The following is a 115,343-nucleotide window of genomic DNA, read 5'->3' on the forward strand; positions in this document are numbered from 1 at the left end:
CGGGGTCATGACGCGTGCTGTTCGCTTTCCGTCGCGCCGGTGTGACGCCCCGGCCGTTCGCCGAGCGTCACGCCAGCGCGGCATCCACTGCCGACCGTCGCGCCAGCGTGACGCTCGGCGGGAAAGCGGTCACGCGGACCCCTTGACTATGACGCAGCTCACCGTAATATGACCAGTGGTCATCGACGCTAGGAGGCCGCATTGCCAACGGTGACTTGGGCGCGGGTGGACCCCGCCCGTCGCGCCGCCATTATCGACGCCGCGGAACAGGAGTTCGGGGCGCACGGCTTCTCCCGGGGCAGCCTCAACGTCATCGCGCGGCGGGCCGGCGTCGCCAAGGGCAGCCTCTTCCAGTACTTCGCGGACAAGCGCGACCTGTTCGCCTTCATCGCCGACATCGCCAGCCAGCGGGTGCGGGCCTACATGGAAGACCGCATCCGCGAGCTGGACCCGAGTCGGCCGTTCTTCGACTTCCTGACCGATTGGCTCGACGCGTGGGTGGCCTATTTCGCCGACCACCCGCACGAACGCGCGCTGCACGCCGCCGCGACTCTTGAGGTCGACACCGAAGCCCGCGTCAGCGTGCAGAACGTCATCCACCGGCACTACCTGGAAGTGATGCGGCCGCTCGTCCGCGACGCGAAGGTGCGCGGCGACTTGCGTTCCGATTCGGACACCGACGCGCTGCTGTCGTTGCTGCTCTTGATTTTTCCGCACCTGGCGCTGGCGCCCTACATGCGGGGATTGGATCCGATCCTCGGGCTCGACGAACCCACCCCGGAGCAGCCGGCACTGGCCGTGCGCCGGCTCGTCGGCGTACTGGCTGCCGCCTTCGCGGCGTCCCCGCGCCCGCCCGTCCACTCAGCCCCACAACAATCCGAGGAGGTCTCATGACACGCACGCATACGAACTCGATGGTTCGAGGGGGACTCAACTGGGACAGCCTGCCGCTGCGGCTGTTCGCCGGCGGCAACGCGAAGTTCTGGGATCCGGCCGACATCGATTTCTCCCGCGACCGCGCCGACTGGGAACGGCTCTCGGACGACGAACGCCACTACGCCATCCGGCTGTGCGCGGAGTTCATCGCCGGCGAGGAAGCGGTCACCGAGGACATTCAGCCGTTCATGTCCGCGATGCGGGTCGAGGGCCGGCTGGGCGACGAGATGTACCTGACGCAGTTCGCATTCGAGGAAGCCAAGCACGTCCAGGTGTTCCGCATGTGGCTCGACGCCGTCGGCGTCACCGATGACCTGCACGAGTACCTCGACGACATCCCCACCTACCGGACGATCTTCTACGAGGAATTGCCGGACTGCCTCAACGCCTTGTCGGTTGACCCGTCTCCGGCCGCCCAGGTGCGGGCGTCGGTCACCTACAACCACATGGTCGAAGGCATGCTGGCGCTGACCGGCTACTTCGGCTGGCACAAGATCTGCGTGGAACGCGGCATCCTGCCCGGCATGCAGGAGCTGGTCCGGCGCATCGGTGACGACGAGCGGCGCCACATGGCGTGGGGCACCTTCACCTGCCGCCGCCACGTGGCCGCCGACGACGCCAACTGGGGCGTCTTCGAGACGCGCATGAACGAGCTCATGCCGCTGGGACTGCGCCTCATCGAGGAGGGCTTCTCCCTTTACGACCCGATGCCCTTCGGCCTCTCGGTGGACGAGTTCATGCAGTACGCGTCCGACAAGGGCATGCGGCGCTTCGGCACGATCTCCAGCGCCCGCGGCCGGCCGCTCGAGGAGATCGACCTCGACTACTCGCCGCTACACCTAGAGGACACCTTCGCCGACGAGGACGAGAAGGCCCTCGCCGCCGTGTCCGCCTGAGGCGGTTATTCGACCTTGCTGCCTCCGGCGGCGTCGACGTCACCGACCGTGGCGACCCGCTGCGCCCGGCTACGCCGCGCTTGCGATCGCCGACGTCACCGACCGTGGCGACCCGCTGCGCCCGGGTACGCCGCGCTTGCGATCGCCGACGTCACCGACCGTGGCGACCCGCTGCGCCCGGCTACGCCGCGCTTGCGATCGCCACTACCCGACCCACACGGTCTTGGCGTTGACGAAGGCGCGGATGCCCAGGCCGGCGAGTTCGCGGCCGTAACCGGAACGCTTGACGCCGCCGAACCCCAGCTCCGGGTAGGACACCGTCATGCCGTTGATGAAGACCTGGCCGGCTTCGATGTCGTCGATGAAACGTTGTTGCTCGGCCTCGTCATTGGTCCAGGCGTTGGACCCCAGCCCGAAGGTGGTGGCGTTGGCGATCTCGATCGCCTCGTCGATGTCCGCTGCCCGGTACATCGACGCCACCGGACCGAACACCTCTTCGGTGTAGAGCGCCATGTCCTTGGTGATGTCGGTGACCACCGTCGGCGGGTAGAACCACCCCGGCCCGTCGAGCGGCTTGCCGCCGAGCCGGATCGTGGCGCCCTCCGCGGCCGCGTCCTCGACCTGCTTGGCGATGTCGTCGCGGCCGGACTCGGTGGCCAGCGGGCCCACGTCGGTGTCCGGGTCGGTCGGGTCCCCGACCTTGAGCGCCTGCATCCGCTCGGTGAACTTGTCGACGAACGCGTCGTAGATGTCGGTGTGAATGATGAACCGCTTCGCGGCGATGCAGGACTGGCCGTTGTTCTGGACGCGCGCGGTGACCGCGGTCTTGGCGGCCTCGTCCAGGTTCGCCGACGGCATCACGATGAAGGGGTCGCTGCCGCCGAGCTCGAGCACGGTGGGTTTGATCTCGTCGCCGGCGATGGCTGCCACCGACTGCCCGGCCGGCTCGCTGCCGGTCAGGGTGGCGGCCGCTACCCGCGGGTCGCGCAGGATGCGTTCGACGGCACTGGAAGAGACGAGCAGCGTCTGGAAGCAGCCGTCGGGGAAGCCGCCGCGGGCGATGACGTCGGCGAGGTAGAGCGCGGACTGCGGCACGTTGGAGGCGTGCTTGAGGAGCCCGACATTCCCGGCCATCAGCGCCGGCGCGGCGAAGCGGACGGCCTGCCACAACGGGAAGTTCCACGGCATGATGGCCAGCACCACCCCGAGCGGTTGATAGCGGGTGTAGGCCCGCTTGGCGCCGACGGCTTGGGCGTCGGCCGGCTCGTCGGCCAGCAGCTTCTCGGCGTTCTCCGCGTAGTAGCGAAAGCCCTTGGCGCACTTGAGCGTTTCCGCCTTGGCCGAGGCCAGCGTCTTGCCCATCTCCTGGGTCATCATCGCGGCTACCTCGTCGGCCTCCTTCTCCAAAAGGTCGGCGGTGGCGTTTGCCCACCCCGCGCGCTGGGCAAAGGTGGTGTTATGGCGGTAGTCCTGGAATCGGGCGTAGGCGCGGGCGATGGCCGCGTCGACTTCTTCGTCGGTTGCCGGGGTGAAGGTCTTCACCGTCTCGCCGGTGGCCGGGTTGATCGTGGCGATGGGCACGCTGCAATCCTTCGCTTCGAGGTTGGTAAGAGGTCCAACACCCAGCCTGCCACTATCGTTCCCTCGAGGGAGGTGCCGGATGAGTAAAGCCGCCGAGCTGATGGTCAAGTGCCTGGAAAACGAGGGCGTTTCCGTGGTCTTCGGCCTGCCGGGGGAGGAGAACATCCGCTTCGTGCAGGCGCTGGCTTCGTCGAGCATCCGCTACGTGCTCACCCGGCACGAGCAGGGCGCGGCCTTCATGGCCGAGATGTACGGCCGGGTGACCGGCCGCGCCGCGGTGGTGTCGAGCACCCTGGGCCCCGGCGCGATCAACATGCAACTCGGCGTGGCCGACGCCACCACCAACAGCACCCCGCTGGTCGCCATCTCCGCTCAGGTCGGTCACGACCGGGAGTTCAAGGAGTCGCACCAGTACGTCGACCTGGTTCGGATGTTCGCGCCCATCACCCGCTGGGCCGCCGACATCCCGACCGCGCGCGCCATCCCCGAGATGTTCCGCAAGGCGTTCAAGGTCGCCGAGACCGAGCGCCCGGCCGCCGTCTACCTCGCCGTGCCCGAGCACATCGACGTCGACGAGACCGACTATGACCTGACGCCGTTGCCGCGCAACGTCGTTCGCGCCGATGCGCCCGCACCCGGTCAGGTCGAGCGCGCGGTCGACATCCTGCGCCAGGCCAAGCGGCCGGTGGTGCTGGCCGGGCACGGCGCCGCCCGCGGCAACGCCACCGCGGCCCTGGTGCGGTTCTCCGAGGAATTCGGCATCCCCGTCGCCAACACGTTCCATGGCAAGGGTGTGATGCCCGACGACCATCCCAACAGCATCGGGACGCTGGGGTTCATGCGGCACGACTACGTGAACTTCGGCTTCGACAACGCCGACGTGGTGATCACCGTCGGGTACGAGCTGCAGGAGTTCGACCCCGTCCGGATCAACCCGCAGGCCGACAAGAAGATCATCCACATCCACCGGTTCCCGGCCGAGGTCGACGCGCACTATTCGGTGGACGTCGGGATCATCGGCGACATCAGCGCTTCGTTGGATGCGCTTACCGAGGGACTGGACGGCCACGCCTACGAGGCCGACCCGGAGGTTCCCGGCCACGGCCTGCTGGCCGAGGAATTCGCTCGGGGGCAAGAGGATTCGCGTTATCCGCTGGCCCCGGCGCGGGTGGTGGCCGACACCCGCACGGCGCTGGGCCGCAGTGACGTGGTCCTGGTCGACACCGGCGCCACCAAGATGTGGATGGCCCGGCTTTACCCGACGTACGAGTGCAACACCTGCCTGGTGTCAAACGGGCTGTCCACCATGGGTTTTGCGCTGCCCGGCGCGCTGGGCGTCAAGCTGGCGCGTCCCGAGTCCAAGGTGCTGGCGGTCGTCGGCGACGGCGCGTTCCTGATGAACTCGCAGGAAATCGAGACCGCCGTCCGCGAGCGGATACCGCTGGTCGTGCTGATCTGGGACGACGGCGGGTACGGCCTGATCGAGTGGAAAATGGACCTCGAGCTCGGCGCGCACTACTACGTGAAGTTCGGTAATCCCGACGTGGTGACCTATGCGGAAAGCTTTGGCGCCAAGGGGTATCGGATCAACAGCGCGGACGAACTGTTGCCGACGCTGCGGGCCGCACTCGACGACGACGGGGTATCGGTGATCTCTTGCCCAGTCGACTACTCGGAGAATCTGCGGCTGACCGACCGGCTCGGCGAACTGGACGAGACGCTGTAATTCACGGACACATCCAGGCCAAGGGCGGGCAGACGCCGGTGTTCGGCGGCAGCCGCAGGCCGGGCGGCTGCCCCTGGACCATCAGCGCGGGCAGGCCCGAGTCCGGCGCGAAGTAATAGGTATGGCAGACGTTTCTGTCCCAGTCCGGCATCCGCCGCAGTTCGCCCAGGTTCGGGCACCACATCTGGCTGCAGATGTGCGAGGTGTAGCAGCCCGGGGGCCCCTCGGGCGGGGCGCACTCCGGCGGCTGGTTGCCGCCGTTGTTGGTGGAGCAGGCGGCGTGGGCGGTGCCCGCCCCAAGCATCAGATCCGCCGTCCACAGGAAGCCGGAGAGGGCCAGCACCGTGGCCAACCCTACGAGTGCTGTTCTCATGCTCGGCTCCTTCGTTGCCGGTTCGGCGGCCTGGTCCCAATCGCGACAGGCGATTACGCGTCAGGGCGCCTGCCTGAGTTGCAGCTGATTCGCCTGTTGATACCCCGGCGGGTGGCCGCAGCCGGCACGTTGTACATCAAGGTGCTGGTGCCTTCCAGGGTGTTCGGATCCCATGTGTCGTGGTACGGCTCATTGGGACCGGGGCTACCGTCGGCACAGCGTATGGCCCAGGTGCCTTCCATCGTCCATTGCCCGTTGATCAGCCGCGCCAGGGCCACGGCCTGTCCGCCGGGTGCGGTTGCTACCGAAGCGCATCCGTCGCCGCAGGGTGTGAAGTAATAGTCGCCGGACATCGCCGACCCCCGGGGGGTTGTGGAGGTCCAGGTGTAGTGGCCGCTCAGCGTCGTGTCGGCCCACGCTGCACTAGCCGTACCGACAGCTAACCCGGCGAACATGGCGGCTGTGGCGATCGCCCGTGTGATGGCCATGATCTCATCCTCCTGCTGAGCTAATACGCACGCAGCTCACAGTCACCGCTATACACCGAAGACGTTCCGTTTGCTGAGCATTTGGCAAACTTCCACGCCACCGCTTGCGGCCGGGTCATGGCGACACGGCCGCGGTCAGCCGTGCTGTGACGTCGCCGCCGGCAGCGCCATCGGCCTGACGTAGCCGCCGATCAATGTCCGATGCCACCAGGCCCGCTCGCGGCGCAGCTCCGCGGGCGTCGTGAAGCGGTACTCGTAGAGCTGCGCCCGCACGTAACGCGGCGGCGAATCCGGAAATGGATTGTGCCGCAACAGCCGCAGCGTGGGCCGATCGTTGCGCAGCAGTCGCTGCAGAAACGGTGTCAGCCATGGTTGCGCGTAGCCGGGCGAGATGGCGGCGAACCACATCAGCCAGTCCAGTCGGAGGTGGTAGGGCGCCCACTGCCGCGGAAGCCGGGCCACGGCGCCGGGCTTGCCCTTGAATTCGTATTCTTTCCACGCCGTCTGATCGCTGAGGCGGGTTTCCTCGGTGCCTTCGACCACCACCTCGCGGCGCACGCGGCCAATGCTGCCGAATGCGCCGTAGGTGTTGACCAAATGAAAAGAATTGAAGGACATGTTCATTCGCTGCCTCGACGACAGCATGTTGCGCACCGGCCAGTAGCTCATGAACAACACCGCCGCCGCGAACGCGACCACCAGCGCGGCGAACCATACCGGCGTCGGCGAGAACGCCGGACGATCATGCAAACCAATCGAACCGACCCACGAGTCGTCGATGGCGCTGCACGCCAAGAGAATCGTCACCCAGTTCAGCCAGGCGAAGTTACCCGACGCCACCAGCCACAGCTGGGTGACGACGATGATCGCGGCGGCGATGCCGGCCACCGGTTGTGGCGCGAACAATCCGAACGGCACCACCAGCTGGGAGAAATGGTTGCCCGCCACCTCGATTCGATGCAGCGGTTTGGGCAGGTGGTGGAAGAACCAGCTCAACGGCCCGGGCATGGGCTGCGTTTCGTGGTGGTAGTACAGACACGTCAGGTCGCGCCAGCACGGATCACCCCGCAGCTTGATCAGCCCGGCGCCGAATTCCACTCGGAACAACAGCAACCGGGCCATCCATAAGGTCAGCACCGGCGGCGCCACCTGGTCGTTGCCGAGGAAGATGAGCAGAAAGCCGGTTTCCAGCAACAGCGATTCCCACCCGAACGCATACCAGGTCTGCCCGACGTTGACGATCGACAGGTAGAGCACCCACAGCGCCAGCCACATGAGCATGGCCGCCCAGACCGGCACCGCATCGGCCGCGCCGGCGACGATCGCCGCCGACAGCGCCGCGCCGAACCAGGAGACCACCGAGAACAGGCGATCGGAATAGCGCAGATGAAACAGGCTGGGCGTCCGCCAGAACGACTGCCCGGCCAAATACCGCGGAATGGGCTGCAGTCCGTGCTCCCCGATGAGGGCGCGGAATTGCGCCGCCGCCGCGACGAACGCGAGCAGGTAGACCACCGCGGCGCCCCGCTCGAGCACCATTCTGCCGAGCCAATATTCGGGGGCGGAAAACCAGCCCATGGCCGTAACTCCTTGGACGGTGGCGGTCACACAGACCCACATATCCAGTCAAGCAGCCGGTAAACCGCCAGCCAATACCCTCGACCGCTATTCGTCGGGGGACCGGCCCGCCCTAGCATCCATCGTCACGACCGAGGCGGCGACCACCGCGAGCGAAATCAGCGCCAGCAGCTGAACATTCGCGGAATGGCCCGCGTAGCCGTCGACCGACCGCCAGGGATGCCGTGACAACATTGCGCCGGCCAGAATGAGCCCACCCGCGCTCAGGACCATCGTGGCGTGGTCCGAGCGCCGGCGGCGCAGCGCGTACCGCAGGCCCAGGGCGCCGCCGACCACCACGACCCCGGCCGCACCGGCGATCACCGCCCCGCAGGCCAGCACCGCGGCCGCCGCCCAGAGTCCCGGCTGCCACGGCTGCGCGGGCGCGTCGTCGGCGCGCCCACGTCGGGTGCGCCACAGCGCGAGCATGGCCAGCAGCGGCAGCAAGGCCAGCCCCAGCCCCAGACCCATCCGGTACGGCGCGTTGGACGGGAAGGTCAGCGTGATGGTGCCGGGGTCTCCCGGCGGCACCACCCAGCCCTGCTGCCACCCGTTGACGGCGACCGGGGTCAGCCGGGCCCCGGTGCTGGTACGCGCCACCCAACCGGGGTTGATGCTTTCCGGGATGACCAACACCCGCGACGTGGTCGACGGCGGAGCCTGCACCTCGCGGCGGTCGGGACCCCACGCCCGCCACACCGGAACCCCGGCGGGGCCGGGCGTGGCGGCGGCCGCGGCAGGCGGGGACAGGTCGACACCGTCGACGACGAACTGGGCCCCCGGGCTGATCAGCAGCTCCTGCTGGCCCGCCGGCAGCGCGATCGGGTCGCGGTCGCACGCCCGCGCCGCTACCGGCTCGTCGTCGAGGAGAGCGCCGACGGTGGTGCGGATCGACGTGTGCACAAACCGGCCCGCGACCGCGATCACCGGGCCGTGGTCGCAGTCGACGGCGATCTCGCGCGTGCGATCACGGGCGGCGTCGGCGGGGGCGATCGGGTTTCCGTCGGCACCGAGCGCCGTCAGCTCGGCCAGCCCCGGGGGCTTGAGCTGGTCGAAACCCAGCGCGTTGCGGTCGATGACGTCTTCCCAGTCCAGCAGGCTGACGGTGACGCTGTCGGTCACCCGAGGATTTAGCGGGAGGGTCTGCGGTTCACCGGGTTTCAACGCGCGCACCTGCGGACCGTCGCCGAGGTTGACCGCCACCATCGTCGGATGGGCGGGCAATGCCGACCGGCTCGGCGCCAGCCGCAGCGCGGTGACCTCGGTGGGCCGCGGCAGGGTGAGCGTCAGCGTGGGCGGGGTCTTGTGTTGCACCACCCGCTGCGGTGCCGTCCATGCCGTGGACGGGTCGCCGTCGGTCGCCGCATACGCCGAGCCGAGGACGTCCACCAGATCGGAGTCGCCCCGCGCCCGGGCGGTGTTCGGCTCGGCGATCAGGTCGGCCAGCTTGGGCCCCTGCCGCGGCCGCACCCACACCAGCGGGGTCACCGACATCGGCGCCGGGACGGTCAGCGTCCGGCTGAGATTGACCGGCTCTTCGGGCGTCAGGGCCATGGACGGCGCGCAGCGCACCCCGTCCGGCGTCGACGCGCAGCCCGGCCTGCCGAGCAGCTCGGAACCCAGGTCCCAGCCCGCGACCGCCGCGCCGGGTGGTGGCCCCGGCACCCGCACGGTGTGCCGCAGGTCGAGCTGGTGGGCGAATCCGGACGCGTCGTACTGGGTGATCGACAAATCGGTGATGCCGAACTGCACGCCGGGGGACCCGTCGTCGGTGCCCGCGGCGGTGATCCGCACCCACGGCGTCTCGCCGTAGGGCAACGCGGCGGCGAGCGGCTTGCCGGGCTCGTCGAACCGCAGGGTGGTGCTGCCGGTGGCCGTCTCGATCAGGATGCGGCGCACCTGCGCGCCGACGGCCGTCGCGCTGGGCGTCAGGGTGATCGCCGCATTGGTCACCGGGTGGTCGAAATCGACCTGCAGCCACTGGCCGACGGCCGATTGCAGCGAGTTGGACACCCACGCCGTCGCCGGGTCGCCGTCGATGGCGGCGACGGGGGAGGTCGCCGGTGCGACATCGGGCATCGCGGTGGAGTCCGACGACGAGCTCGACACGGTGATCCGCCCGCCGCTCCAGGCGCCGACGGCCGGGTCGGCGCCGGGGACGGGGTAGTCGGGCACCCGGTTGTAGGTGTGCCGTGCGTCGCCCGCGGCCCGGATGGCCGACGAATGTTGGTCCACCCGGCCGTAGTCGGTCTCGCGGGCCACTGGGGTGTCGGTGACGGTCACCGTCGGCACCGGCAATCCGGCGCCGCGCGCGTCGGCGGTCAGCAGCGCGGGGCCCAGCGGCGGCTGGCCCTGCAGCCGGCGCCGCTCGTCGAGGCGCAGCAGCGCCTCCGGTCCGCCGTCCACCCGGGGCAACCGGTCGGCGTCGGCGAAGTACGGGGCCCCCGGATCGCCGGCGACCTCCACCCGGTAGATCTGTACGGCCGGGTAGCGCGGACGCAGTCCGCTGTCGGCGACGAAGCCCGCCAGGGTGCCGGGACCCACCGGCTCGCCGAATTGCGCCACCTTCCGCAGCCCCGGGGACCCGTCGACAGCGCGGTGCACCAGGATGGGCCGCGCCGAGCGCGACGTATCCGGGTCCAGGTCGTTGCGCACCACCAGGTACGAAATACCTTGGCGGGCAAGGGTATCGGCCAGGCCGGCCGAGGGGCGCCCGGCGGCGAACAGGCGTTGCACCGAGTCCAGCGCCCGGATGGTTTGCGGCGGAGTCAACGGGATCGAGTCGCGTACGCCCCACGGGCTGTTGCCCAGCACCTGCAACGGCTCGTCATGGCTGGTGCCCCACACCTGCGTGGCGAATGGCGCCCCCGGGGCCACCAGCACCCGGCCGGGAACCGGCGTGCCCGTGTTGTGCTCGCCAAGCCAGTCGGCGGTCTCCTGCCAGTAGCGGGGAATCGCGCTGAAGGTGCCGGGTGGGGTCAGCCGGCCGGTCCACGCCAGCGAGGTGCTCACCATCAGCGCGGTCAGCACGACGATCGCGACCGCCACCCGCCGGTCGCGCTCGGGGTGGGCGAACGCGCGCAGCCACGCCGAGACGGGCTCGCGACCGGGCAGCGGGATCCGGCCCAGCACCTGGGCGATGCCGAGCACGATCGGGATCCGGATCACCGACCCCAGCTTGTGCACGTTGCGCAGCGGCGCGCCGCCGGCGTCCAGGAACGTCTGCACGGCGTGCGCCACCGGCGAGCCCAGCCCGCCGCTGTAACCGGCGGCCATCAACACCACGCCGGCCAGCAGCATCGTCACCAACCGTCCGCGTGCCGGCATGCGGGGGCTGGCCAGTCCGGCCAGCCCCGCCGCCGCGACCAGGCAGGTGGCCAGGACGGCCGCCGAGCCGGTCACCAGCGGGGCGCCGGCGGTGGCGGTCGGCGCCACGTACGGGGTCCAGCTGTCGGTGCCGCGCAGCATCTCGGTCAGCGACGACCATTGCGTTGTCACGCCGGAGGATTCGATGAAGTCCAGGAAGGGCGGGCTGATGGCCCGCAGCATCACCAGCGCCACCACCCACCACAGCATCGCCAGGAACAGCGCCACCAGCCACCACCCGGTGTAGCGCCACCACACCCGGTTCGGCCGGTGGCACGCCCACCAGATCACCGCGGGCAGGCAGCTGGCCAGCGTGGCGATCGCGTTGACCGCCCCCATCAACGCGACGGCGAGACCGGCCTGCGCGGCGAGCGCTCGCACCGACCGGTTGGCGGAAGCGCGCAGGGCCAGGATTGTGGGCAGCAACACCCACGGCGCCAGCATCATCGGCAGGGTTTCCGACGAGATGGACCCCAGGGTGGTCAGCACCCGCGGCGACAGCGCGAACGCGGCGGCGCCGATCACCCGTGACGCGGGGCTGCCGATGCCCAGCGCCTCGGCGACCCGCAACAGCCCCCAGAAGCCGATCGTGAGCAGCAGCGCCCACCACAGCCGTTGCGTGATCCACCCCGGCACGGAGAGCAGATGGCCGATCGCAAAGAAGGTGCCGTGCGGGAACAGGTAGCCGTAGGCCTGGTTCTGCGACTGTCCGAACGGCAGATCGCTGCTCCACAGGTTGGTGGCCCGGGCCAGAAAACGCAGCGGGTTGGCCGTGAGGTCGAGTTTGGTGTCGGGGGAGACCCGGCCGGGGGATTGGCCGAACGTCAGCGCGCAGGCGAGCGCACCGACCAACCACAGCCATCGGCGCGACACGGGCGCGACCGGCAAGCACGGGACCGGCGCACCGGCCGCCGCTATCGCCGCTGAGTCCGCAGGCGGCGATGCACTGCGCCCGGCTTCGCCGCTAGCTACGGTTGCCGTACTCGACCCGGTTGAGCACTGACGACTGCGGATCGCCCCCGGGGAGTGGCGGTTTCGTGTCCTGCTGCACCATCAAAGTCACCCCGAAGATCGCTGCCGCGCCGAGCAACAGACCAACCACCACGCTCGCGGCGGCGGGCGCAATGATCCGGTTCATCGACGGCTCCTAACGGCATCGGGAAAACGTGGTCGGCCTAGCGCCAACCTAGCAGAACGGGGTCGACGGCCCGGAGCGCTCGTCAGGGCAGGCAGTGACCGTGAAAGCACCGATCGCCGTATTGGACCTGATGGGGCGCCAGCGGGTTCGGCGAAAGCGGACGACCGCGCGCCGGTGCCGCGCCATGATCGGCGACGGCCAGTGTGACGCCGACCGTCGTCGCGACACCCACCGACAGACCCACCGCGATGCTGGCCGCCGCGGCCAGGGCAAAACCGGTCAACGCTGGCATCTTGCCCCCTAGCCCCGCTGGCACCAGCCCAGGAGTGCCCCCGCAGCCGAAGAAGAAAACCCCCGACGAAAACCTCGTCGCTCCCCAGATCCGGAGGCCCGGATAGCGCCATGAAAACATGGCCCGATGTCATTTTCGCGCACCTTGGCCGTGCTCGTCTCCGTGTCGGCGTTGCTGGCGGGCTGTGCTCACCACGCCGCCCGGCCACCGGGCCCGTCGACCCCGGCCGGCAAGCCGGCGGCCGCCCCAGCGCCGCCGGCCTGCGGCGACGTCACCACGCTGCCGGTCCGCGACAAGCTGGCCCAGCTGCTAATGGTCGGCGTGAAAAACGCCGACGACGCCCGCTCGGTAGTGGACGGCTACCACGTGGGCGGCATCTTCATCGGCAGCTGGACGGACCTGTCGATCTTCAAAGGCCCGCTGGCCGAGATCGCGGCGAAGGCCGGACCGCTGCCCTTGGCGGTCAGCGTCGACGAGGAGGGCGGCCGGGTGTCGCGGTTGCGGTCGCTGATCGGGGAGGCACCGTCGCCCCGGCAACTGGCCCAGACCCAGACCGTCGCCCAGGTCCACGATCTGGCGGCCGAGCGCGGCAAGAAGATGCGCGAGCTGGGCATCACCATCGACTTCGCGCCCGTCGTCGACGTCACCGATGCCACGAGCGGCGTGATCGGTGACCGCTCGTTCGGGGGCGATCCCAACACGGTCATCGCCTACGCCGGGGCGTACGCACAAGGCCTGCGCGACGCCGGACTGCTGCCGGTGCTCAAGCACTTCCCCGGACACGGGCACGGCTCGGGCGACTCGCACACCGGCGGTGTGGTGACACCGCCGCTCAGTGACCTGCAGAACCTCGACCTGGTGCCGTACCGGACGCTGATCACGGTGGCCCCGGTCGCGGTGATGCTGGGCCACCTGCAGGTCCCCGGGCTGACCGGCGACGACCCGGCCAGCCTGAGCCACGCGGCGGTGCAGCTGCTGCGCGACGGCGTCGGCTACGGCGCTCCACCGTTCAACGGGCCCGTGTTCACCGACGACCTGTCCAGCATGGGCGCCATCTCCGACCGATACGGGGTCGCCGAGGCGGTGCTGCGCACCCTGCAGGCCGGCACCGACGTTGCGCTCTGGGTCACCACCGACGAGGTGCCCGCGGTCCTGGACCGGCTGCAGAAGGCGGTGGCCGCCGGCGAGTTGCCTTCGCAGCGGGTCGATGACGCGCTGACGCGGGTGGCGACGATGAAGGGTCGCAGTCCCGCCTGCGGCCACTAAAGCGTGTGCCGACCCGGCACGGTGCTTACTCTGGAGTCAGATAGACGGGCTAGAGAGGCAAGCGATGGCGGGTGGCACCAAGCGGTTACCGCGCGCTGTCCGCGAGCAACAAATGCTCGACGCCGCGGTGCAGATGTTCTCGGTCAACGGCTACCACGAGACCTCGATGGACGCCATCGCCGCCGAGGCGCAGATCTCCAAGCCGATGCTGTACCTGTACTACGGCTCCAAGGAGGACCTGTTCGGCGCCTGCCTGAACCGGGAGATGGGCCGGTTCATCGACGCGGTTCGCGCGGACATCGACTTCACGCAGAGCCCGAAAGACTTGCTGCGCAACACCATCGTGGCGTTCATGCGCTACATCGACGCCAACCGGGCGTCGTGGATCGTGATGTACACCCAGGCCACCAGCTCGCAGGCGTTCGCGCACATGGTGCGCGAAGGGCGTGAACAGATCATCGAGCTGGTCGCCGGGCTGGTGCGGGCCGGGAGCCGCAGCAGGCGCACCGACCGCGAGCACGAGATGATGGCCGTGGCGCTGGTGGGCGCGGGCGAGGCGATGGCCAACCAGCTCAGCACCGGCGACATCGACGCCGACGAGGCGGCCGAGCTGATGATCAACCTGTTCTGGCACGGGCTGCGGGGCGGTCCGGAGGAGCGGGAGGCCGCCGCCGCGGCGCTGCCCAAGAAGGGCGGCCGCAGCGCGGCCCGGCGCTAGCCCCTACATTCGTCATGTGGCTCGACCGCCCGCCCGCACTGTCGACTTCTTCTGCGCCGTAGTCATCGTCGGGTTGCTGGCCGGGGTCGCGGGGCTGGCGACGACGTTCGTGCTGCGCTTCGTTCAGCACGTCACGTACAACTACACCTTTGGCGCGCTGCTGGTCGGTGTTGCCGGCAGCAGCCCGGTGCGTCGTGTGGTGGGGCCGATGATCGGCGCGGCGTTGGCGGCGGTCGGGTGGTGGATCCTGCGGAGCAGGACGCACGTGCCGGCCCTGGCGGAGACCATCGCGCACCGCGAGCGGATACCGCGGCTCTCCTGGAGCGTCGACGCGATGCTGCAGGTGCTGCTCGTCGGGTCCGGGGCATCCCTCGGCCGGGAGGGTGCGCCGCGTCAATTCGCCGCGGCGCTGGGCGATTTCGGGACGGCTTGGCTCAAGCGGCTATCGCCCCGCGATCGCGAGGTGTTGCTGGCGTGCGCGGCCGGCGCCGGGCTGGGCGCCGTGTACGCGGTCCCGCTTGCCGGTGCGCTGTTCTCGGTGCGGATCCTGCTCAACACCTGGCATCCGCGGGCGGTCGGCGCGGCGTTCATTTCCTCGAGCCTGGCTGTCGCGGTCGGTTCGGCGATCACGCGCGACGAACCCAACCTGCAGTGGCCGATCGGGGAGTCGACGTACCTACTGACCGCGCACGGGCTCCTGCTGGCGCCGCTGACCCTCGCGGTGGGACTGGCGTTCAACCGGCTGATGGCGGCGGCGCGGCCGGCAAGGCAGATGCGGGCCTGGGTGCTGGTCCCCGCGCTCGCCGGGGCCGGGCTCGTGATGGGCATCTGTTCGCATTGGTGGCCCGAGTTGCCCGGCAACGGCCGCAGCATCCTGACCGTCAGCCTGGCCAGCGGCATGACGCTGTTGTCGGCGCTCGCGATTCTGGCCCTGAAACCCTTGCTGACCGCGTTGTTTTTGCGCGCCGGCGGGGCCGGCGGGATGCTGACACCCTCGCTGGCCACCGGCGCGGCCGCCGGTGCGGCGCTGGTGCTGACGATCAACTGGGCGGCCGGGACGCACCTGCACGTGCCGGCGGTGTCACTGGCGGGCGCCGCCGGCGTGCTCGCGGTGACGCAGGGCTCGCCGATCTGGGCGGCCATCTTCGTCTGGGAGCTCGCCCGGCCGCCGTTGTGGTTGTTTCTGCTCTTTTTGCTGACCGCGACCGGTGCCCACGGACTGAAAGTCCTTGCCAAGGGCCGCGGCCCGACGCACTCGGGCTAGCGGGTAGCCACCGAAAGCACTAAAGCGGCCGGACCGTGCCGGTCAGATACGGGTAGCCCTTGGCGATGTTGCGCAGTGAGATGTCCCAGCCGTCATGGCCCTCGTCGATGTAGAGCCCGGCGGTGCCGGGCAGCACCAGCGGTTTGCCGAACCGCACCGAATACTTCACCGCGTCCGGCAACCGGGCCTCGATGTTGGCCAATACCGCTGCCGCGCTGAACATTCCATGCGCGATGACGGTGGGAAAGCCGAACAACTTAGCCGCGATCGGGTTGGTGTGAATCGGGTTGTGATCACCACCGACGACGGCGTAGCGCCGGATCAGGCCGGGGCTGATGCGCACGACGGTGCTGGGCGGGGGCAGCTTGGGCTGCTTCTGCGGCGGCGGCTTGGGCTCGTCGGACAGGCTGGTGCGCTGCTGGTGCAGGAAGGTCGTCACCTGATGCCACGCGGTGTCGTTGCCGACGCTCACATCGGTCACCAGGTCGACCAGCAGACCTTTGCGGTGCTCACGCAGGTTCTCGGCATGCACGTGCACGCCGACGGTCTCGGTGACGGCGATCGGCCGGTACTGCGTGATGTGGTTCTCGACGTGCACCGAACCCATTGCGGCAAAGGGGAAGTCGAATCCGGTCACCAGCGACATCATTGCGGGGAAGGTCAACGCGAACGGGTAGGTGAGCGGCACATTGTTGCCGTAGCGCAGGCCGGTGACCGCCGCGTACTCGGACACATTCGCGCGGTCGATGGGCAGTTCCTCGATGTCGACCGTGCGGGTGGGCAGCTGGTTGCCGCGGGACACCACCGGCAGGGCCCCGGCCGCCGCGCGCAGCATGTTCCTCAGGCCGCTTGGCTGATTCATCGCGTTCTCCTCAGCTATGCGCCCAGCATGGCCTGGCCGCAGACGCGAATGACGTTGCCCGTCAACGCGTTTGACGCCGGGCTGGCGAAGTAGGCAATGGTCTCCGCGACATCGACGGGTTGGCCGCCCTGCAGCAGCGAGTTCATCCGGCGGCCCACCTCGCGGGTTGCCAGGGGGATGGCCGCCGTCATCTGGGTCTCGATGAAACCCGGCGCGACGGCGTTGATCGTGATGCCCTTGGCGTACAGCTCCGGGGCCAGCGCCTGGGTGAGGCCGATCATCCCGGCCTTGGTGGTGGCGTAGTTGGTCTGCCCACGGTTGCCCGCGATGCCGGCCATCGAGGACAATCCGACGATCCGGCCCCCCTCGCCGATGCTGCCGTTGCCTACCAGTCCTTCGGTAAGCCGCAGCGGGGCAAGGAGATTGACGGCCAGGACGGCGTCCCAGCGGGCGTCGTCCATGTTGGCCAACAACTTGTCGCGGGTGATGCCGGCGTTGTTGACCAGCACGTCGGCGCGGCCCCCGTGGTGCTCTCGCAGGTGCTCGGTGATCTTGTCGACGGCGTCCTCGGCAGTCACGTCGAGCCACAACGCGGTGCCCCCGACCCGGCTGGCCGTCTCGGCCAGTGCCTCGGCGGCCGACTCGACGTCGATCGCGACGACGCGGGCGCCGTCGCGGGCGAACACCTCCGCGATGGTCGCGCCGATCCCGCGGGCCGCACCGGTCACGATGGCGACCTTGCCGTCCAGCGGCCGCTCCCAGTCCGCCGGCGGCGTGGAGTCGGCCTCGCCGACGTAGAACACCTGGCCGTCCACATAGGCCGACTTGGCCGACAGGATAAACCGCATCGTCGACTCGCACCCCGTCGCAGCGGGTTTGGCGTCGGGTGAGACATACACCAGCGCCACCGTGGTGCCGTTGCGCAGCTCCTTGCCCAGCGAGCGGGTGAACCCCTCCAACGCGCGCTGCGCGATCCGCTCGTGCGGGCTGGTGGCGGCGTCGGGCGTGGTGCCGACCACCGCGACGCGCGCGGAATGGCCCAGGTTCCGTAGCAGCGGCGTGAAGAACTCATACAACCCCCGGAGACCCTCCGGCGTGGTGATGCCGGTGGCGTCGAACACCAGGCCGCCGAACTGGTCGGCCCAGCGTCCACCGAGGTTGTTGCCCACGAGGTCGTAGTCCTTGTCCAGCGCGGCGCGCAACGGCTCGACGATTCGCCCCTCGCCGCCGATCAGCAGGGAGCCCGCCAGGGGCGGGTCACCGGGCCGGTAGCGGCGCAGCGTCTCGGGCTGCGGGACACCGAGCTGCTTGGCGAGAAACGATCCAGGACCGGAATTGACAACCTGAGAAAACAGATCGGACGAGACCTTGGGAGCCACCGGAGCAACCTTCCATGCGCTTGCGAAGTGGGGGTGTGCCTACTGCCCCACCGTATCGGGGACGAACTTACTTCAGAGTAAGAACAGTGGGTAGTATGGCCCCAGACGGGCATCCCAAAACCGATAGCCGGCAGATACACGGAGAAGACAGTGGCCCCTGCAAGTTCCGAGGCAAGCAACCAGCGCAATTTGCAACGGCGACGCGTCGCCGTGCTGGGCGGCAACCGCATCCCGTTCGCCCGGTCGGACGGCGCCTATGCCGAGGCGTCCAACCAGGACATGCTCACCGCCGCATTGGGCGGGCTGGTGGACCGCTTCGGGCTGGCCGGCGAACGGCTGGGCGCGGTGGTCGGCGGGGCCGTGCTCAAGCACAGCCGTGACTTCAACCTGACCCGCGAATGCGTGCTGGGCTCGGCGCTGTCGTCGTACACGCCGGCGTTCGACCTGCAGCAGGCGTGCGGTACCGGCCTGCAGGCGGCCATCGCCGCGGCCGACGGCATCGCGGCCGGGCGCTACGACGTGGCCGCCGCCGGCGGCGTGGACACCACCTCCGACGCGCCGATCGCGCTGGGCGACAACCTGCGCCGCACCCTGCTCAAGTTGCGCCGTTCCAAGTCCAATGTCCAGCGGCTGAGGCTGGTGGGCACGCTGCCCGCGACCCTGGGCATCCAGATCCCGGTCAACAGCGAGCCGCGCACCGGGCTGTCCATGGGCGAACACCAGGCGATCACCGCCAAGGAGATGGGCATCAAGCGGGTCGACCAGGACGAGCTGGCCGCCGCGAGCCACCGCAACATGGCCGCCGCCTACGATCGGGGCTTCTTCGACGACCTGGTCACCCCGTTCCTCGGGCTCTACCGCGACGACAACCTGCGGCCGGACTCGTCGGCCGAGAAGCTGGCGAAGCTCAAGCCGGTGTTCGGCGTGAAGTCCGGCGACGCGACGATGACGGCCGGCAACTCGACCCCGCTGACCGACGGCGCCTCGGTCGCGCTGCTGGCCAGCGAGGAGTGGGCGGCCGCCCACTCGCTGGCGCCGCTGGCCTTCCTGGTGGACGCGGAGACCGCGGCCGTGGACTACGTCAACGGGCGCGACGGCCTGCTGATGGCGCCCACCTATGCGGTGCCGCGGCTGCTGGCCCGGAACGGCCTGAGCCTGCAGGACTTCGACTTCTACGAGATCCACGAGGCCTTCGCCTCGGTGGTGCTGGCGCACCTGCAGGCGTGGGAGTCGGAGGACTACTGCAAGGAGCGGCTGGGCCTGGACGCTGCGCTCGGGTCGATCGACCGCTCCAAGCTGAACGTCAACGGCTCCTCATTGGCCGCCGGCCACCCCTTCGCCGCCACCGGTGGGCGGATCCTCGCCCAGGCGGCCAAGCAGCTCGCCCAGAAGAGGGCGGAGCAGAAGGGTGGTGCGGGCAAGCCGCTGCGGGCCCTGGTCTCCATCTGCGCCGCGGGTGGCCAGGGCGTGGCCGCGATTTTGGAGGCCTGAGCCGTTCCCGGGGTAGGCCGGTTCATGAGATCGGTCACAGCGGGTTAGTAATTCCGGCGGAGGGGTATCCGAGTGCCCGGATGACCCCGTGTTGTGGTCTGACCCCCCGACCCCGACGGCAATACGGGGCATCCCTGAAACGACCGCCGGTCAGCGCGGACGGGCGTACGAAAAGGGCCGCCGCTGGAGTGAGGGGATCCAGCGGCGGCCTTTTTGTGCCGTTTGTGCGTGAAATACAAAAACCCCGCTCCCATCTGGAAGCGGGGTTTTTGCTCTTGCCTGTCAGAAGGCGGCTTCGTCGAGCTCCATGATCTCGTTGTCCAGCGTCTCGATCACCTCGCGGGTGCTGGCCAACAGCGGCAGGAAGTTCTTCGCGAAGAACGAGGCCACCGCGACCTTGCCCTCGTAGAAGGACCGCTCGTCGCCGCTGGCGCCGGCGTCCAGCGCCTGCACGGCCACCGCGGCCTGCTGTTGCAGCAACCAGCCGATGACCAGGTCGCCGACGCTCATCAGGAAGCGCACCGATCCCAGGCCCACCTTGTAGAGGCTGGTCACGTCCTCCTGCGCCGCCATCAGGTAGCCGGTCAGGGTGGCCGCCATCGCCTGGACGTCGGCCAGGGCCTTCGCCAGCAGCTCGCGCTCGGACTTCAGCCGCCCGTTGCCGGACTCGCTGTCCACGAACTTCTGGATCTCGCCCGACACATGAGCCAGCGCCACACCCTTGTCGCGGATGATCTTCCGGAAGAAGAAGTCCTGCGCCTGGATGGCCGTGGTGCCCTCGTAGAGGGAGTCGATCTTGGCGTCGCGGATGTACTGCTCGATCGGGTAGTCCTGCAGGAAGCCGGACCCACCGAAGGTCTGCAGGCTCTCGGTGAGCTTGGCGTAGGCCTGCTCGGATCCGACGCCCTTGACCACGGGCAACATCAGGTCGTTGACCTTGACGGCCAGCTCGGCGTCCACACCGTGCACCGCCTCGGCAACCGCCGCGTCCTGGTAGGTCGCGGTGTAGAGGTAGAGCGCGCGCAGACCCTCGGCGTAGGCCTTCTGGGTCATCAGCGACCGGCGCACGTCGGGGTGGTGTGTAATCGTCACCCGCGGAGCGGTCTTGTCGGTCATCTGCGTCATGTCGGCGCCCTGCACGCGGGACTTGGCGTACTCCAGCGCGTTCAGGTAGCCGGTCGACAGGGTCGCGATGGCCTTGGTGCCGACCATCATGCGGGCCTGCTCGATGACCTCGAACATCTGCGCGATGCCGTTGTGCACCTCGCCGACCAGCCAGCCCTTGGCGGGCACGTCGTGCTGGCCGAAGGACAGCTCACAAGTGGCCGAAACCTTCAGGCCCATCTTGTGCTCGACGTTGGTCACGAAGACGCCGTTACGCTCGCCCAGCTCGCCCGTCTCGAAGTCGAACAGGAACTTGGGCACAAAGAACAGCGACAGACCCTTGGTACCCGGACCCGCGCCCTCGGGGCGGGCCAGCACCAGGTGGAAGATGTTCTCGAACAGGTCGCCGGAGTCGGCCGAGGTGATGAATCGCTTCACACCCTCGATGTGCCAGGAACCGTCGTCCTGCTTGATCGCCTTGGTCCGCCCGGCGCCGACGTCCGAACCGGCGTCCGGCTCGGTGAGCACCATGGTGGAGCCCCAGCCGCGCTCGGCGCAGATCACGGCCCACTTCCTCTGCTCCTCGGTGCCGAGGTGGTAGAGGATGTTCGCGAAGCCGGCGCCGCCGCCGTACATCCACACGGCGGGGTTTGCTCCCAGCAGGTGCTCGTGCAGCGCCCACACCAGGGCACGAGGCATCGGCATGCCGCCGAGGACCTCGTCGATGCCGACCTTGTCCCAACCGGCCTCGGTGACCGCGCGGACCGACTTCTTGAACGACTCCGGCAGCGTCACCGAGTGGGTCTTCGGGTCGAAGACCGGCGGATTGCGGTCACCCTCGACGAACGACTCGGCGATGGGCCCCTCGGCCAGCCGGCTGATCTCTGACAACATTTCGCGCGCGGTGTCGACGTCCAGATCGCTGTAGTCGCCGGCGCCCAAAGCCTTCTCAACGCCCAAAACCTCGAACAGGTTGAACACCTGGTCACGGACGTTGCTCTTGTAGTGGCTCACTACGGTTTCCTCCTCGTTGAGAATGCCACTTGTGGTTGGGTACTACTTCTAAGTTACCCACCAGTAACACCGCTAAAATATCGCTCCGAGTGAGTTCAACGCAAGTCAATGTGAGCAAGATTCCATCGTCTAATTAACCAACCGGTTGGGGAGCCGATAGGGTGCCTCTGACCTGCGACGATAACGAAACGGATCTCAAACTATGGGATGCATCACCACCCTGCCCGTAGTGGATCTGCGCACGTCGACGGCCCAATTGCGGCGAGGTTTGCGCGAGGCCGCGCATGAGGTGGGCTTCTTCTACCTGACCGGCCATGGCGTGCCCGGCGAGCTCGCCGGCAGGTTGCTGCCGGCGGCGCGCCGGCTGTTCGCGCTGCCCCAGGCCGAGAAGGACGCGGTCGCGATGGTCCACAGCCCGCATTTCCGCGGCTACACCCGGATGGGCGGCGAGCTGACCCGCGGCCAGGTGGACTGGCGGGAGCAGATCGACATCGGACCGGAACGCGCGCCGATCGGGGCGCCCGGCAGGCCCGACTACCTGTGGCTGCAGGGGCCCAACCAGTGGCCGGCCGCGCTGCCCGAACTGCCCGGGATCGTCGACGAATGGGACGCCGCGCTGTCCGCGGTAGCCCGCACCCTGCTCCGGCACTGGGCGGCATCGCTGGGGAGCCCACCGGACGTCTTCGACCCGGCCTTCGCCGAGACGCCCGCCACGCTGATCAAGATCGTGCGCTACCCGCGCAGCGCGGCCACGGCGCAGGGCGTCGGCCCGCACAAAGACTCCGGCGTGCTCACGCTGCTGTTGGCCGAGCCGGGGAGCCGGGGTCTGCAGGTGCGCCGGCCCGGTACTGAGGAATGGATCGACGTGCCGCCCGCCGACGGCGCCTTCGTCGTCAACATCGGCGAGCTGCTGGAGGTGGCGACGGGCGGTTACCTGCGCGCCACCGAGCACCGGGTGAACCTGGAGGAGCAGCCGACGGACCGGATCTCGGTGCCCTACTTCTTCAACCCGCGGCTGGACGCGCGGATCCCGGTGTTGACGCTGCCGCCCGAACTGCGGGCGCGCGCCGGCCGGGTGACCGACCCGTCGGATCCGATCTTCTCCGTCTACGGCCGCAACGCCTGGAAGAGCAGGTTGCGCGCACACCCCGATGTGGCTTCAGCGCACGGACATTCAGCAGGTAGGGTCGGGAACGAGAATCCCGTTCTCGGCTCAAGGGGCGAATGAATTCCGGTGAACTCGAACAAGAACCTGACACCGTCCACACTTCGTGAGGCCTTCGGCCACTTCCCCTCGGGGGTGGTCGCCATCGCCGCCGAAGTCCAGGGAACCCGGGAGGGCCTGGCCGCCAGCACCTTCGTCCCCGTCTCCCTGGATCCGCCGCTTGTGTCGTTCTGCGTGCAGAACACCTCGACGACGTGGCCCAAGCTCAAAGACCTGCCGATGCTGGGCATCAGCGTCCTCGGTGAGGCCCACGACGAGGCCGCCCGCACCCTGGCCGCCAAGACCGGGGACCGGTTCGCCGGTCTGGAGACGGAGTCCAGGGAGAGCGGCGCGGTGTTCATCAAGGGCACCGGTCTCTGGCTGGAAAGCGCGATCGAACAGCTCATCCCGGCCGGGGATCACACGATCGTGGTGCTGCGGGTCAACGAAGTGACGGTGGACGCCGACATCGCACCGATCGTGTTTCACCGCAGCGCATTTCGGCGCCTCGGCGTCTGAACGCGGCTACGGTCGCTTGCTGAGTTCCGCCCGGAAGCCCGCTATCCGCTGCTCGATCTCCTCGGCGTCGTCGGGGCGGCCTTCCTTACGCGCAAGATCGGCGCGTGCGGACAGCTCCCGGATGGCGGTTCGGATTTCGTTGATGCTGGTGGTTTCTCGCATATCTCCCACGCTGCCCTTCGGAGTTTGGGTTCTATGCGGGTACCCGGCGCGCCGGGCGGGCTAACGCCCGGGTCAGCGCCGGAACAACTTGTTGCCCAGCCACACCACCGGGTCGTACTTGCGGTCGGCGACCCGCTCTTTCATCGGGATCAGCGCGTTGTCGGTGATCTTGATGTTTTCCGGGCAGACCTCGGTGCAGCACTTGGTGATGTTGCAGTAGCCCAGCCCGTGCTGCTCCTGGGCCTGGTTGCGCCGGTCCAGCGTGTCCAGCGGGTGCATCTCGAGCTCGGCGATCCGCATCAGGAAGCGGGGGCCGGCGAACGCCTTCTTGTTCTCCTCGTGGTCGCGGACCACGTGGCACACGTTCTGGCACAGGAAGCACTCGATGCACTTACGGAACTCCTGCGAGCGCTGCACGTCGGCCTGCGCCATCCGGTACTCGCCCGGCTGCAGATCCTTCGGCGGCGCGAAGGCGGGGATCTCGCGCGCCTTCTCGTAGTTGAAGGAAACGTCGGTGACCAGGTCCCGGATCACCGGGAACGTCCGCAGCGGCGTCACGGTCACCACCTCGTCCTCGGCGAAGGTCGACATCCGGGTCATGCACAGCAGCCGCGGGACTCCGTTGATCTCGGCCGAGCAGGAGCCACACTTGCCCGCCTTGCAGTTCCACCGCACGGCGAGGTCGGGCGTCTGGGTCTGCTGCAGGCGATGGATGATGTCGAGCACCACCTCGCCCTCGTTGACCTCCACCGTGAAGTCCTGCAGCGCGCCGCTGGCATCGTCACCGCGCCACACGCGCAAGGTCGCGTTGTAGGTCATTAGCCTCTCCGTCCTGGATGCTCGGCCAGCTCGTCGTCGGTGTAGTACTTCTCCAGCTCGGAGATCTCGAAGAGCTCCAGCAGATCGGACCGCATCGGCACCTGCTCCTTGCGGGTGACGCTGATGTCGGGGATCACCTCGTCGCCGCCGGCGGCCTCGCAGACCAGCAGTACCTTGCGCCACCCCGAGTCCATTGCCGGGTGGTCGTCGCGGGTGTGGCCGCCGCGGCTTTCGGTGCGCTCCAGCGCGGCCTTGGCGACGCACTCGCTGACCAGCAGCATGTTGCGCAGGTCGATGGCCAGGTTCCAGCCCGGGTTGTACTGGCGACCGCCCTCCACGTGCATGTTCTTGAATCGCTCGCGAAGCTTGTCGAGCCGCGCGAGGGCCTCGGAGACCTCGTCCGCCTTGCGGATGATGCCCACCAGGTCGTTCATCGACTGCTGCAGCTCCAGCTGCAGCGTGTAGGGGTTCTCCGCCGGGGCGCCGTTGGTCGGTCCCTCGAAGGGGGACAGCGCCCGCTTCGACGCGGTCTCGACGGCCTCCGCCGAGATCGTCGGGCGGCTGCTCAGCGCCCGCACGTAGTCGGCCGCGCCCAGGCCGGCCCGCCGGCCGAAGACCAGCAGGTCCGACAGCGAGTTACCGCCGAGCCGGTTGGAACCGTGCATGCCGCCGGAGCACTCGCCCGCGGCGAACAGGCCGGGGACCGTGGCCGCTCCGGTGTCGGCGTCCACCTCGACGCCGCCCATCACGTAGTGACAGGTGGGTCCGACTTCCATTGGCTCCTTGGTGATGTCGACGCCGGCCAGCTCCTTGAACTGGTGGTACATCGACGGTAGCCGCCGCTTGATCTCCTCGGGCGTCAACCGGGACGCGATGTCGAGGAACACGCCGCCGTGCGGGCTGCCCCGGCCGGCCTTGACCTCGGAGTTGATCGCGCGCGCGACCTCATCGCGGGGCAACAGGTCGGGGGTGCGGCGGGCCGAGTCGTTGTCCTTGAGCCACTGGTCGGCTTCTTGTTCGGTTTCGGCGTACTGGCCTTTGAACACCGGCGGGATGTAGTCGAACATGAACCGCTTGCCCTCGGAGTCCTTCAGCACACCGCCGTCCCCGCGGACACCCTCGGTGACGAGAATCCCCTTCACGCTGGGCGGCCACACCATGCCGGTCGGGTGGAACTGGACGAACTCCATGTTGATCAGCGACGCGCCCGCCCGCAGGGCCAGCGCGTGCCCGTCGCCGGTGTACTCCCAGGAGTTCGAGGTGACCTTGAACGACTTGCCGATGCCGCCGGTGGCGAGCACCACCGCGGGCGCCTCGAACAGGACGAACTGACCCGTCTCGCGCCAGTAGCCGAACGCCCCGGCGATCGCGTCGCCGTCCTTCAGTAGCTCGGTGATGGTGCACTCGGCGAACACCTTGATGCGCGCCTCGTAGTCGCCGAGTTCGGCGTAATCCTCCTGCTGCAGCGAAACGATCTTCTGCTGCATCGTGCGGATCAGTTCCAGGCCGGTGCGGTCGCCGACGTGCGCCAGTCGCGGGTAGGTGTGCCCGCCGAAGTTGCGCTGGCTGATCTTGCCGTCTTTGAGGCGATCGAACAGCGCGCCATAGGTTTCCAGCTCCCAGACGCGGTCCGGCGCCTCCTTGGCATGCAGCTCGGCCATCCGCCAGTTGTTGAGGAACTTCCCACCCCGCATCGTGTCGCCGAAGTGGGTCTTCCAGTTGTCTTTCGGGTTGGTGTTGCCCATCGACGCCGCGCAGCCACCCTCGGCCATGACCGTGTGGGCCTTGCCGAACAGGGACTTACACACCACCGCGACCTTGAGGCCGCGTTCCCGCGCCTCGATGACCGCTCGCAGTCCCGCGCCGCCGGCGCCGATGACGACTACGTCGTAGGCATGCCGTTCGACCTCAACCATGAAAACCCTCGCTATTTCAGATTCTTCTTGAAAAGGCTTCTCAGCCAACAAATCTCAGGTCAGGGATGGCGCCGCCGGCCACCAGCGCGATGTAGAAGTCGGTGAGCATCAGGGTGCCCAGGGTGATCCAGGCGTACATCTTGTGGCGGGTGTTGATGTTGCTGACCTGGGTCCAGATCCAGTACCGCACAGGGTGCTTGGAGAAGTGCTTGAGCCGCCCGCCGGTCACGTGCCGGCAGGAGTGGCAGGACAGCGTGTAGATCCACAACATGACGACGTTGCCGACCATGATCAGGTTGCCCAGCCCGAAACCGAAGCCGCCCGGGCCGGAGTCGGAGTGGAACGCGATGATCGCGTCGTAGGTGTTGATCACCGAGATGATGCCGGCAATGTAGAAGAAGTACCGGTGGCTGTTCTGGATGATGAGCGGGAACCTGGTCTCGCCGGTGTAGTGGACGCGGGGCTCGGCCACCGCGCAGGCGCTGGGCGACTGCCACACCGTGCGGTAGTAAGCGCCGCGGTAGTAATAACAGGTCAACCGGAACAGCAGCAGGAACGGCAGCGTCAGCGCCGCGTACGGCAGCCACCAGACGTCCGGCAGGATCTGCGGCCAGAAGTCGCCGGCCGCCCCGCAGGCCTTGCTCACGCACGGGGAGTAGAACGGCGTCAGGTAGTGATACTTCGGGACGAAGAAGTAATCGCGTTGGAAGGCCCGCAGGGTCGCGTAGATGACGAACGCGGCGAAGCCCAAGTCGATCCGCAGCGGCGACATCCACCACCGGTCGGTACGTAGGGTCCGTTGCGGGATGCGGGCGCGCGTGGGTGAAAAGACACCTGACGCAGGACGGTTCGCCGTGGGTGCGCTCATCTAGTGTTCCTCTTCGAACGGGCTGTTGGTCGAAGGGTACACAGAGAGCACCCCCTCATTTCCGGGGGGCTTGGGTTGTCAGGACCTGCTGTGACCCCCGACACCCTCGTCGTCGACATCGCGCCAGAATTCGCTGTCGTACTGGGTGTCGGGAATGACGATCTTCTCGCTTGACTGCTGCACGGTGGCGCGCGCCAGGTCCAACTCGGACACGTCGGTGTCAAGCAGTTCGACGTCGGACAGGATCCGGTCGGCGTCGATGACGATGCGCCGCATCGCGGGGCTGTCACCGTAGCGACTCTTCAGGGAGCCCACGCACCGCCGCAGGCCGCCGATGAGGTCGTGCAGTTCGGCGAGTTCAGTAGTGGTGCTCAACGGATCTCCTTGCGCGGGCGGTGTCACGGATCACAGTACGCCCCCGATACTATCGACGGCACAGCCTGACGTCAGGCGACTCACTTCCTTCCCCAACCCGGAGCAAAGACGCCCATGCCAGGTCAGACCGCCGCCGACCGTGCCGCCGCGCTGCTCGACCTGCACCGACCGGGTGACCCGGTGGTGCTGCCCACCGTGTGGGACGCCTGGTCGGCCAGCCACGCCACCGACGCCGGGTTCGCCGCGCTCACCGTGGGCAGTCATCCGCTGGCGGATTCGGTCGGCAAACCCGACGGGGAGGGCATGTCGTTCGACGATGTGCTGGCCCGGATCGCCCAGATCACGGCCGCGGTCGACGTCCCGGTCTCGGTGGACGTCGAATCCGGTTACGGGTTGGGGGCCGAGCGCCTGATCGAGGGCCTGCTGAGCGTCGGGGCCGTCGGGCTGAACATCGAAGACACCGTGCACTCCGAGGGCAAGCGGCTGAGGTCCGCCGGTGAGCACGCCGAGTTGGTGGGCGCGCTGCGGGCGGCCGCCGATGCGGCCGGGGTGCACGTCGTGATCAACGCCCGCACCGATCTCTTCCTGCGCAAGGACGGGGACGATGCGGACCGCGTCGAGCGGGCGGTGGCGCGACTGACCGAAGCCGCGGACGCGGGCGCCGATGTGCTCTACCCGGTGGGTCGGCACGACCCGGAGACGTTGCGCCGCTTGGCCGCAGAGCTGCCGTTGCCGGTCAACGCGATCGCGCTGCCCGATCAGGACGACCCGGCGTCCTTCGGGCCGCTGGGTGTCGCACGCATCAGCTTCGGCCCCTTCTTTCAGGCCGCGCTGGCGACCCGGGCCAGGGAACTGCTGGCGCGCTGGCGCTGATCCGGGACGAAAACAGTTGCACGACAGAGGGATCCGGCGGGATCGAATGACCCCGCCGGATCGTGGTTCACCTCTTACTTGGTGATCTCGATGCGCCGCGCCTGGCTGCCTGCATAGGCGCCGGTGACCCGCACGGTCAGCACGCCGGCGTCGTACGAGGCCGTGATGGCGTCGCCGGTGACGTGGGCCGGCAGCTGGAACGACCGGCGGAAGGATCCATAGCGGACCTCGCGCAGGGTGCGCCCCTCTTTCTCTTCGGCGTGCTCGTCGCGGCGTTCGCCGTGGATCACGAGTCGGCCGCGGTCGACCTCTACGTTGACGTCCTTCTCGACGTCAACGCCGGGGAGCTCGATGCGTACGATCGCGTCCTCGCCGTCCTTGGCGATCTCGGCGGCGGGGTTGAAACCGCTGGTCACCGGCTTGTACCAGTCTGACGCGGCGGCGGGGCCGAAGAAGTCACGCAACCACCGGTCGGTGTCCCAGGCCGGTCGCGACCACAGTGCGAGGTTACTCATGGGGATCTCCTTGTACTTCCTTGAGCTTTGTTGTGGGTTTGCTGTGTCCGGCGCCTCTCCGGCCGGCTACAAGGAGAAACATGAGTCGACCACGCTTAAGTTCCACCTAGGCGTTCGCCCTGGGCGAACGAATATTCACAGGGCTCCCTGTGAGTTGTGAGATCCTCGTCATAGGACCGTCACATTGGGCGAAATCGCGGTAATTTCCGGCCGCTAACCTCAAAGCCATGGCTGCAGACGGGATTTCGCGCGCTCAGTGTGCGGGCGGTCACATCGTCGTAGTCGGGCACGGCATGGTGGGGCACCGGCTCGTCGAGGCGCTCCGGGCGCGTGATGCCGAGGGGCTGTGGCGCATCACGGTTTTGGCCGAGGAGGCGGACGCGGCTTACGACCGCGTCGGCCTCACCTCGTACACCGAGAGCTGGGATCGCAAGCTGCTGGCGCTGCCGGGCAACGACTACGCGGGTGACGAACGGGTTCGATTGGTGCTGAACGCTCGCGTCACCGAGATCGACCGGGAAGCGAAGTCGGTGCTCACGGCCGACGGGCAACGGCACGGCTACGACACGCTGGTGCTGGCCACCGGGTCCTACGCATTCGTTCCGCCGGTGCCCGGCCACGACCTGGCGGCGTGCCACGTGTATCGCACGCTCGATGACCTCGACGCCATCCGGGCAGACGCCCAGTGCACGGTGGAAGCCGGTCGCACCCCGGCGGGCGTGGTGATCGGCGGCGGCCTGTTGGGTCTGGAAGCCGCTAACGCGCTGCGCCAGTTTGGGTTACAGACGCACGTCGTCGAGATGATGCCGCGCCTGATGGCCCAGCAGATCGACGAGGGTGGCGGCGCCCTGCTGGCCAAGATGGTCGGCGACCTGGGCATCGCGGTGCACGTGGGCACGGGTACCGAGTCGATCGAAGCGATCGATCATGGCGACGGTGTGTCGTCGGTGCGGGTGCGCCTGACCGATGGCGAGGTCATCGACGCCGGGCTGGTCATTTTCGCGGCCGGCATCCGGCCGCGCGACGAGCTGGCCAGGGCCGCGGGTCTGGAGCTCGCCGAACGCGGCGGCGTGCTCACCGACTTGGCATGCCGCACGAGCGATCCGGACATCTACGCGGTCGGCGAGGTCGCCGCGATCGGTGGCCGGTGCTACGGCCTGGTGGGACCGGGCTACACCTCCGCAGAGGTGGTGGCCGACCGCCTGCTGAACGGGGCCGCGGAGTTCGGCGAAGCGGACCTGTCGACCAAGCTCAAGCTGCTCGGTGTCGACGTGGCCAGCTTCGGTGATGCGATGGGCGTGACCGAGAACTGCCTCGAAGTCGCCATCAACGACGCGGTCAAGAAGACCTACGCCAAGCTGGTGCTGTCCGACGACGCGAAGACCCTGCTCGGCGGAGTCCTGGTGGGCGATGCCTCGTCGTACGGGGTGCTGCGGCCCATGGTCGGCAGCGAGCTGCCCGGTGATCCGCTCGCGCTGATCGCCCCGGCTTCCGGCGAGGCTCCGGCGTTGGGAGTCGGCGCGCTGCCGGATTCCGCGCAGATCTGCTCGTGCAACAACGTCACCAAGGGCGATTTGAAGTGCGCCATCGCCGACGGCTGCGCCGACGTGCCCTCGCTCAAGTCGTGCACCGCGGCCGGCACGTCGTGCGGCTCGTGCGTGCCCCTGCTCAAGCAGCTGCTGGAAGCCGAGGGCGTCGAACAGTCCAAGGCGCTGTGCGAGCACTTTAGCCAGTCGCGGGCGGAGCTCTTCGAGATCATCTCGGCCACCGAGATCCGGACCTTCTCGGGCCTGCTGGAGCGCTTCGGCCGCGGAAAGGGTTGCGACATCTGCAAACCCGTGGTTGCGTCCATCCTGGCCTCCACCGGCTCGGACCACATCCTCGAAGGCGAACAAGCCTCGCTGCAGGATTCCAACGACCACTTCCTGGCCAACATCCAGAAGAACGGCAGCTACTCGGTGGTGCCGCGGGTGCCGGGCGGCGACATCAAGCCCGAGCACCTGATCCTGATCGGGCAGATCGCGCAGGACTTCGGCCTCTACACCAAGATCACCGGCGGCCAGCGGATCGACATGTTCGGCGCCCGGGTGGACCAGCTGCCGGAGATCTGGCGACGGCTGGTCGACGGCGGCATGGAATCCGGCCACGCCTACGGCAAGGCACTGCGCACCGTGAAGAGCTGCGTCGGCACCGACTGGTGCCGTTACGGCCAGCAGGATTCGGTGCAGCTGGCGATCGACCTGGAGCTGCGCTACCGGGGCCTGCGGGCGCCACACAAGATCAAGATGGGTGTTTCGGGTTGCGCGCGGGAGTGCGCCGAAGCGCGCTCCAAGGACGTCGGGGTCATCGCCACCGAAAAGGGCTGGAACCTCTACGTCGGCGGCAACGGCGGCATGACGCCCAAGCACGCCCAGCTGTTGGCCAGCGACCTGGACACCGAGACGCTGGTCCGTTACGTCGACCGGTTCGTCATGTACTACATCCGGACCGCCGACCGGCTGCAGCGCACCGCCCCCTGGGTGGATTCGCTCGAGGGCGGCCTCGATCACGTGCGCGAGGTCGTCTGCGAGGACTCGCTGGGCCTGGCCGACGAATTCGAGGCCGCAATGGAGCGGCACGTGCAGAACTACAAGTGTGAATGGAAGGGCGTGCTCGACGACCCGGACAAGATGTCGCGGTTCGTCTCGTTCGTCAACGCCCCGGACGCCGTCGACTCGACGGTGGAGTTCACCGAGCACGCCGGGCGCAAAATCCCGGTGTCCATTGGCATGCCGAAGATCCGTACGGGAGCTGGAGAGGAATCATGACACTTCTCAACGACATTCAGGTGTGGACGACGGCCTGCGAGTACGACCGGCTCATCCCGGGTCGGGGAGTCGGCGTGCTGCTCGACGACGGTTCCCAGGCGGCGTTGTTCCGGTTGGACGACGGCTCGGTGTACGCGGTGGGTAACGTCGACCCGTTCTCCGGCGCGGCCGTGCTCTCGCGCGGGATCGTGGGCGACCGCGGGGGCCGGGTCACGGTTCAGTCGCCAATCCTCAAGCAGGCCTTCTCGCTGGAAGACGGTGAGTGCCTGGACGATCCGAACTTCTCGGTGCCGGTGTACCCGGCGCGCGTCACCGCCGACGGCTTCGTCCAGGTCGGTCGGATCGCCGCCTAGCGGGTGATATCACCGACGAGGTAACGCTGCATCGTCGGGCCGATGGCGTCGACGATCGCGTCGACCGACATCGAATGCAGCGGCTCGGAGCGAATGCCGTAGCGCATGATGCCCAGGCCGACCAGTTGTGAGGCGCACAGCGAGGCCCGGGTGGCTGCCTTGTCGGCCCCCAGGACCTTCAGCAGCGGGCCGAAAACCGGTCCGATGAACATGCTTTGCACGGTTTCGGCGGTCTTGGCCATCCCGGTGGAAGCTATCGCGCTGGCGGCGAAGGGGCCACCGCCGGCGGCGTCCCACGTGGTGATCAACATGCGTAGCGTCTGACGGCCGACCTGGTTCACCCCGCCGGTGACGATCCGGTCGATGAATTCCGGTGTGCCGAACGGCAACCGCAGCATCTTGGCGACCGGATCCAGAAGCCCGCGCGACGGTTCTTCGTGACGGGGCATGCTGTCAGGATCGCCCGTATCGGAGCAAAGAGCAAGCGTCGAGCGGTCGGCGCGCCTAACCGGCCAGGGCTGTCAAGCCACCGAACTCGGCCGCATGATCCGGTCGTGGACCAGCCGCTGCGCGGTCGGTCGCCGCGAAGCGTGCCGGGTGGTGGGGGCGAGGACCGGCGGCATGGCCCGGCGGAATCGATTGGCGATCAAGCGGGCCAGGCCGGGATGGGTGCCCAGCGGCCGACTGACCAGGTCGGCGCCGCAGGCGTGCAGCCGTTCCTGGAACAGGCCGTCGGCCAGCAGGTAGGAGGCGACGACGACCCGCGCGTTGGGTGCAAGGCGCCTGGCCTCGTCGACCGCTTCCGGCAATTGCGGATCCCCGGTGGCCGCGAAGCCCAGGCTGACGCGCGACCCGGTCAGCGCCGACACCAGCGTCGCGGTGGTGTGCAGGTCGGCGCGGGCCCTGGCATCCGATGTTCCCGCCGTCGCGAGAATCACGGAATCGCCAGGGCGCCAACCGCATTTCACCAACTGATCGCCGACGATCCGGGCGACCTGGCCACTCGGGCCCAGCGCCGGCGTGACGATCGCGTTCGGGTGGCCGCTCAGCTCGACGTGGGCCGGCAGGTCGGCGCGGACGTGATAGCCGCGCGACAAGAACGCCGGCAGCACGATGGCCGGCCTGCCGGTGGCCCTCACCCGCGACAGCACCTCGCTGGGGGTGGGGCCCAGCACGTCGACGAACGCGACCTCCACCGGCCGGCCCGTCAACGAACTGGCTTGCGCGGCAAGCTCTTCGACCATCGCCACACCCTCCGGCCGGCGAGTGCCGTGCGCGACCATGATCAGCGCCATGGGGAACTCGCCCGCTGCTCGGTCGCGAGCCGGTACCCACGCTTGACCACCGTCGCGATGATGTTCTTGTCGCCCAAAGCTGTTCGCAGCCGCAGCACGGCCGTGTCGACGGCGTGCGGGTCATTGCTGTTGCCGGGCAGTGCGCGTAGCAGGTCCCCGCGGGCGACGACGTCGCCGGGGCGTTTCGCCAGCGCGCGCAGTATCCCCATGCCGGACGGCGACAGCACCTTGATCGAGCCGTCCACCAGCACGCAAGTGCCGCGGATATCGACCGTGTGGCCGGCGGCGGTCACCGCGCACGAACCCAGCAGCGGTAGCTCCTCGGCGACGTGACGGGCCAAGGCGCCCAACCGCATTCGTTCCGGGGAAGACGTCGGCACGCCTTTGCGGATCAACGGCTTGGAGGTCACCGGGCCGACGCACATCGCGTGCACGTCGCTGCGCAGGGCGCCCAGCACCTGGTCTTCGACGTCCAGCTCGCGGCTGCGCTCCAGCACCGCCGCGGCCGCGGGCGCCGACGTAAAGGTGACCGCATCGAACTGCCGTCCCGCGATCCCGGTCACCAGCTGATCGAACGTGCCGCCCAACGGCGTTGGCTTCCACCGGTACACCCGGACGGGCACCACCTCGGCGCCCCCCATGCGCAACCCGCCGAGGAATTCCGGGAAGGGATCCCACGCGTCGGCGGCGCCATGCAGCTGGACCGCCACCCGCAGTCCGGCCACACCCGAGTTGAGCAGGTATTCCAGCACCTCCTGCGAGGACTCGGAGTCCGGCGACCACTCCTCGTGCAGACCGGCGGCGCGCAGCGCGCCGGTCGCCTTGGGTCCGCGCGAGACGATCCGCGCCGACGATAGGGCGGTGATGAGCGGGCTGACCAGCCCCCATCCCTCGGCCGCGGCCAGCCAGCCGCGGAACCCGATGCCGGTGTGCGCGACCAGGATGTCGGGTGGCTCGGCGATCAACGCCTCGGTGTTACGGTGCAGTTCGTCATCGTCGGGCAGCGCGATCATGTTGATCGCGGGTGCGCTGCACACCTCGGCGCCTTGTCGGCTGAGCAGCGCGCACAGCTCCTCGGAGCGCCGGGCGGAGGTCACCGCGATGCGGTAACCCGTCAGCGGCGGGGAGTCGGGCCGGGCCATATCACCTGTGTATGCCTGTCAGATTTCGGTTGCGTTACCTGGCAATTGCTTACGCATTGCCCACAGTGAGGCCACCCTCACACGCGGGCCAGCGCGCCTGCCGTCTCACCGTTCGCCGCCTCGGCGGGCAGCACCGGCCGCCGCACGTACACCATCCACGTGATGATCGCTGCCACGACGTAGGAGGCGAGGAACGCCAGGTATGCCGACGTCTCCGTGCCGGTAGCCAGGTAGGACTGGCGCAGCGCGAGGTTGATGCCCACGCCGCCGAGGGCGCCCACCGCGGAGCAGACGCCGATCAGCGATCCGGACTTGGCGCGCGCCCAGTGGCGCCGCTCGTCCTCGCCCGTCTCCAGGGCGCGGCTACGCGCCTCATATACCGAGGGGATGAGCTTGAACACCGAACCGTTGCCCATCCCGGACAGAATGAACAACACCATGAAGCCGACGACGTAGCCGATCATGCTGGTCGAGTGCGCCCCGGAATTGCGATCATCGAAAGTGCTTATGAAAACCAGCAATCCGGCGCCCAGGGTCATCCCGACGAGCACGCCGAGCGTCACCCGGCTGCCACCCCTGCGGTCGGCCAGCCGGCCACCGTAGATGCGCGCCAGCGAGCCCAGCAGCGGTCCGATGAAGGCCACCTGCGCGGCGTGCAGCGCCGCGTGCTTGGCGCTTTCGCCGTTGGCCAGGAAGTTGACCTGCATCACCTGACCGAAGGCGAAGGAGAAGCCGATCCAGGAGCCGAACGTGCAGATGTAGAGGAGGGAGATCACGTAGGTGTCGCGCTCGACCAGGATCGACCGCATCGTGTTCAGCTGCGTGCCGTGGCCGACGTTGTCCATGAACAGCACGGCCCCAATGCCCACGATCGCCAGCATCACCAGGTACACCGCGCACACCCAATACGGTGCCTCGTGCCCGGCCGTGGCGAGCACCAACAGCCCGACCAGCTGGATCACCGCCACCCCGAGGTTGCCGACACCGGCATTGACGGCCAGCGCCGAGCCTTTGAGCCGCTGCGGGTAAAAGGCGTTCACGTTGGCCAGCGAAGCCGCGTAGTTGCCGCCACCCAGCCCGGTCAGCGCGGCGCATACCACGAACGGCCACAGCGGCAGTCCGGGGTTGGCGAGCAACACGATGGTGCCGGCCGTCGGGATCAGCAGCACGAAGGCCGAGAAGGCGGTCCAGTTGCGACCACCGAACGTCGCGATGCCCAGGGTGTAGGGAATGCGGGCCAGCCCGCCGACCAGGGTGGCGACGGCGCCCAGCAGCAGCTTGTCGCCGGCGGAGAAGCCGTAGATGTGCGAAGGCATGAACAGTGCCATGACGGGCCACAGCGTCCAGATCGAGAAGGCGACGTGGTCGCCTGCGATGGTGCATAACAGATTGCGGCGCGCGATCTTCTTGTTGCCGGCCTCCCAGGCCGCCGTGTCTTCTGGATTCCAGTCCGCGATGTGGTGATTGCGGGCCATCCGATTGTCACCTTTCGTCGACTGCGATGTTTTCGGGGAACGGCACGGGGCGGTGCTCATTTCCGGTCGGCTGTCGGTGAATCCGATTGTGCGCCTTGGGATGGCGGGAGTACGCCACTCCGCACGGAGGCGTGCATAAGACTCCCTCTCGTCAGGACCCATTCAGCCGCACAACGGGAAGAGAAGTGGGCACCCCGAATGAAGAGGGATGCCCCGCCGTGCATTTCGATGCTCACATTCGAGACGGAGTCGGGTCAACTCAATACGGCCCGAATCGCCTGTAAGTTGATTACCAGTTATCTGGTAAAACCCTGTAGGTGGCGAATACCGAAATGGCCACCCATTTCAAGTGATTCGGCTCGGCCGGGCGACTTTATGTGAGCTGGAATACATTCCGGCTAGGAAAACGGCAAGACCGCGACGCCGGACTGCGATTGGACGCCCGCCAGCACCCTCGGGCGCGACCAGTGCAGGCGCACCGACTGTCCGGGGCGCACCTGGGCGATTTTGTCGATGTCCTCGTCGACCACCACGCCCACCACCGGGTAGCCGCCGGTGACCGGGTGGTCGGGCCCGAGGATCACCGGTAAACCGTTGGGCGGCACCTGAATCGCGCCGCGGGTGGTCCCCTCGCTGGGCAGCTGGCGGTCCGGGTAGCAGTGCTGCAGGGGGCGGCCGACCAATCGCATTCCCACCCGATCGCTGCGATCGGATGCCACCCAATCGTTGTGCACCAGGGCATCGGGGTCGACGAACCAATCGTCGCGCGGCCCGGGCACCACCGCCAGCTCGACCATGTTGCCGGTGATCGCCGCCACCGGCGCCTGATCGAGTTCGGGGTAGTCCAGGGTGTGCTCACCGACCGGGAGCTGATCTCCCGCTCGCAGCGGCGACGGGCCGATGGCCGACATCACGTCGTAGCTGCGCGAGCCGAGCACGGGCTCCACGGCGATGCCGCCCCGCACCGCCAGGTACGTGCGCAGCCCGGCGCTCGGCGTGCCCAGGGCGATCGTTTGGCCGTCGCGGACGTGCTGGATGCTGTTGGTGCCGAACTTAATCCCGTTGACGGTCGGGTTGGCGTCTGCCCCTGTCACGGCGATGTCGATGTCGCCGCCCCGGACCCTGGCGGCGAAACCGCCGAGCGTCACTTCGACCGTGGCGCGGTCATCGGGGTTGGCCACCAGGCGGTTGGCCAACTGGTGTGCGCGGCGGTCGGCGGCCCCCGACCGGCTCACGCCGAGGTGGGCGAGTCCCGGCCGGCCCAGGTCCTGGACGACGGCGAGCGGTCCGGTGCGAAGGATCTCCAGGGTGCTCACGGCGATCTCCTTACCTCAGACGGCCCGGAACTGAACCCACATGCCCTGTGTCAGCAGCGCCGGCTCGGGCCGTTCGAGGTCCCACAGGACCGCGTCGGTGCGGCCGATCAGCTGCCAGCCACCGGGCGACTGGCGCGGGTATATCGCGCTGAACTCACCGGCCAGGCCGACCGAGCCGGCGGGCACCGAGGTGCGTGGCTCGGTGCGGCGCGGCACCCGAAGGCGCGCGTCGCCGTCGACCAGGTACGCGAAACCCGGGGCGAACCCGCTGAATCCGACCCGCCACAGCGAACCGGTGTGCGCGTCGATCACCTGCGCGATGCTCAGCCCGGTATGGCCGGCGACCTCCGCCAGGTCCGGGCCGTCGTATACGACGTCGATGACCACGTCGGCACGGCGTTCGGGCGCGGCGAGCTCCTCGGCGGCGACCCGCATCTTGCGCAGTCGCTGACGGATCACCCCTTGGCTGCGGGGGCCGTCCAGCTTCACCAGAACCGTGCGGGCGGCCGGCACGATGTCGACCACACCGGGCAGCGCCGCGGCGCGCAGATGCGCCGCCCACGCCAATACCTCGGCGGTGCTGCCGCATTGCAGCAGAAGCGCGTTGTCGCCGAAGTCCAGAACCGTGTTGCCGACCAGTTCCGTCGGCAGGTCCTTGGACACGTTGTCAATAAGGTCCGTCACGCTCATTACTCGACGGTAACCTCCCCATCGCCGAGCGGGCGAGGGGCGAGCCACGGATTTTCGAACACTGCCAGAGCTGCCTTAGCAAACGCTCAAACGCCGCTGGCGCGGCCGGGATCTAACCGAGGATTTTGCCGATTTGCGGGGGGAGCTGATCGGCGACCAAGGGGTAGCTCAGTGGCGAGGAAAAGGCGATCGCGCCGGCCTGCTCCTTGGTGGTGAAGATGTGCCGGTTCTGCGCGGTGGCCTGGGAGGCCGCTACGTCGGGGTCGGCGAGCAATGCCTTTTGGTCGTCGGGGTTCTCGGTTGTCCAGATGATTACATCGGCGGAATCGAGCACCGCCCTGATGTGATCGCGGGGGATGACGGCGCGGTGATCGGTGCCGAAAGGCTTGATGCTGTCGGCGATCACCAACCCCATCTGGTTCAGGAAGTCGGTGCGCCAGCCGGCCATGGTCGCGACGATGGTCCCCTGCCAGAGCGTGCCCTGCATCAGCAACGCCTTCTTGCCCGTCCAGGCCGGGTGTTCCTTGCCGACGGCGGTGAATTTCTGGTCGACGGCGTCGACCAGCGATTTCATCTGGTCGGCCTGGAACACCGCCTGTCCGATGGCGGTGGCCTGCTCCTTCCACGGTTCGAAGAAGGCGTCGCCGTCCGACTGCGGCACGGTCGGGGCGATCGCGGAAAGCTTCTGATAGGTGTCGGCGTCCACGCCCGCGTTGGTGGCCACGATCAAATCCGGTTTGAGGCCCGCGATCTGGTCGACCGGGATCCCGTTGTCGAGGTTCAGCACCACCGGCTGTGCCCCGCCGAGCCTGGGCTGGGCCCACGGCCACACCGCGAACGGCTGATCACCGAACCAGTAGGTCACCGCGATCGGCACCACGCCGACCGCGAGCAGGTCGTCCTGCTCGGTGTAGCCGGCACTGACCACGCGCTTGGGCGGCTCCTTGATGACGGTCTGACCGAACAGGTGGTTGATGGTCACCGATTTGCCGCCGGGGGCACCCGACGACGGTTTGCCCGACGAGCATGCCGCCGGAGCACCGGCGACCGCGGCGACCGTCGCAGCCCCCGCGAGCTGCAAGAATCCCCGTCGATTCCAACCCTGGCGCATCGCGTGAGATTATCGCGTTCCCTGCCCGCCAGGGCATCGCCGCGCGGTTGCGCGCTCAGTCCAGCGGCATGCCGGCGTCCAGGAAGTCCAGCGCCCGATAGACGGTGTCGGCCGTTTGCGGCGCGCTGTCGAACGCCGCCATCATGGCCCCGACCATCGCGCCGACGTACACGCGGACTTCGAAATCGGTTGCGCCACGGCCGATCCGGCGACCGATGGCCTCCGCCATGACGTTCACGGTGCGGTAGTACTCGTCGTAGAGGGCGGCCTTGAGCTCGGGTATCGAGAAGATCAGCCGCTGCCGGGTGTTCTCGAACTCCAACTGCTCGGGTGACAGGCCGGCCATCGTCGTGGCGTAGGCGCGGCGGATGGCTTGGCTCGGCGACAGCTCGGGCGGCTGGGCGTCGAACGCGGCCATTATCAGCGGATCGAGGTCGTCGGCCAGCAGCAGCGACTCCTTGGACGGGAAATAGCGGAAGAAGGTGCTGGGTGACACATCGGCGGCGTCGGCGATCTGTTCGACGGTGGTGGCGCCGTAGCCGTTGGCGTCGAACAGCCGGAACGCCTCGCGGCGCAGGGCATGGCGGGTCTTGATCTTCTTACGTTCCCGCAGCCCCAGGGGCTGGTCAGTCGCCGGCATGTGGCGATTCTCCCGCATTCTGGGTGCGAAAAGTTCTGACAGAGGCTCGAAGGCCACTGCGAGATCCACGTATCTCCGGCGTAACTGTGGCCACGCGGCCCGGTAACAGTCCTTTCCTAACGTCGGGGCGTGACTACGACGACTTCTGAAGAGCCGATCGCTCCGGTCCTTGCGCCCGCGCCTGAGCGCCCGCCGCACCGGGGCGGGCACTGGATCGACGACTGGCGGCCCGAAGACCCCGCATTCTGGGAGACCACCGGCAAACCGATCGCCCGCCGCAACCTGATCTTCTCGATCTTCGCCGAGCACGTCGGCTTCAGCGTCTGGATGTTGTGGAGCATCGTGGTGGTCCAGATGACCGCCGGCCCCCACGGGCATCCGTCCGCGTCCGGCTGGGCGCTGACCGCCAGCCAGGCGCTGTGCCTGGTCGCCGTCCCGAGCGGCGTCGGCGCCTTCCTACGCCTGCCCTACACCTTCGCGGTCCCCCTGTTCGGCGGCCGCAACTGGACGACCATCTCGGCGGCATTGTTGCTGATCCCGTGCGTGCTGCTGGCCTGGGCGGTCAGCCATCCCGGCCTCTCGTTCACCGTCCTGGTGGCGATCGCCGCGACCGCCGGCTTCGGTGGCGGCAACTTCGCCTCGTCGATGGCCAACATCTCGTTCTTCTACCCGGAGAAGGACAAGGGCTGGGCGCTGGGCCTCAACGCGGCCGGCGGCAACGTCGGCGTCGCGGTGGTGCAGAAGATCATCCCGCCTATCGTCGTCGCCGGCGGCGGGGTGGCGCTGGCGCGCGCCGGTCTGTTCTACGTGCCGCTGGCCGTGGTGGCCGCGGTGTGCGCATTCGTCTTCATGAACAACCTGTCCGAGGCGAAGGCCGACGTGCGGCCGGTCTGGCAGTCGCTGCGGCATCCCGACACCTGGGTCATGTCGCTGCTCTACATCGGCACATTCGGATCATTCATCGGCTACTCGGCGGCCTTTCCGACCCTGCTCAAGACGGTGTTCGGCCGCGGCGACATCGCGTTGACCTGGGCGTTCCTCGGCGCGGCGATCGGCTCGGTCATCCGGCCCCTAGGCGGCAAGCTGGCCGACCGGATCGGCGGCGCGCGGATCACCGCGGTCAGCTTCGTCATGCTCGCCGCGGGCGCCGCGGCGGCGCTGTGGTCGGTCAACGCCAAGAATCTGCCGCTGTTCTTCGCCAGCTTCATGTTCTTGTTCGTCGCGACCGGCATCGGCAACGGCTCGACCTATCGGATGATCTCGAGGATCTTCGTGATCAAGGGGCAGCTCGCCGGCGGCGATCCCGACACCATGGCGCACATGCGTCGCCAGGCCGCTGGCGCGCTGGGCGTGATCTCGTCGATCGGCGCCTTCGGCGGGTTCGTCGTGCCGCTGGCGTACGCCTGGTCGAAATCGCAATTCGGCAGCATCGAGCCCGCACTGCGGTTCTACGTGGGCTTCTTCCTGGCCTTACTGGTGGTCACCTGGTACTGCTACCTGCGCAAGGGCAACGCCTACCACACGCAGGCGGGGGCCGGGGTGTAGCCGCCCGCCCTCAGCTCGACGGCTTCTGCTTGCCCCCGTAACCTTCCCAGGGGCTGTAGTCGGCGATCAGCTCCTCCTGCGGAGGTCGCTGGTCGGCCGGCACATGCTGCAGGTTGACCCGAATGCGATACCAGATCGAACTCGGCCCGCGCATGCCGTCGACCAATACGTCGACCGGTTGCAGCAGGCGAGACACGTCCGGGTGGCGGTCGCGCCAGGTGTCCAGCGCGGCCAGCGCCTCGTCCTTGGTCTTGGTGCGGGCGATCTCGATAAGCGGCATCACCGACCGGCGTCGGCCGTCGGCCGTGCCGGATCCCTTCGGCGCGCGCTCCGGGGGTCCCATCTCCTCGGCCAGCACCAGCAGCCGGTCGAGCTCACCGACCGCGTCGTCCATCCCCTCCCACGGGTCACCCATCGCGGCGAACCGGCCGGGCACGGTGTCGATGGTGAACTCCTCGGGAAGGCGTTCGGTGACTTCGTCCCACAACAGCGGCGTCGACACCCGGGCGTCCGGCGTCGCCCGCACCGAGTACGCGGACGCGACCGTGCGGTCCTTGGCGTTCTGGTTGAAGTCGACGAACACCCCCTCGCGTTCTTCCTTCCACCATCGGCTGGTCGCCGCGTCGGGCACCCGCCGCTCGACCTCGCGGGCCACGGTCTGGGCGGCCAGCCGCACCTGCCGGAACTCCCAGCGCGGGGCGATCCGCGCGTAGATGTGAAAACCGCGGCTCCCGGAGGTCTTCGGCCACGCGGTCAGGCCGTAGTCCTCCAGCACCTCGCGGGCCACCAGCGCGACGTCGACGATCCGCCGCCAGGAGACCCCGGGCATCGGATCCAGGTCGACCCGCAGTTCGTCGGGATGGTCGAGGTCGCCGGCCAGCACCGGGTGCGGGTTGAGGTCGACACAGCCCAGGTTGATCGCCCACGCCAGTCCGGCGGCGTCATGGATGACTGCCTCGGCGGCCGACGTGCCGCGCGCGTAGTGCAGTTCGGCGACGTCGACCCAGTCGGGCCGGTTCTTCGGCGCGCGCTTCTGGAACACCGCCTCCTCGGAGATGCCCTTGACGAAGCGCTTCAGGATCATCGGCCGGCCGGCCGCGCCGCGCAGCGCGCCCTCGGCCACGGACAGGTAGTAACGGACCAGGTCGAGTTTGGTGTGCGGCCCCATGCCGCCGTGGGCTTCGAACACCACTTTGTCCGGGTGGGTGATGGTGACTTGGCGCCCATCCACATCCAGCGAAACCGGACCCATGTTCATCATCGTAAGTCGGTGGGTACTTACCCCTCGGAATGCGACGGACGTCACATAGGGTGGATCCATGCCTAATCTGATTGGCCTGCCTGGGCAGGCGGTTGCCAAGGTTCAGCAGTATCTGGAACGCGGCTCGGCTGAATTGCACTACGTGCGCAAGATCTTCGAGGCGGGCGCCTTCCGGCTGGAGCCGCCGCAGAACTATGCCGCGATGGCCAACGACATCTACAAGTGGGGCGAGTTCGGCATGCTGCCGTCGCTCAACGCCCGACGCCATCCCGACCGCGCCGCGTGCATCGACGAAGACGGCGAGTTCACCTTCAAAGAGCTGGACGACGCCGCCCACGCGGTGGCCAACGGGCTGCTCGAGATGGGCGTCAAGGGCGGCGACGGGGTGGCGATCCTGGCGCGCAACACCCGCTGGTTCCTCATCGCCTACTTCGGCGCCGCCCGGGTCGGCGCCCGCATCATCCTGCTCAACAGCGAGTTCTCCGGCCCGCAGATCAAAGAGGTGGCCGAACGCGAGGGCGCCAAGCTGATCATTTACGACGACGAGTACACCAAGGCCGTCAGCAAGGCCGAGCCGGAACTGGGCTTCCTGCGCGCGCTGGGCACCAACCCCGACGCGGACGAGCCGTCGGGCAGCAAGGACGAGACGCTGGCCGACCTGATCGAGCGCAGCAACAACTCACCCGCCCCGAAGGCGACAAAGCACTCGTCGATCATAATCCTGACCAGCGGCACCACCGGCACGCCGAAGGGGGCGAACCGCAGCACCCCTCCGACGCTGGCACCCATCGGGGGCATCCTGTCCCACGTCCCGTTCAAGGCCAACGAGGTGACCTCGCTGCCCGCCCCGATGTTCCACGCGCTGGGCTTTCTGCACGGCACCATCGCGATGTTCCTGGGCTCGACCCTGGTGCTGCGCCGCAAGTTCAAGCCGCCGCACGTGCTCGAAGACATCGAGAAGTACAAGGTGACCGCCATGGTGGTGGTGCCGGTGATGCTGTCGCGGATTCTCGACGCGGTCGAGAAGATGGACTCCAAGCCCGACCTGTCCAGCCTGAAGATCGTGTTCATCTCCGGGTCGCAGCTGGGCGCCGAGCTGGCCAGCCGCGCGCTCAAGGATCTCGGCCCGGTCATCTACAACATGTACGGCTCGACCGAGATCGCGTTCGCCACCATCGCCGGACCGCAGGACCTGGAGCGCAACGCGGCGACCGTCGGCCCGGTGGTCAAGGGCGTGAAGGTCAAGATCCTCGACGACAACGGCAAGGAGAAGCCTCAGGGCGAGGTCGGCCGGATCTTCGTCGGTAACGCGTTCCCCTTCGAGGGCTACACCGGCGGCGGCCACAAGCAGATCATCGACGGCCTCATGTCATCCGGTGACGTCGGCTATTTCGACGAGCACGGCCTGCTGTACGTCAGCGGCCGGGACGACGAGATGATCGTCTCCGGCGGAGAGAACGTTTTCCCAGCCGAGGTCGAGGACCTGATCAGCGGGCACCCCGAGGTGGTGGAGGCGACGGCCATCGGCGTCGAGGACAAGGAATGGGGCCATCGGCTGCGCGCCTTCGTCGTGAAGAAGGACGGCTCCGACGTCGACGAGGACAGCATCAAGCACTACGTTCGCGACCACCTGGCCCGCTACAAGGTGCCGCGTGAGGTGGTCTTCCTGGACGAGTTGCCGCGTAACCCGACGGGCAAGATCCTCAAGCGCGAGTTGCGTGAGATGGAGGTCGACTAGCCGCTGTCCCCGTCGGGGTCAGCGCCGGTCTTTGATGGCGCGGGTGATCTGCGCCGCGAGTTTGGGGTCGACCAGAAGTTGGTCGATGAGCGCGGTGAGCACCTCTTGTCCGGTCACCCGGGCGACGCCCAGGCGATCGGCGGCCTCGCGCTGCCAGATGTCGAGGGCGCGGTGGGTGGCCGCCGGGAGGTCTACGGTGCGGCGTGTCCGCTGACCCCGGCTCGCCTGGTTGACCGCCGGCTGGCTGACGATCCGGTGGGCGCCCTGCTGCCCGAGCCCGGTGAGGCGCTCGGTCGGCGCGGCGTCTCCTGCCGGTGTGGCCGACGGCCCGGGGCCCCGGAACGTTCCGGCGCCCGGCCCGATGTGGCTGGGGTTGAAGTTCACAGCGGCGGTCGTCCTCCGGGTGAGTGGGCCAATCAGTAAATCAGCATTGGGTCTGACAATACTGATTCTTCCACCGACGGCGGCGTAAGTCGCGTCGCCGGGCCGCGGGCTGGCCGCGCCCGCGGGAAGTGCCGCATCAGCGGTTTCCCGCAGCAAATTTTCGAAGATTGCTCACCGACGCGTCGGTGACGGCCGGGAATTTCGCTCAAAAGTCAGAGGACGGCGTGGTTTATCGCCCTAATTCAGGGAATCCGCTGATGCGTAAGTATGCAAACCAGTATGTCAGTAGATCGCCTCTAAACAGGGTAAACCCGGAGGCTGCACGATTCAGTAGCTGTCGATATCCTGATTTATGAAGATCATTAATTCCGCCAAAACCGGCCCACGCAAATCCGTTAAGCCCATTTGTTACATAATTCACAGCGCCATCTTTGTGTAGCAACGTTGTTTGCCGGGAAAGTTGTAGCTAACGTTTTGTTTTGTCGGCATCAGGTCCTGGAAGGAGGGGTTGCGATGACGATTTCTGCACGATCGTTACGCGGCGCCGCCGTGGGCGCGGCGGGTGCCTCCGCGGTGGCGGGAGCGCTGCTGTTCGGCGCCGGCCCCGCCGCGCAGGCGGCCCCGGTACCAGGACCCGACACCAGCTTCACCACCGCCGGTCCGCACGGTACGCCCGGCGGACCCGGCATCATTCCCGACCGTCCAGGCGGGGGTCATGGCGGTCATGGATGGGGCGGCCACGGATGGGGCGGCGGAGGCCACCCCGGTTGGGGTTCGGGCAACCGCGGATTCTGGGCCCCCGGGCACTGGTGGAACTGGTGGTGGTGAACCACCTCCCCGTGGCAACCGGTCAACCTCGACGTGCCGATCCATTTCCAGGTTGACCGGCCCACGGGATGGGGGGGAACCATGCCGGCCTGACCACCCCTCAGGTCGGCATGGCCCTCTCTCCTCGGGCCAAATCGGAAGCGGCGGTTAGGGATCGCGGGGGAGGCCGAGCAGCCGCTCGGCGATGATGTTCAGCTGCACCTCCGAGGTACCGCCGTAGATCGTCGTGGCCCGGCTCGCCAACAGGTATTCGCCCCATTTGCCGGGTAGCTCGCCGGTGTCGCCGATGGCGGCGTCGGTGCCGAACGAGGACACCGCGAACTCCGCGTACCCCTGGCCGGTCCGCATCGAAAGCAGCTTCGAGATGGCCGCGGACGGCATGGCATCCCCGCCGGCCAGAGTCAACAGGGTGGAGCGCAAGTTCAGCACCTTGGCGGCGTGGCCCTCGGCGATCAACTGACCCGCTCGGTGTTGTGCCACCGGGTCGAATTGCCCGTCGCGAACGAACTCGACGAACTGGCCCAGAGTGGCCAGGAAGTTCGCCTCGCTGCTGCCGATCGAAACCCGTTCCGCGGTAAGGGTATTGCGGCTGACCTCCCAGCCACGGTTCACCTCGCCCAGCACGCACTCGTCGGGCACGAACACGTCGTCGATGTAGACGGTGTTGAACATCGCGTTCCCGGTGAGCTCGCGCAGCGGCTTCACCTCGACACCCTCACTCTTCATGTCCAGCAGGAAATAGGTGATGCCGTTGTGCTTCGGGGCGCTGGTGTCCGTTCTCGCCAGCAGGGCGCCCCACTGGGAGAGCTGCGCCGCCGTGGTCCAGATCTTCTGGCCGGTGATGCGCCAGCCGCCGTCCGTTCGGGTGGCCTTGGTGCTCAGCCCGGCCAGGTCCGATCCCGCGCCCGGCTCGGAGAACAGCTGACACCAAATCATGTCCCCGCAGAAGGTCGGTGGCAGGAACCGCTGTTTCTGCTCCTCCGTCCCGAAGGCGACGATCGACGGGATGATCCACGTCGCGATGCCCATCGGCGGGCGCTTGACCCGGCCGGCGGTGAATTCCTGGGCGATGATGATCTGCTCGACCGGACCGGCCGCGCGGCCCCACGGTTTCGGCAGGTGCGGCAGCGTCCAGCCACCTTCGGCGATGGCGACCTTGCGCTCGGCACGCTCCATCGCCTTGAGCGCGTCGACTTCGGCCCGGATCTCCTCGCGCAGTTTCTCGGTGTCGGGGTCGAGGTCGATGTCGACCGCCCGCAGGCCGGTGCTGGTGGCGGTGTGCACCACCTTCTGCGGGTACTCCGAATTGCGGCCGAACGAGGCGGCCAGCATCAGCGCCCGGCGGTAATACACGTTGGTGTCGTGCTCCCAGGTGAAGCCGATCCCACCGTGCACCTGGATGCAATCCTGCGCGCACCGTTGCGCGGCGGCCGGCGCCAGCGTCGCCGCGACGGCGGCTGCGAACTCGACGTGGGAACCGGTGAGGTCCCAACCGTTCTCGCGCGCTTCGTCGATGGCGCGGGCGGCGTCCCACACCGCCGCGGTGGCGCGCTCGGTGTTGGCGATCATCTCCGCGCACTTGTGTTTGATGGCCTGGAACTGGCCGATCGGCCTGCCGAACTGCTCGCGGATCTTGGCGTATTGCGACGCCGTGTCGGTGGCCCAGCGCGCCACCCCGATCGCCTCGGCGGACAGCAGCGTCGTCATCAGCGCGTGCGCTGTCGCCATGCTCAGGTTGCACAACGCGGCGTCGGCCCCAACCTCGACGGCGTTGGCCCGAACATGGGCGAGGGGCCGTAGCGGGTCAAGGCTTTTCACGGGCTCGATCTCGAGCTCCTCCGCGCGCAGCACCACCCATTCCTCGCCGCTGTCGATCGCGACCGGGAGCACCAGCACCGAGGCCTGCGCTGCCGCCGGAACCGCGCGGACCTCGCCGCGGAGCACGAGCACGTCGTCATTCGGGCCCTGGCGGGTGGCGGTCAACCCGCAACAGTCCATCGCGTAGGCGGCGATGGCGGCGCCGGACGCCAGCTCGGAGAGCACCTTGGCGTGCGGGTCGTTGGCGGAAATGAGTGCGCTGGCGATCGCCGACGGCACGAGGGGGCCGGGCACCGCGCCGTAGCCGAACTCGGCCAGCACGACGGCCAGCTCGAGGATGCCGAAACCCTGCCCGCCCACGGACTCGGCCAGATGCAGACCCTGCAGGCCTTGTTCGGCCGCGGCCCGCCAGTACGGCGGGGGATTCTCGATCGGTGTCTCCATTGCCGCGTGCAATGTCTCGGACGGCGCGATGCGCGCCACCAACGACCGCACCGAATCGGCCAGGTCTTGATGCTCAGGAGTGATAGCGATCGGCATTGGTCGCCTTCCCATGCTTTAGGGTTCCGCCTTGGCCAGGCACCCTCCAAACTAACAACCGGTCGGTTGGTTGACCACAGGGGTTACCGGGCGTGCCAGCGCGCCTCGGTGTCCGCGGTGAGCTCTTCAGTGAAACCGCTTGGCGATCCACTTCGCGATGATGTCGGCCTGCTCCCCGCGAGCGCCCGGGGTGGTGAAGTAGTGGTCGGTGTCGATCGACGATTGCGTCTTGTCGGGGCCGGCGAGCGCGACGAAAATCCGTTGGGCGTCGGACGGAAAGACGCCGGTATCGGCCTCGGCGTTGATCACCAGGGCGGGGCAGGTGATCCGGGCGAGATGCGGTTCGGCCCTGGTCTGCGCCACCCGCAGGCTCCACATGCCCAGCCAGTTGCGCAGCGTGCAGGCCGCGGCGATGCCGTGCGCCGACCGGTTCGCCTTGGCCGGAACGCCGGCATAACACATGTTCGGTTGACGCCCGGTGGGCTCGATGCTGGCGTCGACCATGCGGGGATCGGCCCAGGTGCGCATGACGCTGAAGGGGCGGTCGGAAAACCCCGCTGCGCGAACGCGTTTGAGTTCCTGCTCCGCCCAGTCGGTGATCGCATGGTTGCGCGCGGTCTGCGCCCGGCGGTAGCGGGTGAGGAACTCCGGTGAATACGGCGGCCCGTTTCGCTCGTTGAACAGGTCGAGGTCGGCGTCGGTGGCGACGGGGTCGTTCTCGTCGACGACGGCACCATCCATCCAGGCCGTCAAGACGTCGGGTCGCCCGGGATGGGCGGCGGTGGCCACGTAGGCGTCGGCGGCCGGCAACTCGTTGAGGCCCGCGGCCGGACGCATCCCGTCCAGCGGGGTCACGTTCGGCTCCACGGCCTGCGACTGATATGCGGCCATCAACGAGCCACCGCCTGAGTTGCCGAGCAGCACAACGGTTTCCACTCCCTGCACCTCGCGCAGCCAGCGCACACCGACGCCGATGTCGACCAGCGCGTGGTCGAGCAGGAAGCTGCTTTCGAAGCCGCGAAACCTGGTGTTCCAGCCTAGAAATCCGACACCGCGGGTGGCCATGTAGTCGGCGAGGTAGTGCTCGGAAAAGTCGATCTGGTAGTGCGTGGCGATCATCGCCACCTTGGGCTTGCGTCCCACCCCGCGGTGGTACAGCCCCTGGCAAGGATGGCCGCCCGCGCCGGCGCGGCCGGCGGTGGGCGACGGCAGGCCGACAAACTCGCGGATAACCCCGGCGGCGGCGTTAGGAGTCATTTACCGGCCCTGTTGGCATTGGACATCTCGTTGAAACTTCAGGCCGATGTTAGATTCAGAATTACAACTTGGCCAGGACTTCAAGCCGGGGACCGAGGGGAGTCGCGCGATGATCAAGCCGCATAACACCAACACGGAATTCGAACTCGGCGGGATCAATCACGTCGCGCTGGTCTGCTCGGATATGGCTCGGACCGTGGACTTCTACACCAACGTCCTCGGCATGCCGTTGATCAAGTCGCTCGACCTGCCCGGGGGCGCGGGCCAGCACTTCTTCTTCGACGCCGGCAACGGCGACTGCGTCGCATTCTTCTGGTTCGCCGATGCCCCCGACCGGGTGCCGGGCATATCGTCGCCGGGCGCGATCCCCGGTATCGGCGACATCACCAGCGCGGTCAGCACCATGAACCATCTCGCATTCCACGTGCCGGCCGAGAAGTTCGACGCCTACCGCCAGCGGCTCAAGGATAAAGGGGTCCGCGTCGGCCCGGTGCTCAACCATGACGAGAGCCCGATGCAAGTGTCCGCGACGGTGCATCCCGGGGTGTACGTGCGGTCGTTCTACTTCCAGGACCCCGATGGCATCACCCTCGAATTCGCATGCTGGGTCAAAGAATTTGATGCCACCGATGCTCAGGCCGTGCCCAAGACCGCGGCGGACCGCCGACCTCCGGTGGTCGCCGGCCGCCCGTGACCGACGGCATTCTGTCCGACGCTCAGATCGCGGCGCTCACGCCCCAGCAGCGACGGCAGCTCATTTCCCGGCTCGAGCAGCCCGTGGGCGAATTGATCGACCCGGCGTTGCTGCTCAGGGTGCGGCGCATCCGGTTGAGTCTGATGGTGGGTGGTTCGATGGCGATGGTTCCCTGGCTGGGGTACCTCTCGGTCACGTTGCCGGAGAACTATGTTGCCCACAACTGGCCCGTGACGTGGGTGGGCTTCGACATTCTGCTGGTCGGATTCATGCTGGCGACAGCGGTACTCGGGTATCTGCGCCGCCAGCTACTGGTGCCGGCCGCGTTCACCACCGGCGTGTTGCTGATTTGCGACGCCTGGTTCGACCTGATGACGGCGGGGCCCAAGGATGTCTGGGTGTCGGTGACCACCGCGCTGCTGGTCGAAGTGCCGCTGGCGGTGTTCCTGATCTTCAGTGCGCAGCGGCTGATGCGGCTCACGATGATGCGGTTGTGGCTGCTGGACCCCGGCATGCGGCTGTGGCAGCTGCCGCTGTTTCCCTGAGGCGGCGGTGATTTCGCTCGGCGCGCCAGCCTAAAGCGCCGGACCTGCGCTTCGGCCCGGCGAGGATAAAGGAGATTACCGGTCTCGCGGCGCAAATGCGTCAAATTGCGAATCTTCCTAAAACCCACCAATCCTCGCCTTCCTGTACTAACGTCCAATAACGGCGACAGGGGGGGGTACGAGCGACACCGTAAGTTCGGGCCAACATACGGACATCCGTCGCAAAGATCTCCGATACGAAATTGAATTCATGCTGTGCAGAAGAGCCATTATGGATGGCCCTTTCGCTACCCCCTTGCCGCACAACAGAATCGGCATCGCGAGGGACGAGGATCAAGAAATGGTCGCACTCGGAAGCATCAGCGAATGGCAGCCACCGCACGGCCCACTGACCACTTGGATGGCCACACCTGCGTCGCACGAAGCGGCCCGCGCCGCGCGGCGGAGCGATTCGGCCCCGAGTTATCAACAAAACCAACACCTCTGGACCGCTTACCACGGCAAGGCGCTCAACAGGCAGCTACCTCGGCTGATGGTCGTGGCGTGGGACATTCCCGGCGTATGCGACGTGGCGGCGATGACGGCAGCGATCAATGCCCATGTCCGTAGGCAGGACACCTACCACAGCTGGTTCGAATTCGAGGAGGGCGTCATCGTCCGCCGAGTGATCGACGACCCCGAGGTCATCGACTTCGCGCCCGCGGCGTTCGGAGCGATGAGCCCCGACCAGGCGCGCACGCACGTCCTGACCACAACGCCCGAGACGCTCGGATGGGGTTGTTTCACATACGGAGTCGTCCAGGGGGCCGACCACTTCACGTTCTACGCCAGCGTCGACCACCTGCACATCGATGGCTTGTCCGCCGCGCTGATCTTCCTGGACATCCACCTGACGTACCAGGAACTTGCGGCGGGCCCGCCGGTCCATGAGCCCGGCACGCCAGAGGTCAGAAGTTATCGCGAGTATGCGGCGCGGCAGCGCGAGAACGCGGCGAGCCTGACCATGTCATCCCCGGAGATCAAGGACTGGATCGCGTTCGCGCGTGAGGCCGACGGTGACTGGCCGAGCTTTCCGCTGCCGCTGGGCGACACATGGGCCAGCTGCAAGGGTGATTTGTTGACGGTCGAGTTGTTGGACGCCGCGGGAACCGCGTCTTTCGATGCCGAATGCTGCGCGGCCGGTGCTCGGTTCATCGGCGGAGTCTTGGCGTGCACAGCGTTGGCGGAGCGCGCATTGACCGGCAAGGAAACCTATTACGGATTTACGGCCAGGGACACCCGGGCGCCGGGCATCGACACGATGACGGTGGGGTGGTTCGCCAGCCTGATACCGGTTTCCGTGCCGACGACCGGCGACTCGTTCCCCGAGGCGGCGCGGGCGGCACAGAAGTCTTTCGATGCCGCCAAGGACCTCGCCGCAGTACCGGTCGAACGGGTCTTGGAGTTGGCGACGCTGGATGGCCTGGCCATCAAGTTGCCGACACAATTGCCGATGATGGTCTCTTTCCTCGACTTCCGGAAAATACCCCTCGTCGGGATGTGGGCGGAGATGAACTTCGGGACCTACGGCGACAACCTGTCCGCCGGTGGCATCAACATGTGGATCAACCGGCACGTCGAACGGACCACGGTGACGATGTCTTTCCCGGACAACGCGATTGCGCGCGAGTCGGTGGACCGCTACATCGCGACGCTGGGGGAGATGTTTGCTCGCGTCATCGACGCCACCGGCAGCCCGGGGGTGATTGCGCCGACGGAGAACGACAACGAGGCGGCGTAGCGATGAGCAACCTGCTGGATCTGGCCGACCAAACCCTCTTCCTCGGCGAGCGAGCGACAGCGACTACCAGTGTGGTCCAATGCATTTGGGTGTATGACCGCGCGATCGACATGGACGGGCTGCGAACCTTCCATCGCCATCTGGGCCGAGGCCGGTTGCGTCGCCGCATTGAACGGTCCCCTTTGCCGTTCGGCCGGCATCGCTGGGTAGCGCCCGCGTCTGCGCCGGACCTGGACATCGTCGCGGCGGGGCGGAGCCGCGATGAGATCGACGACTGGCTGAACGAGGAGGCGGGAAAACGGCCGGATGCCGAGCACGGCCCCGGCTGGCACCTTGCCGTGCTGCCGTTGACCGATGGTGGCGCGGCGGTGAGCCTGGTGGCCACCCATTGCCTCACCGACGGCGTCGGGCTGTGCGAGGCGGTGGCCGACGCAGCGGGCCGCCGCGACGACCCCATCGCCTGGCCCGCGGCGGCGTCACGGCGGCGGTGGCGGGCGTTGCGCGAGGACACGCGCCAAACCGCGCGGGACACACCGGATGTGGGCCGGGCCCTGGTCGCGGCGGCACGCATGGCTCGGGCCGGCCGTGCAGCCGCCACGTCGTCGGCCACCAAGCGGCCCGTTCCGCCCACCGGACCGGACGAACGCATCACGCTGCCCATGGCAACCGTCTTCATCGATGCCGACGAGTGGGACGCGCGCGCAACCACCCTCGGCGGAACGAGCAACGCGCTGCTCGCCGGATTGGCGGCCCATCTCGCCCAGCGAGTGGGGCGGGTCGCCGCGGACGGGACGGTCAACGTCGGGATGCCGGTCAACGAGCGCACCCCCGGCGACACCCGGGCCAACGCGGTCGTCAACGTGGATATCACGGTCGACCCGGCACTCGTGACGAGGGACCTGCGTGAAATCCGCGCGAGGATCAAGGAAGCGCTGTCCCGCCACCAGAATGAGCCCGACGAGCGCTGGGCGTTGCTGCCGCTGGTTCCGCTCATTCCCAAACGCGTCATGCGACGACTGATCGGCGTGGTCACCGGCAGCGCGATCACCGTCGTGTCGTCCAACCTCGGATCGGTCGACCCGGCCGTCAACCGCCCGGACGGCACCGACGCCGGTCACTTCGCCATGAGGACCGTGTACCCGGGGGTGACCACCGCGACCATGTACCGCACCAACGGCGCTCTGGCGTTGCTGTCGGGCAGGGCGCGCGGCCGGGTCTTCATCTCCTTCCTTGCCTACGAGCTAGGCGGCCCGAATTCGAAAGCCCATTTAAGGCAACAGGTTTCAGGGGCGCTGAGCGACTTCTCGCTCACGGCCACCATGGGCTGGCGCCCCGCCTGCCCGGTGTGACACGCCCGCGTCGGCAGCCCTCCGCAAGTTCGTCGACCGGAAATGGCGCCAACGGGTCGTAAAGCTCAGCCCGAATTTCGACAGCGCGGATGTCCATTCGGCAAACGCTCAAATGCGCATTCGTCTCCTAATATCTTGTGCGTCGCGCGGACGACCGCCCCGGCAAACGCGGCGCCGGCGCCGTGAGCGAGGGCGCGCGACAGTGCGATCGATCACACGGTCGTGCAATTGTTGCCTTCATCCCATTCGTGCGCTACCGTCCTCAGCGGCGACACAGGGGATGCATAGGGACGCCGCAAGTGGGGGTCCTGATATCGGGAAGCCCGGCGCAAGATTTCAGCCCAACGGGATTTCGTGCTGTGCGAAAAGCCATGCGCGAGAACTTTTTCTGCCTCCCTTGCTGTGCACGGCACTTCGGCATCGGAAGAACGAGGACTTAAGAAAATGGTCTCGCTCGGCAACATCAACGAATGGCAACCGCCACATGGTCCGGTGACCGTGTGGATGGCCGCGCCCTCTGGACGTGAAGCGGCTCGAACCGCGCGACGAAGCGATTGTCCTCCGAGTTACCAGCAGGCCCAGCATCTTTGGGCCGCCCATCATGGTAGGACGCTGGGCAGGGAGCTACCCCGGCTGATGATCGTGGCGTGGGATATCCCCGGCGCGTGTGAGATTCCGGCGATGACGGCGGCGATCAATACGCATGTCCGCCGGCACGACACTTACCACAGTTGGTTCGAATTCGAGAACGGCAGCATCGTGCGTCGCGTGATCGACAACGCCGATGCCATCGAGCTCGCTCCGGTGGAATTCGGACGAATGGCCGCCGACCAAGTGCGTACACACGTCCTGACGACGACCCCGGGGACACTCGAATGGGGATGTTTCACATTCGGGATCATCCAGCACGCAGACTATTTCACGTTCTACGCGAGCGTCGACCATCTCCACATCGATGGCCTGTCGGCCGGCGTGATCTTCGTAGACATCCACCTGGCGTATCAGGAGCTGGCGCAGGGGCACCAGTCCGCGGCCCTGCCCGAGGTCGGCAGTTACCGGGACTACACCGCGCGACAGCGTGCGAAGGCGGCGAGCTTGACCATGGCGTCTCCCGCGATCAAGGAATGGATTGCATTCGCCCACGACACCGATGGCGATTGGCCGAGTTTCCCTCTACCCCTGGGTGATACGTGGGCCAGCAGCAAAGGTGACCTGCTGACCGTGCAGCTGCTGGACGCCGCCGGGACGGACTCATTCGACGCCATGTGCGGTGCGGCCGGAGCCCGGTTCATCGGGGGAGTGCTGGCCTGCACCGCTTTAGCCGAGCACGAATTGACGGGCAGCGCGGCGTACCACGGGTTCACGGCCAGGGACACCCGGACGGCGGGTATCGACACAATGACGGTGGGTTGGTTTGCCAGCCTGGTTCCGGTTGCGGTGCCTACCGCCGGGACCACGTTCCCCGAGGCGGCCCGGGCAGCGCAGAAGTCGTTCGACGCGGCCAAGGAACTCGCCGATGTGCCAATCGAGCGAGTCTTGGAGTTGGCGGCGACAGCAGATGGACTGGAGATCAAGCCTCCTACGAGCCTGCCGATGATGTTGTCATTCCTGGATTTTCGGAAGATACCGCTCGCCGGGCTCTGGACGGAGACGAATTTCGGTACTTATGGCGACAACCTGTCCGCCGGCGGCATCAATATGTGGATCAACCGGCAGGCGGCAAGTACCACAGTGACGATCTCCTTTCCGGACAACGCGGTGGCGCGTGAATCGGTGGACCGCTACATCGCGACGTTGATCGATGTATTCGCCCGCGCCGTCGCCGGCTGCTCGCGCGAGCCCGATGTTGTTGCAGGCCGGGGTAATGCGGATGCTGCGGACCCTCCCGCGTCAGAGGAAGACGACGGCGAGGCGGCCTAGGAATGAGCAACGTGCTGGATCTAGCCGACCAGACCCTCTTCCTCGGCGAGCGAGCGACAGCCACCAGCAGTGTGGTGCAATGTATTTGGGTCTACGATCGCGCCATCGACATCGACGGTCTGCAAGAGTTCCATGCCCATCTTGCGCGGGGGCGGTTGTGCCGCCGCATCGAACGCTCTCCCCTGCCGTTCGGCCGGCATCGCTGGGTAGCGCCCGCGTTTCCGCCGGACCTGGACATCGTCGCGACACCGCGGACCCGCGATGAGATCGACGACTGGCTGAACGAGGAGGCGGCTAGACGGCCCGATGCCGAGCACGGCCCCGGCTGGCACCTTGCCGCGCTTCCGCTCACCGACGGCGGCGCTGCGGTGAGCTTGGTGGTCACCCATTGCCTCACCGACGGCCTCGGGCTGTGCGAGGCGTTGGCGGACGCGGCTTTAGGCCGTGACGACCCGATCGGCTGGCCGGCCGCGGCGTCGCGGGGCCGCTGGGCGGCGCTGCGTGAAGACGCGCGCCAGACGGTCCGCGACGTACCGGGTATGGGCCGCGCCATCGTGGCGGCGGCACGAATGGCGCGGCGCGGCAGCGGCGATACCGCCCCGCCACCCGAGAAGCGGCCATTCACCGGATCCGACGAGCCCGTGGTTCTTCCGGCGACAACCGTCTTCACCGACGCCGACGAATGGGACGCCCGCGCGAAGGCCCTCGGGGGCACCGGCAGCGCGCTGCTCGCCGGGCTGGCGGCTCACGTCGCCCAGCGCGTGGGGCGCGTCGCCGCCGACGGCACGGTTGCCGTGGGGATGCCGGTCAACGAGCGCACCCCCGGCGACACCCGCGCCAATGCGGTCAGCAACGTCAACATCACGGTCGACCCCGCGCCCGCATCGACGGACCTGCGTGGGATCCGCGCCGGGATCAAGCAAGCGCTTGAGCGCCATCAGGATGTGCCTGACGAACGGTGGGCATTGCTGCCGCTGGTTCCCCTGATTCCGAAACGTGTCTTCCGGCGACTGATCAGCGTGGCCACCGGCGGTGGAACCGCTGTCGTGTCGTCCAACCTCGGTGCGGTCGACCCGGCCGCCAACCGGCCGGACGGAACGGACGCCGACTACTTCGCCATGAAGTCGCTGTACCCGGGCGTGACCGCCGCGACCATGCACCGCACCAACGGAGTGTTGGCGTTGCTGTCGGGCAGGGTGCGCGGACAGGTCTTCGTCTCGTTCCTTGCCTACGAGCCGTGCCGACCCAACTCGGAAGCCGAGTTACGGCAACACATTTCGCAAGCGCTGAGCGACTTCTCGCTCACCGCCACGACTGGGTGGCACACCGTCTGCCCGGTGTGAGGCCACGCGTCACGATTCCGCCCGCGGCTCCACCGCCGTCTCCGTGAGTCGGTACAGGTTGGGCTCGGCCAGCTCGTCGAGCAGTGCCGCCAGGTGATCGACGAGCTCGTCCGGCTCCAGCCGGACGTCACCGGCGAGCCAGGCGCTGATGGTTTGCCCTACGCCACCGACCACGAAGTGCGCCGCGGCCTTGATGCGGTCGTTTGCGGGGACGCGCAGCGCTTCCCCGGCGTGCTGGCCGGACAGCATCGCGAACATTGCGCTGGATTCGGCGCGCTTGCGCACTATCACGGGATCGGCCAGCTGCGTGCTGAACAGCAGGCGACCGATGCGGGCGTCGTCGGCGATGGTGCGCACGATGTTGGTCATGCCCGCGCGGGTCTGCTCGGGCGCAGGCACCGCCGCCACCGCGGCCTGGGTGGTGGCGGCCAGTTGGGCGATCACCCAGTCGAACACGGAGGCGACGAATTCGTCCTTGTCGGCGAAACTTTCGTAGAAGTACCGCGCCGCCCGGCCGGCCGGGCGGCACACGCCGCGGACGGTGACCGCGGAGATGCTCTGTTGCTCCGCGCCCAGAAGCTCCAGACCCGCGGACAGGAGCCGGTTGCGGCGCGTGGCCAGCCGCTGCGCGGCCTCGACGCCGCGGTACGGCCGCGCGCTCGAGGTGTTCATGCGAACCATCTTGACACCAGCGCGACGCCGCGACAATATCAGGAAACAGGCGTTCGCACATTACGTGCTCCGCCGCGGGAGGGTCTGACCATGGCAATACACGAGGCTGTCCACGAACCGGCTCGACATGTCGAGCGTGGCGTCTCCGACGCGCCGCGGCCATTGCCCGCACGGCGGCGTCGCCGCCGGCGGCCGCTCGGGATCGACGAGGGGTTGATGGGCGTCGCGCTCTTGGCCGGACCGGCGAACGTGATCATGCAGTTGGCGCGTCCCGGCGTCGGCTACGGCGTCATGGAGAGCCGTGTCGAAAGTGGCCGCGTCGACCTGCATCCGATCAAGCGTGCCCGCACCACGTTCACTTACCTGGCGGTGGCGACCAACGGCAGCGACGCCCAGAAGGACGCCTTCCGCCGCGCGGTGAACCGGGCTCACGCGCAGGTCTACTCCACCCCCGAAAGCCCGGTGCAGTACAACGCCTTCGACCCCGACTTGCAGCTGTGGGTGGGGGCCTGCCTGTACAAGGGCGGGGTCGACATCTACCGCATGTTCATCGGTGAGCTGGGCGGCGAGGAGGCCGACCGGCACTACCGCGAAGGCATGGCGCTGGCCACCACGCTGCAGGTGCCGCCGGAGATGTGGCCGCCGGACCGCGCGGCGTTCGACCGGTACTGGCAGGATTCGCTGGCCAAGATCCGCATCGACGACGCCGTACGCGAGTATCTGTATCCGATCGCCGCGTCCCGCCTTCCGGGACTTGCCTTGCCTGCGCCACTGCAGCGCCTCGCCGACAGGCTTCCCTTGTTGATCACCACGGGCTTTCTGCCGCAGCGATTTCGCGACGAGATGCGGCTGCCCTGGGACGCCACCAGGCAACGCCGCTTCGACCGGCTCATCGCGACGTTGGCCGTGGTGAACCGGTGCTTGCCGCGCTTCGTACGACGGTTTCCCTTCAACATCCTGCTGGCCGACATCGACCGCCGGATCAGGACGGGGCGCCCGTTGGTCTAGCAGGCGGCACAGCCCGCCAAGTTGATAACGGAAATCATTTTCATTAAGCTCTCCTCTGCCTGGTAACCCTTCCAGCCCGAGGAGACCCATGACGGCGCCGATCTGGATGGCCTCGCCACCGGAGGTGCACTCCGCGTTGCTCAGCAGCGGCCCCGGTCCGGCATCGCTGCTCGCGGCGGCGGGGGCATGGTCCGAACTGAGCACCGAATACGCCTCGGCCGCAGCGCAACTCAGCGGTGTCCTGGCCGCGGCGCAGGCGGGCTCGTGGGAGGGACCGAGCGCGGAGTCGTATGTGGCCGCCCACGCGCCCTACCTCGCGTGGCTGACGCGGGCCAGCGCGCAGAGCGCTACGGCGGCCGCGCAACACGAAACCGCCGCGGTCGCCTACACCGCCGCGCTGGCGGCCATGCCGACGTTGCCCGAACTCGCCGCCAACCATGCCGTGCACGGGGCGTTGGTGGCGACGAACTTCTTTGGCATCAACACGGTTCCGATCGCGCTCAACGAGGCGGATTACGCGCGGATGTGGGTGCAGGCGGCCGGCACGATGACCACCTACCAAGCGGTTTCCAGCGCGGCGGTGGCGTCGACGCCGCAGCCCGATCCCGCGCCGCAAATAGTGAAATCCGTTGCTCCGAACCACGACTCGGGTGGCGATGTGCACGACCCCACGATCGACAACCCGCTCGATGAGTTCATCGCGAATATCCTGAGGAACCTCGGCATCAACTGGGATCCCGCCGAGGGCACCGTCAACGGGTTGCCCTACGACGCCTACACCAATGCGGGGGAACCGATCTTCTGGGTGGTTCGAGCTCTGGAACTGCTCGAGGATTTCCAGCAGTTCGGCTATTACCTGGTGCACAACCCCGCGCTGGCGTTCCAGTACATCGTTCAACTCATGCTGTTCGACTGGCCGACGCACATCCTCGAGATCTTCACCAGTCAGCCGGAATTGCTGGCCCCCGCGGTGCTCCTGGCGGCCGCCCCCTTCGGCGCGGTGGGCGGCTTCGCGGGGTTGGCCGGCCTGGCCGCGATACCGCCGCAGCCCGCGGTCGTCCCGGCACCCGCGCCGGCGCCCGCCCCGCCGCCGAGCCCGATGCCGGCCGTGGCGACCGCGCCGGCCGCCGTCGCGCCGGCCGCGGCTCCCGCCTCGGCGCCGGTGACCGCGCCCGCTCCGACGGCGACCACAGTCACCAGCCCGGCGCCGCCCACCCCGCCGCCCCCGCACGCCGCGGGTTTCGCGCCGCCTTATGTCGTCGCTCCCCCGGGCATCGGGTCCGGTGTGGGAATGGGTGCCGGTGCCAGCTCGAGCGCCAAAAGGCAAGCGCCGGAACCCGATAGCGCCGCCGCCGCGGCGGCCGCGACGGCGCGGGGTCAGGCCAGGGCGCGCCGGCGTAGGCGGGCGGTCCGGGACCACCACGGGGACGAGTTCGCGGACATGAACGTCGACGTCGATCCGGATTGGGGCACGCCGGGCGACGAGGTGCCCTCGTTCGCGTCGGACCGCGGGGCCGGGAGGCTGGGGTTTGTCGGGACGGCGCACCGGGGGGCGACCGGTGATGCGACGGGTTTGGCCACGCTTGCCGGTGACGAATTCGGCAGCGGCCCAAGGGTTCCGATGGTTCCCGGCACCTGGGAAACCGACGCCGGCGGCGACACCCGGTAGCGGCGCCGAACGCCTTACTGATTGCCGACCGGTTGGGTGGTGACCGGCCGTCGGCCTTCGAGGCCCATCTCAAACCTTCGTTCCCTTCGGGGCACTGACTTCATAGCTGCCCGTGTCGTCGGTGAAGGTGACCAGGAACTGGTGTTTGAGGTGGTCGATGGTTGCCTGGCAGGTGAAGGTGCCGCCCTCGGTAACGGTGGGATTTTGTCCGTCGTTGCAGGTGACGTCGCTGACATTCTTGGCGCCGTAACCCGCCGGGTCGGACAGGACGTGCGTGACGCCGGACTGCACGGCGGTGACGTCGAGCTGAGTGGTGACGAAGAAGCCCGGCGCCCAGAATCCCGAGATGAGCATGGCCACGGCGCCCACCATGATCGCCGCGCCCAGGTAAAGCGGCCGACGTCTGCCGCGTGCAGCGGGGGCCACCGGCGCCCAGAAGCCCCCACCGGCGGGCCGTTGGTGATGCGGGTAGGGAAGCGGCCCACGCTGGGTCCCCGTCGGAAACGGGTGCGGGCGGGGCAGGGGCTCGGTGGGCGGATCGTAGAAGCGTCCGGGCGGGACCGGTGACATGCCGGGTCGCCGGGGGTATTGCCCTGGCACCGGGGGCGGGTGTGGCTGCATCGGATGCCTCTCTGTTAAGGCTTGGACCGCGTGGGCGACTACTGCTTGAACTGTAACCGAAGCGGCAGTGGTGCGCAACGTTTGTAAACGGTGCGGCAGCAACGGTGCGCCACCGTAGCAGGGGCAGGATGCGAGCCCAAACGGTTCTGAGCTGCGTGGAATTGCCGCACACGGCCAAGACTGCACACGAAGCAGATGTAGCATGATCCGCAATGCATTGGGTCGTACCGCAGCAGCAGTGAGCCCACGGGAGCGAGGAGCGACAATTGACGCCCGGCCAACCGACGACCGCGCTGACCGTACAAGTCGGGCATGCGACGCACACGCTGCACCCTGCGGCCGGCGCCGCCGTCATCGGTAGAGACGCCGGGGCCGCGGTTCGGGTGGACGACGAGAGGGTCTCGCGGTGGCACGTCCGGCTCGAACCGCACGGCGACGGCTGGCAGGCCTTCGACACCAGTAGCAACGGGATGTTCGTCGATGGGATCCGCCGCAACTCGGTATTGATCACCGGCGTCACCACCATCTGTCTGGGGGCCCCTGACGGGGCAGCCGTGACCCTGATCCCGCAGCGCCCCTCGGAAGTGACGCTCGAGGAGTCGACCCAGGTGGTGCATCCGTTCGAAGCCGAGGACGAGCAGTGGTGGGACGGCCAGAGCGACCCCGGCGTCGTCCGCGCCGGCAGCGCGGTCGCTGAGCGCCGCCAGCAGCTGGGGATCTCGCAGCGGAGCCTGGACCGCGACGGAATCATCAACGCGGGCGCCCTCATCAACTTCGAGAAGGGCCGCAGCTGGCCGCGTCGTTCGACGCTGGAGAGGCTGGAGAAGGTGCTGGATTGGCCGACGGGCCACATCACGCGCATCCGGCGCGGAGCGGTTCCGGCCCCCACCGGTGGCGCCGGCCAACCCGCCGGACCCACGGGAGCTCGCCGCGACGAGGCCACCGAGGTATTGGCCGACTCGATTCACGCGCCCCTGATGGCCGAGACGGTGGAACTGGCCATGCACACCCTCACCACCGCCGTCTCTGGATTGCCCGAGCCGTCCGATCCCGATTTCACTCCCAGGGCCACCAATATCCTGGCCGATCTGCGCAAGCTCGAGAGGCTGGCGTCGAGCGCTGCGCGCAACGCCAAAGGCAGTCCGGCGGTCATCCTGGCGTTGAGCAGTGTGCGGCGCAGCTACAACGACTTGATGATGCGCGCGGCACGCTCGCCCGCGGCCACTTTGGGCCAGCGACTCTACGGCGCCCGTCACCGGGCGGAACTGAGCCTCGAGGAAGCGGCCAATGGCGCGGGGCTGCCGGCGTCCGTCCTCGAGGATGCCGAAGCGGAGCGCACCATCGCCCCCGAGGCCGCCCGGGCCCTCGAAAACCTCATCGCGCAGCTGTCGATCGGTTGACGCGCTGCAGCACGGATTATCCGTGTGTCGCTGACTGCGTCCAGGGAGCCGGGCGTGTGGCGGCGTAGGCCTGGGCGGCCTGGCGTCGCAGATTCTTTCGCGCGTTGTGGTTTTCGAGCAAGGTAAACCAGTTCCAGCCCAAGATGGAAGCCATACTCCACCAACCGGCGAGCAGATTGTGCAGTAGAGCGTCGTGCAGTGCGGCTTCGCATTGGGCGAAAGTTCCTGTGACGGTGTAGGTCTGGTTGAACATCAGGATGATCGCGCCGGTGTGTTTTCTGATCCGTACCTGGAAGAACGGTTGGTTGCCCGTAGGGGGCGGGGGTGGGTAGCCGGCCTGCGGCACGCGGTGTGCCGGTGCGTGTGCGGGTCCGTAAACCGGCCGCGCCGCCGGGGGATAGGCCTGGGGGTACCCGTAGGGCTGTCGGTACTGGGGGTGTGGCTGAGGCATTATTACTCCGTAAGAGGTTGGGGGATCGGGTTTTTCACGCGTTCTGGTAAGGATGTTGCGACGGGTCGATCAGGCTTGCGAGATCGTGGCGGTGGTTTTGGAGACGATGTCGGTTGCTTGGCTGGTGGTATCGAACCCGCACCAGAGGGTGTCGATGACGACGTTGTTGACCAGCCCCATGGCGCGTTGGCAGATCGGGCCGCGGCCGCCGGGCCGGGTTTGCAGGATGGCCAAGGAGGTGTCGGTCGCCTGCAGCTCGCCGAGGTCCCAGCTGGTGGGGGCGTGACCGGGCGGGGTGATGGTGATGGAGCGGTTGGCGCAGCCGGACCAGCGTGTCTTGGACTTGCTGAAGAATTGCTGGGCCGAATCGGCGTCCCGGAAGCCGACCAGGACCTGCACCAGCGCATGCTCGCGCGCAGCAGGTGTGGCGTCATCGAGTATCTGCCCTTGCAGCGCCGTCCAGTTGCTGCCTTCGTAGGCGGTGGCTTCGGCGGGTGAGTAGGTGTCCACGCAGCCGGGGTTGGTGAGCATCTCCTCGTCGTGCCACATCCGCGTCACCGGCTTGCGTACGGCCATGCCGGTGGTGTGGGCGATCGCATTGACGTCGTCTTCCTTCAGCAGCAGATCGGCGAGGTGCTGGGGCAGGATCGCGGGCGGTTGCCAGCGTCCCAGGTCCGGGGCGGCCGCGGGGTGCCCGGTGTTGGTGGTGGTGCATCCGCTCAGCAACAGGGTCAGGGCGACCGCGGCGAGGATTGCCCAGCGCGCCGCGGGAGCGAAGCGGGGTCGCCGTCCGGCGGTGTCCTGACCGGGGGCACCGCTTATCGGTCCACCTTGGTTACGCAGCGAAACAGCGCTCATGTCGGGGTCCTCCTGCCAGCTCGTCCGGGTATGACGCAGACGCTAGCAATAAAAGCGCAGCAGTGCAACGTTTCGAAACGTTGCACTGCGCCAGGCGCTATGTTTCAATTTGGAGCATGCAGCGCAACCTTGCCGCGTCGGGCGGTACCCCTCACCACTGGCGGCTGGTCCTCACGGCCCGGCCACGCCGGCCGTTCGCGCTGTCCCCGCAGTTCCTCATCCCCGAAGGACACTCGATGCCCCACCACCCGCACCCGCCCACGCCCACCACGATGCGCCCTGCGCCGGGAAGCGCGCCGGTACCGCCCGGCGCCTACGGACCTGCCCGGTCGGCGCCGCTCGCCGCCGGGCCCCGAGAGGAGGTCACTACCGTCTTGCCCCGCCGGCCGTTCGCGTATGCGGGCCCGCCCGGCGCGCCCCCCGCTCCGCCTGGGATGCCCGTGTGGGGGCCGAGCCCCGGCTATCGACCCTCGTTCGCCCCGGAGCGCCCGCGGCGCCGGCCCACCTGGGCCCGGATTGCCATCGGGGCCGCGGTCGTGGTCGCCATGGTGGGCGCCGGCCTGATGATCAATGCCGCCGCCAGCCCCGATGACAGTTCGACGCTGATGCCCGCGCCGGCCACATCCGCGGCGCCGGTCGACCCAGGTCCGGCGCCGCAGGCGCCAACGGTGCCGTTGTCGGCGCTGCCCGGGCTGATGTTGGATGTGGCGACCATCAACAGCATTGAGGGCACAACCGACATCGGTCCTCCACCAGGCGACAACGGCAAGGACGACTACGCGTACAGCGGCGTGAGCACCGACCGCCCCGAGCGCAGCGAGGTCCACACCCCCGCGCTGGATTCAGAGCTCGACAACAGCGGCTGGATCGGGGTGCGAACGCAGTCCCTGCAGGACCGCGACGGCGCTCGGCACCGCAATCACAGCGCCGCGATCTATTTCGCGACGGCCAAGGCGGCCAACGACTTCGCGGCCAAACAAGCCCAGGCCTGGCCCAAGTGCAGCGGCGCCACCTTGCACCTCACGGAACGGGGCCACCCAAGCAGCATTTGGACAGCGGGCACCGTCACCAACCATGACGGCATGCTCAGCATCACCAACACCCAGGAAGGCGGTGGGGGGTGGCAGTGCCAACGGGCCCTGGCCGCGCGCAACAACATCGTGATCGACGTGCGCAGCTGCGGTGAAAACCGCACCGATCAAGCCATCACCATCGCCACCAGGATGGCCGAGCGCGTCACCACCCGCTGAACACTCCCCGCGAGAGTGAGAAAGGATGGGCGATGAGTTGGATACGTTTGGCACCCAACGTCGCATCGTGGACGTCTCCGCCACCCGGGTCAGAACGCGAGTGATGTCGCCAGGGCAATGATGAGCAAAATCAGTGAACGGAGCTGATGCGCTGGTGGCAGCCACTACCATTCTGCTGGTCTGGTCGGGATCGCCACAGGTGGCCGCCAGCGGGCGCCGAAATGAGGGGATGGGGGATGAGGGATGGGCACGCGCCGCGCGACCGCTCCCGACGAAACGGCCCGTGAGCTGGTGGCCGCGTTGGTGAGCCGACCGGGTGCCCGGCAAGTGGATTCCGCCGACGCCGCGACCGGCTGTCCGCACGGTACGGGCCGCTTGGACAACCGAATTGGTGTGCGGCCACGCGTGGCATCGTCGGCCCGGTTGCTGATCGCCACGGCGGCCGCGGTGATCGCTGTGGGCACCGGCTGCTCGACGCTGGTCACCGGTAGCGCCGTCAAGTCCGGCGGCCCGGCGCCCGCGGCGGCCAACGTGGCGCTGCTCGACCCCGGTAACTACCCGCGTCGACCGCGGCCACCGCTGGGCACCGTCGCCGACGACGCAGCCGGTCGCCGCGTCGAAGCCCAGCGGATGGCAGACATGGTGGCGGGCCCCTGGCAGGTCGACGGGACTCTGATCAGTCCGCTGAGCGCCGAAATCGCGCCCACCACGGCGCTTCCCGAGCCGGGGCGGCTCTCGGCGCTGGTGCGTGGTGATTCGATCGCCGCGATCGCCGCCGCGCATCGCTTCGTGGCCGGCTTCGTCAGCGGGCGCGTCACCCCACCGCCGCCACGCGGCCAACCGCCCACCGACAAACCCAGGATCCTGGACAACGGGGTGTTCCGCTTCCCCAGCCCGCAGGACGCCACCGACGCCGCTGCGGCGATGGCCGCCGCCGACATGGCCACCGTCCGGCCCGGCAACATCTCGGCCACCCGGCTGTCAATCTCGCACTACCCCAACACAGTTGCCAACATCGCGCCCCTGTCCGGAGGCTTTGAGGCCGAAGCGTTCACCGCTCACGGCCCATACGTCTTCTTCGAGTTCGCGGGCTCTAAAGAGAGCGCCGGCACGGTCGCTGACATGGTTGCCAAGACCCTGGACCTGCAAGGCCCGCTGGCCGACCACTTCCAAGCCACACCGGTAGACCAGCTGGCTGCCCTGCCCGCAGACCCAACCGGTCTGCTGGCCCGCACCGTGCCGGCCACCGACCCCAGCGTCAACCAGGCCGCGGTCTATCCACCGCACGGCGCGCTGCATTTCCGGTCTGATCCCGTGGCGACGCAAGCGATGTACAGCGACGCGGGCATCGGCCACGTCGCCGCCGACCGCACCACCGTCTACGAGGCAGTCGATCCCACCGGCGCCCAGCGGGCGGCCGACGGGCTCGCCCGGATCGACGTGCCCTTCCTGAGCTACCACTCCGCCCCCGGCATCAATGGACTGCCATCGGCGCGTTGCTTTGACCGCGGCCTCGACAGCACGGAGCTGGGTGCCGTGCGCTTCCTGTGCATCGCCACCGCCGACCGCTACGCGTTCAAAGCCACTGCCGCCCAAGAAGTTGAGGCCCACCAGATCATCGCCGCCCAATATCTGATGCTGACAGCCGCATGACGCGCCGCGTCCGCCTGTGGGCCTTCTCCGCCGCGGTCGCGGCGGTGACGGTGGCTTGCAGTACGACCATCCCGGGGGCTGCTGTCAAAGCGCCCGGGACGGACAGTTCCGACGGCGTCGACCTCGCCCTGCTTGATGCCGGGAACTTTCCCACCGCCCCGCGCTCGCCGCTCGGCGTCGCCGGCGACGCGCTGCGCGGCGGGTGGGCCGAAGGGCGCCGCCTCGCCGGCGCCGTGGTGGGCCCCTGGGAGGTTGACGCCGACCTGATCGACTACGCGCAAATTGATTCCGGCGTGGTCAAAGATGCCGACGCGGTCAGCGCCCTGCTGGGCAGCCCGATGGGTGAGGGGCTGGGCGGCCACAACCTGGTGGCTGGATTTTCCGGTTCGCGTCACACCGAAAAAGGCGCCTACAAAGGGCTGCTCAACATCGTGTTGGAACTGGGCAGCCCGGCCGACGCGACGGCCGCGGTCGCCGACATGGTCACCAAAGGCGCCACCTTGACCATGCCCTTTGAGGCGAAACCCCTTTCCACACAGCCGTTTTCGATTCCGCGTCATCCGGCGACGGCCGCGCTGACCTACCAGTGGACCGCGCAATACCCAGAACCCGGCGGTCCACGGTTCTCGGTGACCGCCCTGACCGCCCACGGCCAGTACGTCCTGGCGCAAACGGCGACATCGGCCGACAGGGCTGATGCTGCGGCTCAATTGATCGCCACCGCACTGGATTTGCAGCAGCCGTTGATCGACGGCTTCAGGCCCACCCCGCCGGATCAGATAGCCCAGCTGCCATTGGATCCCGACGGCCTGATGTCACGCACCGTGGCGCCCCGACAAGAAAACGAGTCGATCAACGACGGCATCTATGACGCGCACGGAGCGCTACTCCTGGAGACCGGTGACCCGGTTCACCTGCAGGCCTTGTTCAAATCGGCCAATGTGCAGCAGGTCGCGTACGTCCTCGAAACCAGGGTCTATCAGACCCCCGACGCCGGGGCGGCGGCGCGCATCGTCGCCGATATGACCGGGCCGCATCAAGTGGGCGGAATCAGTGGCATGCCGAAGGCGAAATGCTTCAACGAAACGTTGGGCTACTGGTGCGTGGCCCGCGCGGATCGCTACGCCTACGAGATGCAAAGCGAGCAAGAGAACGCGCTGCATCAGATGATGGCCGCCCAATATCGCATGCTGACCGGGAAATGAGCCCCTAATGCCTCTCGCTGTCGGAACCATCATCGCCGGATACCGCATCGAAGGCGTGCTGGGCTCCGGCGGCATGGGCACGGTGTATCTGGCCCGTCATCCCACGCTCCCCCGCAATGACGCGCTGAAGATCCTGTCCGCCGAGCTGTCTGTGGACCGCCAATTCAGAGTCCGGTTCACCCGCGAAGCCGACCTGGCCGCCACGCTGAACCACCCCAACATCGTGCGGGTGTACAACCGCGGCGAAACCGACGACGGCCAGCTGTGGATCGCCATGGAGTACGTCGAAGGCACCGCCGCGAACGATTTGGACCGCGCCAACCTCACTCCGGCCCGCATCGTGCGCATCATCACCGACGTCGCCGCCGCACTCGACTACGCCCACTCGCGGCGGGTGTTGCACCGCGACATCAAGCCCGGCAACTTCCTGGTCTTCGCGCCAGGCACCGACCACGAACGGGTGTTGTTGGCCGACTTCGGCATTGCCCGCGCCCTCGACGACGCCACAAACTTGACGGCGACGGGCTCCATGGTCGGCACCGCTGCCTACGCCGCCCCGGAGACCATCGAGGGCCGCCCGGCCGACCACCGCAGTGACATCTACTCGTTGGGTTGCGCTCTGTTTCGGCTGCTGACCAGCCGCACCCCTTACGAGGACAACTCCTTGTCGGCGATGTTGGCCGGACATCTGATGCGGCCCGTTCCGCGCCCCACCGAAATCAATCCCGCCCTGGCGCCCGCGATCGACGACGTGATCGCCCGCGCGCTGGCCAAAGATCCCGACCAGCGCTTCCAGACCGCGGGCGCGCTGGCCGCCGCCACCGCGGCCGCGCTGACCAACAGTCCCGCGCCGGCGCGGCCCACCGGGCTACCGGCAAGCAACCCGACCAATCCCACCGTGACCTATCCACCGACCATACCGCCCACCCCGGCGCCCTTCGGCCCGGCGTGGGACCCGAACCATGCTGCGCCCCAACGGTTTGCAAGCGCTCCCCCCTCGCCACTCCCGACCGGGGCTCCCGATCCCGTATGGAAAGCCAAGCGCCGCAAACGCGCTCGCCTCGCAGTGGCCGCGACAGCCCTCGTTGCGGTGCTGGTCGTGGCAATTGTGTTGGGAATCCACCTGTTCGGCCGCACCGGCGGGAGCCCGGGTCCTTATCAGCCACAAACCCTCAACACGAAGTTCGGCACCATCAAACTGCAGCACCGGCCGGTGGCTATCGCCGCACTGGGCCCCGGCGATCCCGACGCGGTCCTTTCGCTGGGCGCCCAACCCGTCCTGATGAACGCCGCCAACGCGACCGTGCCGAACTGGTTACAACCGCTGATCCATTCATCCCCACCGGTGTTCGCCGCGGCCGACACCGGCGCCATCACCGCCGCGAAACCGGACCTCATCATCGACACCGGCGATATCGACCAGCCCACCTATGACTCATTGGCCGCCATCGCACCCACCCTCACTCAGCCCGCCGACAACCCCAGAGACTGGACCTGGCAGGCGCAACTGAATTGGATCGCCACCGCCCTCGGTCGCACCGAGGCCGCCAAAGACCTACTCGACAAGGCCCAATCCGAGCAGGACACGATCCGTTCCGAGCACCGCGCCTTTTCCGGCAAATCCGTTGTCGTGGTCGACTACACGGGCACCGGCACTACCGCCGCCGCGGCCCCGTCACCGCCGAGCAGCTACCTGGAAAGCATCGGCTTCAGCTACAACACTCACTACAAGCGCAGCCCGGGTGGCCCCCCACAAGTCCCGTTTGACATCAACGACGTCGACTATGCCGCTCAACGCAGCGACGTCATGCTCTTGCTGCGCACCGACCCCGGGGCCGGCGGCGGGGGATACGCCGGCCTGCCCGCCAAGTACGGCAGCTTCGGCGGCACCCTCGTCATCGTCGACGACCCCGCCACCATCGCCGCTCTGAACGCCGGTGGCCCCGCGGCCACCAGCTACCTCAACACCGCACTGGTCCCCAAGCTCAGCAACCAAATCCGCTGACGATGCTGTCTAGCGATCGGCACCGGTGTCTCAAGCCCGTGGCCGTAGCTGCGGTTCTCACAGCGGCCGTAGCATCGCTCCCCGCGAGTTTGCAACTACCAAGCGCTCATGCGGACCCTTGGCAACCTGGTCCTCAATTTCCGAATGTCGACTCCTATCCCGCGGTCAATCCATCGGACTATGCGTACTTTGGCCCCCACCCGAGCATGTCCGGTTATGTCTTCAAGACACCGGGGGAAGTGACATGTGTCGTCAGCATGATCACCGAAAGTGGAGTGACGTGCTCAGGTGCGGCGGTGGGCGCCCCACCCTCGTCCACTGTCTCCGCCTCAACCGTGTCACCCGGCCGCTACCACAACGAGGAGCTCACATATGACAGCGCCAAGCTGCTGCCCGCCGGTCGAAGACTCGATGCCGGAAACGGAGTCGCTTGCGCAGCGCTCACTTCCGACTCGCTGGCCTGCCGCGCAGGGCCCAACGAGGGAATGAAGACCCAGCCTCCGGGCCCATGGCACGTCCAGTATGGCGTGCACGGCTTCGTCATCCAGCGCAACGGAAACTGGACCTTCTGACTCGCGCCTCGGTGTATGCCCCATGCCCACCCTCGCCATCACGGATCCACACGCGGTGATGTGCTGTTAGCTGTGCCCTGTCACCTGTGCCCAGTGCGGGGCTGCGGTGTAAACGAGGGAGTCGAACCCTCTGCACTGCCCTTCGTGCGCCAGGAGAGACCGGACTTGACCCGCCGGTCGGGGCTCGTGCGCGCCTCCGCGACGCCTACCTGCTACACCCGGGTCCATTACTCCAACAGGTCTACCTCCCAGTTCGATCGCTGGATCCGCACGTCGAGCTCACGAAGCTCGCGAGCCACCTGATCGGCTTGAAGACGCACATTCGCAACAGTCAAGGCGGACAACATCTTTAGCTCAGAACGCAGTTGTCGAGAGTAACCCTGCTGGTTGCTCCCGGCGGCCGCGTCCGCTGCGCTCTTGAGAACATGGTGACGCCAGCGCAGCGCGTCCCGCCGGGCCAACGCATCGGTCAGCGTGCCGTCTGTGCCGATCGTCGTCGCTGCGTTCGTGCGATTGATCCGCCGGATCAAGGCTTCGTAATCGACGAGCACGCCCTCGACTTCAGCGAGCAAGGCTGCCGCATCTTCGGCCGGTTCTTCGCCCTCCTGATAGCGGGCATTGCTCACGATGCGTGTGCGCAGCTGTTCAATGCGGCGCAGCGCATCGGCCCGCAGTGACAACGCCTCGGCCAGCTTCATGATGCTCCCTCCGGTGGGTGGCGCAACTGCTTACACAGGATAGGTCCGATAACGGCTCTTCAGCGGCCTCCGGCGACCCCGCGGCATCAGCTGGGCGGCCGCCCGTCGCCGAGCGCCGGTACTGTCGGATTCGTGCGTAGTGAAGGCGATACCTGGGACATCACAACAAGTGTCGGTTCGACGGCGTTATTCGTGGCGACCGCCCGAGCGTTGGAGGCGCAGAAGCCGGACCCCCTGGTCGTCGACCCCTACGCGGAGGTGTTCTGCCGCGCCGTGGGCGGGTGGGCGGCCGATGTCCTGGACGGCAAGCTGCCCGACCACCAACTGAAGACCCCGGACTGGGGCGAGCACTTCGTCAACTTCCAGGGCGCCCGCACCAAATACTTCGACGCGTACTTCCGCCGGGCCGCGGACGCGGGTGTTCGCCAGGTGGTCATCCTGGCGGCGGGGCTGGACTCCCGCGCCTACCGCCTGGACTGGCCCGCCGGGACCACCATCTTCGAACTGGACCAGCCGCAGGTCCTCGATTTCAAGCGTCAGGTGCTCGCTGACCACGGCGCCCAACCGAAGACCCAGCGCCGGGAGATCGCGGTGGACCTGCGGGACGACTGGCCGCAAGCGCTGCGCGACAGCGGATTCGACGCCACCAAGCCGTCGGCCTGGATAGCCGAAGGCCTGCTCATCTACCTACCCGCCACCGCGCAGGAGCAGCTGTTCAACGGCATCGACGGCATGGCCGCGCCGGGCAGCCACGTCGCCGTCGAGGACGGCGCCCCGCTCGACCGGGACGACTTCGAGGCGAAACGCGAGGAGGAACGGGCCGCGATGGCCGCCGGCGCGGAACGGCCCTTCTATCAGCTGGTGTACAACGAGCGGATCGCGCCCGCCACCGAATGGTTCGGCGAGCGGGGGTGGAACGCGGTCGGCACCCCGTTGGCCGACTACCTTCGGGAAAACGGCCGCCCGGTGCCCGGCGCTGACGCCGACGCCGGGTCGATGGTGGCGCGGAACACCCTGGTCAGCGCCGTCAAAGGCTGAGAGCCGGCAGCCCGGAGTCGCCGGGCTTTCAATGACTTTTCCCTGAGTTGAGCGCGCGCCGGAACTTTTGCGCGCCGCGCCCCGACTACTACCGGGCTCATCCGTGCGTCGCCCAACAGCCCGGACGACGTCGCTCTCAGCCCGGCGAGGAGTCCTGGCATGGCGCGACGCACTTTGATCGATAGCTCGGCTGGTAGCCGAGGATGACCGCGCCGGTCTGGATGGCGTTCCCCCCGGAGGTCCATTCAGCTCAGCTGAGCAGCGGTCCCGGCCCGGCGGGACTGCTGGCCGCCTCGGCGGCGTGGAGTTCGCTGAGCACGACCTACGCGTCGGCGGCGGACGAGCTGTCCGCGACCCTGGCCGCGACGCAGGCCGGGGCGTGGGAGGGGCCCACCTCCGAGCAGTACGTCGCCGCCCACGCGCCCTACCTGGCTTGGCTGATGCGGGCCAGCACCAACAGCGCGGCGGCCGCCGCCCGGCACGAGACCGCGGCCACGGCTTACACGGCGGCGCTGGCGGCCATGCCGACGCTGCCCGAGCTGGCCGCCAACCACACGATTCACGGCGCCTTGGTGGCGACGAACTTTTTCGGCGTCAACACCATTCCGATCGCCGTCAACGAGGCGGACTACGCGCGGATGTGGGTCCAGGCGGCCACCACGATGTCCACGTATCAGGCGGTGTCCAGCGCCGCGGTGGCTTCGGCGCCAGAGACGGGGCCCGCGCCACAAATCGTGCAGGCCACCGACAGCGGCCAAGACAGTGACGACGACGGAATCGTCGACAATGACGGCGGTAACCCGTACCAGCTGAGCTGGTGGATCAACCGATTCACGGAGATTTTCCAGACCATAGGAAGAGATTTGGCGGAGTTTCCCACGAACCCGGCCGACGCAATAGAGGATTTGCTACAAGACATTTTCGGGCCCGCCGGTCTGATCGCTGACGAGTTCACCCACGTGGGCGAGGCCCTTCAAGCGTTCCCTCAGCTGGCTGCCGTTCCGTTCATCGTGCCGGGTGCATTTGCGGGGGGCATAGCAGGCTTGAGTCTGATGGCCGGCATCCAGCCGGCCCCAACTCCCGTCGCCGCGCCGGCACCGGTGGCCCCGGCTCCCAATGCGCCTGTCGTCAGCGGCGCTCCGGTAGTCGTGAGCGCCGCCTCGGCCCCGGCCGCGGCGCCGGCACCGTCTCCTACCCCTACGTCGGCGGCACCGGCACCCGCGCCGGCCTCGGTGCCGGCGACCGGAACGCCGCCGCCACCCGCCGGCGCCGGGGGCGCCGCCTTTCCGTACATCGTCGGCGGTCCGACCGTGGGCTCCGGCGCGGGCGCCAGCGGCCGCGCGCAACGCAAGGCACCGGAGCCCGATTCGGCCGCGGCCGCCGCGGCGGCGTCGGCATCGGCACGGGAAGCGCAGCGGGCCCGCCGGCGCCGGCGGGCGGCGATGAAAGATCGCTACCGCGGCTACGAGTATGTCGACCTGGATCCGGATACCGACACCGCGGGCGATCCGCCAGACGAGGCGGGGTGGTCGGTCGCATCGGATCGCGGCGCCGGGCCGCTGGGTTTCGCCGGAACGGCGCGCAAGGGCGGCGCCGCCGCGGCGGGCCTGGCGACGCTGGCCGGCGACGAGTTCGGCGGCGGCCCGGCACTGCCCATGTTGCCGGGCTCCTGGGAGCCGGACTAGCGGGCCCGGATCGGCATGCCCGGGACCGGAACTTTTCTCCTACGGGGTACGACTACTGGCTTGTCCGGCGACCGGCGCGGCGGGGGACCCTCGGATTGATAATGAAAATGATTTTCGATAAGCTCGGCCGCTTAGAAGGCGCTGACAACGGCCTGCGAACCTGCTGCGGCCGCAGATAGACCGAAAATGCGGCTGATTTTGCTGGTTAGCATCCTCATTAGCGGTTTTGAACGGGGAGTGGTGTGGTGAGCCGGACGGGCGCTCGCGCCTCGACACTTAGCTTATGCAATGCTAACTTCAGGCGGGTTAGGTTAGGGGAGGCTACACAAATGGAGAGACGTGGCCGTGGAACTCGGTGACACCGGCGTGCTCGCAGCTCAACCCGTCAGTTCTCGAGCGGACGTCAGGGTTGACGGCGACGTCGTCAGCCGCTTCGCCACCTGCTGCCGCGCGCTCGGCATCTCGGTGTACCAACGCCAGCGCCCGGCCGACCTCACCGCCGCGCGGTCCGGCTTCACCGCGCTGACCCGCATCGCCCACGACCAGTGCGACGCCTGGACCGGACTGGCGGCCGCCGGCGATGTGTCCCTCCGGGTGCTGGAGGCGGTGTCGCAGACCGCGACCACGGCCGGCACGTTGCAGCGCAAAGTTGACCTGGCGCCCGGGGCGCTCGGGTTCCGCTACGACACCGGGCTGTATCTGCAGTTCCGCGCCGCCACCCCCGACGACTTCCACCTCGCCTACGCGGCGGCCCTGGGGACGGCCGGCCGGTTCGCCGAGGCCGACCAGATCGTCACCGGCCTGACGGCGCGCCGCCCCAATTGGCGCGAAGCCCGATGGGTCACCGTCGTCATCAACTACCGCGCCGAGCGGTGGTCGGACGTGGTCAAGTTGTTGACGCCCGTCGTCAATGACGCCGACCTCGACGAAGCCTTCTCCCACGCGGCCAAGATCGCCCTGGGCATCGCGTTGGCTCGGCTGGGCATGTTCGCCCCGGCGCTGTCGTACCTCGAGGAGCCCGACGGTCCCGTCGCGGTCGCGGCGGTCGACGGGGCGCTCGCCAAGGCGCTCGTGCTGCGCGCGCACGTCGACGAGGATTCGGCGAGCGAAGTCCTGCAGGACCTGTACGCGGGCCACCCGGAAAACGAACAGATCGAACAGGCCCTGTCCGACACCAGCTTTGGGATCGTGACCACCACCGCGGCCCGGATCGAGGCGCGCACCGACCCTTGGGATCCGGAAACCGAGCCCAGCGCGGAGGACTTCGTCGACCCGGCGGCCCACGAGCGCAAGTCCGTGTTGCTGCACGAGGCCGAACTCCAGCTCGCCGAATTCATCGGCCTGGACGAGGTCAAGAACCAGGTGTCCCGGCTGAAGAGCTCGGTCGCCATGGAACTCGTGCGCAAGCAGCGTGGGCTGGCCGTCGCGCAGCGCGCCCACCACCTCGTCTTCGCCGGGCCGCCCGGCACCGGTAAGACCACCATCGCCCGTGTGGTCGCCAAGATCTATTGCGGCCTTGGGCTTTTGAAGCGAGAAAACATCCGAGAGGTGCACCGTGCCGACCTGATCGGCCAGCACATCGGTGAGACCGAGGCCAAGACCAACGCGATCATCGACAGCGCGCTGGACGGGGTGCTGTTCCTCGACGAGGCCTACGCCCTGGTGGCCACGGGCGCCAAGAACGACTTCGGGCTGGTCGCCATTGATACCCTGCTGGCGCGGATGGAGAACGACCGCGACCGGCTGGTGGTCATCATCGCCGGATACCGGGCCGACCTCGACAAGTTCCTGGACACCAACGAGGGCTTGCGTTCCCGGTTCACCCGCAACATCGACTTCCCTTCCTACGCACCGTCGGAGCTCGTCGAGATCGCGACCAAGATGGCCGAACAGCGCGACAGCCTCTTCGAACAGGCCGCGCTCGACCACATGGAGGCGTTGTTCACCAGGCTGGCCACCGAGTCGACGCCGGACGCCAACGGAATCTCGCGGCGCAACTTGGACATCGCCGGCAACGGTCGATTCGTCCGCAACATCGTCGAACGCTCCGAGGAAGAACGGGAATTCCGGCTCGACCATTCGGATCACGCCGGGACCGGGGAATTCAGTGACGAGGAGCTGATGACGATAACCGACCAAGACGTCGAGAACTCGGTGGAGCCGTTGTTGCGCGGCCTCGGACTGTCGGTGCCCTCATGACGAATCCTGAAGCGGACGAGCGGCGTTCGTTCGCCTCGCGGACCCCGGTCAACGACAATCCCGACAAGGTCGAGTATCGGCGCGGTTTCGTCACCCGCCACCAGGTCACCGGCTGGCGCTTCGTAATGCGGCGTATCGCTTCCGGCATCGCCTTGCACGACACCAGGATGCTTGTTGACCCGCTGCGCACCCAGTCGCGCGCGGTGCTGATGGGCGTGGTCCTGCTTGCCACCGGCTTGGCGGGCTGCTTCGTGTTCTCGCTCATTCGGCCCAACGGGACCGCGGGGACCAACGCGGTGCTCGCCGATCGATCGACCGCCGCTCTGTACGTACGGGTGGGCGACCAGCTGCACCCGGTGCTCAACCTGACGTCGGCCCGCTTGATTGTCGGGAAGCCGGTGAATCCCGCGACGGTCAAAAGCACTGAGCTGGACCGGTTTCCGCGTGGCAACCTGATCGGCATTCCCGGCGCGCCAGAACGCATGGTGCAAAACACCACTCGCGACGCCAACTGGACCGTGTGCGACGGCATCGGCGGCACGTCGCGCGCCGTGCACAGCACGGGTGTCACGGTGATCGCGGGCCGCCCCGACAGCAGCGGCGCGCGGGCGGCCAAACTCGATGCCAGACAGGCGATCCTGGTGGATAGCGGCAACAGCACCTGGCTGCTCTGGGACGGCAGGCGCAGCCAGATCAACCTGGCCGACCACGCGGTCACCAATGCGCTTGGCTTGGGTCTCAACAACTCCGAAGTGCCGGCCCCGCGGCCCATCGCGCTGGGGCTGTTCAACGCGATCCCCGAAGCGCCGCCACTTGCGGCGCCGGGCATTCCGAACGCCGGTGCGCCCGCCGGCTTCAGCGTGCCGGCGCCGATCGGGGCGGTCGTGGTTTCCTATGCGCTGGACCAGAATTCATCGGGTGCGGCGCGCTACTACGCGGTGTTGCCGGACGGCCTGCAGCCCATCTCCCCGGTGCTCGCGGCGATCCTGCGCAACACCAACTCCTACGGCCTGGACCAACCGCCGCGGCTGGGTGCCGACGCGGTCGCCAAGCTGCCGGTGTCGCGGATGCTGGACACCTCGCGCTACCCCGACCAGCAGGTCACCCTGGTCGACGCGGCCAAGGACCCCGTCACCTGCGCCTACTGGAGCAAGCCTGCCGGTGCCGCCACCAGCTCGCTGAGCCTGCTGTCCGGCTCCGCGCCGCCGGTGCCCGAATCGATCCGCACCGTCGACCTGGTCGGCGCCTCCCCGGCAACCGCCACCCGCGTCGCCCTGGCACCGGGCACCGGCTACTTCGCCCAGACCGTCACCGGCGGCGCAGGCGCGCCCGGCACCGGGTCGCTGTTCTGGGTGTCCGACACCGGGGTCCGCTACGGCATCGACAACGAGGCGGAGAACTCGGCCGCCGGACGCGGCAAAACAGTTGAGGCCCTTGGCCTGACGGAGCCGGCGGTGCCCGTCCCGTGGTCGGTGCTGGCACTGTTCGCCAGCGGCCCGGCGCTGTCGCGCGCCGATGCGCTGCTGGCGCACGACGGGCTGGCACCCGACAACAAGCCCGGCCGCGTGGCATCAGCAGAGGGAGCGCCCCGATGAGCCGACTCATCTTCGAAGCCCGCCGCCGGCTGGCGCCCCCGGTTACCCGCAAGGGCACCATCAACATCGAGGCGCCCCCCGAGCTGCCGCGCGTGATCCCGCCGTCGTTCCTGCGCCGGGCGATGCCCTATGTGCTGGTGATCCTGATCGTGGGCATGGTGGTCGCCCTGTTCGCCACCGGGATGCGGCTGATCTCCCCGCAGACGCTGTTCTTCCCGTTCGTGCTGCTGCTCGCGGCCACCGCGATGTACCGCGGCAACGACAACAAGACGCGCACCGAGGAGGTCGACGCCGAACGCGCCGACTACCTGCGCTACCTGTCGGTGGTTCGCGACAACATCCGCACCCAGGCCGCCCAGCAGCGGGCGGCGGCCGAGTGGTCGCACCCCGAGCCGACCGCCCTGGCGAGCGTGCCCGGATCGCGCCGGCAGTGGGAGCGTGACCCGCACGACCCGGACTTCCTGGTGCTACGGGCCGGCCGCCACCAGGTCCCGCTGAGCACCGCGCTGCGGGTGAACGACACCGCGGACGAAATCGACCTGGAGCCGGTGTCGCACAGCGCATTACGCAGTCTGCTCGACACCCACCGCATCGTGCGGGACTTGCCGACCGGAATCGACCTGACGAAGGTCTCGCGGATCACCGTTCTGGGTGAGGCGGAGGACGCGCGGGCGGCGATGCGCGCCTGGATCGCCCAGGCCGTGACGTGGCACGACCCGACGGTGCTGGGGGTGGCACTGGTCGCCCGCGACCCGGAGAGCCCGGATTGGTCCTGGCTGAAATGGCTTCCGCACACCGATGTTCCGGGCGAGCTCGACGGCGTCGGGCCGGCTCGTTTCCTGACGACCAACCCCGACGAGCTCGTCCTGCTGCTGGGTCCCGCGTTCGTCGATCGCCCGGCGTTCACCGGGGAGCCCGCCGACGCGCTGCGGCATCTGCTCATCGTGGTGGACGACCCCGACTTCGACCTGAACACCTCGACGTTGGCGCTGGGCCGCGCGGGCGTCACCGTCGTGCACCGCTCCGCGACACCGCCGCACCGCGAGCAGTATTCGGATCCGGAGAAGCCCATCCTGCGCGTCATCCGCGAGGGCAGCCGAGCGGGGGCCCTGGAGCGCTGGCAGACCGGCGGCTGGCAGCCCTACATCGACGACGCCGACCGGCTCGGCGCCGACGAGGCAGCCCACCTGGCGCGCCAACTGTCGCGCTGGGACTCCAACCCGACCCACACCGGGTTGCGCTCGGCGGCCACCCGCGGCGCGACCTTCACCACGCTGCTGGGCATCCCGGACGCCTCGCGGCTTGACGTGCCCACACTGTGGGCGCCGCGCCGCCGCGAGGACGAGTTGCGCGTACCCATCGGCGTCACCGCGACGGGCGAGCCGCTGTTCTTCGACCTGAAGGACGAAGCCGAGGGCGGGATGGGCCCGCACGGCCTGATGATCGGTATGACGGGCTCCGGAAAGTCCCAGACCTTGATGTCGATCCTGTTGTCGCTGTTGACAACTCATTCGGCGGATCGGCTGATCGTGATCTACGCGGACTTCAAGGGCGAGGCCGGTGCCGACAGCTTCCGCCACTTCCCCCAGGTCGTCGCGGTGATCTCCAACATGGCCGAGAAGAAGTCGCTGGCCGACCGGTTCGCCGACACGCTGCGCGGGGAGGTGGCCCGCCGCGAAACGCTGCTGCGTGAGGCCGGGCGCCGCGTGCAGGGCAGCGCGTTCAACTCGGTGGTGGAATACGAGGACGCGCAAAATTCGGGTGCGCAGGGCGCCGAGGATCTTCCGCCGATCCCGACGCTGTTCGTGGTCGCCGACGAGTTCACCTTGATGCTGGCCGATCACCCGGAATACGCGGAGTTGTTCGATTACGTGGCCCGCAAGGGCCGCTCGTTCCGCATCCACATCCTGTTCGCGTCGCAGACGCTGGACGTGGGCAAGATCAAGGACATCGACAAGAACACCTCCTACCGGATCGGGTTGAAGGTGGCCAGTCCCAGCGTGTCCCGCCAAATCATCGGCGTGGAGGACGCGTACCACATCGAATCGGGCAAGGAGCACAAGGGCGTGGGCTTCCTGGTGCCCGCCCCGGGCGCGGCCCCGATCAAATTCCGCAGCACCTACGTCGACGGCATCTACGATCCGCCGCAGAAGGCCAAATCCTTTGTGGTGCAGGCAACCCCGGAGCCCAAGCTGTTCACGGCCGGTCGGGTCGAGCCGGATCAGGACACGGTGATCTCGGTGGCCGACGACGAGGAATTCACCGGACCGCCGCGCAAGTTGATCGCCACCATCGGCGACCAGTTGGCGCGCTACGGCCCGCGTGCGCCGCAGCTGTGGCTGCCGCCGCTGGACGAGCCGATCCCGCTGACCGCCGTGCTGGCGCGCGCCGGGGTGGCCCAGCGCCAGTGGCAGTGGCCGCTCGGCGAGATCGACAAACCCTTCGAGATGCGCCGCGACCCGCTGATGTTCGACGCCACCTCGTCGGCGGCAAACGTGGTGATCCACGGCGGCCCCAAGTCCGGGAAATCGACTGCCCTGCAGACGTTCATCCTGTCGGCGGCCAGCCTGCACTCGCCACGCGACGTCACGTTCTACTGCCTGGACTACGGCGGCGGCAAGCTGCGGGCGCTGGAAGACCTGGCGCATGTCGGCAGCGTGGCCTCCGCGCTGGAACCCGAGCGCATCCGGCGCACCTTCGGCGAGCTGGAGCAGTTGCTGCTGTCCCGGCAGCGGCGCGAGGTGTTCCGCGACCGGCACGGCGCCGCCCCCGACGACGGGTACGGCGAGGTGTTCCTGGTCATCGACAACCTGTATGCGTTCGGCCGGGACAACACCGACCAGTTCAACACCCGTAATCCCTTGCTGGCCAAGGTGAGCGAGTTGGTCAACGTCGGGCTCGCCTACGGCATCCACGTCGTGATCACCACCCCGAGCTGGCTCGAGGTGCCGCTGGCGATGCGCGACGGTCTCGGGCTGCGCCTCGAGCTCAAGCTGCACGATCCGCGGGACAGCAACGTCCGACTCGTCGGCGCGCTGCGGCGCCCCGCGGAGTCCGTGCCGCACGACCAGCCGGGCCGCGGCTTGACGATGGCCGCCGAGCACTTCCTGTTCGCCGCGCCGGAGCTGGACCAGATCGCCGCGCTCAACGCCCGCCACCCGGGCGTGGCCGCGCCGCCGGTGCGTCTGTTGCCGACCAACCTCGCCCCCGCGGCGGTCGGCGCGCTCTACCGCGGCCCCGAGCAGGTGGTCATCGGCCAGCGCGAGGACGATCTCGCCCCCGTCGTCGTCAACTTCGCCGACGAGCCGCTGCTGATGGTGTTCGGCGACAGCAAGTCGGGCAAGACCACGTTGCTGCGCCACATCATTCGCACCATCCGCGAGAACTCCACCGCCGACCAGGTGGCCTTCACCGTGCTGGACCGGCGGCTGCACCTGGTCGACGAGCCCTTGTTCGCCGACAACGAGTACACCGCCAACATCGACCGGATCATCCCGGCGATGCTGGGGCTGGCCAACATCATCGAGTCGCGGCGCCCTCCGGCGGGGTTGTCGCCCGGTGAGCTGGCCCGCTGGACGTATTCGGGGCACACCCACTACCTGATCATCGACGATGTCGACCAGATACCGGACTCGCCGGCGATGAGCGGCCCCTACATCGGGCAGCGTCCGTGGTCCCCGCTGATCGGAATCCTCTCGCAGGCGGCCGATTTGGGCCTGCGGGTGATCGTAACGGCGCGGGCGACCGGATCCGGGCACGCGCTGATGACCAATCCGCTGCTGCGCCGCTTCAACGACCTGCAGGCGACGACGCTGATGCTGGCGGGCAATCCGCAGGACAGCGGCAAGATCCGGGGTCAGCGATTCGGCCGGTTGCCGGCCGGGCGGGCGATCTTATTGGGCGACAGCGATAGTCCGACGTACGTCCAGTTGGTCAACCCGTTGGTGGGTGAGGCCGCGATGTTTGGTGAAACGCAACAGTAAGGGGAGAGTCATGACGTTGCGAGTGGTTCCCGAGGGCCTGGCCGCGACCAGCGCCGCGGTGGAGGCGCTGACGGCGCGGCTGGCCGCCGCCCATGCGGCGGCCGCTCCGGCCATCACCGCGGTGGTACCGCCGGCGGTGGATCCGGTGTCGCTGCAGACGGCCGTCGGGTTCAGTGCGCAGGGCCAGGAGCACGCCGCTGTCGCCGCCCAGGGCGTGGAAGAGCTCGGCCGCGCCGGCGTGGGCGTCGGCGAGGCCGGCGTCAGCTATCTCGCCGGAGACACCGCGGCCGCCGCGACGTACGGGTCCGCGGGCGCCTGAGAATGACGTCGCCCGTCGCTTTCGTCTGGATGGCCTCGCCCCCCGAGGTGCATTCGACGTTGCTGAGCGCCGGTCCGGGACCGGGGCCGCTGCTGGCGGCCGCGGGCGCGTGGACCGCGTTGAGCACCGAATACGCAACGGCGGCAGCCGAACTCACCGGGGTGCTGGGGGAGACTCAGGCGGGGGCGTGGGAGGGACCCAGCGCAGAGCAGTACGCGGCCGCGCACGCGCCGTATCTGGCGTGGCTGCAGCAGGCCAGTGCCGACAGCGCCGGCGTGGCCGCGCAGCAAGAGATCGCGGCGGCGGCGTATACGGCCGCCTTGGCGGCGATGCCGACGCTGGGGGAGCTGGCCGCCAACCACGCCGTTCACGGGGTGTTGGTGGCGACGAACTTCTTTGGTGTCAATACGATTCCAATCGCGCTCAACGAGGCCGACTATGCGCGGATGTGGGTCCAGGCCGCCACCGTGATGGGCGCTTATCAGGCCACCTCGGGGGCGGCGCTCGCCGCCGCGCCACGCAGCGCCCCCGCGCCGTCGATCGTGCGTCCGGGCGGTGACGCCAACAGTCTCGCGGCCAACGCCTCGCAGAACACGCCCGGGGATTGGTGGCAGAACCTGATCCAGCAGTTGTCCAAGTTCCTGCAGGACTTCTTCCAGAACATTCAGCAGATGCTGCAGAACTTCTTCTCCAACCTGCCGGCGTTTCTGGCCGCCAACGGTCCACTGCTGTTCTTCGTCGCCTACCAGGTGTTCTTCAACGCCGTCGGCTGGCCGACCTGGGGTGCGATCCTGACCGCACCCTTCCTCATGCCGCTGCTACTCGGAATCGGACTGAGTTCCTTGCTCTCCGCGCCCGCCGAAATCGCGCCGGTGGCGGCCGGCGCCGCCGCGCCACCGCTCGTGACGTCGACCAGGCCGGCGTCGTCGCTGCCGGCGGTTGCGCTGGCCCCGACGGTGGCGAGTCCCGCTGGGGCTCCGGCCACCTCGGTGGCCGCGGGCTCCGGTGCGGCTCCCGCACCCGCCGCGGCGCCGGCACCGAGCACTCTCGCTTACCTGGTCGCCTATGGCGGCGACCCGGACCCCGGCATCGGCCCGACGGTGGGCGGTCGCGGTGGTGCTAAGGCGCCGGCGGCGACCATCCCGGCTGCCGGGGCGGCGGCGGCCAGCCGGGCCGCGGCGCGTGCGAGGCGGCGCCGGCGCGCCGCAATGCGCGACCACAGCGACGAATACCTGGATATGGAGTCCGACATCGGCATACCACCGGACTACGGCGACGAGGAGCGACTGGCCGCGACAATGGCATCCGGCGCGGGGGCCGGAACGCTGGGCTTCGCGGGAACCGCGCGCAAGGAAAACGGCTTCCGCGCGGCCGGATTGACCAAGCTCACCGACGGCGAATTCGGCGGCGGCCCAAGGATACCGATGATGCCCGGCACCTGGGACCACGACGCGGACCGAGACCCGGCGCATCCGACGGAGCCGAGGGAAGGGGGCTAACGCAGTCGGCACCATGCTCGTCAGTCAGCGAAACCCCTTGAGAACGAACGGAAAGGAATCAACATGAGTATGTTGGACGCTCATATTCCACAGTTGGTGGCCGCGCAATCGGCATTCAGCGCCAAGGCGGCCCTGATGCGCAGCACCATCAGCCAGGCCGAGCAGGAAGCGATGTCGGCGCAGGCGTTCCACCAGGGCGAGTCTTCGGCCGCGTTCCAGGCCGCGCACGCCCGCTTCGTCGAAGCCGCCGCCCGGGTCAACACCCTGCTGGACATCGCACAGGCCAACCTCGGCGACGCCGCGGGCACCTACGTGGCCGCCGACGCCGCCGCCGCTTCCGGCTACACCGCCTTCTGATCCAGCCGCTTCAAACGCCATCAACCGCGAAAGGACTTGTCATGTCCCAGATCATGTACAACTACCCGGCGATGCTGAGCCACGCCGCCGACATGTCCGGCTACGCCGGCACGCTGCAGGGGCTCGGTTCGGACATCGCCAGCGAGCAGGCAACGCTGTCGAACGCCTGGCAGGGCGACACCGGTATGACCTACCAGGCGTGGCAGGCCCAGTGGAACCAGGCAATGGAGAGCCTGGTGCGCGCCTACCAGGCGATGGCCAGCACCCACGAATCCAACACCATGTCCATGCTCGCCCGGGACCAGGCTGAAGCCGCCAAATGGGGCGGTTAATTCTTGTTTCATGAACACTGAGCCGAACGCCGTCGAGCTGACGGTCGATCACGCGTGGTTCATAGCGGAAACCATTGGGGCGGGTAGCTTCCCGTGGGTGCTCGCGATCACCTCGCCCTATAGCGATGCCGCGCAACGCCACGCGTTCTTCGAGCGTCAGAAGGCCGAGCTGACCCAGTTGGGTCTGGTATCGGAGGGTGGGGTCGTCCACCCGGCGGTGGCCGACTGGATCAGGGTGGTGTGCTTCCCGGAACGATGGCTCGACCTGCGCTACGTGGGCCCCGCCAAGGACACCGGCACCGGGGACCTGCTGCGCGGCATCGTGGCGCAGCGCTCTGCCACCACCGACAGGACGATCGTGGCGCTGCGCAGCGCGCAGCTGATCACGTTCACCGCCATGGACATCGACGACCCGCGTGCGTTGGTTCCGGTCCTCGGCGTCGGCCTCGCGCAGCAACCGCCGGCCCGGTTCGACGAGTTCAGCATGCCGACGCGGGTCGGAGCGCGGGCCGACGAGCGGCTGCGCTCGGGTGCCTCCCTGGCCGAAGTCGTTGACTACCTGGGTATCCCGCCGTCGGCGCGGCGGGTGGTGGAATCGGTGTTCAACGGACCGCGCAGCTACGTCGAAATCGTAGCCGGCTGCCACCGCGACGGGCGGCACGCCACCACCGAAGTGGGGATGAGCATCGTCGACGCGGCCGCGGGACGGGTCCTGGTCAGTCCGTCCCGCGCATTCGACGGCGAGTGGGTGTCGACGTTCGCCCCCGGCACACCCTTCGCGATCGCCGTCGCGCTCGAACAGCTGACCGCGTTACTGCCGGACTCCGAATGGTTCTCCGGCCACCGGTTGGCCAGAGATTTCACTGCACAACACGCATAACCCCTTAAAGAGAAGAGAGCAACGATGTTTCAGGTAAGGCCCCAGCGTGTTTCGAGGGTCCGGTGACGTCCGGCGCCGTGATGCCGATCGTCCGCGTGGCAATCCTCGCGGACAGCCGGCTGACGGAAATGGCGTTGCCCGCCGAGCTGCCGCTGCGGGAAATCCTGCCCGCCGTCCAGCGTTTGGTGGTTCCCACGACATCGAATGGCGATTCCGACGACACCGCCCGAGGGACGGCCGACCTCGGCGCGGCGACCCAACTGAGTCTCGCCCCGATCGGCGGCGCGCCGTTCAGCCTGGACGCCAGCCTGGAAACCGTCGGGGTCGTGGACGGTGACCTGCTGGCGCTGCAGCCCGTGCCCGTCGGGCAGGCGGCTCCCGGCATCGTCGAGGACATCGCCGACGCCGCCATGATCTTCTCGACCTCGCGACTGAAGCCGTGGGGCGCAACGCATATCCAGCGCGGCGCGCTGGCCGCTCTGCTCGCTGTCGCATTGCTGGCCACCGGGCTCTCGGTCACCTACCGCGTCGCCACCGGCGCGCTGGCCGGGCTGGTCGCGGTCAGCGCGGTCGCGGCGGTGACCGCGATCGTCGGCTTGCTGGTCGCGGCGCGCTCGCCGCGCACCGGGGCGGCGTGCACGATCGCCGCGCTGGTGCCGATCGGTGCCGCGCTGGCATTGGCGGTGCCCGGCCGGTTCGGACCGGCGCACATCATGCTTGCGGCGGCCGGCGTCACCGCGTGGTCGCTGATCGCTTTGATGGTGCCCAGCGCGGAGCGGGAGCGCATCGTCGGATTCTTCACCGCGACCGCGGTGGTGGGAGCGGGGGTGCTGCTGGCCGCCGGCGCCGGGATGCTCTGGCACCTGCGGCCGCTCGCCATCGGCTGCGGGCTGATCGTCGCGGCGCTGCTGGTCACCGTCGAGGCGGCTCAACTCTCGGCGCTGTGGGCGCGCTTCCCGCTGCCGGTCATCCCCGCGCCCGGCGACCCCACCCCCTCGGCCCCCTCGTTGCGGGTGCTCGAGGATCTGCCGCGCCGGGTGCGGATCAGCGATGCCCATCAGAACGGATTCATCGCTGCCGCAGTGCTGCTCAGTGTCCTGGGCTCGGTGGCGATCGCACTGCGCCCCGAAGCGCTGAGCGGCGTCGGCTGGTACATCGTGGGCGCCACGGCGGCAACATCCGTCCTGCGCGCCCGGGTATGGGATTCGGCCGCGTGCAAGGCGTGGCTGCTCGCGCAGCCCTACCTGGCCGGGGGCGTTCTGCTGGTGCTCTACACCGCGACCGGGCGCTTCGGGGCCGCCCTTGGTGCGGCGCTGGTGCTCGTCGTGCTGGCCGTGGTCTGGGTAGTGGTGGCGCTCAACCCGCGCATCGCCGAGCCGGAGAGCTATCCGCTTCCGGTGCGCCGGCTGGTGGGCTTCGTCGCGGCCGGGCTCGACGCGTCACTCATCCCCGTGATGGCCTACCTGGTCGGCATCTTCACCTGGATACTCAATCGATGATCCGGTCCGGATCGGCTTGTCTCGCAGCGGCTGTGGCGGCCGTGCTGTGGACGTGTCCGTCGGCGTTGGCCATCGATCAGCCGAAGGTCGATCCGGGCGTCCCGCCGCCGAACGGGGCCCCCGGCCCCGTGCAGCCGATGGAGCAGCGCGGCCCGTGCAGCGTCTCCGGGGTCATCCCCGGCAGCGATCCCGCGGCCGTCACGCCCAGCCAGGCGACGCTGAATCTTTCTGGGGCATGGCAATTCTCGCGTGGTGATGGCCAGCTGGTGGCGGTGCTCGACACCGGCGTACGGCCGGGTCCGCGGCTGCCCAACGTCGATCCGGGTGGTGACTTCGTCGAGACGACCGACGGCCTGACCGACTGCGACGGCCACGGCACCCTCATCGCCGGCCTCATCGCCGGCCAGCCCGGCGACGACGGTTTCGCCGGTGTGGCGCCCGCGGCGCGCGTGGTCTCGATCAGGACGACGTCGGCCAAGTACTCGCCCCGCACCCCCGGCGGCGACCCGCTGATGGCACGGGCGTCCTCGGACGTCGCCACGCTGAGCCGCGCGATCGTGCACGCGGCCGACCTGGGCGCCCGGGTGATCGACATCTCCACGCTCACTTGCCTGCCCGCCGACCGGTCCGTCGACCAGGCCGCCCTCGGCGCGGCGATTCGCTACGCCGCGGTGGACAAGGATGCGGTGATCGTGGCCGCCGCCGGCAACACCGGGCCGACCGGATCGGTCGCCGGCGGCACGTCCTGCGAGTCCAACCCGCTCACCGACCTGAGCCACCCGGACGATCCGCGCAACTGGGCCGGTGTCACCTCGATCTCCATCCCGTCCGTCTGGCAGCCCTACGTGCTGTCCGTGGCCTCCCTGACACCGGACGGCCAGCCGTCGAAGTTCACCATGGCGGGCCCGTGGGTGGGCATCGCGGCGCCGGGCGAACGGATCGTCTCGGTCGGCAACGCCGACGGCGGCGGCCTGGCCAACGGTTTGCCCGATGAGCATCAGCAGCAGGTGGCCTTGAGCGGCACCAGCTATGCGGCCGGTTATGTGGCCGGCGTCGCGGCGCTGGTCCGCAGCAAATACCCCGACCTCAACGCCACACAGATCGTGCATCGCATCACCGCGACCGCGCACAACGGCGCCCGGGCGCCGTCCAACGTCATCGGTACCGGCAGCGTGGACCCGGTGGCGGCCTTGACCTGGCAACTGCCCGTGGGCAATCAGCCTCCTGCCTCGCCGGTCAAGCCGGTCGCCGTCCCGCCCGCACCCGCGCCCAAGGACACCACCCCGCGGACCGTCGCGCTGGCCGGAACCGCCGCACTGGCTGTGCTTGTCGCAGTCGCGGGCGCGGTCGCCACCACCGCCACCCGCCGACGAAAGGACCCCACCCCGTGAGCCTGCAGCGCTGGACACCCACCCCCGGACCCGGCCGGATCACGCTGGCGTTGCTGGCCGTCGTCCCGGCGGTGATGGCGTACCCGTGGCGGTCACTGCGCGATTACTGGCTGCTCGGCATCGCCGCGGCTGTCGTGCTCATGCTGTTCGGCTGCTGGCGCGGTTTGTATTTCACCACGCTGCTGCGCCGCCGGCTGGCGATCATGGGACGCGGCGAGGTGACCGCACCCGAATTCGCTTCTGCGACCGCGACAACCGCGCTGCTTCGGATCGGGGCGCCGGGTGGCGACGCGGCCGACGCGTTGCCGCTGCCCTTGATCGCCCGCTACCTGGACCGCTACGGCATCCGCGCGGACAAGATCCGGATCACCAGTCGCGACAACGCATCCGATGCGTCCAGACGCGAGACGTGGATCGGGCTCACGATATCGGCCACCGACAACCTGGCCGCGCTGCGCGCCCGCTCCGCGCGCATCCCGTTGCATGAGACCGCGCAGGTGACGGCGCGTCGGCTGGCCGACCACCTGCGGGAGTTCGGCTGGGAAGTCAACAGCGTCGCGCCCGACGACGTCCCACGGTTGCTCACCTCCAACCCCCGCGAGAGGTGGTCCGCGGTGCAGCGCGGCGCATCGGATTACCTTGCGGCATACCAGGTTCAGGTCAACGGTGAGCTGGCCGAGACCCTGGAGTCGATTCGGGCTTATCCGGCGCGGGAGACGTGCATGGCGCTGGAGATCGCCGGCGACGGGACCCACAACACCGTCGCGGCCGCGTGTGCCTTCCTGACCGACACGCCACCGGAGCGGACGGTTCCGCTGCCCGGGCTGATCCCGCAGCACGGCAACCACCGGCCCGCGCTCGAGGCGCTGGATCTGTTGTCCACGCGGCGGCTCGACGGGCACACCGCCGCCCCGGCGGCCCTGCTGGCGGAGCTGGACTGGCCGACCCTGGCGGGCGAGGAGCCGGCCACCGAAGCCGCTAGAACATGACGGTCTGCAGGAACGCGGTCATCCGGCGCAGATAGTCCAGCTGGCTGACGTGCAGCACGTGGCTGCCCGGAAACCAGTGCAGCGCACAACGATCCCAATGCTCCCACAGCTTGACGGCATGGTCCGGCGGCGCCATCCGGTCGCCGAGCCCGGTGATGATCATCCGCCTGTCCTTGTCCAGCAGCGGCCGATAGGTCAGCGGGCAGTGGTAGGACAACCCGTCCCATAATTCCGCGCGGCTGATGTGCGACAACCGCAGCCCCAGCCGCACGAGTCTGTTGGCCGGAAACCATTCGTCGAACAGAGTCGCCGGGGTGACGACGGGACAGTTCGGGATGACGGCCTCGAGCCGGTCGTCGACCGAGGCCACCAGCGCCGAGGTGTAACCACCCAGCGATATGCCGGTCAGCGCGATCCGGTCGACCCCGGTGCCGCGCAGGTAATCGATGACGGACCGGAAGTCGTGCACCGCCTGGGCCATCGCCTCCGCGAAACCGCTGAGGCCGCCGGCGAAATAGCCGAAACCGCTGAACGGCGATAGCCTTTCGGCGCGCTTGCCGTGAAACGGCAGGGTAAACATCAGGACGTCGTAACCGGACCGGTAATACCACGGCAGCGCGAAGAACCGCCCGTTGGCCAGGTACGACGACCCCATGAAACCGTGGATGACACACAGCGTGGGACGCGGCCCGTCGTCGTGGCGCCAGTGCTGCGCGCGCACGGTGTTGTTGGACTTCCACGCCCCCCATTGCTCGCGCATCGCGGGGTTGATGGCCGTGAAACTGCTTTCGAATTCGATGTTTTCCACCGTGCCGCCGGCGACCCACTCGGTCAGCGGGCTGGCCGGCCGTGACGTGACCCGCGGCGGTTTCCTCGGCGCGGGAAACGACTTCACCGGGTCGCGCTGCGCGCCCAGCTCGGCGTAGAAGTTCAGGTTGGCGCGCTCGGCGCCGGCATCGGGGTGCCGCAGGGAGGCGGCGAGTACGGCCGGGGCCACCGTCGCGGTAAGCAGCGACGACACCCAGGTGCGCAGGGCGAGGTCGCCGATGGCGGAGCCCTCGACTACCATGCGCTGGCGGGGGGACAACGCGGAATTCGGGGGCAATCCGCCGACGTCGAGCGGTACGTCAGCACCCTTGAATGCACCGGGAATGTCCGGAACGGGAATGGGCGGATCAATCGAAGTGTCGGGCGCCACGAAAGCCGATGCTAACCGGCGGGCGCCGCTCCCGGGGCCAGTTGGGCGGCGCCGGGGCGCCATGCGGTAATACGGTTGGTCTACTGCCGGCTTGGCGACGGCGCGTTGATCAGGAGGACCGACATGTGGGATCCAGATGTCTACCTGGCCTTTGCGGACCATCGCAGCCGGCCCTTCTACGACCTGCTGTCACGGGTGGGGGCCGAGCGGGCCCGGCGGGTCGTCGATCTCGGTTGCGGGCCCGGCCACCTGACCAAGTACCTGTCGCGGCGCTGGCCGGAGGCGGTGATCGAGGCGATGGATACCTCGCCGGAGATGGTCGCCGCGGCAAAGGAACGCGGCATCGACGCCGTCGTCGGCGACCTGCGGGACTGGAAGCCCAAGCCCGATACCGACGTCGTGGTCAGCAACGCCGCGCTGCATTGGGTGCCCGAGCATGCCGATCTGCTGGTCCGCTGGGTGGACGAGCTGCCCGCCGGTTCGTGGATCGCCGTCCAGATTCCGGGCAACTTCGAGACCCCGTCACACGCCACGGTGCGGACCCTGGCCCGGCGTGAGCCCTACGCAAAAGTGATGCGTGACATACCGTTTCGTGTCGGTGCCGTGGTACAGCCGCCGATTCAGTACGCCAATCTGCTGCTGGACGCCGGATGCAAGGTCGACGTCTGGGAGACCACCTACCTGCACCAGTTGTCCGGTGACAATCCGGTGCTGGAATGGATCACCGGGACGGCGCTGGTTCCGGTGCGCGAGCGGCTGAGCGCCGAAGACTGGGAGCGGTTCCGCGAGGAACTCATCCCGCTGCTCGACGACGCCTACCCGCCCCGGGCCGACGGCACGACGATCTTCCCGTTCCGGCGGGTGTTCATGGTCGCCGAGGTCGGCGGCTCGCGGCGCTCCGCCGGCTAACCGCTCGCTTCCTTCTCGATGCCGCGTTCGGCGGCGATCGCCGACCGGGAGGTCGGCTTCATCCGATGAATCTGCAGGTACGTCTCGGTGTAACGTGCGGAGATGCGGGTGCCGGCGAACTCCGACGGGATGACGTCACCCGTGCGCTGGCGCCAATCATGAAGCTGGACAGCCAAATCCGCCGCGATCTCGTCCGCACCCGCGACGTCACCGGCCAGCAGGTTGGTGGTCTCGCTGGGGTCGGTGCGCAGGTCGTAGAGCTCGCGCTCGGGGCGCGGGCCGGTGACCAACGGCGCCACGGCCATCCCGGACGGGCTCTCCTCGATATCCAACGGCAGGTCGAGCAGCGGCCGGGGCACGTAGTTCTCGATGTAGCTGTATTCCTTGGTGCGAATCGCGCGGATGGGATCGAACGAGTCGTGATAGGTCTTCGTCGTGTACACGCGGTCTCGGACCGGCACGGCGTGCGGGTCCGGGGCGACCAGGGCGCGCGCGTGCGACACCCCGTCGACATCGTCGGGAACGTCGAGACCCAGCAGGCCCAGCAGCGTCGGCAGCAGGTCCACGCCGGAAAACAGTTCGTCGTAGACGCGTGGGGTGATGGCCTGGCTGGTGGGGGGCCGGATGATCATGCCGATGCCGGTTCCCGCGTCGTACAGCGTGGATTTCGCGCGGGGGAACGCCGGGCCGTGATCGGTGAAGAACACCACCCAGGTGGTGGCGTCCAACCCGGTTTCGGCCAGCGTGTCCAGCAGCCGGCCGACCGCGGCGTCGGCCGTCGCGATCGCCCCATAGAAACTGGCGAGGTCGCCCCGCACCTCGGGGATGTCGGGTAGGAAGTCGGGCGGGTCGACCTCCGCAGTGTCCGCCGGCTCGTAGCGGTCCCGCGGATACGGCCGGTGCGTCTCGAAGAAGCCGGCGGTCAACAGGAACGGCTGGCCCCCGAGATCTTCGGTGCCCTCGCGCAGCCATTCGCCCGCCTTGTCCACCACGTACTCGCAGTATGAGTTGGACACGTCGAACTCGTCGAAGCCCAGCCGCTGCGGGTAGGACGTCTCGTGCTGCATGCCGAAAAGCGCCGAGTACCAACCCGCATCGGTCAATATCTGGGGCAGCGTCCGCACGCCGTTGCGGTATTCCCAGCCGTGGTGCGCCAGCCCGATCAGGCCGTTGGTCTGCGGGTAGCGGCCGGTGAACAGCGATCCGCGCGACGGCGAGCACAGCGGCGCCGTGGCGTGCGCCCGGGTGAACAGGATGCCCTCGGCGGCAAGGCGGTCCAGCCGGGGGCTGGAGACGTCCGGGTGGCCGTAGACGCCCAGATAGCGCCCCAGATCGTGCCAGTGCACGATCAGCACGTTGTCCTGTCGGTCGGCTGCTTCGCCCGGCGCCAATTGCGTCACCTCTCCGATTTGCCCGCGACCGGCGACGATACCGCAGCTACTCGGGGGGACCCTGGGCGCGCCGACTCCAGCGGTTCTCGCAGACGAACTCCGAGAGCGGACGGGCGACGGCCCAGCCGTCCAGTTCCAACGCGGGCCGATCGGGGAATTGGGGCACCGGCCCCAGGCACAGAATGGCCACCGGCTCCGCCCCGGCGGGCATCTCGAGCATGGCCGCCAATCGGTGCGGATCGAACAGCGAAACCCAGCCCATGCCAAGGCCTTCGGCGCGCGCTGCCAGCCACAGATTCTGGATCGCGCACGACACCGACGCGAGGTCCATCTGCGGTAGCGTCCGCCGGCCGAATACATGCCGCTCCCGGTCGTCGCCCAGCGCCACCACCAGAAGCTCGGCGCATTCCAGGATGCCTTCGACTTTCAGCGCCAAAAACTCCTCGCCCCGCTCGCCCAGGGCCGCGGCGGTGAGCGGGCGCTCGTCGTCGACGAGCGCGTGGATGCGCCGCCGCAGCCCGTCATCGGTGATGCGGATGAAACGCCACGGCTGCATCAGGCCGACGCTGGGCGCCGCGTGGGCCGCCTGCAGCAGGCGGGCCAGCACGTCCTCGGCCACCACGCCCGGTGAGAACCGGCGCATGTCCCGTCGTTCGGAGATCGCCCGATAGACGGCGCGGCGCTCCTGCGGGCTGAAGCCCTCCTCGCTCACGGGAGTCATCGTAGGAAATCCGCGTTAGCGTGAACCCTGTCCGCAGCACGGACCCGGCGAACATCCGAGAAAGGAGTGTGCCGTGAAGCCCTTGGACGCACTCGACCAGCTGCCCAGCGACCCCGCCGCCGGCCGCGTGTACGGCGAGCCCTATCAGACACCGGACGGCACCACCGTGATCCCCGTCGTCAAACCCCGCGGCGTCTTCGTCATCCGCAACGGCGAGGCGTCCTGGACGCCCGCCGTGGACGGGAATCGAATCGCGCTGATCGGAGTGATGACCGGCCTGCTGGCGGCGGTGATCGCCAGCCTCGCGGTTCTGCGGCAACCGCCCTGGCCGCGGATGACCGTCACGGACTATAGGTAACGCCGACCGCGCGAAAGACGTAGTCGGGCGGCATGTCGAAGGCCAGCGATCGCCGCGGCAGGCCGCTGAGCACGTCGGCCGGAATGGCGACCTTGTAGTGCAGCGACAGTTCGCCGCTGAACTTCGGGTCGACCCGATTGACGTCGACGTCGACCCGCAAACCGGTCGACGATATTTCGACCTGCGCCGATCCGTTGTGCTCCGCGTCCCAGCGGACGTCGACGGTCGGACCGGCCAGCCTGGGCAACATGGACAACGTGGCGAGCACCCGCTCGGAGCTGAACACCAGCGAACCCGTGTAGCTGGCGACGCTGTGCGGCAATCGCACGCCGGGGATGGCGCCGCGGAATCGCCGGGTCACCGGGACGTAGTCGGCAAGGTGGATAAGGCCTTCCGCCTCGACCTGCGCGTACACGTCGTCGGGCAGCTTGCCGATGCCGAACAACCTACGGACAAATACGGCCATGACGCCAGTATGGACCGGCGCCGGCGACCGCGTGGTCAGGCCGCCCGCCGCTGTGCGCGGTGCAGCTGGTATCCGTGGGGGTCATGACCCGATCGCGGATCACTACGGCCGCCTGCATCGCCGTGACCGCTGTGGCGGTGTACGCGCTTATGTGGGTGGGTTACTCGCAGCACTGGCACTGGCAGCAGCGCATGGACTGGTCACTGCTGGACGCCGCGCGCGACAGCGCGGTCAAACACCCGTTCTGGGTGCGGTTCTGGGCGGATGTTTCCTTTGCGCTGGGTCCGGTCCCGTTGCGGGTGCTGGGCACGCTGGCGGCGGTGGCCGCCCTGATCATGCGCCGGGTGCGCGCGGGCTTGCTGCTGTTGGCGTGTGCGCCGCTGAGCGGGTTCGTCACGGTGGCGGCCAAGACGCTGGTGGACCGGCCACGGCCGTCGACCATGCTGGTGGCCGCGGCTGAGACGTCGTTTCCGTCCGGGCACGCGCTGGAGGCGACGGCCGCGCTGCTCGCGGCGCTGTCCCTGGCGTTGCCGGCGATGAACCGGGCGGTGCGCCGCGGTGCGATCGCGCTGGTCGCGCTGAGCGTGCTGGCGGTGGGGGTCTCGCGGGTGGCACTGAACGTGCACTACCCGTCCGATGTGTTGGCGGGCTGGTCGCTGGGCTACCTGTATTTCCTGATGTGTTTCACGGTAATTCGGCCGCCGAGCCGGGCTTCCTTCCGAAAGCCGTGCGACGCGGGGGATTTGGTCACGGCGCGGTGACCTAACCGGGTCTAAAGCTTTACTTGACCCCGCGCCGTTGGGGTTTGACGATAAAGGTCATGCGCCGACTGCTCGCTTCGCTGGCCGCTTCGGCGTGCGCAGTTTTCGTGTCGCTCGCGCTGGCGCCGATCGGTGCCGCGGCGGGTGCCCCCTGGTTCGCGAACGCGGTCGGCAATGCCACGCAGGTGGTTTCGGTGATGAGCACCGGCGGGTCGAACGCGACGATGGACATCTATCAGCGCTCCGCCGCCGGGTGGCAGGCGCTGCGGACGGGGATCCCCACCCATGTCGGTTCGGACGGTATGGCGCCCCAGGCCAAGAGCGGGGTGCCGGCCACTCCGATGGGCGTGTACACCCTGGACTCCGCGTTCGGCACCGCGCCGAATCCCGGTACCGGACTGCCGTATACCCAGGTCGGCGCCAACCACTGGTGGAGCGGCGACGACCACAGCCCCACCTTCAACTCCATGCAGGTGTGCCAGAAGGCGCAGTGCCCGTTCAACACCGCCGAAAGCGAGAATCTGCAAATCCCGCAGTACAAGCACGCGGTCGTGATGGGAGTCAACAAGAACAAGACCCCGGGCGGCGGCTCGGCGTTCTTCTTCCACACCACCGACGGGAAACCCACCGAGGGATGCGTCGCCGTCGACGACGCTCAGCTGGTGTCGATCATGAAATGGCTGCGGCCCGGAGCGGTGATCGCAATCACCAAGTAGCGCGCGTCAGGCGTCGGTGGCCAGCGCGCGACCGGGCTTGAGCGTGAAGTTCATGCCCTCCAACGACATCGTGGCGTCGTAGGTTCGGTCGTAGCCGGTGCCGCTGATCTTCCAGCCGGCGTCGGTGCGTCGGTAGGTGTCGCGGTAGAAGGCCGCACCGATCAGCATGAAGTTCAAGTCGGCGACGATCACCCGGTCCTGCAGATACCAACTGCCCGTTGCCGTATCGCCGTCGACGATGATGTCCGGATGGGTCACCCGGTGCTCGGTGATGACGTTGGCGGGCAGCGACGTACGCATGTACTCGACCAGGTCGTCGCGGTTGGTGAAGTGCAACTCGTTGCCGATCGACGGCCCGTAGTCGGCCTTGATGTCCGCGGCCAGCGTGTCGGCGAAGTCGTCCCAGTGCTTGGTGTCCAGCGCGCGCAGATACCGGTATTTGACGTGCTTGATGGCTTCGATATCGGCCAGTTCGTCGAGGGTGAGGGTGCTCATCCGGTCATTGCAGCACACGGTGATGAGCCGCTTGCGCTCGCATCGAAGAGCTGGCGTCGCCGAGACTTGAGCCACGGTCACATCGCGCGGCGGGTCTTGTGCGTGGTTTACGTGTCGCGGTGGCCCCGACCGTCGGAGAGGTAGCGGGTGACCATGTCGATCAGGGCGCGCCGTTCCAGGCTCCAGTCGATGGCGGTCCCGGTGACCATCTGCGCCAGCACCACGCCTCGCAGCGTGGCCCAGATGACTTCGGCCACACCGGCGTTCGCGGGATCGTCGGTGATCAGCCGCCCGAGCTGCCCGATGGCCGCATTCATTTCCAGCAGATGGCGCCGCGGGGACTCGCCCGGCCCGCCGCGGGTCGCCCGCAGGATTTCGAACGCCGCCGTCGACGTCGGGCTGCTGTAGCAGCTCCACGCGGTGTCGACGACCACCTCGATGCGCTTGCGCAGCGGCAACTCGCTGACATCGGCCGCCGACAGGCTCTCGATCAGCCGGTCCACCCCGTCGTCCACGACGGCCATCAACAGGCCATTGCGATCGCCGAAGTGATACTGGATGACGCCCCACGTCACGCCCGCGCGTTCGGCGACGTGCTTGGCGGTCGCGGCGGCGAAGCCCTCCTCCGTGATGCAGCGGACCGTCTCGTCGATGATCTTCGCGCGCGTGTCGTCGCCGCGCTTGCGCGGCGCCGTGGTGCGCCGGGTGGGGCCCACCGAACCCCCGGCCTGACCTGCAGCAATCGACATTGTTGACTTTATAACATAGCCAAGTCTATTTTTGGGCCGTGAGCCGATCCCGTTATGCGCGGTTGACCCGCGAGCAGTTGGCCGTCCTGGTTCCCGAACTGCTCTTGATCGGGCAACTGATCGACCGCTCGGGCATGGCCTGGTGCATCAGCGCGTTCGGTCGCGACGAGATGGTGCAGATCGCCATCGAGGAGTGGGCGGGCGCCAGTCCCATCTACACCCGGCGCATGCAGCGGGCACTCAACTTCGAGGGCAACGACGTGCCGACCATTTTCAAGGGGTTGCAGCTCGACATCGGCGCCCCACCGCAATTCATGGACTTCCGCTACACCGTGCACGACCGCTGGCACGGCGAATTCCAGCTCGACCACTGCGGCGCGCTGCTCGACGTGGAGCCGATGGGTGAGAAGTACGTGTTCGGCATGTGTCACACCATCGAGGACCCGACCTTCGACGCCACCGCGGTGGCGACCAACGCCCGCGCCCAGGTGCGCCCCATCCACCGGCCGCCGCGGACACCGAAGGACCGCCAGCCGCACTGCGCGTGGACCGTCATCATCGACGAGTCCCATCCCGAGGCCAAGAGCATTCCCGCGCTGGACGTCGTGTACCAAACCCGAGCCGCCACATGGGAACTCGACCCGATCGACCGCTCCGACGAAGGCAAGGCGGATTACTCCGGCCCGTTGCTGTCGGACTTCGACTTCACCGGCTTCTCGCATTCGGCGCTGGTCCGGATGGCCGACGAGGTTTGTCTGCAGATGCACCTGCTCTACCTGTCATTCGCCATCGCGGTCCGGGCCCGCGCCGCCGACGACGCCCAGGCCGTGTCGGTGTGCACGCAAGGCCTGACCGGCATAGCGGGCGTGGCCGCCGAGCGCATTCACCGCGCGCTGGGGCTGCCCGGCGGCATCGAAGGCGTGTTGCAGGTGCTCGAACTGCACCCCCTGCTGAACCCCGCCGGCTACGTCTGCGCGGAAACGGCCAACCGGCTCGTGGTGCACCGCTCGCCGGCCCACGACGATGCCGCATGGATCGCGCTGTGCTCACCCGAATCGGTGCAACCCCTGCAGGCGATCGCCACCGCCGTCGACCCGCACATCGAGGCCCGGGTCAGCGGCACGAACACCGAGTGGACCGCGGAACTGGTCGAAACCGACACCGCGGCCGCCGAACTGCCCGAGGTGTCGGTAACAAAGGTGAGCGGCGGAGCGACATTCCAGTTTGAGCCGAGACGATCACTGCCGCTGACCGTGGTGTGAGCAACCGCGTCAATTTGTCAAGGGGTCAGCGGTACCACTTCGGTGACGAGGTGGCATCGACCGGATACCGATGATGTTGCAGGCCATCGGTTTTGGGCGTGTCCGCGACTATGGTTAACGCTGGCCACCGACCCCTATAGACGAAAGTTTTCGCTCTATGTACGACCCACTTGGGTTGTCGATCGGGACCACGAACCTGGTCGCTGCGCGCAACGAAAGTCCACCGGTTATCCGGCGTTCGGTGCTGGCGCTTTACCCGCACTGCGCGCCGGAAGTCGGTTTGCCCGAAGAGAATTCGTATCTCGCCGAGCCCGGCGTGATGATGAAGGGCTTCGTCGAGCGCATCGGTGAATCGGTGGCGCTGGTGTCCGCTGACGGGTCCGCGCACGACCCGGAACTGCTGACGGTGGAGGCCCTGGACGCGATGGTGCGCGCCGCCGGCGCGGACGCGTCGTGCTCGGAGATCTCCATTGCCGTGCCCGCGTACTGGAAACCCGTTACCGTGCAGGCGTTGCGCGACGGTCTACGGACGCATCTGGGATTCGTCCGCAGCGGCATGGCGCCCCGGCTCGTCTCGGATGCGATCGCGTCGCTGACCGCCGTGAAGTCCGAGCTCGGCCTGCCCGACGAAGGTGTGGTGGGGCTGCTGGACTTCGGTGGCGGCGGTACGTCGGCGACGCTGGTGAACGTAGCGGGTGATTTCGAACTCGTCACCGCGACAATGCGTTACGCGGCTCTGTCCGGCAACGAAATCGATCAGGAGCTGCTGCTGCGGGTCTTCGAGGAGCTGGGTCGCGGCAGCGGGATCGACCCGGGCAGTACGGCCGCCGTCGGGCAACTCGGCGACCTCAGGGAACAGTGCCGGCTGGCCAAGGAGCGGCTGTCCACCGACGTGGTCACCGAAATCGCTGCCCAGCTCGGCGAACGCAGCTGCAGCTTCACGCTCAAGCGCGACGATCTCGAAGATCTGATGGCGGATCGGTTGACCGGCTTCATCTACGCCTTCGACGACATGCTGGTGCGCTACCGCAAGAATTGGGGGGACCTGGCTGCGGTGGTGACGGTGGGCGGGGGCGCACACATTCCGCTTGTCGCTGAACGGCTTTCGGTGCACGGACGCATCCCGGTCCTGACGCCGTCGCAGCCCGCACTCGCGGCGGCCTGCGGCGCGCTGCTGCTGGCGTCCCGCGGTGACGAGCTGAGCCTGCGCACGCGGACGTCGATCGGCCTGCTGGCGTCCGCCAACGCCACCAATGAGGTCGTCGACCTCGGTGCCGGCGACGTGCTGGTGATCGACGACGAGGCGTTGACGGATCGCGAATTGGCGTGGTCGCAGACCGAATACCCCGGCGACGTGCGGTTGCGGTTCGGCGGCGAAACCTACGACGAAGACGGCCCGTCCGGTTGGTCGATGCGCCTGAACGTGATCGACCCGCCCCCGGACCGGCCGTGGCGCCGCCTTCGGTTGTCGCAGTTGATCATCGGCATGTCCGCCCTGGTGGCGATGACGGCGATCGGCGGCGTGGCCTACACGCTGACCGGCCTGGAAAACCGCCAGGCCCCGCCCGCGCCCAGCGTCGCACCGCTGCCGGCGCCCCCGGCCAGCCACCTGGTCCCGCGCCCCGTCGCGCCGCCACCTCCCACCGCCCCCCCCCCCCCCCGCGCCGCGCCGGCGCCCCCCCCCCCGCCCCCGCCCGAACCGCCACCCTCACCGCCGCCGCCACCGCCCCCGCCGGTGGTGGTCACCACGCAGGCCCCACCGGTGTGGACCCCGCGGCACACCGCCCCGCCGTCGACTCAGGCGCCGACGACGACGGCCATGACGACGCCCCCGCCACCGCCGTCGACCACGAGCGAGGAGCCGCCCCCGCCGTCGACCACCACGACCCCAACGACGACGGTGCCGATGACCACCGAGTGGATCCACGTCCCGCTGCTTCCGGTACCGATTCCGATCCAGGTTCCGCAGACGCAGGCCCCGCAGACGCAGGCGCCGCAGTACACGCCGTATCCGCAGTATCCGCAGCAGTACCCGCAGTACCCGGGGAACTCCCAGAATCCGTTCCTGAGCCCGGGCTACTAGCCGCCCCAGCCGCCCGAAGCGTCCCTGCTGAGCGCGCTCTAGAAGCGCGCCCGGGCCCGCGCGGGTAGGTTTGGTGTTACCCGGTCGGGCGGGGTCTATCCGGTGATGTCCTCATGGAGGATCCCGGAGCAAATCAGCGGACTGTGGAGGCGTAAGTGGACATCGTGCTGGGGGTCTCGATGGCTCCCGAGACGGTCCGCCTGGTGGTCATCGAGGGCCAGAGCGCCGACGGTGTCACCGTCGAACAGGACGAGTTCGCGGTCGCCGGCGGCGCAGGCTCGGTGACTGCCGGGGCGGTCGACCAAGTGCTTGCCGCGATCGGGGGCACCCGGGAAGGCGCGCTCGCGGGCGGCTACCGATTGGTGTCGACCGGAGTGACGTGGACGGACCCCGCCGGCGTCGGCGCACTGCGGGATGCGATGGGCCGCCACGGCATGGGCAACGTCATGCTGGTGTCCCCGTTGCTGGCCGCGGCCGCGCTGGCCCAGACGGTCGGGTCCGCCCTGGACTACGCGCACATCGCGATGCTGTTCGTCGAGCCCGAGACCGCGACGCTGGCCGTCGTCGATGTCTCCGACGGTTCGATCGTCGATCTGCACCGCCAGCAGCTGGCGTACGCCCCCCAGGAGCCGCTCGCCGTCGAGTTGGCGACGATGGTCGCCGGGCTCAACTCGCGGGGGGGCCGGGCGGACGGCGTCTTCCTGGTGGGCTGCGGTACGGACATCGTGGCGGTCAAGCCCGCGCTCGAGGCGGCGACCCCGCTCGAGGTGACAGCCCCAGAGGAGCCGGAGATGGCGCTGGCCCGCGGAGCGGCGCTGGCGTCGGCGAACGCGCCGCTGTTCGCCTCGTCCACGGCGGCCCTGGCATACGCGCTCGACCCGGGCACCGGGGAAGTGAGTCCCCGACCGATCGGCCCGACCTACCTGGACGTCTGGGGCAACACGACCGCCGATGCGCTGGCCTACAGCGCCGTCGCCGACGAGGACGACGTGACCCCGCGCAGGCGCAGACCCATGTTCCTCGCCGGAAGCGCGCTGGCCGGGATCGCCGCGGTGGTCGCCGGCGTGGTGCTGTTTTCGCTGGCCTCCGATCGGCCGGGATCCACCGCGCCGCAGAACCCGCGGGTCAGCGTCGCCACCCCGGCCAAGCAGGTGCCGGCCGCACCGCCGAGCGCGGCGCCGGCGGCGCAGCCACCCGCCCCCGCGCCCCCCCCCCCCCCCCCGCCCGGGGTGGCCGCCCCGCAGCCCGCCCCGCCGGTCGCCGAGCAGCCGGCGCCACAAACGCAGAAGCCGCCGCCGGCGGCTCCGGTCTACCGCGCTCCGAGCCGGCCGGCCCCGCAGTACACGCCCCCGCCGGCCCAGCGGCCGGCTCCCGCGCCGGCCCCGGCGGCCCCGCCGCCTCCGCCACCGGCCGCGCCCGCGCAGCCGCCGGTGACGATGTACCTGCATTTCCCGTTCGTCACGGTGCCGATTCCCATCACCCCGCCGGCGCCGCCCCCGCCGCCGGCGCCGTAAGGGCGTGGCGCCCGGCCGCGAGTGCGCGCACACTGGGCGGTGACGACATGAGCGGCGAGGAGGTCGCGTGGGCGAATACGGTGCGTTCGGATTTGATCCCGACGAGTTCGATCGAGTGATCCGCGAGGGCAGCGAGGGGCTGCGCGACATGTTCGAGCGGGTCAGCAAGTTTGTCGCGGCGCCAGGAGCCCGGACCGGGTGGTCGTCGCTCTTCGAAGACCTGTCGCGGCGCCCCCGCCAGGAGCCCGAGACCACCGGCGAGGCCGGAGACGGGGTCTGGGCCATCTACACGGTGGACGCGAACGGCGGCGCGCACGTCGAACAGGTTTATGCGACCGAGCTCGACGCGCTGCGGGCCAACAAGAACAACGTCGACCCCCAGCGCAAGGTGCGGTTCCTGCCCTACGGCATCGCGGTCAGCGTTCTTGACGACGATTCCCCTGACGAGGAACCCGGCGAGCCTTCCTGAATCTCAGCCCTGCTGGACGACGTTCGCGCTACCCGCGTTGCTGACTTTCGGCGCGCCCGAGTGGTAGGTGACCTTGTTGTTCAGGCCGGAGGCGTCGATGCTGTCGACGGCGTCGACGGTGACCTGGTTCTGCATGCCCGACACGGTGAGGCTCGCGCAGTGGCCGCTGATCACCACCGTGTTGGACACGCCGCGGACGATCACGATGTTGTCGTTGCACGCGATCGTCCGGTTCTCGCCGACCCCGGAGACACTGATCTTGTCGCCCGGCGCCGGTACCGGTGAGGTCGACGGCCCGGGTGTTGTGGTCCGGGTGGTCGACGGTGCGGTGCCACCCGGGGGACCGAAGGTGATGGTCGGCGGGGAGCTGATGATCGAGCGGACACCGGAAAGTTGGTGGGCCGCGAAGGCGGCGATGCCGCCGGCGAGGGCCAGCATGCCGATGACGATGACCGTGCCCAGGATCCACCACATGCGATTGCCGGAGGGACGCTGCGGCGGCGCGCCGCCGTAGGTCCACGCGGGCGGTGGCGGCGGAGGGCCCGGCGGCCCGGGCGAATAGGCCTGGCCGGCGGGATGCGCACTACCCGCTTCGGATGCCTGCGCCGCCTCGGCGAGCGGGCGCTCGAGTTCCCGGATCCGCTCCTCCGGGTCGTCGTCTGCTGCCATCGATTGAATATGCCATTCCCGCGGCTGATTTCGGGCGGTTCGGTAGTTTCTGCATCGTGCCCGAGTTGCCGAACCGTCAGGTGTTGTTGCGTCGCCGCCCCACGGGGCTTGTTCAGCCCGGTGACACGGAGCTGGTCACCACCGCGGCGCCCGAACCGGCGGACGGGGAGGCGCTGCTGCGCACCACCTACGTAGGGATCGACGCCGCCGCCCGCACGTGGCTCGACGACCAGCCGGGCTACCTTCCGCCGGTGCAGCTGGGCGAGGTCATCCGCGCGGCCGGGATCGGCGAGGTGGTCGCGTCGCGCTGCGATGCCTATGCCGTCGGCGACGTCGTCACCACGCTGACCGGCTTCTCCGAGTACGCGATCATCCGCGACGACCTGTTCAGCACGCCCATCCCGGGCGAGGACGACCAACTGGCGATCATGTCGGTGTACGGGCCGACCGGCGCCACCGCCTATTTCGGGATGACCGACATCGGGCGGCCCAAGGCCGGGGAAACGGTCGTGGTCTCGGCGGCCGCGGGCGCCACCGGATCGGTGGCGGGCCAGATCGCCAAGATCGCCGGCGCCCGGGTGGTGGGCATCGCGGGCGGGCCGGAGAAGTGCCGGGCGGTGGTGGAGCACTTCGGGTTCGACGCCTGCATCGATTACAAGAACGACGACCTCGCGGCGGCGCTCAAGCAGCACTGCCCGCGGCGCGTCGACGTGTACTTCGACAACGTCGGCGGGCCGATCCTCGACGCGGTGCTGGGCCGCTTGGCTCCGCGTGCCCGCGTCGTCCTGTGCGGCGTCATCTCCAGTTACCTCACCGGCGAGCACCCGGGGCCGGCCAACTACGTGAACCTGCTGTCCAAGACCGCCTTGATGCAGGGGTTCAACGCCCTCGACCAGTGGGGCCGCTTCGACGAGGCGTTCGCCGCGCTCCGGCAGTGGGAGGCCGAAGGCCGGCTCAAGCACCGGGAAACCATTTTCGACGGCATCGAATCGTGCGTAGACGCCCTCAATGGCCTGTTCACCGGAGTCAACATCGGCAAGACGCTGGTCAAGCTCAGCGAACCCGCTTCCGGCTGAGTCGGCACCCTTCTGCGCACGGAAAAACTCGCCGCCACGGGCCGGGTGTGGGCTGCGCGGCACCCCGCCGCGTGGTTTCATAACACCGTTTGCAAAAGTTGCCTGGGGTGGCGGGCTTGGGTTGACACACGGCTTTCACGATTGGTGGGTTGCAAATGGATCGTCGCAGCATGATGTTGATCTCGGGGCTCGGCATGCTGGGGGCTGCGATGCGCCTGCCGGGTGCCTGGGCCACACCCTCGGCGCCCCAGGCGCCGCCGTCGGCCGGTCCGGGTGGCCCGTACATCTTCGCCGACGAGTTCGACGGGCCGGCGGGCTCGCCCCCCGATCCCGGCAAGTGGACGATCCAGACCTGGCAGGACGACGTCTTCCCGCCGGTCGAGGGCATCTATCGCGACGACCGCCAAAACGTGTTCCAGGACGGGCACTCCAACCTCGTCCTGTGCGCCACCCACGATCTGCTGAACAACACCTATTACAGCGGCAAGCTGCGCGGCAACTTCCGGAGCATGATCAATCAGACGTGGGAAGCGCGGATCAAGCTCGACTGCCTGTATCCCGGCCTGTGGCCCTCGTTCTGGGGTGTCAACGAGGACCCGCTGCCCGACGGCGAGGTGGACATCTTCGAGTGGTACGGCAACGGGCAGTGGGCCCCGGGCACCACCGTCCACGCGGCGTCCAACGGCAAGACCTGGGAGGGTAAGTCCATCCCCGGCCTGGTCGACGGCGGCTGGCACACCTGGCGAATGCATTGGGGCGAAGAGGGTTTCGAGTTCTCGCGAGACGGCGCCGAGTACTTCAAGGTCCCCAACAAGCCCATCCACGTCCACGGCGGCGCTCCCGACGACTTCCGGTGGCCGTTCAACCTCCCCGGCTATTGGATGACGCCCATGTTCACCCTCGCCGTCGGCGGGGTGGGCGCCGGCGATCCGGCGGCGGGTACCTTCCCCGCGTCCATGCTGGTCGACTACATCCGCATCTGGTGATCACCGCGTCGCTTTGAACACCTGCACCAGGTTGAACTGCCAGCGCTCGACGAGCCGGAAGCCCAGATCGTGCGGCACCGCGAAGGCGGGGGTCGCCCCGTAGCGCGGACCGGGCGGCAGCGCCGGGCCCTGATCGTGGGCGGGCATCGATTCGTCGGCCTGCGTGATGATCCAGACCACGCGGCAATGGCTGAGAGGCGCGGCGACGACCTCGGGGATCAGGTTGGTGTCGAAGACGTCGTTGCGGTCGGTCGCCCGCTGCCACAGCGTGAGGTCGATCAGCTTGCGGTAGGCATCGGGGCGCGCCGCCATCAGGGGGCGCATCGGGGCGGGCATGAATGTCACGGTGTCGTTCACCAGCAGGCAATCGCCCGGCGCCGCCTGGGTGGTGATCAGATCCGCCACCTGGCTGTAGTCCATCCCGTACTTGGCGTACGGGTTTCGCTGCACTAGAAGGTAATTCGGGGCGGCGGCGACGGCGAAAAGGGTGACGACGGCCGCCGTCAGCCAGGGCCGGATGGTCACCGCGGCGGCGCAGACGCCCAGGATCAGCGCCATTCCCGGCACCGTGAACGTCAGGTAGCGCGGTGTGTAAATCGAGTGCACCAGCGCCGAGTAGATCAGGATGGCCGCGGTCGGTAGGGCGATCCACGCGACCGCGAGGCCCAGCAGCTGCCCATCGCCGCGCGCTGGTCGCGCGGACTTGCTGAGCCACAACGCAATAGCCCCCGCGATCACCAGCGCCGACAGCACGGCGAACGGGGGGCTGCGTTCGAAATACTGTTGCACCACAACGTCTTCCAGCGTCCGGCGACCGATCGGTGCGATCCAGCTGATTTGATGCGCCTGCCCGGCGACCGTCACCAAGAACGGCGCCATGGCGCAGACCCCGGCGGTCGCCGCAATCGTGAACCGCAGCAAAACCCTTCGCGCGCCACGGGACACGATGACCAGCGTCAAGTGCGCCCCGACCAACAGTGCGAGGTACACGTCGAGCGCAATCGACGAGATCAAGGCGAGGCCGTAGGCCGCCCACAGCCAACCGGAGTCGCGGCGTGCGGCGCGTACGAGCAACACCGTCAGCCACACGGCGGCCATCATCGACAGCGCGTAGGGGCGGGCCTCGATGCCCGCCCACGTTGTCCGCGGCAAGACGGCGCAGAAGACGCCCGAGGCCACCGCGACGGTGCGCGACGAGAACTGCTTGCCCAGCACCACGATTCCCGCGGCGGCGCCCCCGACGGCCAGGCCACTGGGCGCGCGCGACCAGAACTCGGTGGGCGGGAAAACCTGGAACCAGGCGTGCATGAGCAGGTAGTACAGGCCGTGCACGGCGTCGACATTGCCCAGCATCCGCCACAACTGGGCGAGCGATCGACTGTATGCGGCCGAGATGGTGGCGGCCTCGTCGTACCAGAACGACGGGCGGCCCGCGCCGCCCATGCTCACCGCGACGGAGAGCACCCCGACCAGCAGCGGGTCCAGCCCGGCCGGCGGGCGGCGAAGCGGGTTCCGCACGTCGCTATGGTGCCAGAAGCAGATCCCCGGTCCGTCGCTGGTCGACGGTCAGTTGAGCAACCAGACGTGCCAGAACCCGTCGGAGCCCAGGCGGCAGTCCCAATGGGTGTACAGGTGGTCGTTGTGCGTGATCTCCACGTGCGGGGCATCCGCCTCGCAACCGGACTGGCTCGAGTAGTTGCCTTCGACCTCTACCTCGTCGGCACTGGCCACACCCACCCCGGTGGTGAGCAGCCCGGCAAACGCCAATAGACCAGCGGCGCAAGCCATCTTCATCTGGACCTCCCCTTCGTAGCTGAGCCGACTATATCGACCGGCCCGGGCGCGGGATCGAAAACGGAGAATCCGGCAAACCTCGGCTATTCGAACGTATGATCGATCGATGGGGCAGTTCGCGTCCATCGGGTACAACGGCCAACCGGTCCGCAGCCCGTTCCGGGTCGTGCGCCCGCCGATCACGGTCCTGGTGGACCTGACGGTGCTCTTCCCGCGTGAGCCGCACCGCTCCGGCCGGTATCAACCCAACGGGCTGCAACTGCACAAGGTCGTCGAGGGCCTGCTCAGCTGCTGGGGTCTCTGCGAGCAGGGCGACTGGTGGGGGCTGGTGACCTACCCGGTCGTCTACGGCTCCCAGCGCAAAACCGTGACGCACTGGGTGCCCGCCTGGACCTTGCGCCGAAAGCCGTTCTGAGGGCGGCGCTTACGCCGGACCCCTGCGGCCGCGTCGGGCGAATGCGATGATGGCTGCCCGTGGACGCAAGTTGGGGTTCCGTACTGACAAAGCTCATCGCGCTGGCGGCCGTCATCGCGCTCTCGCCGATCACGGTCGTTCCGGCAGTGCTGGTCTTGCACGCCCCCCGGCCGCGGCCGGCCAGTCTCGCCTTCCTCGCCGGATGGGTCCTGGGCCTGGCCGCCCTCACCGCGGCGTTCGTCAGCGGCTCGGCGCTGCTCGGCGGCCTGCACCGGGCGCCACCGACGTGGGCGTCGTGGGTGCGGGTGGCGCTGGGGTCGGCACTGATCGCGTTGGGCGCCTACCAGTGGCTGACCCGGCATCGTCACGGCAGCATGCCGCGCTGGATGCGGTCGTTCTCCACGCTCAGCCCGCCACGCGCCGGGCTGACCGGGGCCGTGCTGGTGGTGCTGCGACCCGAGGTGCTGATCATGTGCGCGGCGGCCGGCTTGGCCATCGGCAGCAGCAGCCTCAGGGCGGCCGGCCAGCTGGTCGCCGGGGCAGTGTTTCTCGTCATCGCCGCGTCCACGGTCGCCATCCCGATCCTGGCGTATGCCGGCGCCGGCGACCGGCTCGACGATGCGCTGGAACGCCTCAAAGTGTGGATGGAGGAAAACCACGCCACCCTGCTCGCCGTCATCCTCGTCCTGATCGGTTTGATGGTGCTCTACAACGGGATTCGCGCCCTGTAGATTGCTGCCCATGGCAGGTAGCTGGTGCACCGTGCTCACGGGGCTCGTTCCGCTTGGGCTGGTCATCTCGCTGTCGCCGCTCACCGTCATCCCGGCGGTGCTGGTGCTGCAGGCGCCGCGGCCGCGGCCGAGCGGCCTGGCGTTTCTCAGCGGCTGGGCGCTGACCCTCGCCGCGCTGACCGCGCTTTCCGTCGCGGCCTCCCACCTGCTCGGCGGCCTGGACAAGTCGCCGCCGCGGTGGTCGTCGTGGCTGCGCGTGGTGCTGGGGTCGGCGCTGATCGTGTACGGCATCTACAAATGGCTGAACCGGCACGGCCACGCCGAATCGCCGGCCTGGATGCGCTCGTTCGCCACCATCACCCCGGCCCGGGCCGGGATCATGGGGGCGGTGCTGGCCGTGGTGCGGCCGGACGTGGTGCTCATCTGCATCCCGGCCGGGCTGGGCATCGGCACCGCCGGGCTCGGCCTCGTCGGTGACTGGGTGGCCGCCGCGTTCTTCGTCGCCATCGCGGCGTCAAGCGTCGCGATCCCGATACTGGCCTACGCGGCGGCGGGCAGCCGTCTCGACGACACGCTCGCGAAGCTCAAAGACTGGATGGACCGCAACAACGCCGCTCTGCTCGCGGCGGTCCTGGTCCTGATCGGCGCGATGGTGCTCTACCACGGGATCGACGCCCTATAGCCGCCGTCGGTCAGGCCGGCCTCCTCCTCGAGCCGGTTGATCGCGCCGAAGGCGTATTCGCGGACCAGCTCCCGGCCGTAATCGGCCAGCATGCCCACGTAGCCCTTCGCCGCCCACTGCCGGCAGTGCCGCTCCTCGTGGTGCACCACCCGGTCCAGGTCGAGCCGGCTCTCCACCGGCCTGCCGTCGGTGTGCACGTACCAGGCGTGCCCGGACTCGATGATGCGGCGAAGCCAGCCGGCGGGGTCGGTGACGGCGCCCATGTTGACCATGAAGATGTCGCCCCACGTGGTGCCGGCCCGCCGGCAGAACTGCCGTTGGATCCAGTTGCCGCCCAGGCCCATGAGGATGCCGTTGGGCGTCGTCACGAGGCGCCCGCCGTTGCGGTCGACGAACCCGACGTCGCGGGTGTAGGTCCAGCTATTTGCGTTCTGCCGCAACATGATCCGTGTGATTTCCGCCGCACTGTAGGGCGTCGGGCGGAAATCGGTGCGCCACGCCCGGTTGCTGCCGTAGCCGGTACCCGCGTTCAGGATGTAGGTGCTCAGCACCGCCGCGCGGGCGTCGCCACCGCTGGTGCCCCGGGGCAGCAGGAAGAAGGATTTGCCGGCCGGATCCTTGATCTCCGCGAGCCGCCCGAGCGATCGAAAGGTGTCCGGGACGATGGCGTGCCGCCGAGCGATCTCCGCGACGACGTCCGAGGACACGCCCAGCCGCACGGCGTTGTCCCGCCATGCCTCGAAGTAGCCCGGTGCGTCCATGTCCGCCAACCAATTTAGGGTGTAGCGAATGAACTGGCGGCCCAAGCGACGCGCGCGCGGCATCGAACAGATCACCCGGGGGCTCGGCACCCTTGACCGGGAGATCTTCGACGCGATCGCCGAGACCGACACCCCGCTGCTGGACATGGTCATGCCGCCGCTGACCCGGGCGGCCGACAACTCGAAGCTGTGGTTCGCCATCGCCGCGGCCATGATGGCCTCGGGAAAGCCGAGCGCCCAGCGCGGCGCGACACGCGGCGTCGTGACGCTGGCGGCCACCAGCCTGGTCACCAACCAGGTCGCCAAACGCATCCGCCGCCGCCCGCGTCCCGGGTACGAATTGGTGCCGCTGGTCAGGCAGGTCCGCCGCCGGCCGACGTCGAATTCCTTCCCGTCGGGGCACTCCGCCAGCGCGGCCGCGTTCGCCGTGGGGGTCGGTTTGGAGAATCCGATGCTGGGCTTCGGGCTGGCGCTGCTGGCCGGGCTGGTCGGGCTGTCGCGGGTGGCGACCGGCGCGCACTACCCGGGCGACGTCATCGCCGGGTTCGGCATCGGGGCGGGCCTGGCGGTGCTGGGCGGTCGGCTCGTCCCGCCGATCGTCGAGACCGCCCTGCCCAAGACCGAACCGCTGCGGGTCGAGACGCCCGAACGGCCCGACGGTTCCGGAGTGGTGCTGGTGATCAATCCCGAATCGGGCAGCGGCACCGGCGCCCGCGTCGTCGACGAGGTACGCGAGGCGCTGCCGAAGGTGGACATTCGGGAGCTGGGCCCCGACGACGACCCGGCGGAGGTCTTGCGCGACGCGGCCGCGAGCGCCGAGGTGCTTGCGGTCGGAGGTGGCGACGGCACGGTGGCGGCCGCGGCGGGGGTAGCCATCGAGTCGGGGCTGCCGCTGGCGGTGTTTCCCGCCGGCACGTTCAACCACTTCGCCAAGGACATCGGCTGCGACACGGTGGCCAAGACGGTCGACGCGATCCGCCGCGGCAGCGTGTCGTGCGTGGACCTGGTGTGCCTCAACGAAAGCCAGATGGTCCTCAACACGGCGAGCATCGGGGCCTATCCGACCTTCGTGCAGCAGCGCGAGAAGCTGGAGAAGCGCATCGGCAAGCCGTTGGCGGGTCTGTACGCGATGCTGCACACGCTGCGTCGCGACCAGCCCGTCCGTATCTCGTACGACAACAAGACGCTGCTGACGTCGCTGTTCTTCCTCGGCAATTCGCTGTACCTGCCGACCGGGTTCGCCCCGTCGCGGCGGACCCGGATGGACGACGGACTGATCGATGTCCGCATGCTCGACGCGGGCCGGAGGTGGTCGCGGACCAGGATCCTGACCGCGCTCGCGCTGGGGCGGTTGGAGCGCAGCCCGCTCTATCACGAGCTGCAGGTGCCGGAATTCAGCTTCGTCGCGGTCGACGGCCCGACGGTCATCGCGTGTGACGGCGAGGTCGGCGACGAATACGAGAAGGCCAGCTTCACCGCCAAATACCGGGTGCTTCCGGTGTTCCGCCCCTGCGACTAGGCCCCCTCGGTCAAGTCCCGCACCTGCGCGTAGCGCTCCAGCACCTCGGGCGCAGCGTCGGCGGTGTATTCGTCGGTCCGCGGCGGGTTCCAGCCGGGCGGTCGTGTCGATCCACTCAGCGCCCACGCCGCCTGCCGCGCGGCGCCCAACGCGACGTACTGCGCGGGGACCGGCACCAGCACGGGTACGCCGAACACCGCGGGCGCGATCTCGCGCAGCGCCCGCGATCGCGCGCCGCCGCCGATCAGCAGGATGCGGCGCGTGACGACGCCATGGGCGGCCAGATGGGCCAGGCCGTCGGCCAGCGCACACAGCAGCCCCTCCACGGCGGCCCTGGCCAGGTTGGCCGGCATCGCGTTCGCGACCCGCAGGCCGTGTAGCGCGCCAGAGGCGTTGGGGCGGTTAGGCGTTCGCTCACCCGCCAGGTAGGGCACCAGGACCAGGCCCGCGCTGCCCGGCGGCGCCGCCAGCGCGAGCTTTGACAATTTGTCGTGGTCGACCCCCAGCATCGCGGCCGCCGCCTCCAGCACCCGCGCGCCATTGAGCGTGCACACCAGCGGGAGGTAGCGCCCGGTGCCGTCGGCGAATCCCGCGACGAAACCGGCGTCGTCGCGGACCGGGTCGGCGGTGACGGCGGCCACCACCCCCGACGTCCCGACGGAGACGATGACGTCACCCTCGTCGGCGCCCAGGCCCAGCGCCGCGGCCGCGTTGTCCCCGAGGCCAGCGCCGAATGTGGTTGTACCACTTAATGTTACGCCTGACGGGCCCAGCACGGTGGGCAGCCGCGGGCGGCGGCCGCGCAGGGCGAGCTCGAGCAGGTCGACGCGGTAGGCGCCGCTCGCGGCGTCGTAATAACCGGTGCCGCTGGCATCGCTGCGATCGGTGGTCAGCGCCGCGGGGTCGGTGTCCTCGCGCAACCGCCACGTCAGCCAGTCGTGCGGCAGGCAGACGGCCGCCGTGCGGTCCGCGTGCCGCGGCTCGTGGTCGGCGAGCCAGCGCAGCTTGGCCACCGTGATCGCGGCCAGCGGCACGACGCCGACGGCTTGCGCCCATGCGTGTGGGCCGCCGAGCTCGTCGACGAGCGCGCGCGCCGCGTCGGCCGAACGCACGTCGTTCCACAGCAGCGCGGGCCGCACCACCGCGCCCGCCTCGTCGAGGCACACCATGCCGTGCTGCTGCGCGCCGACGGCGACGGCTTCGACGCCGTCCAGTCCTCCCGCCGCCTCGATAGCCGCCAGGGCGGCGGCTTCCCATGCGGCCGGGTCGATTTCGGTCCCGTCTGGATGTGCGGCGGCGCCCCCGCGGACCACCTCGCCCGTGGCGGCATCGCAGATCAGCACCTTGCAGGACTGTGTCGACGAGTCGATGCCGGCGACCAGCGTCATTCGTCGGCCCCGACGAGTGCCCGCAACGTGGCGCGCGCGCCGTGCCGGTGCAGCGAATCCAGCGCCCACAGGTACGGCTCGAGGAAGCGCGGTTGGTCGACGAGGTCACCGAACACCGCACGGTTGGCGAGAAACGCGGCCGGGTCCTCGCGCTGGGAGCGGGCGATCGGGACGAGCGTGTCGGCGAGCCGGTCCGTCACCTCGATCGGCCGGCCTTCTTCGTCGACGCCCTCGGCGTAGCGCGCCCAGCTGGCGACGATCGCCGCGGCCAGCCGCACCGGGCCGCCGCGCCGCAGATTGTCGGCGACCACCGGCAGCAGCCACTTCGGGATGCGGTCGGACGAGTCGGCGCACAACCTGGCGACCGTGTCGCGCACGTAGGCGTTGGCGAACCGGGGGATGAGCCCGGCTTTGAAGTCGGTCAACCCCGGGACGCGCACCAGGGTCGGCATCGCCTCGGATTCCATGTAGCGGTCCAGGAATTGGGCAATCAGTGGGTCCTGGGCGGCCTCGTGCACCAGCCGATAGCCGGCCAGGTAGGCGAAGTAACACAGGCCCTGATGACTGGCGTTGAGCAGCCGCAGCTTCATCGCCTCGTACGGCGACACGTCGTCGACCAGTTGGACGCCGGCCTTATCCAGCGGCGGCCGGCCGTCGGCGAAATCGTCCTCGAGGACCCACATGACGAACGGCTCGGCGACCACCGGCCACGCGTCTTGCACGCCAAACTCGGAATCCAGCCGGGCGATCACGTCGCCAGTGGTGACCGGAGTGATGCGGTCGACCATCGAGTTGGGGAACTTGGTGTGCTCGCACATCCACTGCGCGAGTGCGGGATCGAGCCGCTCGGCGCTTGACATGAACGCCTGCCGGGCCACGCTCCCGTTCTCGACGATGTTGTCGCACGAGACGATCGTGGGGGAGGGCAGGCCCTGTTTCCGCCGCCGGTTCAATCCTTCTGCCACCAAGGGGAACACGTCGCTCAGCGGCGGGCGGTAGCCGCCTTCGGTGATGGTGAGCGAGACGATGCGGGTCGTGGGGGCGGCGAGCAGTTCGATCACCGCTTCGGGATCGTCTGGCGCGTAACGGAAGTCGACGATCGAGCCGATGACCCGCGGCTGTCGGGTGCCGTCGGGATGTTCGAGGACCAACGTGTAGAGGTAGTCCTGGGCGCGCAGCACGTCGCGCATGCGCCGGTCACCGGGCAGCACGCCGACGCCGCAGATTCCCCAGTCCCGGGCCAGCCCATCGCTGAGCAACCTGTCGACGTACATGGCCTGGTGGGAGCGGTGGAAGCCGCCGACACCGAAATGCACGATGCCGACGCCTATTTGGCTGCGGTCGTAGGCCGGGACGGGGATGTTGAGGGCGCTCAGGTTGCGCGCGCTCAGCTCCATCCCCGGAACTTAGCTCACCGCTAAGCGTTAGGGCACAGATCGCGCAAGGCAAAAATCACGACGTCCGCGGCCTGGCGACCGTTGATCCCGCCGGTGCCCTGGTCGGCGTCCGAACGTTGGATCGCCAACCCCTCCAGCTGTTGCGGGGAGGCGCCCCAGGAAAGTTGTTGGCACAAGTCCGCGCCCATCTGCAACAGCGCGTCGTCGCCGCCGTTGACGGCGTGGATGCCGGCGTTGTGCAGGTCATTGATGAAGGCAGTCGCGTCGGCCCGCGCCGGGCTGGCCCACCCGATCCCCGCGGCCAGAAGTGGGCCCCCTGCGAGGGCTGCTCCCATGAACCGGCCGTAGCGCCGCTGTGCTGCCATCCGTGTCTCTCCTTCGTGCCGGGCCCGATCGCCGATGATGCACTCTTACACGAAAACAGGGCGAAACACGCTGGGAAGATCGATCCCGAGGATGAATTGTCGGCAAAGACCCGTGGCGCAGGTTCGCTCAGGCGTCCGGGCACAGATCTTGCACGGCGGCCTCGACGACGGCGTCGGCCTGTTGCGGGGTGATCCCGTGGGCGCCTTGCCTGCTGTCGGAGCGCTGCACCGCCAGGCCCTCGATCTGCGACGGGGGAGCGCCCCACGACAGCTGCTGGCAGACGCTCAGGCCCATCTGGACCAGCGCCGCGTCACCGCCGCTGACCGCGTGGATGCCGGCTTTGTGCAGGTCGTTGATGAAAGTGGTCGCGTCTGCCTGGGCCGGGCCGGCCGCCATCACCCCGGCGACCACGAGTGAGCCCCCCGCCAGCGCTGTGCTCAGGAATCGGCTGCAGAGCCGCTGTGCTGTCATGGCTCCTTCTCCTGTCCGTTAACCCCGTAGTTCCCTATTGTTCACTTCCATACAACCTCCTGTACATCTCGTGCCACCGAAAATTCCCTGTGAATGAGCTGCGCAAAAATTGGCTCAATGTGACTCGAAGGGCGGGCCGTAGCTCCGCTCGGCAAAGGCCTCTCACCCGTGACGCCCTTGTGACGTCACCGTTTGGAAACGGCGCGGTGCGGCGCGTCCGGCGTTTCATGTCGCGTGACCACAATTGGCTCGTCGTCGAAAGACGGCTACGCGGTTCTGCTGCACCAGATGGTTATGTGAGCGCGAATAAAGGAGAGTCGACGCTGATGGCGATCGTCGATCGGTTCAACGTGAAAGTAGTTGCCAGCCTTGGGTTGTGCGGAGCCGCACTTGCATTGAGCCCGGCTGCGGCGGCCGCTCCCCTGAAGACGGGCGGTTACGCCTGCATCCAGGGGCAGGCCGGTGAGGCCGGTCCGCCGTTAGCCGGCGGACCCGGTGCCGCCGGTGCCGGTGGGGCCGCGGCTGCGGGCGGTGCGCCGACCGCGGAGGTCTGCACGGCCAGCGCGCCGCTGACCGACATGGCGGGTGTCCCCCTGGCCGTGCCGGGCCCGCTGCCGGTGGGCGCTCCGCTGCCGGTGCCGTTGGGCGGACCGTTGCCGTTGCCGCTGGGTGCGCCGCTGCCGCTGGGCGCGCCGTTGCCGATCGCTCCGGTGGTTCCCGCCGGCGCTCCGCTGGTGGCCCTCGGTGGTCTGGCGGCCGGTGCTCCCCTCGACGCGGCCGCCGGGGCCCCGCTCATCGACATGTCCGGCGTCAAGGACGCACCGACGGGGCCGGCGCCGAGCGGCGGGCCCCAGCCCGGTCAGCCCGTCGCCCCCGGTCCTTCGCACTGATCCCCCTCTCGACCGACAAGGACCCGCTGGCCGTCGCCAGCGGGTCCTTTCGTATGCGGGGGCTGAGCCTCTTCAGCCGTCGAGCGTGAAGCTAGTTTCACAGTCGACCGCGAGTGTGAAACTAGCTTCACACTCGGGCGAGGGACAGGGGCCGAGCCCAGGGGAAAAGGACTTGCGCTCAGGGTGATTGAGTGGGGCCCTCCTCAGGAAGGAGGCCGCTCCCAGAGGTCCTGCTTGACGATCACCGGGTCGCCGACATTGACCGTGTTGTAGTACCACTCGGCGTCTTCGGGGCTGAGGCTGATGCAGCCGTGGCTGACATTCTCCAGCCCCAGTGAGTTGACCGCCCACGGGGCGGAATGCACGAAGAGGCCGCGGTTGGTGATCCGGACGGCGTAATCGACGTTGAGCATGTAGCCATTGGGGTCGTCGACGGGAATGCCAACGCTGCTCGAATCCATAAGCACCGAGCGGTCTTTGGACAAAACGGTGTAGTTACCCACCGGCGTCGGGAATTCCGGCCTGCCCATCGAAGCCGGCAGCATGCCCTCTTCGCCGAAGTGGGGTCGGTGGTGGGGAGTAGGTGGGGGGGTCGCATCGACCCCGTCGACGCTCACCTTGAAAGTGTGGTCCGTGATGTTGGCGACCCCGACGACCTTGGGGCCCGTTTTGAATTCCGTGGGCT

104 protein-coding genes (1 of these 104 only partly in view) are annotated in these 115,343 nt (G+C 68.5%); 57 read left to right on the top strand and 47 right to left on the bottom strand.

The window, feature by feature from the left end; translation table 11 throughout:
* Nucleotides 1-201: 201 nt before the first annotated feature.
* Together A5756_RS03620 and A5756_RS03625 are read left to right on the top strand one after the other, a co-directional pair.
* Nucleotides 202-894 carry a TetR/AcrR family transcriptional regulator gene (locus tag A5756_RS03620; RefSeq protein WP_066947217.1) on the top strand — a complete coding sequence of 231 codons (693 nt, stop codon included), beginning with the start codon at nt 202-204 and terminating at the stop codon, nt 892-894.
* The gene (locus A5756_RS03625) at nt 891-1,832 is read left to right on the top strand and encodes a R2-like ligand-binding oxidase (protein WP_066947220.1); all 942 of its coding nucleotides are present in this window, start codon (nt 891-893) and stop codon (nt 1,830-1,832) included. Before A5756_RS03620 ends, A5756_RS03625 begins: the two co-directional genes overlap by 4 nt.
* Before the next feature lie 204 nt (nt 1,833-2,036).
* Here the strand turns inward: A5756_RS03625 and A5756_RS03630 are convergent, their stop codons facing one another.
* Nucleotides 2,037-3,413, bottom strand: coding sequence for an NADP-dependent succinic semialdehyde dehydrogenase (locus A5756_RS03630; RefSeq protein ID WP_066947222.1), 1,377 nt, complete (start codon nt 3,411-3,413; stop codon nt 2,037-2,039).
* A gap of 79 nt (nt 3,414-3,492) precedes the next feature.
* On the opposite strand from A5756_RS03630, the gene A5756_RS03635 reads away from it, so the two are divergent.
* Complete coding sequence (locus A5756_RS03635) at nt 3,493-5,139, top strand: acetolactate synthase large subunit (RefSeq protein ID WP_066947224.1); 1,647 nt, start codon at nt 3,493-3,495, stop codon at nt 5,137-5,139.
* Between the two features lies 1 nt (nt 5,140).
* Here the strand turns inward: A5756_RS03635 and A5756_RS03640 are convergent, their stop codons facing one another.
* From A5756_RS03640 to A5756_RS03665, 6 genes are all read right to left on the bottom strand, one after another.
* Nucleotides 5,141-5,512, bottom strand: coding sequence for a hypothetical protein (locus tag A5756_RS03640; RefSeq protein ID WP_156659202.1), 372 nt, complete (start codon nt 5,510-5,512; stop codon nt 5,141-5,143).
* 53 nt (nt 5,513-5,565) lie between these two features.
* Nucleotides 5,566-6,000: a hypothetical protein gene (locus A5756_RS03645; RefSeq protein ID WP_156659204.1), complete on the bottom strand. Its 435-nt coding sequence runs from the start codon at nt 5,998-6,000 to the stop codon at nt 5,566-5,568.
* 135 nt (nt 6,001-6,135) lie between these two features.
* Nucleotides 6,136-7,578 carry a lipase maturation factor family protein gene (locus tag A5756_RS03650; protein ID WP_066947663.1) on the bottom strand — a complete coding sequence of 481 codons (1,443 nt, stop codon included), beginning with the start codon at nt 7,576-7,578 and terminating at the stop codon, nt 6,136-6,138.
* 87 nt (nt 7,579-7,665) lie between these two features.
* Entirely contained in the window at nt 7,666-11,871 is a 4,206-nt protein-coding gene (locus A5756_RS03655; RefSeq protein ID WP_197505733.1) for an alpha-(1->3)-arabinofuranosyltransferase, read from the bottom strand.
* 76 nt (nt 11,872-11,947) lie between these two features.
* Nucleotides 11,948-12,121 (bottom strand): DUF2613 domain-containing protein, encoded by a 174-nt coding sequence (locus A5756_RS03660; protein ID WP_066947240.1) that lies wholly within the window; start codon nt 12,119-12,121, stop codon nt 11,948-11,950.
* An 82-nt stretch (nt 12,122-12,203) separates the two neighbouring features.
* Nucleotides 12,204-12,413: a DUF2613 family protein gene (locus A5756_RS03665; protein ID WP_231989236.1), complete on the bottom strand. Its 210-nt coding sequence runs from the start codon at nt 12,411-12,413 to the stop codon at nt 12,204-12,206.
* Between the two features lie 126 nt (nt 12,414-12,539).
* On the opposite strand from A5756_RS03665, the gene A5756_RS03670 reads away from it, so the two are divergent.
* The 3 genes from A5756_RS03670 to A5756_RS03680 all read left to right on the top strand — a co-directional run bounded on the left by A5756_RS03670 (nt 12,540) and on the right by A5756_RS03680 (nt 15,661).
* Nucleotides 12,540-13,679 carry a glycoside hydrolase family 3 N-terminal domain-containing protein gene (locus A5756_RS03670; RefSeq protein WP_066947248.1) on the top strand — a complete coding sequence of 380 codons (1,140 nt, stop codon included), beginning with the start codon at nt 12,540-12,542 and terminating at the stop codon, nt 13,677-13,679.
* Between the two features lie 64 nt (nt 13,680-13,743).
* A complete protein-coding gene (locus tag A5756_RS03675) occupies nt 13,744-14,397 on the top strand; it encodes a TetR/AcrR family transcriptional regulator (protein WP_066947252.1) in 654 nt (217 codons plus the stop codon).
* A gap of 16 nt (nt 14,398-14,413) precedes the next feature.
* Entirely contained in the window at nt 14,414-15,661 is a 1,248-nt protein-coding gene (locus A5756_RS03680) for a chloride channel protein (RefSeq protein ID WP_066947255.1), read from the top strand.
* Between the two features lie 19 nt (nt 15,662-15,680).
* On the opposite strand, the gene A5756_RS03685 is transcribed toward A5756_RS03680, so the two are convergent.
* Nucleotides 15,681-16,523: a MaoC/PaaZ C-terminal domain-containing protein gene (locus A5756_RS03685; RefSeq protein ID WP_066947275.1), complete on the bottom strand. Its 843-nt coding sequence runs from the start codon at nt 16,521-16,523 to the stop codon at nt 15,681-15,683.
* 14 nt (nt 16,524-16,537) lie between these two features.
* Complete coding sequence (locus tag A5756_RS03690) at nt 16,538-17,902, bottom strand: 3-oxoacyl-ACP reductase (RefSeq protein WP_066947277.1); 1,365 nt, start codon at nt 17,900-17,902, stop codon at nt 16,538-16,540.
* Nucleotides 17,903-18,052: 150 nt separating this feature from the next.
* Here A5756_RS03690 and A5756_RS03695 point away from each other — a divergent pair, with 150 nt between their 5' ends.
* The gene (locus A5756_RS03695) at nt 18,053-19,393 is read left to right on the top strand and encodes an acetyl-CoA C-acetyltransferase (RefSeq protein WP_066947286.1); all 1,341 of its coding nucleotides are present in this window, start codon (nt 18,053-18,055) and stop codon (nt 19,391-19,393) included.
* 282 nt (nt 19,394-19,675) lie between these two features.
* Here A5756_RS03695 and A5756_RS03700 read toward each other — a convergent pair whose 3' ends face one another.
* Entirely contained in the window at nt 19,676-21,511 is a 1,836-nt protein-coding gene (locus tag A5756_RS03700; protein ID WP_066947290.1) for an acyl-CoA dehydrogenase, read from the bottom strand.
* Nucleotides 21,512-21,713: 202 nt separating this feature from the next.
* Between A5756_RS03700 and A5756_RS03705 the strand changes: the two genes are divergently transcribed.
* Nucleotides 21,714-22,739, top strand: a complete 1,026-nt coding sequence (locus A5756_RS03705; RefSeq protein ID WP_066947294.1) for an isopenicillin N synthase family oxygenase — start codon at nt 21,714-21,716, stop codon at nt 22,737-22,739.
* Nucleotides 22,740-22,745: 6 nt separating this feature from the next.
* Nucleotides 22,746-23,234: a flavin reductase family protein gene (locus A5756_RS03710; protein WP_066947297.1), complete on the top strand. Its 489-nt coding sequence runs from the start codon at nt 22,746-22,748 to the stop codon at nt 23,232-23,234.
* Nucleotides 23,235-23,240: 6 nt separating this feature from the next.
* Here the strand turns inward: A5756_RS03710 and A5756_RS26175 are convergent, their stop codons facing one another.
* From A5756_RS26175 to A5756_RS03730, 5 genes are all read right to left on the bottom strand, one after another.
* Nucleotides 23,241-23,396 carry a hypothetical protein gene (locus A5756_RS26175; RefSeq protein ID WP_197505450.1) on the bottom strand — a complete coding sequence of 52 codons (156 nt, stop codon included), beginning with the start codon at nt 23,394-23,396 and terminating at the stop codon, nt 23,241-23,243.
* Nucleotides 23,397-23,468: 72 nt separating this feature from the next.
* Entirely contained in the window at nt 23,469-24,215 is a 747-nt protein-coding gene (locus A5756_RS03715) for a succinate dehydrogenase/fumarate reductase iron-sulfur subunit (RefSeq protein WP_066947299.1), read from the bottom strand.
* The gene (locus tag A5756_RS03720) at nt 24,215-26,131 is read right to left on the bottom strand and encodes a fumarate reductase/succinate dehydrogenase flavoprotein subunit (protein WP_066947301.1); all 1,917 of its coding nucleotides are present in this window, start codon (nt 26,129-26,131) and stop codon (nt 24,215-24,217) included. Before A5756_RS03720 ends, A5756_RS03715 begins: the two co-directional genes overlap by 1 nt.
* 40 nt (nt 26,132-26,171) lie before the next feature.
* Nucleotides 26,172-26,999 carry a hypothetical protein gene (locus tag A5756_RS03725; protein WP_066947308.1) on the bottom strand — a complete coding sequence of 276 codons (828 nt, stop codon included), beginning with the start codon at nt 26,997-26,999 and terminating at the stop codon, nt 26,172-26,174.
* Between the two features lie 78 nt (nt 27,000-27,077).
* A complete protein-coding gene (locus A5756_RS03730; RefSeq protein WP_066947672.1) occupies nt 27,078-27,374 on the bottom strand; it encodes a hypothetical protein in 297 nt (98 codons plus the stop codon).
* Nucleotides 27,375-27,488: 114 nt separating this feature from the next.
* Here A5756_RS03730 and A5756_RS03735 point away from each other — a divergent pair, with 114 nt between their 5' ends.
* Nucleotides 27,489-28,247, top strand: coding sequence for an isocitrate lyase/phosphoenolpyruvate mutase family protein (locus tag A5756_RS03735; RefSeq protein WP_066947310.1), 759 nt, complete (start codon nt 27,489-27,491; stop codon nt 28,245-28,247).
* Nucleotides 28,248-28,321: 74 nt separating this feature from the next.
* On the opposite strand, the gene A5756_RS03740 is transcribed toward A5756_RS03735, so the two are convergent.
* Nucleotides 28,322-28,762, bottom strand: coding sequence for an Hsp20/alpha crystallin family protein (locus tag A5756_RS03740; protein WP_066947312.1), 441 nt, complete (start codon nt 28,760-28,762; stop codon nt 28,322-28,324).
* A 227-nt stretch (nt 28,763-28,989) separates the two neighbouring features.
* Here A5756_RS03740 and nirB point away from each other — a divergent pair, with 227 nt between their 5' ends.
* Complete coding sequence (gene nirB, locus A5756_RS03745; RefSeq protein ID WP_082948299.1) at nt 28,990-31,569, top strand: nitrite reductase large subunit NirB; 2,580 nt, start codon at nt 28,990-28,992, stop codon at nt 31,567-31,569.
* Nucleotides 31,566-31,922: a nitrite reductase small subunit NirD gene (gene nirD / locus A5756_RS03750; protein WP_066947318.1), complete on the top strand. Its 357-nt coding sequence runs from the start codon at nt 31,566-31,568 to the stop codon at nt 31,920-31,922. The genes nirB and nirD overlap by 4 nt, the downstream gene beginning before the upstream one ends.
* Here the strand turns inward: nirD and A5756_RS03755 are convergent.
* The 8 genes from A5756_RS03755 to A5756_RS03790 all read right to left on the bottom strand — a co-directional run bounded on the left by A5756_RS03755 (nt 31,919) and on the right by A5756_RS03790 (nt 39,591).
* The gene (locus A5756_RS03755; RefSeq protein ID WP_066947324.1) at nt 31,919-32,371 is read right to left on the bottom strand and encodes a hypothetical protein; all 453 of its coding nucleotides are present in this window, start codon (nt 32,369-32,371) and stop codon (nt 31,919-31,921) included. The two genes, nirD and A5756_RS03755, sit on opposite strands and share 4 nt — an antisense overlap.
* A 72-nt stretch (nt 32,372-32,443) precedes the next feature.
* On the bottom strand, nt 32,444-33,217 hold the full coding sequence (locus A5756_RS03760; RefSeq protein WP_066947327.1) for a sirohydrochlorin chelatase: 774 nt from the start codon (nt 33,215-33,217) through the stop codon (nt 32,444-32,446).
* Complete coding sequence (locus A5756_RS03765) at nt 33,208-34,359, bottom strand: uroporphyrinogen-III synthase (protein ID WP_066947330.1); 1,152 nt, start codon at nt 34,357-34,359, stop codon at nt 33,208-33,210. Before A5756_RS03765 ends, A5756_RS03760 begins: the two co-directional genes overlap by 10 nt.
* 77 nt (nt 34,360-34,436) lie before the next feature.
* Nucleotides 34,437-35,834: an MFS transporter gene (locus tag A5756_RS03770; protein ID WP_066947333.1), complete on the bottom strand. Its 1,398-nt coding sequence runs from the start codon at nt 35,832-35,834 to the stop codon at nt 34,437-34,439.
* Nucleotides 35,835-36,232: 398 nt separating this feature from the next.
* Nucleotides 36,233-37,150, bottom strand: coding sequence for a 5-oxoprolinase/urea amidolyase family protein (locus tag A5756_RS03775; protein ID WP_066947336.1), 918 nt, complete (start codon nt 37,148-37,150; stop codon nt 36,233-36,235).
* A 15-nt stretch (nt 37,151-37,165) separates the two neighbouring features.
* The gene (locus tag A5756_RS03780; protein WP_066947339.1) at nt 37,166-37,840 is read right to left on the bottom strand and encodes an allophanate hydrolase subunit 1; all 675 of its coding nucleotides are present in this window, start codon (nt 37,838-37,840) and stop codon (nt 37,166-37,168) included.
* 112 nt (nt 37,841-37,952) lie between these two features.
* Nucleotides 37,953-38,951, bottom strand: a complete 999-nt coding sequence (locus tag A5756_RS03785) for an ABC transporter substrate-binding protein (RefSeq protein ID WP_066947343.1) — start codon at nt 38,949-38,951, stop codon at nt 37,953-37,955.
* A 55-nt stretch (nt 38,952-39,006) separates the two neighbouring features.
* A complete protein-coding gene (locus A5756_RS03790; RefSeq protein ID WP_066947346.1) occupies nt 39,007-39,591 on the bottom strand; it encodes a TetR family transcriptional regulator in 585 nt (194 codons plus the stop codon).
* 156 nt (nt 39,592-39,747) lie between these two features.
* Between A5756_RS03790 and A5756_RS03795 the strand changes: the two genes are divergently transcribed.
* Nucleotides 39,748-41,136 (top strand): NarK family nitrate/nitrite MFS transporter, encoded by a 1,389-nt coding sequence (locus tag A5756_RS03795; RefSeq protein ID WP_156659213.1) that lies wholly within the window; start codon nt 39,748-39,750, stop codon nt 41,134-41,136.
* A gap of 10 nt (nt 41,137-41,146) precedes the next feature.
* Here the strand turns inward: A5756_RS03795 and A5756_RS03800 are convergent, their stop codons facing one another.
* Nucleotides 41,147-42,397 (bottom strand): DNA polymerase domain-containing protein, encoded by a 1,251-nt coding sequence (locus A5756_RS03800; protein ID WP_066947353.1) that lies wholly within the window; start codon nt 42,395-42,397, stop codon nt 41,147-41,149.
* A 58-nt stretch (nt 42,398-42,455) separates the two neighbouring features.
* Here A5756_RS03800 and fadD2 point away from each other — a divergent pair, with 58 nt between their 5' ends.
* Complete coding sequence (fadD2, locus tag A5756_RS03805) at nt 42,456-44,135, top strand: long-chain-fatty-acid--CoA ligase FadD2 (RefSeq protein WP_066947356.1); 1,680 nt, start codon at nt 42,456-42,458, stop codon at nt 44,133-44,135.
* 18 nt (nt 44,136-44,153) lie between these two features.
* On the opposite strand, the gene A5756_RS03810 is transcribed toward fadD2, so the two are convergent.
* Nucleotides 44,154-44,519, bottom strand: a complete 366-nt coding sequence (locus A5756_RS03810; protein ID WP_066947359.1) for an ATPase — start codon at nt 44,517-44,519, stop codon at nt 44,154-44,156.
* Between the two features lie 513 nt (nt 44,520-45,032).
* Here A5756_RS03810 and A5756_RS25775 point away from each other — a divergent pair.
* Nucleotides 45,033-45,347, top strand: a complete 315-nt coding sequence (locus A5756_RS25775) for a hypothetical protein (protein ID WP_156659206.1) — start codon at nt 45,033-45,035, stop codon at nt 45,345-45,347.
* Between the two features lie 147 nt (nt 45,348-45,494).
* On the opposite strand, the gene A5756_RS03815 is transcribed toward A5756_RS25775, so the two are convergent.
* Together A5756_RS03815 and A5756_RS03820 are read right to left on the bottom strand one after the other, a co-directional pair.
* Nucleotides 45,495-47,705 (bottom strand): acyl-CoA dehydrogenase, encoded by a 2,211-nt coding sequence (locus A5756_RS03815; protein ID WP_066947362.1) that lies wholly within the window; start codon nt 47,703-47,705, stop codon nt 45,495-45,497.
* Between the two features lie 126 nt (nt 47,706-47,831).
* Entirely contained in the window at nt 47,832-48,962 is a 1,131-nt protein-coding gene (locus A5756_RS03820) for an alpha/beta hydrolase (RefSeq protein ID WP_066947365.1), read from the bottom strand.
* A 109-nt stretch (nt 48,963-49,071) separates the two neighbouring features.
* Between A5756_RS03820 and A5756_RS03825 the strand changes: the two genes are divergently transcribed.
* The 6 genes from A5756_RS03825 (at nt 49,072) to A5756_RS03850 (ending at nt 56,593) form a co-directional block, all read left to right on the top strand.
* Nucleotides 49,072-49,656 (top strand): VOC family protein, encoded by a 585-nt coding sequence (locus A5756_RS03825; protein ID WP_066947368.1) that lies wholly within the window; start codon nt 49,072-49,074, stop codon nt 49,654-49,656.
* Entirely contained in the window at nt 49,653-50,201 is a 549-nt protein-coding gene (locus A5756_RS03830; protein ID WP_066947371.1) for a hypothetical protein, read from the top strand. Before A5756_RS03825 ends, A5756_RS03830 begins: the two co-directional genes overlap by 4 nt.
* A gap of 340 nt (nt 50,202-50,541) precedes the next feature.
* The gene (locus tag A5756_RS03835) at nt 50,542-51,981 is read left to right on the top strand and encodes a condensation domain-containing protein (protein WP_066947373.1); all 1,440 of its coding nucleotides are present in this window, start codon (nt 50,542-50,544) and stop codon (nt 51,979-51,981) included.
* Nucleotides 51,982-51,983: 2 nt separating this feature from the next.
* On the top strand, nt 51,984-53,330 hold the full coding sequence (locus tag A5756_RS03840) for a hypothetical protein (RefSeq protein WP_066947376.1): 1,347 nt from the start codon (nt 51,984-51,986) through the stop codon (nt 53,328-53,330).
* A gap of 444 nt (nt 53,331-53,774) precedes the next feature.
* Nucleotides 53,775-55,250, top strand: coding sequence for a condensation domain-containing protein (locus A5756_RS03845; RefSeq protein ID WP_066947379.1), 1,476 nt, complete (start codon nt 53,775-53,777; stop codon nt 55,248-55,250).
* Between the two features lie 2 nt (nt 55,251-55,252).
* Nucleotides 55,253-56,593 carry a hypothetical protein gene (locus A5756_RS03850; protein ID WP_066947382.1) on the top strand — a complete coding sequence of 447 codons (1,341 nt, stop codon included), beginning with the start codon at nt 55,253-55,255 and terminating at the stop codon, nt 56,591-56,593.
* A gap of 9 nt (nt 56,594-56,602) precedes the next feature.
* Here the strand turns inward: A5756_RS03850 and A5756_RS03855 are convergent, their stop codons facing one another.
* The gene (locus A5756_RS03855) at nt 56,603-57,274 is read right to left on the bottom strand and encodes a TetR/AcrR family transcriptional regulator (protein ID WP_066947386.1); all 672 of its coding nucleotides are present in this window, start codon (nt 57,272-57,274) and stop codon (nt 56,603-56,605) included.
* Nucleotides 57,275-57,355: 81 nt separating this feature from the next.
* Between A5756_RS03855 and A5756_RS03860 the strand changes: the two genes are divergently transcribed.
* Nucleotides 57,356-58,273: an oxygenase MpaB family protein gene (locus A5756_RS03860; protein ID WP_066947389.1), complete on the top strand. Its 918-nt coding sequence runs from the start codon at nt 57,356-57,358 to the stop codon at nt 58,271-58,273.
* 88 nt (nt 58,274-58,361) lie between these two features.
* The gene (locus A5756_RS03865) at nt 58,362-59,942 is read left to right on the top strand and encodes a PPE family protein (RefSeq protein WP_066947392.1); all 1,581 of its coding nucleotides are present in this window, start codon (nt 58,362-58,364) and stop codon (nt 59,940-59,942) included.
* Nucleotides 59,943-60,011: 69 nt separating this feature from the next.
* Here A5756_RS03865 and A5756_RS25240 read toward each other — a convergent pair whose 3' ends face one another.
* Nucleotides 60,012-60,512 (bottom strand): DUF4333 domain-containing protein, encoded by a 501-nt coding sequence (locus A5756_RS25240; protein ID WP_082959975.1) that lies wholly within the window; start codon nt 60,510-60,512, stop codon nt 60,012-60,014.
* A 317-nt stretch (nt 60,513-60,829) separates the two neighbouring features.
* On the opposite strand from A5756_RS25240, the gene A5756_RS03875 reads away from it, so the two are divergent.
* Nucleotides 60,830-61,963 (top strand): FHA domain-containing protein, encoded by a 1,134-nt coding sequence (locus A5756_RS03875; protein WP_082948058.1) that lies wholly within the window; start codon nt 60,830-60,832, stop codon nt 61,961-61,963.
* Between the two features lie 520 nt (nt 61,964-62,483).
* Here A5756_RS03875 and A5756_RS03885 read toward each other — a convergent pair.
* Complete coding sequence (locus A5756_RS03885; protein WP_066947401.1) at nt 62,484-63,272, bottom strand: sensor domain-containing protein; 789 nt, start codon at nt 63,270-63,272, stop codon at nt 62,484-62,486.
* 116 nt (nt 63,273-63,388) lie between these two features.
* On the opposite strand from A5756_RS03885, the gene A5756_RS03890 reads away from it, so the two are divergent.
* The 5 genes from A5756_RS03890 to A5756_RS25245 all read left to right on the top strand — a co-directional run bounded on the left by A5756_RS03890 (nt 63,389) and on the right by A5756_RS25245 (nt 69,957).
* Nucleotides 63,389-64,522 carry a sensor domain-containing protein gene (locus tag A5756_RS03890; protein ID WP_082959976.1) on the top strand — a complete coding sequence of 378 codons (1,134 nt, stop codon included), beginning with the start codon at nt 63,389-63,391 and terminating at the stop codon, nt 64,520-64,522.
* Between the two features lie 243 nt (nt 64,523-64,765).
* Nucleotides 64,766-66,175, top strand: coding sequence for a hypothetical protein (locus A5756_RS03895; RefSeq protein ID WP_232005317.1), 1,410 nt, complete (start codon nt 64,766-64,768; stop codon nt 66,173-66,175).
* A complete protein-coding gene (locus A5756_RS03900; protein WP_066947407.1) occupies nt 66,172-67,380 on the top strand; it encodes a hypothetical protein in 1,209 nt (402 codons plus the stop codon). The genes A5756_RS03895 and A5756_RS03900 overlap by 4 nt, the downstream gene beginning before the upstream one ends.
* Before the next feature lie 7 nt (nt 67,381-67,387).
* A complete protein-coding gene (locus A5756_RS03905; RefSeq protein ID WP_066947411.1) occupies nt 67,388-69,385 on the top strand; it encodes a serine/threonine-protein kinase in 1,998 nt (665 codons plus the stop codon).
* Nucleotides 69,386-69,681: 296 nt separating this feature from the next.
* On the top strand, nt 69,682-69,957 hold the full coding sequence (locus A5756_RS25245) for a hypothetical protein (RefSeq protein WP_156659208.1): 276 nt from the start codon (nt 69,682-69,684) through the stop codon (nt 69,955-69,957).
* A gap of 227 nt (nt 69,958-70,184) precedes the next feature.
* Here A5756_RS25245 and A5756_RS03910 read toward each other — a convergent pair whose 3' ends face one another.
* Complete coding sequence (locus A5756_RS03910; protein ID WP_066947414.1) at nt 70,185-70,655, bottom strand: DIP1984 family protein; 471 nt, start codon at nt 70,653-70,655, stop codon at nt 70,185-70,187.
* Between the two features lie 132 nt (nt 70,656-70,787).
* On the opposite strand from A5756_RS03910, the gene A5756_RS03915 reads away from it, so the two are divergent.
* The 13 genes from A5756_RS03915 to eccE all read left to right on the top strand — a co-directional run bounded on the left by A5756_RS03915 (nt 70,788) and on the right by eccE (nt 88,421).
* A complete protein-coding gene (locus A5756_RS03915) occupies nt 70,788-71,693 on the top strand; it encodes a class I SAM-dependent methyltransferase (protein ID WP_066947417.1) in 906 nt (301 codons plus the stop codon).
* 203 nt (nt 71,694-71,896) lie between these two features.
* Nucleotides 71,897-73,378 (top strand): PPE domain-containing protein, encoded by a 1,482-nt coding sequence (locus A5756_RS03920; protein WP_066947421.1) that lies wholly within the window; start codon nt 71,897-71,899, stop codon nt 73,376-73,378.
* 345 nt (nt 73,379-73,723) lie between these two features.
* Nucleotides 73,724-75,577 (top strand): type VII secretion AAA-ATPase EccA, encoded by a 1,854-nt coding sequence (gene eccA, locus A5756_RS03925; RefSeq protein ID WP_066947681.1) that lies wholly within the window; start codon nt 73,724-73,726, stop codon nt 75,575-75,577.
* Nucleotides 75,574-77,172: a type VII secretion protein EccB gene (eccB, locus tag A5756_RS03930; protein ID WP_066947424.1), complete on the top strand. Its 1,599-nt coding sequence runs from the start codon at nt 75,574-75,576 to the stop codon at nt 77,170-77,172. Before eccA ends, eccB begins: the two co-directional genes overlap by 4 nt.
* Nucleotides 77,169-81,155, top strand: coding sequence for a type VII secretion protein EccCa (gene eccCa / locus A5756_RS03935; RefSeq protein WP_066947427.1), 3,987 nt, complete (start codon nt 77,169-77,171; stop codon nt 81,153-81,155). The genes eccB and eccCa overlap by 4 nt, the downstream gene beginning before the upstream one ends.
* Nucleotides 81,156-81,165: 10 nt before the next feature.
* Nucleotides 81,166-81,474 carry a PE family protein gene (locus tag A5756_RS03940; protein ID WP_066947430.1) on the top strand — a complete coding sequence of 103 codons (309 nt, stop codon included), beginning with the start codon at nt 81,166-81,168 and terminating at the stop codon, nt 81,472-81,474.
* Nucleotides 81,475-81,476: 2 nt separating this feature from the next.
* Entirely contained in the window at nt 81,477-82,973 is a 1,497-nt protein-coding gene (locus A5756_RS03945; RefSeq protein ID WP_066947434.1) for a PPE family protein, read from the top strand.
* Between the two features lie 63 nt (nt 82,974-83,036).
* Nucleotides 83,037-83,330: a type VII secretion system protein EsxG gene (esxG, locus tag A5756_RS03950; RefSeq protein ID WP_066947442.1), complete on the top strand. Its 294-nt coding sequence runs from the start codon at nt 83,037-83,039 to the stop codon at nt 83,328-83,330.
* A gap of 41 nt (nt 83,331-83,371) precedes the next feature.
* The gene (locus A5756_RS03955; RefSeq protein ID WP_066947446.1) at nt 83,372-83,662 is read left to right on the top strand and encodes a WXG100 family type VII secretion target; all 291 of its coding nucleotides are present in this window, start codon (nt 83,372-83,374) and stop codon (nt 83,660-83,662) included.
* Nucleotides 83,663-83,672: 10 nt separating this feature from the next.
* Nucleotides 83,673-84,542 (top strand): ESX secretion-associated protein EspG, encoded by an 870-nt coding sequence (locus A5756_RS03960; RefSeq protein WP_066947449.1) that lies wholly within the window; start codon nt 83,673-83,675, stop codon nt 84,540-84,542.
* Nucleotides 84,543-84,622: 80 nt separating this feature from the next.
* Complete coding sequence (gene eccD, locus A5756_RS03965) at nt 84,623-86,041, top strand: type VII secretion integral membrane protein EccD (RefSeq protein WP_156659217.1); 1,419 nt, start codon at nt 84,623-84,625, stop codon at nt 86,039-86,041.
* A complete protein-coding gene (gene mycP / locus A5756_RS03970) occupies nt 86,038-87,432 on the top strand; it encodes a type VII secretion-associated serine protease mycosin (protein ID WP_066947455.1) in 1,395 nt (464 codons plus the stop codon). Before eccD ends, mycP begins: the two co-directional genes overlap by 4 nt.
* On the top strand, nt 87,429-88,421 hold the full coding sequence (eccE, locus tag A5756_RS03975; protein WP_066947458.1) for a type VII secretion protein EccE: 993 nt from the start codon (nt 87,429-87,431) through the stop codon (nt 88,419-88,421). Before mycP ends, eccE begins: the two co-directional genes overlap by 4 nt.
* On the opposite strand, the gene A5756_RS03980 is transcribed toward eccE, so the two are convergent.
* Nucleotides 88,411-89,619: a S9 family peptidase gene (locus tag A5756_RS03980; protein ID WP_066947461.1), complete on the bottom strand. Its 1,209-nt coding sequence runs from the start codon at nt 89,617-89,619 to the stop codon at nt 88,411-88,413. The genes eccE and A5756_RS03980 overlap by 11 nt on opposite strands.
* A gap of 123 nt (nt 89,620-89,742) precedes the next feature.
* On the opposite strand from A5756_RS03980, the gene A5756_RS03985 reads away from it, so the two are divergent.
* Nucleotides 89,743-90,528 carry a trans-aconitate 2-methyltransferase gene (locus A5756_RS03985; protein ID WP_066947464.1) on the top strand — a complete coding sequence of 262 codons (786 nt, stop codon included), beginning with the start codon at nt 89,743-89,745 and terminating at the stop codon, nt 90,526-90,528.
* On the opposite strand, the gene A5756_RS03990 is transcribed toward A5756_RS03985, so the two are convergent.
* Together A5756_RS03990 and bluB are read right to left on the bottom strand one after the other, a co-directional pair.
* Nucleotides 90,525-91,928, bottom strand: a complete 1,404-nt coding sequence (locus tag A5756_RS03990; RefSeq protein WP_066947466.1) for a sulfatase — start codon at nt 91,926-91,928, stop codon at nt 90,525-90,527. The two genes, A5756_RS03985 and A5756_RS03990, sit on opposite strands and share 4 nt — an antisense overlap.
* Nucleotides 91,929-91,965: 37 nt before the next feature.
* Nucleotides 91,966-92,640 (bottom strand): 5,6-dimethylbenzimidazole synthase, encoded by a 675-nt coding sequence (gene bluB / locus A5756_RS03995; protein WP_066947469.1) that lies wholly within the window; start codon nt 92,638-92,640, stop codon nt 91,966-91,968.
* Nucleotides 92,641-92,713: 73 nt separating this feature from the next.
* On the opposite strand from bluB, the gene A5756_RS04000 reads away from it, so the two are divergent.
* Complete coding sequence (locus A5756_RS04000; RefSeq protein ID WP_066947472.1) at nt 92,714-92,998, top strand: hypothetical protein; 285 nt, start codon at nt 92,714-92,716, stop codon at nt 92,996-92,998.
* On the opposite strand, the gene A5756_RS04005 is transcribed toward A5756_RS04000, so the two are convergent.
* Nucleotides 92,982-93,464, bottom strand: a complete 483-nt coding sequence (locus tag A5756_RS04005) for a hypothetical protein (protein WP_066947475.1) — start codon at nt 93,462-93,464, stop codon at nt 92,982-92,984. The two genes, A5756_RS04000 and A5756_RS04005, sit on opposite strands and share 17 nt — an antisense overlap.
* An 83-nt stretch (nt 93,465-93,547) precedes the next feature.
* On the opposite strand from A5756_RS04005, the gene A5756_RS04010 reads away from it, so the two are divergent.
* Both A5756_RS04010 and A5756_RS04015 read left to right on the top strand, forming a co-directional pair.
* A complete protein-coding gene (locus A5756_RS04010) occupies nt 93,548-94,225 on the top strand; it encodes a phosphatase PAP2 family protein (RefSeq protein WP_066947684.1) in 678 nt (225 codons plus the stop codon).
* A 59-nt stretch (nt 94,226-94,284) separates the two neighbouring features.
* Nucleotides 94,285-94,941 carry a L,D-transpeptidase gene (locus tag A5756_RS04015; protein ID WP_066947478.1) on the top strand — a complete coding sequence of 219 codons (657 nt, stop codon included), beginning with the start codon at nt 94,285-94,287 and terminating at the stop codon, nt 94,939-94,941.
* 6 nt (nt 94,942-94,947) lie between these two features.
* Here the strand turns inward: A5756_RS04015 and A5756_RS04020 are convergent, their stop codons facing one another.
* A complete protein-coding gene (locus A5756_RS04020) occupies nt 94,948-95,436 on the bottom strand; it encodes a nuclear transport factor 2 family protein (protein WP_197505452.1) in 489 nt (162 codons plus the stop codon).
* Between the two features lie 107 nt (nt 95,437-95,543).
* On the bottom strand, nt 95,544-96,185 hold the full coding sequence (locus A5756_RS04025; RefSeq protein ID WP_066947484.1) for a TetR/AcrR family transcriptional regulator: 642 nt from the start codon (nt 96,183-96,185) through the stop codon (nt 95,544-95,546).
* A gap of 38 nt (nt 96,186-96,223) precedes the next feature.
* On the opposite strand from A5756_RS04025, the gene A5756_RS04030 reads away from it, so the two are divergent.
* From A5756_RS04030 to A5756_RS04045, 4 genes are all read left to right on the top strand, one after another.
* Nucleotides 96,224-97,447, top strand: a complete 1,224-nt coding sequence (locus tag A5756_RS04030; protein WP_066947487.1) for a hypothetical protein — start codon at nt 96,224-96,226, stop codon at nt 97,445-97,447.
* Between the two features lie 157 nt (nt 97,448-97,604).
* Entirely contained in the window at nt 97,605-99,530 is a 1,926-nt protein-coding gene (locus A5756_RS04035; protein WP_066947490.1) for an Hsp70 family protein, read from the top strand.
* Between the two features lie 155 nt (nt 99,531-99,685).
* Nucleotides 99,686-101,044 carry a hypothetical protein gene (locus A5756_RS04040; protein ID WP_066947492.1) on the top strand — a complete coding sequence of 453 codons (1,359 nt, stop codon included), beginning with the start codon at nt 99,686-99,688 and terminating at the stop codon, nt 101,042-101,044.
* A gap of 67 nt (nt 101,045-101,111) precedes the next feature.
* Nucleotides 101,112-101,513, top strand: a complete 402-nt coding sequence (locus A5756_RS04045) for a hypothetical protein (RefSeq protein ID WP_066947495.1) — start codon at nt 101,112-101,114, stop codon at nt 101,511-101,513.
* A 3-nt stretch (nt 101,514-101,516) separates the two neighbouring features.
* Here the strand turns inward: A5756_RS04045 and A5756_RS04050 are convergent, their stop codons facing one another.
* On the bottom strand, nt 101,517-102,182 hold the full coding sequence (locus A5756_RS04050; protein WP_066947500.1) for a DUF3060 domain-containing protein: 666 nt from the start codon (nt 102,180-102,182) through the stop codon (nt 101,517-101,519).
* A 56-nt stretch (nt 102,183-102,238) separates the two neighbouring features.
* On the opposite strand from A5756_RS04050, the gene A5756_RS04055 reads away from it, so the two are divergent.
* Both A5756_RS04055 and A5756_RS04060 read left to right on the top strand, forming a co-directional pair.
* Nucleotides 102,239-103,258 carry an NADP-dependent oxidoreductase gene (locus A5756_RS04055; protein WP_066947503.1) on the top strand — a complete coding sequence of 340 codons (1,020 nt, stop codon included), beginning with the start codon at nt 102,239-102,241 and terminating at the stop codon, nt 103,256-103,258.
* Nucleotides 103,259-103,413: 155 nt separating this feature from the next.
* Nucleotides 103,414-104,244, top strand: a complete 831-nt coding sequence (locus tag A5756_RS04060) for a family 16 glycosylhydrolase (RefSeq protein ID WP_066947506.1) — start codon at nt 103,414-103,416, stop codon at nt 104,242-104,244.
* Here the strand turns inward: A5756_RS04060 and A5756_RS04065 are convergent, their stop codons facing one another.
* Both A5756_RS04065 and A5756_RS04070 read right to left on the bottom strand, forming a co-directional pair.
* On the bottom strand, nt 104,245-105,687 hold the full coding sequence (locus A5756_RS04065) for a glycosyltransferase family 39 protein (protein WP_156659219.1): 1,443 nt from the start codon (nt 105,685-105,687) through the stop codon (nt 104,245-104,247).
* A gap of 123 nt (nt 105,688-105,810) precedes the next feature.
* Entirely contained in the window at nt 105,811-106,038 is a 228-nt protein-coding gene (locus A5756_RS04070) for a hypothetical protein (protein WP_066947520.1), read from the bottom strand.
* Between the two features lie 106 nt (nt 106,039-106,144).
* Between A5756_RS04070 and A5756_RS04075 the strand changes: the two genes are divergently transcribed.
* Genes A5756_RS04075 through A5756_RS04085 form a run of 3 tightly spaced genes read left to right on the top strand, consistent with a single transcriptional unit; the run spans nt 106,145 to nt 107,866 of the window.
* Nucleotides 106,145-106,453: a hypothetical protein gene (locus tag A5756_RS04075; protein ID WP_066947523.1), complete on the top strand. Its 309-nt coding sequence runs from the start codon at nt 106,145-106,147 to the stop codon at nt 106,451-106,453.
* Nucleotides 106,454-106,512: 59 nt separating this feature from the next.
* Complete coding sequence (locus A5756_RS04080) at nt 106,513-107,184, top strand: GAP family protein (protein WP_066947526.1); 672 nt, start codon at nt 106,513-106,515, stop codon at nt 107,182-107,184.
* 10 nt (nt 107,185-107,194) lie between these two features.
* The gene (locus tag A5756_RS04085; protein WP_066947688.1) at nt 107,195-107,866 is read left to right on the top strand and encodes a GAP family protein; all 672 of its coding nucleotides are present in this window, start codon (nt 107,195-107,197) and stop codon (nt 107,864-107,866) included.
* Here the strand turns inward: A5756_RS04085 and A5756_RS04090 are convergent.
* Nucleotides 107,842-108,627: a hypothetical protein gene (locus tag A5756_RS04090; RefSeq protein WP_066947691.1), complete on the bottom strand. Its 786-nt coding sequence runs from the start codon at nt 108,625-108,627 to the stop codon at nt 107,842-107,844. The genes A5756_RS04085 and A5756_RS04090 overlap by 25 nt on opposite strands.
* A 28-nt stretch (nt 108,628-108,655) precedes the next feature.
* On the opposite strand from A5756_RS04090, the gene A5756_RS04095 reads away from it, so the two are divergent.
* Nucleotides 108,656-110,146 (top strand): bifunctional phosphatase PAP2/diacylglycerol kinase family protein, encoded by a 1,491-nt coding sequence (locus A5756_RS04095; RefSeq protein ID WP_066947529.1) that lies wholly within the window; start codon nt 108,656-108,658, stop codon nt 110,144-110,146.
* Here A5756_RS04095 and A5756_RS04100 read toward each other — a convergent pair.
* From A5756_RS04100 to A5756_RS04115, 4 genes are all read right to left on the bottom strand, one after another.
* Nucleotides 110,143-111,534 carry an FGGY-family carbohydrate kinase gene (locus A5756_RS04100; protein ID WP_066947532.1) on the bottom strand — a complete coding sequence of 464 codons (1,392 nt, stop codon included), beginning with the start codon at nt 111,532-111,534 and terminating at the stop codon, nt 110,143-110,145. The genes A5756_RS04095 and A5756_RS04100 overlap by 4 nt on opposite strands.
* A complete protein-coding gene (locus tag A5756_RS04105) occupies nt 111,531-112,931 on the bottom strand; it encodes a mannitol dehydrogenase family protein (protein WP_066947535.1) in 1,401 nt (466 codons plus the stop codon). The genes A5756_RS04100 and A5756_RS04105 overlap by 4 nt, the downstream gene beginning before the upstream one ends.
* A 20-nt stretch (nt 112,932-112,951) precedes the next feature.
* Nucleotides 112,952-113,266 carry a DUF732 domain-containing protein gene (locus A5756_RS04110; RefSeq protein WP_369817347.1) on the bottom strand — a complete coding sequence of 105 codons (315 nt, stop codon included), beginning with the start codon at nt 113,264-113,266 and terminating at the stop codon, nt 112,952-112,954.
* Between the two features lie 157 nt (nt 113,267-113,423).
* Nucleotides 113,424-113,768 (bottom strand): DUF732 domain-containing protein, encoded by a 345-nt coding sequence (locus A5756_RS04115; protein WP_066947541.1) that lies wholly within the window; start codon nt 113,766-113,768, stop codon nt 113,424-113,426.
* A gap of 326 nt (nt 113,769-114,094) precedes the next feature.
* Here A5756_RS04115 and A5756_RS04120 point away from each other — a divergent pair, with 326 nt between their 5' ends.
* Complete coding sequence (locus tag A5756_RS04120) at nt 114,095-114,658, top strand: hypothetical protein (RefSeq protein ID WP_066947544.1); 564 nt, start codon at nt 114,095-114,097, stop codon at nt 114,656-114,658.
* A gap of 203 nt (nt 114,659-114,861) precedes the next feature.
* Here A5756_RS04120 and A5756_RS04125 read toward each other — a convergent pair whose 3' ends face one another.
* On the bottom strand, nt 114,862-115,343 hold the 3' portion of the coding sequence (locus tag A5756_RS04125; RefSeq protein ID WP_066947547.1) for an Ig-like domain-containing protein. The gene runs 340 nt beyond the window's last position; only the last 482 of its 822 coding nucleotides appear in the window; its start codon lies beyond the right edge, outside the window; its stop codon occupies nt 114,862-114,864.

It is taken from the genome of Mycobacterium sp. 852002-53434_SCH5985345 (genome assembly GCF_001667155.1).
In the GTDB taxonomy this organism is placed as follows: Bacteria; Actinomycetota; Actinomycetes; order Mycobacteriales; family Mycobacteriaceae; genus Mycobacterium.

Coding starts and splice junctions, on each gene's coding strand:
- A5756_RS03670 (WP_066947248.1), top strand. CDS start 12,540: ATGTCATTTTCGCGCACCTTGGCCGTGCTCGTCTCCGTGTCGGCGTTG.
- nirD (WP_066947318.1), top strand. CDS start 31,566: ATGACACTTCTCAACGACATTCAGGTGTGGACGACGGCCTGCGAGTAC.
- eccB (WP_066947424.1), top strand. CDS start 75,574: ATGACGAATCCTGAAGCGGACGAGCGGCGTTCGTTCGCCTCGCGGACC.
- eccCa (WP_066947427.1), top strand. CDS start 77,169: ATGAGCCGACTCATCTTCGAAGCCCGCCGCCGGCTGGCGCCCCCGGTT.
- A5756_RS03955 (WP_066947446.1), top strand. CDS start 83,372: ATGTCCCAGATCATGTACAACTACCCGGCGATGCTGAGCCACGCCGCC.
- A5756_RS03960 (WP_066947449.1), top strand. CDS start 83,673: ATGAACACTGAGCCGAACGCCGTCGAGCTGACGGTCGATCACGCGTGG.
- A5756_RS04010 (WP_066947684.1), top strand. CDS start 93,548: ATGACCCGATCGCGGATCACTACGGCCGCCTGCATCGCCGTGACCGCT.
- A5756_RS03840 (WP_066947376.1), top strand. CDS start 51,984: ATGAGCAACCTGCTGGATCTGGCCGACCAAACCCTCTTCCTCGGCGAG.
- A5756_RS04015 (WP_066947478.1), top strand. CDS start 94,285: ATGCGCCGACTGCTCGCTTCGCTGGCCGCTTCGGCGTGCGCAGTTTTC.
- A5756_RS03640 (WP_156659202.1), bottom strand. CDS start 5,512: ATGAGAACAGCACTCGTAGGGTTGGCCACGGTGCTGGCCCTCTCCGGC.
- A5756_RS03725 (WP_066947308.1), bottom strand. CDS start 26,999: ATGAGCGCACCCACGGCGAACCGTCCTGCGTCAGGTGTCTTTTCACCC.
- A5756_RS03910 (WP_066947414.1), bottom strand. CDS start 70,655: ATGAAGCTGGCCGAGGCGTTGTCACTGCGGGCCGATGCGCTGCGCCGC.
- A5756_RS04075 (WP_066947523.1), top strand. CDS start 106,145: ATGGGGCAGTTCGCGTCCATCGGGTACAACGGCCAACCGGTCCGCAGC.
- A5756_RS03770 (WP_066947333.1), bottom strand. CDS start 35,834: ATGGCCCGCAATCACCACATCGCGGACTGGAATCCAGAAGACACGGCG.
- A5756_RS04035 (WP_066947490.1), top strand. CDS start 97,605: ATGTACGACCCACTTGGGTTGTCGATCGGGACCACGAACCTGGTCGCT.
- A5756_RS03850 (WP_066947382.1), top strand. CDS start 55,253: ATGAGCAACGTGCTGGATCTAGCCGACCAGACCCTCTTCCTCGGCGAG.
- A5756_RS03855 (WP_066947386.1), bottom strand. CDS start 57,274: ATGGTTCGCATGAACACCTCGAGCGCGCGGCCGTACCGCGGCGTCGAG.
- A5756_RS03755 (WP_066947324.1), bottom strand. CDS start 32,371: ATGCCCCGTCACGAAGAACCGTCGCGCGGGCTTCTGGATCCGGTCGCC.
- A5756_RS03660 (WP_066947240.1), bottom strand. CDS start 12,121: ATGAACCGGATCATTGCGCCCGCCGCCGCGAGCGTGGTGGTTGGTCTG.
- A5756_RS03800 (WP_066947353.1), bottom strand. CDS start 42,397: ATGATGAACATGGGTCCGGTTTCGCTGGATGTGGATGGGCGCCAAGTC.
- A5756_RS03985 (WP_066947464.1), top strand. CDS start 89,743: ATGTGGGATCCAGATGTCTACCTGGCCTTTGCGGACCATCGCAGCCGG.
- bluB (WP_066947469.1), bottom strand. CDS start 92,640: ATGACTCCCGTGAGCGAGGAGGGCTTCAGCCCGCAGGAGCGCCGCGCC.
- A5756_RS04070 (WP_066947520.1), bottom strand. CDS start 106,038: ATGAAGATGGCTTGCGCCGCTGGTCTATTGGCGTTTGCCGGGCTGCTC.
- esxG (WP_066947442.1), top strand. CDS start 83,037: ATGAGTATGTTGGACGCTCATATTCCACAGTTGGTGGCCGCGCAATCG.
- A5756_RS25775 (WP_156659206.1), top strand. CDS start 45,033: ATGACGATTTCTGCACGATCGTTACGCGGCGCCGCCGTGGGCGCGGCG.
- A5756_RS03760 (WP_066947327.1), bottom strand. CDS start 33,217: ATGGCGCTGATCATGGTCGCGCACGGCACTCGCCGGCCGGAGGGTGTG.
- A5756_RS04110 (WP_369817347.1), bottom strand. CDS start 113,266: ATGGGAGCAGCCCTCGCAGGGGGCCCACTTCTGGCCGCGGGGATCGGG.
- A5756_RS26175 (WP_197505450.1), bottom strand. CDS start 23,396: ATGCGAGAAACCACCAGCATCAACGAAATCCGAACCGCCATCCGGGAG.
- A5756_RS04005 (WP_066947475.1), bottom strand. CDS start 93,464: ATGGCCGTATTTGTCCGTAGGTTGTTCGGCATCGGCAAGCTGCCCGAC.
- A5756_RS03835 (WP_066947373.1), top strand. CDS start 50,542: ATGGTCGCACTCGGAAGCATCAGCGAATGGCAGCCACCGCACGGCCCA.
- A5756_RS03715 (WP_066947299.1), bottom strand. CDS start 24,215: ATGACCTACAACGCGACCTTGCGCGTGTGGCGCGGTGACGATGCCAGC.
- A5756_RS03860 (WP_066947389.1), top strand. CDS start 57,356: ATGGCAATACACGAGGCTGTCCACGAACCGGCTCGACATGTCGAGCGT.
- A5756_RS04095 (WP_066947529.1), top strand. CDS start 108,656: ATGAACTGGCGGCCCAAGCGACGCGCGCGCGGCATCGAACAGATCACC.
- A5756_RS03825 (WP_066947368.1), top strand. CDS start 49,072: ATGATCAAGCCGCATAACACCAACACGGAATTCGAACTCGGCGGGATC.
- A5756_RS04090 (WP_066947691.1), bottom strand. CDS start 108,627: ATGGACGCACCGGGCTACTTCGAGGCATGGCGGGACAACGCCGTGCGG.
- A5756_RS04085 (WP_066947688.1), top strand. CDS start 107,195: ATGGCAGGTAGCTGGTGCACCGTGCTCACGGGGCTCGTTCCGCTTGGG.
- A5756_RS03865 (WP_066947392.1), top strand. CDS start 58,362: ATGACGGCGCCGATCTGGATGGCCTCGCCACCGGAGGTGCACTCCGCG.
- A5756_RS03890 (WP_082959976.1), top strand. CDS start 63,389: ATGCAGCGCAACCTTGCCGCGTCGGGCGGTACCCCTCACCACTGGCGG.
- A5756_RS03895 (WP_232005317.1), top strand. CDS start 64,766: ATGGGCACGCGCCGCGCGACCGCTCCCGACGAAACGGCCCGTGAGCTG.
- A5756_RS04120 (WP_066947544.1), top strand. CDS start 114,095: ATGGCGATCGTCGATCGGTTCAACGTGAAAGTAGTTGCCAGCCTTGGG.
- A5756_RS03790 (WP_066947346.1), bottom strand. CDS start 39,591: ATGCCGGCGACTGACCAGCCCCTGGGGCTGCGGGAACGTAAGAAGATC.
- A5756_RS03905 (WP_066947411.1), top strand. CDS start 67,388: ATGCCTCTCGCTGTCGGAACCATCATCGCCGGATACCGCATCGAAGGC.
- fadD2 (WP_066947356.1), top strand. CDS start 42,456: ATGCCTAATCTGATTGGCCTGCCTGGGCAGGCGGTTGCCAAGGTTCAG.
- A5756_RS04065 (WP_156659219.1), bottom strand. CDS start 105,687: ATGGGCGGCGCGGGCCGCCCGTCGTTCTGGTACGACGAGGCCGCCACC.
- eccD (WP_156659217.1), top strand. CDS start 84,623: ATGCCGATCGTCCGCGTGGCAATCCTCGCGGACAGCCGGCTGACGGAA.
- A5756_RS04100 (WP_066947532.1), bottom strand. CDS start 111,534: ATGACGCTGGTCGCCGGCATCGACTCGTCGACACAGTCCTGCAAGGTG.
- A5756_RS03740 (WP_066947312.1), bottom strand. CDS start 28,762: ATGAGTAACCTCGCACTGTGGTCGCGACCGGCCTGGGACACCGACCGG.
- A5756_RS04020 (WP_197505452.1), bottom strand. CDS start 95,436: ATGAGCACCCTCACCCTCGACGAACTGGCCGATATCGAAGCCATCAAG.
- A5756_RS03885 (WP_066947401.1), bottom strand. CDS start 63,272: ATGAGCGCTGTTTCGCTGCGTAACCAAGGTGGACCGATAAGCGGTGCC.
- A5756_RS03785 (WP_066947343.1), bottom strand. CDS start 38,951: ATGCGCCAGGGTTGGAATCGACGGGGATTCTTGCAGCTCGCGGGGGCT.
- A5756_RS25240 (WP_082959975.1), bottom strand. CDS start 60,512: ATGTCACCGGTCCCGCCCGGACGCTTCTACGATCCGCCCACCGAGCCC.
- A5756_RS03625 (WP_066947220.1), top strand. CDS start 891: ATGACACGCACGCATACGAACTCGATGGTTCGAGGGGGACTCAACTGG.
- A5756_RS03765 (WP_066947330.1), bottom strand. CDS start 34,359: ATGGCCCGGCCCGACTCCCCGCCGCTGACGGGTTACCGCATCGCGGTG.
- A5756_RS03685 (WP_066947275.1), bottom strand. CDS start 16,523: ATGAATCAGCCAAGCGGCCTGAGGAACATGCTGCGCGCGGCGGCCGGG.
- mycP (WP_066947455.1), top strand. CDS start 86,038: ATGATCCGGTCCGGATCGGCTTGTCTCGCAGCGGCTGTGGCGGCCGTG.
- A5756_RS04050 (WP_066947500.1), bottom strand. CDS start 102,182: ATGGCAGCAGACGACGACCCGGAGGAGCGGATCCGGGAACTCGAGCGC.
- A5756_RS03945 (WP_066947434.1), top strand. CDS start 81,477: ATGACGTCGCCCGTCGCTTTCGTCTGGATGGCCTCGCCCCCCGAGGTG.
- A5756_RS04105 (WP_066947535.1), bottom strand. CDS start 112,931: ATGGAGCTGAGCGCGCGCAACCTGAGCGCCCTCAACATCCCCGTCCCG.
- A5756_RS03920 (WP_066947421.1), top strand. CDS start 71,897: ATGACCGCGCCGGTCTGGATGGCGTTCCCCCCGGAGGTCCATTCAGCT.
- A5756_RS03645 (WP_156659204.1), bottom strand. CDS start 6,000: ATGGCCATCACACGGGCGATCGCCACAGCCGCCATGTTCGCCGGGTTA.
- A5756_RS04060 (WP_066947506.1), top strand. CDS start 103,414: ATGGATCGTCGCAGCATGATGTTGATCTCGGGGCTCGGCATGCTGGGG.
- nirB (WP_082948299.1), top strand. CDS start 28,990: ATGGCTGCAGACGGGATTTCGCGCGCTCAGTGTGCGGGCGGTCACATC.
- A5756_RS03780 (WP_066947339.1), bottom strand. CDS start 37,840: ATGAGCGTGACGGACCTTATTGACAACGTGTCCAAGGACCTGCCGACG.
- A5756_RS04115 (WP_066947541.1), bottom strand. CDS start 113,768: ATGACAGCACAGCGGCTCTGCAGCCGATTCCTGAGCACAGCGCTGGCG.
- A5756_RS03675 (WP_066947252.1), top strand. CDS start 13,744: ATGGCGGGTGGCACCAAGCGGTTACCGCGCGCTGTCCGCGAGCAACAA.
- A5756_RS03735 (WP_066947310.1), top strand. CDS start 27,489: ATGCCAGGTCAGACCGCCGCCGACCGTGCCGCCGCGCTGCTCGACCTG.
- A5756_RS03900 (WP_066947407.1), top strand. CDS start 66,172: ATGACGCGCCGCGTCCGCCTGTGGGCCTTCTCCGCCGCGGTCGCGGCG.
- A5756_RS03720 (WP_066947301.1), bottom strand. CDS start 26,131: ATGGTTGAGGTCGAACGGCATGCCTACGACGTAGTCGTCATCGGCGCC.
- A5756_RS03815 (WP_066947362.1), bottom strand. CDS start 47,705: ATGCCGATCGCTATCACTCCTGAGCATCAAGACCTGGCCGATTCGGTG.
- A5756_RS03705 (WP_066947294.1), top strand. CDS start 21,714: ATGGGATGCATCACCACCCTGCCCGTAGTGGATCTGCGCACGTCGACG.
- A5756_RS03820 (WP_066947365.1), bottom strand. CDS start 48,962: ATGACTCCTAACGCCGCCGCCGGGGTTATCCGCGAGTTTGTCGGCCTG.
- A5756_RS03940 (WP_066947430.1), top strand. CDS start 81,166: ATGACGTTGCGAGTGGTTCCCGAGGGCCTGGCCGCGACCAGCGCCGCG.
- A5756_RS03665 (WP_231989236.1), bottom strand. CDS start 12,413: ATGCCAGCGTTGACCGGTTTTGCCCTGGCCGCGGCGGCCAGCATCGCG.
- A5756_RS03650 (WP_066947663.1), bottom strand. CDS start 7,578: ATGGGCTGGTTTTCCGCCCCCGAATATTGGCTCGGCAGAATGGTGCTC.
- A5756_RS03635 (WP_066947224.1), top strand. CDS start 3,493: ATGAGTAAAGCCGCCGAGCTGATGGTCAAGTGCCTGGAAAACGAGGGC.
- A5756_RS03845 (WP_066947379.1), top strand. CDS start 53,775: ATGGTCTCGCTCGGCAACATCAACGAATGGCAACCGCCACATGGTCCG.
- A5756_RS04025 (WP_066947484.1), bottom strand. CDS start 96,185: ATGTCGATTGCTGCAGGTCAGGCCGGGGGTTCGGTGGGCCCCACCCGG.